Annotated in this window: 80 protein-coding genes, 1 tRNA gene and 2 pseudogenes (2 of these 83 cut by a window edge); 37 read left to right on the forward strand and 46 right to left on the reverse strand. The window is 71.1% G+C overall.

The window, feature by feature from the left end:
• Positions 1 to 197, reverse strand: the start of a protein-coding gene (locus ACGFWI_RS14020) for an ATP-binding protein (RefSeq protein ID WP_393906207.1). 1,840 nt of this gene lie to the left of the window's left edge; 197 of the gene's 2,037 nt are visible here — the first part of the coding sequence; the start codon lies at positions 195 to 197; its stop codon lies beyond the left edge, outside the window.
• Positions 198 to 499: 302 nt separating this feature from the next.
• On the opposite strand from ACGFWI_RS14020, the gene ACGFWI_RS14025 reads away from it, so the two are divergent.
• Positions 500 to 572 (forward strand) — tRNA-Arg (locus tag ACGFWI_RS14025).
• Between the two features lie 811 nt (positions 573 to 1,383).
• Here ACGFWI_RS14025 and ACGFWI_RS14030 read toward each other — a convergent pair.
• Positions 1,384 to 1,473: pseudogene (locus ACGFWI_RS14030) on the reverse strand (maleylpyruvate isomerase); the annotation flags it as partial.
• Between the two features lie 382 nt (positions 1,474 to 1,855).
• Complete coding sequence (locus ACGFWI_RS14035) at positions 1,856 to 4,258, reverse strand: LPXTG cell wall anchor domain-containing protein (protein ID WP_393906208.1); 2,403 nt, start codon at positions 4,256 to 4,258, stop codon at positions 1,856 to 1,858.
• Between the two features lie 195 nt (positions 4,259 to 4,453).
• Here ACGFWI_RS14035 and ACGFWI_RS14040 point away from each other — a divergent pair, with 195 nt between their 5' ends.
• Complete coding sequence (locus ACGFWI_RS14040) at positions 4,454 to 4,987, forward strand: hypothetical protein (RefSeq protein ID WP_393906209.1); 534 nt, start codon at positions 4,454 to 4,456, stop codon at positions 4,985 to 4,987.
• Between the two features lie 549 nt (positions 4,988 to 5,536).
• The gene (locus ACGFWI_RS14045; protein WP_393906339.1) at positions 5,537 to 5,905 is read left to right on the forward strand and encodes a TerD family protein; all 369 of its coding nucleotides are present in this window, start codon (positions 5,537 to 5,539) and stop codon (positions 5,903 to 5,905) included.
• A 210-nt stretch (positions 5,906 to 6,115) separates the two neighbouring features.
• Here the strand turns inward: ACGFWI_RS14045 and ACGFWI_RS14050 are convergent, their stop codons facing one another.
• Both ACGFWI_RS14050 and ACGFWI_RS14055 read right to left on the reverse strand, forming a co-directional pair.
• A complete protein-coding gene (locus ACGFWI_RS14050) occupies positions 6,116 to 6,322 on the reverse strand; it encodes a hypothetical protein (protein ID WP_393906210.1) in 207 nt (68 codons plus the stop codon).
• 104 nt (positions 6,323 to 6,426) lie between these two features.
• The gene (locus ACGFWI_RS14055; RefSeq protein ID WP_393906340.1) at positions 6,427 to 6,903 is read right to left on the reverse strand and encodes a DUF6194 family protein; all 477 of its coding nucleotides are present in this window, start codon (positions 6,901 to 6,903) and stop codon (positions 6,427 to 6,429) included.
• Between the two features lie 47 nt (positions 6,904 to 6,950).
• Here ACGFWI_RS14055 and ACGFWI_RS14060 point away from each other — a divergent pair, with 47 nt between their 5' ends.
• The gene (locus ACGFWI_RS14060; protein ID WP_393906211.1) at positions 6,951 to 7,700 is read left to right on the forward strand and encodes a MerR family transcriptional regulator; all 750 of its coding nucleotides are present in this window, start codon (positions 6,951 to 6,953) and stop codon (positions 7,698 to 7,700) included.
• 35 nt (positions 7,701 to 7,735) lie between these two features.
• Here the strand turns inward: ACGFWI_RS14060 and ACGFWI_RS14065 are convergent, their stop codons facing one another.
• From ACGFWI_RS14065 to ACGFWI_RS14075, 3 genes are read right to left on the reverse strand one after another with little or no spacing between them, the layout of a single operon-like run.
• Entirely contained in the window at positions 7,736 to 9,964 is a 2,229-nt protein-coding gene (locus tag ACGFWI_RS14065; protein WP_393906212.1) for a xanthine dehydrogenase family protein molybdopterin-binding subunit, read from the reverse strand.
• Positions 9,965 to 9,973: 9 nt separating this feature from the next.
• Complete coding sequence (locus ACGFWI_RS14070) at positions 9,974 to 10,957, reverse strand: FAD binding domain-containing protein (protein ID WP_393906213.1); 984 nt, start codon at positions 10,955 to 10,957, stop codon at positions 9,974 to 9,976.
• The gene (locus ACGFWI_RS14075; protein ID WP_393906214.1) at positions 10,954 to 11,523 is read right to left on the reverse strand and encodes a 2Fe-2S iron-sulfur cluster-binding protein; all 570 of its coding nucleotides are present in this window, start codon (positions 11,521 to 11,523) and stop codon (positions 10,954 to 10,956) included. The genes ACGFWI_RS14070 and ACGFWI_RS14075 overlap by 4 nt, the downstream gene beginning before the upstream one ends.
• A gap of 670 nt (positions 11,524 to 12,193) precedes the next feature.
• Between ACGFWI_RS14075 and ACGFWI_RS14080 the strand changes: the two genes are divergently transcribed.
• Positions 12,194 to 13,588 (forward strand): transcriptional regulator, encoded by a 1,395-nt coding sequence (locus ACGFWI_RS14080; protein ID WP_393906215.1) that lies wholly within the window; start codon positions 12,194 to 12,196, stop codon positions 13,586 to 13,588.
• 292 nt (positions 13,589 to 13,880) lie between these two features.
• On the opposite strand, the gene ACGFWI_RS14085 is transcribed toward ACGFWI_RS14080, so the two are convergent.
• The 4 genes from ACGFWI_RS14085 to ACGFWI_RS14100 all read right to left on the reverse strand — a co-directional run bounded on the left by ACGFWI_RS14085 (position 13,881) and on the right by ACGFWI_RS14100 (position 22,942).
• Positions 13,881 to 14,405 (reverse strand): ATP-binding protein, encoded by a 525-nt coding sequence (locus ACGFWI_RS14085; protein WP_393906216.1) that lies wholly within the window; start codon positions 14,403 to 14,405, stop codon positions 13,881 to 13,883.
• A gap of 539 nt (positions 14,406 to 14,944) precedes the next feature.
• The gene (locus ACGFWI_RS14090) at positions 14,945 to 21,286 is read right to left on the reverse strand and encodes an SDR family NAD(P)-dependent oxidoreductase (RefSeq protein WP_393906217.1); all 6,342 of its coding nucleotides are present in this window, start codon (positions 21,284 to 21,286) and stop codon (positions 14,945 to 14,947) included.
• Positions 21,287 to 21,321: 35 nt separating this feature from the next.
• Positions 21,322 to 22,605: a beta-ketoacyl synthase N-terminal-like domain-containing protein gene (locus tag ACGFWI_RS14095; RefSeq protein WP_393906341.1), complete on the reverse strand. Its 1,284-nt coding sequence runs from the start codon at positions 22,603 to 22,605 to the stop codon at positions 21,322 to 21,324.
• A gap of 130 nt (positions 22,606 to 22,735) precedes the next feature.
• The gene (locus ACGFWI_RS14100; protein ID WP_393906218.1) at positions 22,736 to 22,942 is read right to left on the reverse strand and encodes a DUF5988 family protein; all 207 of its coding nucleotides are present in this window, start codon (positions 22,940 to 22,942) and stop codon (positions 22,736 to 22,738) included.
• 1,597 nt (positions 22,943 to 24,539) lie between these two features.
• Here ACGFWI_RS14100 and ACGFWI_RS14105 point away from each other — a divergent pair.
• Positions 24,540 to 25,589: a tyrosine-type recombinase/integrase gene (locus ACGFWI_RS14105; RefSeq protein WP_393906219.1), complete on the forward strand. Its 1,050-nt coding sequence runs from the start codon at positions 24,540 to 24,542 to the stop codon at positions 25,587 to 25,589.
• A 92-nt stretch (positions 25,590 to 25,681) separates the two neighbouring features.
• Here the strand turns inward: ACGFWI_RS14105 and ACGFWI_RS14110 are convergent, their stop codons facing one another.
• Positions 25,682 to 26,500: an IPT/TIG domain-containing protein gene (locus tag ACGFWI_RS14110; protein ID WP_393906220.1), complete on the reverse strand. Its 819-nt coding sequence runs from the start codon at positions 26,498 to 26,500 to the stop codon at positions 25,682 to 25,684.
• Positions 26,501 to 26,842: 342 nt separating this feature from the next.
• Positions 26,843 to 28,189 carry an FAD-dependent monooxygenase gene (locus tag ACGFWI_RS14115; RefSeq protein WP_393906221.1) on the reverse strand — a complete coding sequence of 449 codons (1,347 nt, stop codon included), beginning with the start codon at positions 28,187 to 28,189 and terminating at the stop codon, positions 26,843 to 26,845.
• Between the two features lie 95 nt (positions 28,190 to 28,284).
• Between ACGFWI_RS14115 and ACGFWI_RS14120 the strand changes: the two genes are divergently transcribed.
• Positions 28,285 to 29,106 (forward strand): TetR/AcrR family transcriptional regulator, encoded by an 822-nt coding sequence (locus tag ACGFWI_RS14120; protein WP_393906222.1) that lies wholly within the window; start codon positions 28,285 to 28,287, stop codon positions 29,104 to 29,106.
• On the opposite strand, the gene ACGFWI_RS14125 is transcribed toward ACGFWI_RS14120, so the two are convergent.
• The 3 genes from ACGFWI_RS14125 to ACGFWI_RS14135 form a co-directional block, all read right to left on the reverse strand.
• Positions 29,103 to 30,176 (reverse strand): alpha/beta fold hydrolase, encoded by a 1,074-nt coding sequence (locus ACGFWI_RS14125; RefSeq protein WP_393906223.1) that lies wholly within the window; start codon positions 30,174 to 30,176, stop codon positions 29,103 to 29,105. The two genes, ACGFWI_RS14120 and ACGFWI_RS14125, sit on opposite strands and share 4 nt — an antisense overlap.
• Before the next feature lie 204 nt (positions 30,177 to 30,380).
• Entirely contained in the window at positions 30,381 to 31,460 is a 1,080-nt protein-coding gene (locus ACGFWI_RS14130) for a rod shape-determining protein (RefSeq protein ID WP_393906224.1), read from the reverse strand.
• A 177-nt stretch (positions 31,461 to 31,637) separates the two neighbouring features.
• Positions 31,638 to 33,758 (reverse strand): FUSC family protein, encoded by a 2,121-nt coding sequence (locus ACGFWI_RS14135; RefSeq protein WP_393906225.1) that lies wholly within the window; start codon positions 33,756 to 33,758, stop codon positions 31,638 to 31,640.
• 268 nt (positions 33,759 to 34,026) lie between these two features.
• Between ACGFWI_RS14135 and ACGFWI_RS14140 the strand changes: the two genes are divergently transcribed.
• Complete coding sequence (locus ACGFWI_RS14140; protein ID WP_393906226.1) at positions 34,027 to 35,049, forward strand: alpha/beta hydrolase; 1,023 nt, start codon at positions 34,027 to 34,029, stop codon at positions 35,047 to 35,049.
• Positions 35,050 to 35,082: 33 nt separating this feature from the next.
• On the opposite strand, the gene ACGFWI_RS14145 is transcribed toward ACGFWI_RS14140, so the two are convergent.
• The 9 genes from ACGFWI_RS14145 to iolC form a co-directional block, all read right to left on the reverse strand.
• Complete coding sequence (locus ACGFWI_RS14145; protein ID WP_393906227.1) at positions 35,083 to 35,562, reverse strand: hypothetical protein; 480 nt, start codon at positions 35,560 to 35,562, stop codon at positions 35,083 to 35,085.
• A gap of 101 nt (positions 35,563 to 35,663) precedes the next feature.
• Complete coding sequence (locus tag ACGFWI_RS14150; RefSeq protein ID WP_393906228.1) at positions 35,664 to 36,524, reverse strand: ABC transporter permease; 861 nt, start codon at positions 36,522 to 36,524, stop codon at positions 35,664 to 35,666.
• Positions 36,521 to 39,220 (reverse strand): alpha/beta fold hydrolase, encoded by a 2,700-nt coding sequence (locus tag ACGFWI_RS14155; RefSeq protein ID WP_393906229.1) that lies wholly within the window; start codon positions 39,218 to 39,220, stop codon positions 36,521 to 36,523. Before ACGFWI_RS14155 ends, ACGFWI_RS14150 begins: the two co-directional genes overlap by 4 nt.
• Before the next feature lie 156 nt (positions 39,221 to 39,376).
• Positions 39,377 to 40,549 carry a hypothetical protein gene (locus ACGFWI_RS14160; RefSeq protein ID WP_393906230.1) on the reverse strand — a complete coding sequence of 391 codons (1,173 nt, stop codon included), beginning with the start codon at positions 40,547 to 40,549 and terminating at the stop codon, positions 39,377 to 39,379.
• 244 nt (positions 40,550 to 40,793) lie between these two features.
• Complete coding sequence (locus ACGFWI_RS14165; RefSeq protein WP_393906231.1) at positions 40,794 to 42,287, reverse strand: CoA-acylating methylmalonate-semialdehyde dehydrogenase; 1,494 nt, start codon at positions 42,285 to 42,287, stop codon at positions 40,794 to 40,796.
• A gap of 38 nt (positions 42,288 to 42,325) precedes the next feature.
• The gene (gene iolD / locus ACGFWI_RS14170) at positions 42,326 to 44,209 is read right to left on the reverse strand and encodes a 3D-(3,5/4)-trihydroxycyclohexane-1,2-dione acylhydrolase (decyclizing) (RefSeq protein ID WP_393906232.1); all 1,884 of its coding nucleotides are present in this window, start codon (positions 44,207 to 44,209) and stop codon (positions 42,326 to 42,328) included.
• Positions 44,206 to 45,099, reverse strand: a complete 894-nt coding sequence (iolB, locus tag ACGFWI_RS14175) for a 5-deoxy-glucuronate isomerase (RefSeq protein WP_393906233.1) — start codon at positions 45,097 to 45,099, stop codon at positions 44,206 to 44,208. Before iolB ends, iolD begins: the two co-directional genes overlap by 4 nt.
• 30 nt (positions 45,100 to 45,129) lie before the next feature.
• Positions 45,130 to 46,017, reverse strand: a complete 888-nt coding sequence (locus tag ACGFWI_RS14180; protein WP_393906234.1) for a deoxyribose-phosphate aldolase — start codon at positions 46,015 to 46,017, stop codon at positions 45,130 to 45,132.
• 162 nt (positions 46,018 to 46,179) lie between these two features.
• Positions 46,180 to 47,172 carry a 5-dehydro-2-deoxygluconokinase gene (gene iolC / locus ACGFWI_RS14185; RefSeq protein ID WP_393906235.1) on the reverse strand — a complete coding sequence of 331 codons (993 nt, stop codon included), beginning with the start codon at positions 47,170 to 47,172 and terminating at the stop codon, positions 46,180 to 46,182.
• Positions 47,173 to 47,943: 771 nt separating this feature from the next.
• Here iolC and ACGFWI_RS14190 point away from each other — a divergent pair.
• The 6 genes from ACGFWI_RS14190 to ACGFWI_RS14215 all read left to right on the forward strand — a co-directional run bounded on the left by ACGFWI_RS14190 (position 47,944) and on the right by ACGFWI_RS14215 (position 54,342).
• On the forward strand, positions 47,944 to 48,864 hold the full coding sequence (locus ACGFWI_RS14190) for a sugar phosphate isomerase/epimerase family protein (RefSeq protein ID WP_393906236.1): 921 nt from the start codon (positions 47,944 to 47,946) through the stop codon (positions 48,862 to 48,864).
• 567 nt (positions 48,865 to 49,431) lie between these two features.
• The gene (locus ACGFWI_RS14195; protein ID WP_393906237.1) at positions 49,432 to 50,451 is read left to right on the forward strand and encodes a Gfo/Idh/MocA family protein; all 1,020 of its coding nucleotides are present in this window, start codon (positions 49,432 to 49,434) and stop codon (positions 50,449 to 50,451) included.
• Between the two features lie 376 nt (positions 50,452 to 50,827).
• Positions 50,828 to 52,240, forward strand: a complete 1,413-nt coding sequence (locus ACGFWI_RS14200; RefSeq protein WP_393906238.1) for a sugar porter family MFS transporter — start codon at positions 50,828 to 50,830, stop codon at positions 52,238 to 52,240.
• A gap of 175 nt (positions 52,241 to 52,415) precedes the next feature.
• Positions 52,416 to 52,781: a peptidoglycan-binding protein gene (locus ACGFWI_RS14205; RefSeq protein ID WP_393906239.1), complete on the forward strand. Its 366-nt coding sequence runs from the start codon at positions 52,416 to 52,418 to the stop codon at positions 52,779 to 52,781.
• Positions 52,782 to 53,127: 346 nt separating this feature from the next.
• Positions 53,128 to 53,322, forward strand: a complete 195-nt coding sequence (locus ACGFWI_RS14210) for a helix-turn-helix transcriptional regulator (protein ID WP_393906240.1) — start codon at positions 53,128 to 53,130, stop codon at positions 53,320 to 53,322.
• A gap of 96 nt (positions 53,323 to 53,418) precedes the next feature.
• On the forward strand, positions 53,419 to 54,342 hold the full coding sequence (locus tag ACGFWI_RS14215) for a 2-dehydropantoate 2-reductase (protein ID WP_393906241.1): 924 nt from the start codon (positions 53,419 to 53,421) through the stop codon (positions 54,340 to 54,342).
• A gap of 285 nt (positions 54,343 to 54,627) precedes the next feature.
• Here ACGFWI_RS14215 and ACGFWI_RS14220 read toward each other — a convergent pair whose 3' ends face one another.
• A complete protein-coding gene (locus ACGFWI_RS14220; RefSeq protein ID WP_393906242.1) occupies positions 54,628 to 55,752 on the reverse strand; it encodes a LacI family DNA-binding transcriptional regulator in 1,125 nt (374 codons plus the stop codon).
• A gap of 367 nt (positions 55,753 to 56,119) precedes the next feature.
• On the opposite strand from ACGFWI_RS14220, the gene ACGFWI_RS14225 reads away from it, so the two are divergent.
• The gene (locus tag ACGFWI_RS14225; protein WP_393906243.1) at positions 56,120 to 57,151 is read left to right on the forward strand and encodes a Gfo/Idh/MocA family oxidoreductase; all 1,032 of its coding nucleotides are present in this window, start codon (positions 56,120 to 56,122) and stop codon (positions 57,149 to 57,151) included.
• Between the two features lie 244 nt (positions 57,152 to 57,395).
• Here ACGFWI_RS14225 and ACGFWI_RS14230 read toward each other — a convergent pair whose 3' ends face one another.
• Positions 57,396 to 58,007: a GNAT family N-acetyltransferase gene (locus tag ACGFWI_RS14230; RefSeq protein WP_393906244.1), complete on the reverse strand. Its 612-nt coding sequence runs from the start codon at positions 58,005 to 58,007 to the stop codon at positions 57,396 to 57,398.
• Positions 58,004 to 58,699 (reverse strand): DedA family protein, encoded by a 696-nt coding sequence (locus tag ACGFWI_RS14235; protein ID WP_393906245.1) that lies wholly within the window; start codon positions 58,697 to 58,699, stop codon positions 58,004 to 58,006. The genes ACGFWI_RS14230 and ACGFWI_RS14235 overlap by 4 nt, the downstream gene beginning before the upstream one ends.
• A gap of 227 nt (positions 58,700 to 58,926) precedes the next feature.
• Between ACGFWI_RS14235 and ACGFWI_RS14240 the strand changes: the two genes are divergently transcribed.
• On the forward strand, positions 58,927 to 59,214 hold the full coding sequence (locus tag ACGFWI_RS14240) for a heavy-metal-associated domain-containing protein (RefSeq protein ID WP_393906246.1): 288 nt from the start codon (positions 58,927 to 58,929) through the stop codon (positions 59,212 to 59,214).
• Positions 59,214 to 59,469: pseudogene (locus tag ACGFWI_RS14245) on the forward strand (heavy metal translocating P-type ATPase); the annotation flags it as partial. The gene ACGFWI_RS14240 and the pseudogene ACGFWI_RS14245, both read left to right, overlap by 1 nt.
• A 652-nt stretch (positions 59,470 to 60,121) precedes the next feature.
• Here ACGFWI_RS14245 and ACGFWI_RS14250 read toward each other — a convergent pair.
• The 5 genes from ACGFWI_RS14250 to ACGFWI_RS14270 all read right to left on the reverse strand — a co-directional run bounded on the left by ACGFWI_RS14250 (position 60,122) and on the right by ACGFWI_RS14270 (position 67,194).
• Positions 60,122 to 61,411: a citrate synthase gene (locus ACGFWI_RS14250; protein WP_380906893.1), complete on the reverse strand. Its 1,290-nt coding sequence runs from the start codon at positions 61,409 to 61,411 to the stop codon at positions 60,122 to 60,124.
• A 176-nt stretch (positions 61,412 to 61,587) separates the two neighbouring features.
• A complete protein-coding gene (locus ACGFWI_RS14255) occupies positions 61,588 to 63,801 on the reverse strand; it encodes an ATP-dependent RecD-like DNA helicase (protein WP_393906247.1) in 2,214 nt (737 codons plus the stop codon).
• A gap of 242 nt (positions 63,802 to 64,043) precedes the next feature.
• Positions 64,044 to 64,904: a sugar phosphate isomerase/epimerase family protein gene (locus tag ACGFWI_RS14260; RefSeq protein ID WP_393906248.1), complete on the reverse strand. Its 861-nt coding sequence runs from the start codon at positions 64,902 to 64,904 to the stop codon at positions 64,044 to 64,046.
• Positions 64,901 to 66,022 carry a dihydrodipicolinate synthase family protein gene (locus tag ACGFWI_RS14265; RefSeq protein WP_393906342.1) on the reverse strand — a complete coding sequence of 374 codons (1,122 nt, stop codon included), beginning with the start codon at positions 66,020 to 66,022 and terminating at the stop codon, positions 64,901 to 64,903. The genes ACGFWI_RS14260 and ACGFWI_RS14265 overlap by 4 nt, the downstream gene beginning before the upstream one ends.
• A gap of 20 nt (positions 66,023 to 66,042) precedes the next feature.
• Positions 66,043 to 67,194 (reverse strand): Gfo/Idh/MocA family protein, encoded by a 1,152-nt coding sequence (locus ACGFWI_RS14270; protein ID WP_393906249.1) that lies wholly within the window; start codon positions 67,192 to 67,194, stop codon positions 66,043 to 66,045.
• A gap of 150 nt (positions 67,195 to 67,344) precedes the next feature.
• Here ACGFWI_RS14270 and ACGFWI_RS14275 point away from each other — a divergent pair, with 150 nt between their 5' ends.
• From ACGFWI_RS14275 to ACGFWI_RS14285, 3 genes are all read left to right on the forward strand, one after another.
• The gene (locus ACGFWI_RS14275; protein ID WP_393906250.1) at positions 67,345 to 68,352 is read left to right on the forward strand and encodes a GNAT family N-acetyltransferase; all 1,008 of its coding nucleotides are present in this window, start codon (positions 67,345 to 67,347) and stop codon (positions 68,350 to 68,352) included.
• A 198-nt stretch (positions 68,353 to 68,550) separates the two neighbouring features.
• Positions 68,551 to 69,414, forward strand: a complete 864-nt coding sequence (locus tag ACGFWI_RS14280) for a sugar phosphate isomerase/epimerase family protein (protein WP_393906343.1) — start codon at positions 68,551 to 68,553, stop codon at positions 69,412 to 69,414.
• A gap of 165 nt (positions 69,415 to 69,579) precedes the next feature.
• Positions 69,580 to 71,418 (forward strand): glycoside hydrolase family 3 protein, encoded by a 1,839-nt coding sequence (locus tag ACGFWI_RS14285; protein WP_393906251.1) that lies wholly within the window; start codon positions 69,580 to 69,582, stop codon positions 71,416 to 71,418.
• Positions 71,419 to 71,500: 82 nt separating this feature from the next.
• On the opposite strand, the gene ACGFWI_RS14290 is transcribed toward ACGFWI_RS14285, so the two are convergent.
• The 3 genes from ACGFWI_RS14290 to ACGFWI_RS14300 form a co-directional block, all read right to left on the reverse strand.
• Complete coding sequence (locus ACGFWI_RS14290) at positions 71,501 to 72,919, reverse strand: S28 family serine protease (RefSeq protein ID WP_393906252.1); 1,419 nt, start codon at positions 72,917 to 72,919, stop codon at positions 71,501 to 71,503.
• A 231-nt stretch (positions 72,920 to 73,150) separates the two neighbouring features.
• Complete coding sequence (locus ACGFWI_RS14295) at positions 73,151 to 77,053, reverse strand: ABC transporter ATP-binding protein (RefSeq protein WP_393906253.1); 3,903 nt, start codon at positions 77,051 to 77,053, stop codon at positions 73,151 to 73,153.
• A gap of 163 nt (positions 77,054 to 77,216) precedes the next feature.
• Positions 77,217 to 80,138 carry a discoidin domain-containing protein gene (locus tag ACGFWI_RS14300; protein ID WP_393906254.1) on the reverse strand — a complete coding sequence of 974 codons (2,922 nt, stop codon included), beginning with the start codon at positions 80,136 to 80,138 and terminating at the stop codon, positions 77,217 to 77,219.
• A 236-nt stretch (positions 80,139 to 80,374) separates the two neighbouring features.
• On the opposite strand from ACGFWI_RS14300, the gene ACGFWI_RS14305 reads away from it, so the two are divergent.
• From ACGFWI_RS14305 to ACGFWI_RS14315, 3 genes are read left to right on the forward strand one after another with little or no spacing between them, the layout of a single operon-like run.
• A complete protein-coding gene (locus ACGFWI_RS14305; protein ID WP_393906255.1) occupies positions 80,375 to 81,169 on the forward strand; it encodes an ATP-binding cassette domain-containing protein in 795 nt (264 codons plus the stop codon).
• On the forward strand, positions 81,141 to 83,261 hold the full coding sequence (locus tag ACGFWI_RS14310) for a YhgE/Pip family protein (RefSeq protein WP_393906256.1): 2,121 nt from the start codon (positions 81,141 to 81,143) through the stop codon (positions 83,259 to 83,261). The genes ACGFWI_RS14305 and ACGFWI_RS14310 overlap by 29 nt, the downstream gene beginning before the upstream one ends.
• 2 nt (positions 83,262 to 83,263) lie before the next feature.
• On the forward strand, positions 83,264 to 83,887 hold the full coding sequence (locus ACGFWI_RS14315) for a TetR/AcrR family transcriptional regulator (RefSeq protein ID WP_393906257.1): 624 nt from the start codon (positions 83,264 to 83,266) through the stop codon (positions 83,885 to 83,887).
• Between the two features lie 107 nt (positions 83,888 to 83,994).
• Here ACGFWI_RS14315 and ACGFWI_RS14320 read toward each other — a convergent pair whose 3' ends face one another.
• The 3 genes from ACGFWI_RS14320 to ACGFWI_RS14330 form a co-directional block, all read right to left on the reverse strand.
• On the reverse strand, positions 83,995 to 85,551 hold the full coding sequence (locus ACGFWI_RS14320) for an IPT/TIG domain-containing protein (RefSeq protein WP_393906258.1): 1,557 nt from the start codon (positions 85,549 to 85,551) through the stop codon (positions 83,995 to 83,997).
• Positions 85,552 to 85,890: 339 nt separating this feature from the next.
• Positions 85,891 to 87,615: a thiamine pyrophosphate-binding protein gene (locus ACGFWI_RS14325; protein WP_393906259.1), complete on the reverse strand. Its 1,725-nt coding sequence runs from the start codon at positions 87,613 to 87,615 to the stop codon at positions 85,891 to 85,893.
• A 175-nt stretch (positions 87,616 to 87,790) separates the two neighbouring features.
• Positions 87,791 to 89,365, reverse strand: a complete 1,575-nt coding sequence (locus ACGFWI_RS14330) for a sodium:solute symporter (RefSeq protein ID WP_393906260.1) — start codon at positions 89,363 to 89,365, stop codon at positions 87,791 to 87,793.
• Between the two features lie 200 nt (positions 89,366 to 89,565).
• On the opposite strand from ACGFWI_RS14330, the gene ACGFWI_RS14335 reads away from it, so the two are divergent.
• From ACGFWI_RS14335 to ACGFWI_RS14350, 4 genes are all read left to right on the forward strand, one after another.
• On the forward strand, positions 89,566 to 91,290 hold the full coding sequence (locus tag ACGFWI_RS14335; protein WP_393906261.1) for a helix-turn-helix domain-containing protein: 1,725 nt from the start codon (positions 89,566 to 89,568) through the stop codon (positions 91,288 to 91,290).
• Positions 91,291 to 91,516: 226 nt separating this feature from the next.
• The gene (locus ACGFWI_RS14340; protein ID WP_393906262.1) at positions 91,517 to 91,885 is read left to right on the forward strand and encodes a WXG100 family type VII secretion target; all 369 of its coding nucleotides are present in this window, start codon (positions 91,517 to 91,519) and stop codon (positions 91,883 to 91,885) included.
• A 67-nt stretch (positions 91,886 to 91,952) separates the two neighbouring features.
• On the forward strand, positions 91,953 to 97,814 hold the full coding sequence (locus tag ACGFWI_RS14345; RefSeq protein ID WP_393906263.1) for a toxin glutamine deamidase domain-containing protein: 5,862 nt from the start codon (positions 91,953 to 91,955) through the stop codon (positions 97,812 to 97,814).
• Between the two features lie 41 nt (positions 97,815 to 97,855).
• Entirely contained in the window at positions 97,856 to 100,174 is a 2,319-nt protein-coding gene (locus tag ACGFWI_RS14350; RefSeq protein ID WP_393906264.1) for an SUKH-4 family immunity protein, read from the forward strand.
• 101 nt (positions 100,175 to 100,275) lie between these two features.
• Here the strand turns inward: ACGFWI_RS14350 and speB are convergent, their stop codons facing one another.
• A complete protein-coding gene (speB, locus tag ACGFWI_RS14355) occupies positions 100,276 to 101,262 on the reverse strand; it encodes an agmatinase (protein WP_393906265.1) in 987 nt (328 codons plus the stop codon).
• Positions 101,263 to 101,494: 232 nt separating this feature from the next.
• Between speB and ACGFWI_RS14360 the strand changes: the two genes are divergently transcribed.
• Positions 101,495 to 102,292, forward strand: a complete 798-nt coding sequence (locus tag ACGFWI_RS14360) for a phosphatase (RefSeq protein WP_393906266.1) — start codon at positions 101,495 to 101,497, stop codon at positions 102,290 to 102,292.
• Positions 102,293 to 102,359: 67 nt separating this feature from the next.
• Here the strand turns inward: ACGFWI_RS14360 and ACGFWI_RS14365 are convergent, their stop codons facing one another.
• Positions 102,360 to 102,893, reverse strand: coding sequence for a GNAT family N-acetyltransferase (locus ACGFWI_RS14365; RefSeq protein WP_393906267.1), 534 nt, complete (start codon positions 102,891 to 102,893; stop codon positions 102,360 to 102,362).
• Positions 102,890 to 104,173 carry an XRE family transcriptional regulator gene (locus ACGFWI_RS14370; protein WP_393906268.1) on the reverse strand — a complete coding sequence of 428 codons (1,284 nt, stop codon included), beginning with the start codon at positions 104,171 to 104,173 and terminating at the stop codon, positions 102,890 to 102,892. Before ACGFWI_RS14370 ends, ACGFWI_RS14365 begins: the two co-directional genes overlap by 4 nt.
• Before the next feature lie 645 nt (positions 104,174 to 104,818).
• Here ACGFWI_RS14370 and ACGFWI_RS14375 point away from each other — a divergent pair.
• From ACGFWI_RS14375 to ACGFWI_RS14400, 6 genes are all read left to right on the forward strand, one after another.
• Positions 104,819 to 105,016 (forward strand): hypothetical protein, encoded by a 198-nt coding sequence (locus ACGFWI_RS14375; protein ID WP_393906269.1) that lies wholly within the window; start codon positions 104,819 to 104,821, stop codon positions 105,014 to 105,016.
• 95 nt (positions 105,017 to 105,111) lie between these two features.
• Positions 105,112 to 106,128: a radical SAM protein gene (locus ACGFWI_RS14380; protein WP_393906270.1), complete on the forward strand. Its 1,017-nt coding sequence runs from the start codon at positions 105,112 to 105,114 to the stop codon at positions 106,126 to 106,128.
• Entirely contained in the window at positions 106,125 to 106,763 is a 639-nt protein-coding gene (locus ACGFWI_RS14385) for a dTMP kinase (protein ID WP_393906271.1), read from the forward strand. Before ACGFWI_RS14380 ends, ACGFWI_RS14385 begins: the two co-directional genes overlap by 4 nt.
• A complete protein-coding gene (locus ACGFWI_RS14390; protein ID WP_393906272.1) occupies positions 106,756 to 107,253 on the forward strand; it encodes a hypothetical protein in 498 nt (165 codons plus the stop codon). Before ACGFWI_RS14385 ends, ACGFWI_RS14390 begins: the two co-directional genes overlap by 8 nt.
• Positions 107,250 to 108,107, forward strand: coding sequence for an STM4013/SEN3800 family hydrolase (locus ACGFWI_RS14395; RefSeq protein WP_393906273.1), 858 nt, complete (start codon positions 107,250 to 107,252; stop codon positions 108,105 to 108,107). The genes ACGFWI_RS14390 and ACGFWI_RS14395 overlap by 4 nt, the downstream gene beginning before the upstream one ends.
• A complete protein-coding gene (locus tag ACGFWI_RS14400) occupies positions 108,073 to 108,525 on the forward strand; it encodes an NUDIX hydrolase (RefSeq protein WP_393906274.1) in 453 nt (150 codons plus the stop codon). Before ACGFWI_RS14395 ends, ACGFWI_RS14400 begins: the two co-directional genes overlap by 35 nt.
• Positions 108,526 to 108,649: 124 nt before the next feature.
• On the opposite strand, the gene ACGFWI_RS14405 is transcribed toward ACGFWI_RS14400, so the two are convergent.
• From ACGFWI_RS14405 to ACGFWI_RS14415, 3 genes are all read right to left on the reverse strand, one after another.
• Positions 108,650 to 109,564 (reverse strand): acyl-CoA thioesterase, encoded by a 915-nt coding sequence (locus ACGFWI_RS14405; protein WP_393906275.1) that lies wholly within the window; start codon positions 109,562 to 109,564, stop codon positions 108,650 to 108,652.
• Positions 109,565 to 109,584: 20 nt separating this feature from the next.
• Positions 109,585 to 110,742, reverse strand: a complete 1,158-nt coding sequence (locus tag ACGFWI_RS14410; RefSeq protein ID WP_393906276.1) for an acyl-CoA dehydrogenase family protein — start codon at positions 110,740 to 110,742, stop codon at positions 109,585 to 109,587.
• Between the two features lie 138 nt (positions 110,743 to 110,880).
• Positions 110,881 to 111,534: a TetR/AcrR family transcriptional regulator gene (locus ACGFWI_RS14415; protein ID WP_393906277.1), complete on the reverse strand. Its 654-nt coding sequence runs from the start codon at positions 111,532 to 111,534 to the stop codon at positions 110,881 to 110,883.
• Positions 111,535 to 111,669: 135 nt separating this feature from the next.
• Here ACGFWI_RS14415 and ACGFWI_RS14420 point away from each other — a divergent pair, with 135 nt between their 5' ends.
• The 3 genes in view from ACGFWI_RS14420 to ACGFWI_RS14430 are tightly spaced (at most 17 nt apart) and all read left to right on the forward strand, a layout consistent with a single transcriptional unit that may run on beyond the window.
• Positions 111,670 to 113,301: a carboxyl transferase domain-containing protein gene (locus ACGFWI_RS14420; protein ID WP_393906278.1), complete on the forward strand. Its 1,632-nt coding sequence runs from the start codon at positions 111,670 to 111,672 to the stop codon at positions 113,299 to 113,301.
• 17 nt (positions 113,302 to 113,318) lie between these two features.
• Positions 113,319 to 115,331 carry an acetyl-CoA carboxylase biotin carboxylase subunit gene (locus ACGFWI_RS14425; protein WP_393906279.1) on the forward strand — a complete coding sequence of 671 codons (2,013 nt, stop codon included), beginning with the start codon at positions 113,319 to 113,321 and terminating at the stop codon, positions 115,329 to 115,331.
• Positions 115,328 to 115,343: the 5' end (the start) of a hydroxymethylglutaryl-CoA lyase gene (locus ACGFWI_RS14430; RefSeq protein ID WP_393906280.1), read on the forward strand. Its footprint extends 926 nt past the window's final position; 16 of the gene's 942 nt are visible here — the first part of the coding sequence; it begins with the start codon at positions 115,328 to 115,330; its stop codon lies beyond the right edge, outside the window. Before ACGFWI_RS14425 ends, ACGFWI_RS14430 begins: the two co-directional genes overlap by 4 nt.

A 115,343-nucleotide genomic window follows, 5' to 3' on the forward strand; every position in this document is an offset into this window, starting at 1 on the left:
ATCACTGCGAGCAGTGGGGCCTGAGGGGAGCGCAGGCGGGGAATCACATAGTCGTCGAGTTGGGCGAGGAGCTCGGCCCGGTTGCGCCGGGCCCGGGCAGCGCCCCGAAGTGGCAGTGGAAAGCGTGCGGCGTCGACGCGGTCGCGCAGAACGGACAGTGCGTCGATCAGCCGGGGTCGTACGTCCAAGGTCGCCACATGTGCAGAATGCCCAATTTCGTTGGGTTTTTGAAGCGTATAACCCCTTGTGCGCGCCGCGAGAACCCCCACAGAACGGGATGAGTGATGCATAGGACGTTCGCGACAAGTGAGGTACAGGCATAACGAGTGCACAACACCCGCCGCACGAGACGCCAAAAGCGGTGCAGGATTCGTACCTGCCTGCGATTATCGGGACCGCTTCACCGAACCTCCACAACGTGCCACGGAGGTGAAGCAACCGGGACGAGGCACCCGGACCTCTATCCTTGTCCGCGGTCCGTGATCCACGTCCACACCCGGCCCCCGTAGCTCAGTGGATAGAGCAGGTGCCTTCTAAGCACTTGGCCGCAGGTTCGAGTCCTGCCGGGGGCGCTTTTCAAGACCCTTCCTTCGGGAGGGTCTTTTTGCTGGTCAGAGGCCATTTCTTGACCTGGGAGCTCTTGTTGCGGAGCGGGCCGGATCAGCCGGGACTGTCCGGCTGGAACCCGTCCGGGGCGGGTTTTGGCGGCTGTTCTTCCCGAAAACGTCCCGAAGTTTTGGTGTGCCCGCTGGCTTTGCGCGCCCGGCTCACCGGGGACCGGGGGAGTCGCTTCGGGCCCCGAGACAACGGGACAGCACGCATCGGCTGCGTCTCTGCCCCTTCTCCTCGCCTGAACGACGTACGGACATAGCGGTAGGGCCCGGCCGTAGCCGGGCCCTACCGAAAAGAAGCGCACTGTCGCCGCCACGACCAGTGTCCGGCGCTCGGAACAAGAGGCACGAGCCGCGATCAGCGTGCGCGGCCCGGCGCCCTGGGAGGAACTGGAAGGGGTAAGTCCAAAGGGCCTGATGCCAGCGAGCGGTCGCGGTGATATGACGGCCCTGGCGTTACGCAGCGGCGTCCGCTGCGGTGTGACGCAACGGCGGCGGCGAAGGGGGCGTTGCGGGTGGCACACGCGTGGCCACGGCCGGAGATCACGCGGTCCCTGATGGCTTGCTCAGGGGCAGTTGAACCTCGGCTGCCTTCTCCGGCTGACGGTGGCGATGCCGGCCGCGACGTGGCCGACGGGAAGCGCGGAGCCTACCGCCAGTTCGCCCGGGGTTGCGGTGCGTCGGCGCGGCCTGAGCCGCTGCAGGGCGGGTGCCACCACAGCACACGAGGAAGGCCCCACCGTCACCCCCTGCCGGAAGTGCCAGTCCGTGCGGAGCAGCCTGTGGGCTGCGCGAAGTCCTCGTCCGGGAGTTCGCCGGCCGCCGTGCGCAACGCCGTCCAAGAGCGTGAGAAGAGATCCACATCGGCAAGGTAGTGCGGTGCCGCAATGGCGGACAAGCACATGGTGGGCGGTCGGCCGTGCAACCAGACGGTCGGCTCGTGTCAGAGGCGGGTGAGGAGGCGTTCGGTGGGGTTCGCAAAAGAGGCCGGAGAATTCGGCGGCGTGCCGGACGCGGTAGCGGACGGTGTTGGCCTTCTGCAGGGAAGGGCTGAGCCGCCTACTGGTGCTTTCACGCTACGCGCGAGCACCAGCGCCTCTCCCCCACACCCGACCAGCAGGACTACGACCTGACTGCTTGATCACAATCTGCACCCGAAACGAGCCGCACCCAAAAGATATCGGCCCCCAAACCGCTCGGGAGCGGTTTGGGGGCCGGGCTAGTGGGTGCTGATTGTTGCCGGATCAGTCCTCGGCGGTCTTACGGCGGCGCATCCACCAGATCAGGGCGGCGCCGGCTGCGGCGAGCGCGGCTGCGATGCCCGTGATCAGGCCGACTGGGGTGTTGGATCCGGTGTTCGGGAGGCTTCCGTCCGGGGCCTTCGGCGGTACGGACGGGTGCTCACCGCCGCCGGTCGGCGGGGTGCTGGGTGCCGGTGTGTGGGTGGTCGGCTGGGTGGAAGGGTCCTTCGTCGGCGTCGGCGTCGGGGTGGGGTCCGGCTGGCCGCCGTCCGGGAGCCGGCCGGAGCCGTTGCCGCCGAGGTAGGCGGTCTCGGTGTTGCGGTAGGACGTCTCCGCGCGCACGGACGTCTTGGTGGTGGTGTCCAGGCGCGGGTGCTCGATCTGGAAGCGAATCCGGCTGATCTTCCGCTCGGGCTGCTTGGAGAAGTCCACGCCGCCCATGATGCAGATCTTCTGCTGCCCGTTGTACTCGCACGGGTAGCTGTAGTCGCCCTTGGTGAATGACTTCACGTAATCGTCGTAGGTCTGGCGCGGGGTCCAGTTCTTGTTGGCATCCCGCAGCGGCCACCGCTTGACGGTGTTGCTGTTGATGATCGGGTGGAAGTCGGAGGGGCGGTCCTTGTCCTGCTGACGGATGTACTCCGCGGCCACGCGGGACTTGTAGACGCGCCGCAGGTCCTTGTACTCGGGAGAGCTGTTCACCTTCTTCTCGACGTCCGGGAGGATGTACTGGTTAACCAGTCGCTGGGAGGTCTGGACCTGAGCTTTGGTCAGGTCGCACTTGCCGTTGGGGCTGGGCGTGGTGAAGTCGATCGGCGCGGACTTGACCTTGAGCGGTGCGTCCAGGATGTAGATGCCGTTCTCGTCCACGCGGACCTTGGCCGGCTTGGGCACGATCCAGTTCCGTATGGAGTGCCCGCAGGGCAATCCCGCAGCCCGCATGGCGTCCCAGTACTTCTTGCCGGGGTCCTTGCGGGGGTCCATGTCGCGGGCGTAGTCGTGCTTCATCTGAAGGTCGGCCTGGAGCAGGACACGGCCGGCGTCGGTCTTCCCGAACGTCGGGTCCATGATCTTGTCGGGCTGGTCCGGGTTGAGGTTGACCCAGAACTTGTCCGGCGTGAGCGCGAGCCAGGTGAACATGGCGTCGGAGGCGAGCCGGAGCTTGGCCTGTCCGCCGTAGCCGGGCGTGTTGTCCTCGTCGGGCATGTAGCCGGCCTTGAAGGAGTAGTCCAGGCCCTTGCCCTTGACCGGGTTGCCGACGTACTGGAGTTCCAGGGTGGAGAAATCCACGCCCCCGGGGCCGCGTCCAAGAGCGCTGCGTGTGTTGGCGCGAATGTACTCGCGCTGGTACTGCTTGGCTTCCTTGAAGGTCTTGCCGGAGTCGAACGCCGCGCTGTTGATCGGCCCCATGGACCCCTTGTTCGGGTTGGGGTTCATCACCGGGTAAGAGCGGGTGTACTTGGTCTGCTTGAAGACGCCCTTGCCAGTGGCCTGACGCTGGTAGATGCGGACCGGGTTGCCGGCCCGTCCGGGCTCAGCCTGGAGGGCCTTGTTCAGATCACGGTAGTTGGTACGCGTGGCGTTATTGATCTTCTCGCCGGCGTACATGACGAGTTTGTTCTTCGTGAAGTCCTTCTTCGGATCCACCGGATCCTTGTGCCGCAGGATGATCTCGTCGGCCTTGTACTGGTGGCGCCGGTACTTGCCGTCGGACTTGAACTCGCCGAACTGGCCCTTGTTCTGGTTGTAGGCGTCGTACTTGCGGCGGGCGACGAGCTTGCCGTCCTTGTCGCGGATCTCGACGGTGACTTCACACAACCAGTCCGGACCGACCATGTTGAAGTCCTTGACGGTCTTGCGTTCGAAAGCCGAGCCCTTGTGGTTGTTCTGCTGGTTGGTGATGTACTTGTTTTTCAGCCAGCGCTTGAAGTCCTTCGTGGGGCGACTGGCGGTCACCTGGTTCCGCTTGTGGCGGGCGTAGATCGCCATCGCCTTGTCGTCCGCGTCGCCGGACTTGGCGTACTTGGCGTCCCAGTCGGCGATTTCCTTGTCGAGAGACTTCTTGTCGGTGCCCTTGATCTGGGCCTTCTGCTGCGGCGTGGGAGGCGGAAGCGCGTCGAATCCCTTGGCGTCGTGACCGAAGAAGTACTCCTCGGGCAGGCCCTGGTGAACGTCGTACTGGCCGCTTCCGGGCGCTCCGGAGTTCGCCGGGGTGCGCGGGAACTTCTTGCCCAGATGCATCTCGTCGCAGCGCTTGCCGGTAGTGAAGTGGGCGGTGTTCCCGGGTGCGGCGAAGCCGGCTCCGGTCAGGCCGGGAAGGCTGGTCACCATGATGCCCGCACCGGCCAGGACCGCGAGGGCCTTGGGCAGGCGGGATCGTGTGCGTACGCGTAAGTGAGTGATCACGTATGTCCCTGCTTTGGGGGCTCTCGGGACAGGTGGTCGGGCGGTGCGGGCCCCCGTGACATGCCACCGCCAACCCCCCAGAGTAGAGGCACAACTGTCGGATCGCACAACGGATACCGGCTGCAGCATGTTCCAACTCGCCTATTACTGCGGGCAGTTCCCTCGCAGCAGGACCAGTTGCTTACAGTGACATCTATGAGCGACCGCATAGACCACGGCAGCGACCCACGGCAGCACCCGGAGCTGCTGGCGTGGCTGAACGAGCGAGCAGCCACGTTCGAGCGCTGGTCCCAGAGCACCGGCATCGTCGAAGACCTGGACTTCAGCGATGCGTCACTGGAGACGCTGGAAGACCTCGTACGGTCCCGGTACGAGACGCATGAGCAGGTATCGGAGGCCAGGACCGGCGAGTTCATTCAAGGCGCGGTGTGGTACATCGGTGAGCTTCTGCGTCAGCGTTTCGGCATGGTATGGGGCTACGAGCCGTGCCGCCCCGTCGAAGGCACCTCGCCGGCACTGTTCACCGAGCCCGGCGAGTGGGTGACAGAGACCCCGTTCGTGGTCGCCCCAGCGAAACTTCCCGACCACGATGGTGAAGCGTGGTACCCGATGGGCTCGCTGCTCTCCCTGTACGTGGGAGAGGACGACTACGGCCACCCGGTGGAAGAACACCTGCTGGACATGATCGGCACTATCGAAGACGAGATCGACGACGAATACAACGACTGAGCACAGCACGCACACAGAAGGACTCCTCACCGGATTGGGCGATGAGGGGCCCTTCCCGTGTGGGCCGCGCCCAGCGAAACGGCGTCGCGCCTCTCGAACCGGGCCGGCCCTCGCGGCCGAGCCGCTGTCGGGCCGACGCGTACTCGTCCTGGGCGGCACCCACCCGAACGCCGCCGCCACGCGCACCCGCATCGTCGATTTGGGCGGGGCCGCAGCGATCAACCTGTCCGCCGGCGTCACCGACGTGGCCCTCCTCGCAGGCGGTGAAGCAGACCGCCGTATGCGCCGCGTCGACGCCCTGGAGATCCCCACCTACACCGACGAGTGGCTCGACGCCCCTGCCATCGCACGCGTCCCGCACCCGGGCCCCGGACGGCAGGGCCCGCTCGTCCTGCCGCGCGGCGGCGTCGTCGACCTGCCGAACCAGGCGCGTTCATCCCTCTGGCAGCTCACCGCCTCGTGGGCGCAGCAGACCACCTGTGAGGCCGTCCTCGAGACCTGTTCGTCCTCGTCGACGAGGACGAACAGGTCTCCCGCGACGAGGACTTCATCTTCTACGGTGCGCCGGAAAGCCCTGACGGCACGCTGCGTCTGCCGGCCGACGGACCGACCGAACAGACCATCACCGCCGACCTCACCGCGCTTGCGCCCTCGGTCCGCAAGGTCGTGATCGCGGCCGCCCTCGACGGCGCTCCCACCGTCGACGAGGTCGGCGCGATCCAGGTCACCGCGGGGCGCGACAACAGCGCCCGCCCTCTCGCTCAGCCCGCCCTCGACGCAGCGACCACCCAGCGCACCATGCTCCTGGCGGAGAGGTGCCGCAGAGGTCCCGTCTGGCGCCTCCGGGTCATCGGACAGGGCTACGACGACGGCCTCGACGGTCTCGTACGCGGATACGGAGTCGATGTCGAGGAGTGACCGCGGCCCGTCCCCCCCAGGACGGGGCCATGCGCGCGGGTCACCGCGCGCGACGCGGTGGAGGTGGGGGCCGGGGCGGCGCAGCAGCCACTGGCTTCGGCCTGGTTCGCCTCGGGCTCGTCGAGGAGGCTCGCGGCGCCGCACACATCGGTCTCCCGGAAGGTCAACTCGGCTCGTTTGGCGGCCTCGTGGTGGCGGTGGCCTCGGGTGTCAGCGTGCTTCGGCGGTGTTGGGGGGCGTTGGGGCGACTGGGGGTGTCAGGGCGAGGTGGAGGTCGGGCCCGGTGAGGCGGCGGACGTGTTCGACGGTGACCTCTGGAGCCAGTTCGATCAGGGCGAGGCCGGCGGGGGTGACGTCGATGACGGCGAGGTCGGTGATGATGCGTTGGATGCAGGCCAGTCCGGTCAGTGCAAACAATGCCGTGGTTGCCGGGCGCCGCCATCTGGTGACCCCCGCGCCGGAAGCCTGCCGCGCCACCGCAGCCGGTCACCGCCACGTCGTCGCAACCGAGGACCTGACGGTCAAGGCCGAGGGCTCCGTATGCCCTCATACCGCCGCGCGAACCTGGCACCGGCCGCGTCATGGGCGCCGCGGAGAAGGTGCACGACCGTGTCCGTCGTTCTCTCGCCGGGATTGACGACCGCGATCCAGCCGAGGGCCCCGTATACCGGGTGCGGCATCACGCTGTCGGCGGCTGCGTAGTCGCGGGCCCTGGTGAGATTGCCGGGCTCTTCGCCGGTGAGCTCCCGGAACGTCGTACGGGCGACGTGGATGTTCACCCGCCAACGGCCCGGCGCGGCAAGGCCGGAAGCGTCGTCGTCGGGATAGTTCTTGGTGACGATCGTTCCGTACGGTGGGACGTTCTGCGGCAGCTGCCTGTCGGGGGCGTAGTAGAAGAAGGCGTCACCCCAGGTGAGCTCGGGGAAGTCGCCGCCCGGCGCCGGGGCGACCACGAGGGCGCCGGCGAAGCCCCGCACGGCCGCGAGGATCTGTTCCATACTCATGGTTCAAGCATCACCTTCAAGTGCTTATGTGGGGTTGGGCGATGGGCGAGCCGGGGAGCGGTCCGCAGCGGATACCGCTCCGGACCGTCGATGTCGCGAGAGCGTCGGGGTACTCGGTGCAACAGGTTCGCGACCTGGAGCGGCTGGGGGTTCTCCCGCCGGCCGCTCGATCGGACAACGGCTACCGCTCCTACACACCGCTTCATGTGCACGCGCTACGGGCCTATCGAGGGCTCGCGGGCGCCGTGGGGCCTGTCGTGGCCCGGCAGCTGCTCGCGCAGCTGCGCACCGGGACGACCGCGGAGGCGGCCTCGGCGGTCAACGCGGTCCATGTGCGGCTCGCCCGGGAACGCGAGGAGGCTCTGCGCGCGCAGCGAGCGCTGCGCGCGACCCGGGCCGAAGCCCACACGACCGAGTTCGAGCGGGAGAGTGACGCGATGACGATCACGGAGCTCGCCGGAGCGCTCGGCGTACGTCCCTCGACCCTGCGGTTCTGGGAGCAGGAAGGGCTTGTCATGCCCGAGCGGGTGACGTCACTGCGAGCCCGTCGCTACGGTCTGCCGGCCATCGGAGCGGCCCGCATCGTCGTGGCTCTCCGCGGCGCCGGCTACGGGATTCCCGCAGTGCGCGAGATCTTGGGCTCCCTGCACCGGCTCGACGGCGTGGGAGAGGCCCAGCGCATCCTGCGGCAACGCCTGGAGGGGATCGCCACACGAAGCGTGGCGCTGCTCCGGGCGGGCGCGGACCTGGCCGCCGTCGTCGAGTCGGCCCCAGAACCGACGGCCACCTGAGGCCTCTCTTTCGACGCCCTTGTCCCTCCGCCCGGTCACACGGACATCGGCGGCAGAGCGGGCAACACCTTCTCGAGCGTGATGGGGAAGTCGCGCACGCGCAGCCCGGTGGCGTTGAACACCGCGTTCGCGACCGCCGCACCGGCCCCGCAGATACCCAGCTCACCGACGCCCTTGGCGCCGAGGGGGTTCGCCTTGTCGTCGTACCCGTCGAGGACGACGACGTCGACGTCGGGGATGTCGGCATGGACCGGAACCAGGTATTGCGCGAGATCCCGGTTGACGAAGGCGCCGGATCGCGGGTCGACCACGGCCTCTTCTTCGAGGGCCGCGCCGGCCCCCCAGATCATGCCGCCCATCAGCTGCGAGCGGGCCGTCTTCGCGTTGAGCACGCGCCCCACGGAGAACACGCCCAGCATCCTCCGCAGCCGGATCTCGGCGGTGTCCGCGTCGACCCCGACTTCGGCGAAGTGGGCCCCGTAGGTGTGGATCGAGTAGTCCGCGTAGTTCGGATCGTCGCCCATGAAGCGGGTCTCACCCTCCGCCTCCATCCCTTCGGGACGGTGGCGGGCGACGATCTCGCTCAGCGCCTCGGACGCGCCACCGATGCGCACCGCGCCGTCGCAGAACACGGCGTCTGCCGGGTCCAGTCCGTGCAGCGGGGAGCGCGCGTCGTCGCGCGCCGCGACCAGCAGCTCCTCGCGCAGGGCCGCACACGCCCGATGCGCCGCGGTGCCCGAGTTGGCGGCGCCCCACGAGCCCCCGGACCCCCAGCTGGAGGGGAACCCGGAACGCCCGAGCTCGATCCGCACCCGGTCGGGCGGCAGTCCGAGTCCGTCGGCCGCGACCTGCGTGAGGATGGTGTATGTGCCGGTGCCGATGTCGGTCATGTCCGTCTGGACGACGGCGGTGCCGTCCGCCGCCAACCGCACCCGCACCGTTGTCGGCCCTTGGAAGTGCCCGCGGATGGCGGCGGCCATGCCGTAGCCGACCAGCCGGCGTCCCTCGCGCACACTCGCCGGGGTGGCGGGACGGCCCTCCCAGCCGAACCGGCGCGCGCCTTCGCGCAGGCAGTCGACCAGGTGCCGGTCGCTGTACGGCACGTCCCGCTCGGGATCGACGGCGGGCTCGTTGCGGATCCGCAGCTCAACCGGGTCCATCCCGAGCGCATCGGCCAGCTCGTCCATCGCCGACTCCACCGCCAGCATGCCCGGCGCCTCGCCCGGCGCGCGGACGTCCGACCCGCGCGGCAGGTCGAGCGGCGCCAGCCGGTGGCTCGTCAACCGGTGGGGCGCGGCGTAGAGGCTGCGGGTCGTGGCGGCGGTCTGCTCGGCGTACTCCATGTCGGGGTTGGTGTGCATGGTGACGTCATGGGCGATCGCCGCCAGCCGTCCGTCGCGCCCCGCTCCCAGCCGAACCCGCTGGCTCGAGGTGGGGCGCACGCCGACGAGCTGGAAGACCTGCTGCCGGGTCAGCGCGACCTTGACCGGTTGGCGCAACGTGCGGGCGGCGAGCGCCGCGAGGATCGTCTCGGCGTGGATGCCCAGCTTGGAGCCGAATCCCCCGCCGACGAAGGGGGTGACGATGTGAATCCGCTCCGGGTCGATCCGCAGCGTGGCGGCGACCGAGGCCCGCGCCGCATCGACGATCTGGCAGCTGACGTAGACGTCCAGGTCCTCGCCACGCGGTGCCACCAGGCAGGCATGCGGTTCCATCGGCATCGAGAGCTCGTACGGCGTCGTGTAGCGCTGATCGACCCGCACGGCAGCGGTACGGAATCCGGCGTCGAAATCGCCCACCGCGGTGTCGGTGGCCAGTCCGGCATTGGTCTGTTTCGGGGCGTACGCCTCGCCTTCGTGCGCGGCGAAGTCGAACCGTCCGTGCCCGGCGGCGTACTCCACGTCCACGAGTTCGGCCGCCGCTCGGGCCTGCTCGAAGGTCGCGGCGACGACGAGTGCCACCGGCTCGCCGTAATGGTGAACGTCCGGGCCGGTCAGCGCCGGCTGGGCGCGCCAGTACTCGATCGGGACGGACTCCACACGCGGGCCTTGCACCGGGGCATTGTGATGGGTCATCACCATGCGTACGCCGGGTGTGCTTTCGGCACTCTCGGTGTCGATCCTGGTGATGCGGCCCTTGCCGATGGTCGCACCGACGACGACCCCGTAGAGGGGTTGGCCGGCTTCCCAGTTCTCGTAGGCGTAGGTGGCTCGGCCGGTGACCTTCAAGGGGCCGTCCACGCGGTTCAATGCTTGCCCGATCATCTCGGCTCCTCAGCTCGACCGGGCCGCTTGCGCCAGCGTGCGGCACAGCGTGCGCTTGGCCAGCTCGATCTTGAAGTCGTTGTCCCCCTGCCCCACGGCATCGCGCAGCGCGGCCTCGGCGGCGGTGCGATACGTGGCCATCGTGGCGGGACGGCCGGTCAACGCGGCCTCCGCCTCCACGGACCGCCACGGCTTGTGCGCCACACCGCCGAAGGCCACCCGCGCCGCACTGATCGTCCCCTGGTCGGCCGAGACGACAGCCGCCACGGAGACCAGCGCGAACTCGTAGGACGCCCGGTCGCGCACCTTGCGGTAGAGCTGCCGGCCCGGCGGCGGCGGGGGCAGGATCACGCCCGTGATCATCTCGCCGGGCCGCAGCACGGTCTCGATGTGCGGCGTGTCGCCGGGCAGCCGGTAGAAGTCCGTGATGACGACGCGGCGTACCGACCCATCGGCGTCGAGCAGCTCGATCTCCGCGTCCAGCACGGTCATCGCGACGGCCATGTCCGAGGGGTGGGTGGCGATGCAGGAGTCGCTGGCGCCGAGAATCGCGTGGATCCGGTTGAACCCGCCGATCGCCGCGCATCCGGAGCCGGGCTGCCGCTTGTTGCAGCCCGCGGCCGTGTCGTAGAAGTAGGGGCAGCGGGTGCGCTGCAACAGATTTCCCCCGGTGGACGCCTTGTTGCGCAACTGGCCGGAGGCGCCGGCCAGCAGCGCCTCCGACAGCACCGGATAGTGCGTACGCACCCGGGCGTCGGCAGCCACATCGGAGTTCGCCGCCTGGGCGCCGATGCGCAGTCCGCCGTCCGTGAGTTCGTCGATGTCCCGCAACGGAAGCCGGCTGATGTCGACCAGATGGCCGGGCTGCTCGATGTCGAGCTTCATCAGGTCGAGCAGATTGGTGCCGCCGCTGATGAACTTGGCGCCGGTTTTGGCCACCGCGGCGACGGCGGCCTGTGCGTCCGTCGCCCGCTCGTAGGTGAAGGACCTCATTCCGGGCCTCCGCCCGCGATGCCGCGGAGGGCGGCGACGATGTTCGGATAGGCGGCGCACCGGCAGATGTTGCCGCTCATCCGCTCGCGGATCTCCTCATCGGTCAGCACGACCCGCGGCGAGGCCACGTCAGCAGTGGCGTGGCTGGGCCAGCCCGCCGCCACCTCGGCGAGCATGCCGACCGCCGAACAGATCTGGCCGGGAGTGCAGTAGCCGCACTGGAAGCCGTCGTGCTCAACAAAGGCGAGTTGAATGGGGTGCAGGTCATCGGGTGCGCCCAGGCCTTCGATCGTCACGATCTCGTCGTCCTCGTGCATCACGGCGAGCGTCAGACAGGAGTTGACGCGCCGGCCGTTGATCAGCACCGTGCAGGCGCCGCACTGCCCGTGATCACACCCCTTCTTGGTCCCGCTCAGGCGCAGATGCTCGCGCAGCGCGTCGAGCAGCGAGGTCCGCGGATCCACCTCAAGCCGCCGCACCTGATCGTTGACGCTCAGCGTGATCGCCAAGGGCCGGGCCGTTCCGCCCTGAGTCCGCCCCGCGGTACCCGTATCTGAATCGCTCATCACAGCCCGCTTTCCTCGCTAGGTGCGGGTGCCACTCCGGACATGCGTCGCCGGGGACGGTCACGCCCCCCGCGCCCCGTCGCATCTGCCGGGCACGCTTCGCCCTCCCCAGCGTCTCGCACATACCTGACCGTCGCAGCGCGAGTGTTTCTTCGGTGCCCGGGGCGAGGTCGTGGAGCGCGCCGTTGACCGGGGCTACCGGCCGATGCCGTTGGCGGCGGGCCTTGTGACCTGCCGCGACGGGCGGTCGCACCGCTCTGACCGGTGGGAATGGCCTGTCGGGCCGCTCACGGAGACCTGTCGGGCGGGTCCGGGCCGGCGCTCGCCTGCCACGGGCCGGGGCCACGAGCAGAGGCTGCTCCCCCGTCCCTCGGCGCGCAGCGCGCGCCGGCACCCGCACGTCGTCCGACCGGCGCCCGGGAGTGCGGGTTGTGCGCGGTGGGGGGCGGTGGCGCTGAAGGGGGCCGCAGGGGCGCACCTGGCAGCCGGGCGCAAGTGGGGGACGTCTGGAGCCCCCGGGTGCACCTTTACTACTCGGCGCAACGCCCTGGCGGCTACTTGACTTTGGTCATCGCGGTTCAGTCCCGCTTGTTGGGTAATGACTGTTCCATCCCGTTCTCTCTGGATATGCCAACGTGAAGCGTTGGCGGCATGTGCTTGGAGGCGAACCATGGCCGCCCGACCACTCGTCGCGCGTCAGACCAACCAGCGACTGCGGTCTCTCATTCAGGAAGCCTCGCTGTCCAACTCCGCTCTGGCCCGCCAGGTGAACGTCCTGGGAGAGACACAGGGCCTGGATCTGCGGTACGACAAGACTTCCGTGAGCCGGTGGCTGAGCGGTCAGCGGCCCCGCGGCCGGGTTCCCGCCATCATCGCCGAGGCGCTGAGCGGCAAGCTGGGCCGCACGGTCTCGACGGAAGAGATCGGTATGGCCAACGGCAACAGCGTGACCTGCGGGGTCGGGCTCCACTTCGCGGCGACCGTGGAGGGGGCACTGGAGCAGGTCCGTGAACTATGGCACATGGACGCCGAATCCCGGGGGCTTTTATCCCGTTCTGCCATGACCGCCTCGGCGTTGGTGGAGCCCAGCAGGGACTGGCTGATCAGCTCCCCGGACCCGCAGGTGGCGCGCAGCTGGCGACTGGGGCCGCGGGTGGGGATGACCGATGTGGAGCTGATCCGGGCGACCACCCAGGCGCTGGCCGAGCTCGACCACAGAGTGGGCAGCGGGTACGTCCGGCCGGTGGTGGTCTCCTGCCTCAGCAGTGTGCTGTCCGGCTTGATGGACGGGAGCTACGGCGAGACCACGGGGCGGCAACTGTATGCCGCGGCGGCCCGGTTGACGGAGTTCGCCGGGTACACGGCCCTGGACACCGGGCAGCCGGGCCTGGCGCAGCGGTATTACATCCAGGCACTGCGGCTCGCGCAGGCCGCTGACGACCGTTGTTACGGCGGTTATGTGCTGGCGGCCGGTCTGAGCCATCTCGCCGTGGGGGCCGGCTGTGCCAGGGAAGCGGTGCAGCTCGCACGGGCCGCCCAGGAAGGCACCCGGGGGCGGGCCCCGCTGGCCGCTCAGTCCATGTTCTACGCGACCGAGGCCCGCGGCTACGCCATGCTCGGCGACGCGCGGATGTGCAAAATACTGGCGGACAAGGCCACCGAAGCCATGACGCATGTCGTTCCGGGGGACAGCCCCGAGTGGATCACGCATTTCGACCGGGCCTATCTGGCGGACGAGTTGGCCCACTGCTACCGGGATCTGAAGCAGCCGCGTCCGGCCGCCCGCCGGGCCGAGGAAGCGCTCGCCCGGCATCCGCGGACCCGGGTGCGCCGCCGCGCCATCGATCTGCTGCTGCTCGCCACCGCGTTGGTGCAGGCCGGTGACGTCGAGGAGGCGTGCCGGGCGGCCGTGCAGGCGGTGGCGTTGCTCAGCCGGCTGAAGTCGGCGCTCGGGGAGCGGTACCTGCAGAACTTCAGGGATGAGCTGAGGCCGTACGGTGACGCGCAGCCGGTGCGCGAATTCGACGCGCTGGTCCAGGAGAGCGGTGTGCGGGTGCCCCGGTGACGCGCGTGCCGCGAAGGGCGGACGGCGGGCGTACTGCCCGTCGTACGGGTGCCGACGGCCGGGCGGCTCGTTCCGTCCCGCGGGGAGGTGGTGCGGAGCCGGTGCCTGCCTGACCGTCGGCGGTAGGGAGCAGCCCCGGAGGGCTGCGGTGCAGCGGCGGATGCGTACCGGTCGCCGGGGGCGATCCGTCCGGCCGCTTGGGGTGCGGTGTGGTGCGGTGCACGCAGGCTTCCGGTCCTTCCGGACGGTGCGTGCGGGTGGTGTCCGGCCGTCGGGGCCGGTTCGGGGGTGTCTAGGGCGCCATGCCGTGCCGTACGCCGGCTGTCAGCGGTATCGCCGCCCACACGGTGCAGCTGTTGTCGGGCTCGGTCCTGCGGCCCCATCGCGAGGAGGACTTGGCGACCAGTTCCAGGCCGCGGCCGTGCTCCTGGGCCTGGCCCGGGCGGCGCATCAGCGGCACCGACGGTGTCCCCCCGCGGTCGTGCACCTCGATGTGCAGCAGGCTCTCCGACCTCCATATCCGACAGGTGATGCGTCTGCTGGCGGAATACTGAATGGCATTGGTGAAGAGTTCCGACAGGACGAGCAACGCCGGATAGCGTGTGTCGTCGTCGTGGATTCCTTGTCCGTCGAGCCAGGCGCGGGCCAGGTTCCGGCAGACCGGCACCGCCCGCTTCACCGCCGGCAGACGAAATACCACGCACTGCGCGGAGCGCCAGCAGTCGGCGGGAATCAAGGCGCTCCTTTTCTGGGGCCAGCTCGCGATATGCCGGGCGGTCACCATGACTTCGGCCGAATGCGTTGTGGTGGGTAACATGACTACCCCTTTCGTACGTGCCTCATGGACCTCGATGCCGCTTTCGCCCCATGAAGCACGGCCAGCGCCATCGCTCGATCTGTCCTGGCGACGGGCTTCGCAGTGCGCCGCGCCGCCTCCGGTGCGTACCGGGCCGCTTTGTGACCTCGCTTGCCCGATAATTCAAGCAGTTCGAGCGTCTGCCCGGGAAGGCGCACGGTGCAGCATCGGGAGCGGGCGGGGGATATTGCGACGCGAAATATTATCACCATAAGAAAACGGTTGTGCATTACCGGCAGTAATTGACGGAAATGGGTGAGGCGGCGCCAGAGTTAAGGCGGCAAGAACTTACCAGAAATGACGGCGGTTCGGAATTTCGGCATCCGTTTGCGCGATATCGCGAGATAGATGAGGAAGAGAAGGAGCGGTGAGGGGGGTGATTTCCCGGGTGTTCTTGTGCGGCCTGGTGCACAGGAGGCCGAGGGGGAAGCGGACAGGCTGACGCCCGGCGGGCCGTTGAACAGCCCGCCGGGCGTATGCGATCCCCGCTGACCCGCGCCCTAGTTCGCGGTCAGCTCCAGGCCCAGTTGCTCGGCGACACCGGCGGCGAGAGCGGCGAGGGTCGGATGTTCCCAGACGAAGTTTCTCGGCAGGGAGAGGGCGAAGGAGCGGTCGATGCGCACCCGCAGCTCCATGGCCAGCAGGGAGTCGAATCCCAGCGACTTCAGCGGTGTCTGCGGGTCGAGCGAGCTCTCCCCCAGCCGCAGCACGTCACGCACATGCCCCGCCAGATGCTCTTCCAGCGCGGCCCGTCTGGCCATGCCGGGAGGCAGTGCGGTGAGCCGGGCACGCATGTCCTCGGCCTCCTCGGGCGGCGGGGTCCGGTCCGGCGGTGCCTGCCCGGACACCCCGCTGAAGAAGGGGAGATGACGGCCGGCCGGCGGAATCCAGGTGTCCGGCGGGCCGGGAAGCACCCCGGTCTGCACCCGCCGGCGGGCCAGTAGCGTCCGCAGCGCCGCCAGGCCGTGGTCCGTGGGAATGGTGCGGTATCCGCGGCGGCTGAAGTCGGTGGCGACACCGATCTCGCCCCACGGCCCCCAGTTGACCGCCACGGTGGGCAGCCCCTGTCCGGAGCGCCAGGCCGCGAATCCGTCGAGCCAGGAGTTCGCCGCCGCATAGGCGCCCTGGCCGGGGTTGCCCAGCAGCGAGGCCATCGAGGAGAACGCCGCGAACCAGTCCAACGGGTGCCCCTCCGTGGCGTGGTGGAGATGCCAGGCGCCGACGACCTTCGGCATCCAGACCCGTTCCAGCTGCTCGTCGACCACGTTGGTGATCACGGCGTCGTCCAGCACCATGGCGCAGTGCACCACCCCGCGCAGCCGGAATCCGTCGGTCACCGCGGTGGACACCAGCCGCTGCGCGACATCCGGATCGGCGATGTCTCCCAGGACCACCGACACCTTCGCGGTCCGGCCGATCACCGTGGCGAGCGTCTGCGCGACCTCGGGGGGCGGGGCGCTGCGGCCGTTGAGCACAAGGTGGCCTGCGCCGTGTGCCGCGAGCCATTTCGCGGTGGCCAGGCCCAGGCCGCGCAGACCGCCGGTGACGATATAGGCACCGCCCTCCTCCACGGGCATGTCCATCTCGGGCAGCACCGCGGGGGCGTCGCCCTCGCCGGGCACGGTCAGCACCAGCTTGCCGATGTGGTCGGCGGCCGCCATGGTGCGGAAGGCCGTGGTGGCCTCCGCGAGCGGATACTCCGTGCAGTGCAGGGGTTTGAGCCGCCCCTCCTCGAACGCGCCGAGCACCTCCTTCCACACCGAGGCGAAGGTGTCGGGGCGGTTGCGGTGCAGCTCGATCAGGTCGACGGTGCTCAGGGTGATGTTGTGCCGCAGCGGCAGCATTCCCAGCGGAGCGTCCGCCATGATGTCGCGCACCCCCAGCTCCACGAACCGGCCGAAGGGGCGCAGCGTCTCCAGGCCCGTGCGGATGGCCGCGCCGGACAGCGAGTTGAGGACGACATCGACGCCTTCCCCGTGCGTCGCCTCGCGGGTGCGTTCGCCGAACTCCAGCGTGCGGGAGTCCATGACGTGGCTGATGCCCATGCCCCGCAGATAGCGGCGCTTGTCCTCGCTGCCGGCCGTGGCCAGCACCTCGGCACCCAGCAGCCGGGCCACCGCGATCGCGGCCAGACCGGTGCCGCCGGTGGCCGAGTGGATCAGCACCCGCTCCCCGGCGACGAGCCGGGCGACCGAGCGCAGCGCGTACCAGGCGGTCAGGAAGGCGATCGGCAGCCCGGCCGCGGCGACCGGTTCGATGCCGAACGGGATGGGAGCGACCGCTTCGGCGGGCAGCGTCAGAAAGGACCCGAACGCTCCGCCGCGCAGATCGACGGCGAGCACCTCGTCCCCGACCTGTGGGCGCTCCACCCCGGCGCCGACCGCGCTCACCACACCGGAGCATTCGAAGCCGATCCGGTAGCGGACGTCCAGGTCGCCGGGGAGCAGGCCCATCGCCGTGAGCACATCGCGGAAGTTCAGGCCGGCGGCGGTGACCCGCACCTCGACCTCGCCGGGCGCCGGTGCGCGCCGGCCGGTGGCGGCGTACTCCAGGCTCGACAGATCGCCCAGCCGGCTCGCGCGCAGCCGGAAGCCGTCCGCGCCGTAGCGCACGGTGCAGGGGGTGGCGGCCCGGTCCTGCCCGCCGTTCGGCGCGGCATGTTCCAGGCGGGCGACGTGCCGGCTGCCCGCGCGCAGGGCGACCTCGTCGTCCTCCGCGTCCGCCAGCAGTTCCAGGGCCACTTCCTCGGGATCGGCGTCGTGCGGGTCGGCGTCCACCAGCACCGGCCGGATCTCGGGGTGTTCCAGCGCGCCGACCCGCAGCAGGCCGCGCACCGCGCTCTGCCCGAGGTCGACCTCGTCGCCCGGCAGCACGCTGCGGGCGCCCCGGGTGACGACGTACAGGCGCGGCGACGAGGAGCCGGCGGTGATCGCCTGCACCGCGCCGAGCAGCCGGCGGGTGCGCCACAAGGACTGCACGGCCGGCTCGCCGCCCTGGGCGCGTCCGCACACCAGCACCACCCCGCGCGGCGTTTCGAGGGTGGCGGCCAGGCGGCCGGTGAGGGCATCGCGGAACACCCCGAGCGAGGTGTCGTCGAGCGGACGGTCCCAGACCACCGTGCGGGCGCAGCGGGAGCGCAGCGCGGCGGCCAGCGCCTGGGCCGAGCCGTCCGCTTCGCCCACGATGACCCAGCTCCCCGGTGCATGGCCACCGTCCGGAGTCGCACGGGGTGCGGACTTCCAGCCGATTTCGAGGAGCCAGTCGTCGATCTCCGGGGTGTCGCGTACGGCCCGCCGTGCGAAGCGCAGACCGTTGACGACGAGGACCACGGCGCCGCTGTCGTCCAGGAGGCGCACATTGGCCACGATGGCCTGCGCGGTGATCTCGCTGACGTGGGCGTGGCAGTACACGGCGCTCGCGGGATCGCCGAGGATGCGTACCGCCTGCATGCTCACCGGCAGCACCAGTGACTGGTCGTCCTCGTTGATCAGGGGCGCCACGGCGAGCTGGGCGCAGACGTCGAGGAGGACGGGGTGGACCGGCAGACCGGGGGGCGGGGTGCAGGCCTGGGGCGGGACCCCGACCTTGGCCCAGAAGCTGTCGTTGTGGCGGCCGGTGTGCAGTTCGAGGACACCGGTGAACGCCGGGCCGTGCTCCAGACCGCGCCGGCGCAGGCTCTCGTAGAGGGCGGCCGGCTCCAGGGACAGCGGGTGGCGCAGGCTCATGGCGTCGACGGATCTGGGCCGCAGCTCGGGCCGTACGGTCAGCCGGTGCAGCACCGCGTCGGCCTGCACCTCCCAGTTGCCCGTCTCGTTCCGGGCGAGAACCTCGCACTGCGCCCGGTCCGGTGCGGTCATCGTCACGACGGTGGAGACCTCGGTCTCCGCCTCCAGCCGCAGCAGCTGGGTGAAGTGGACGTCGGTGACCTCCACTTCGTGCGGTGCCGCGCCGAAGACCTCGCAGGCGGCCGAGAGCGCCAGTGCGCAGTGCGCCGCCCCCGGGAAGACCGCGTTGCCGTGCACCCGGTGGTCCCCGAGCCAGGGCAGCGCCTCGGTGCCGGTGTCGGCGCGCCAGCAGTGCCGCACGGGTTCGCCGGGGAATTCGGTGTGGTGGCCGGGCAGTTGGGCCCGGGGGGCGGCGTCGGCGGCTTCCGTGGGAGGGGCGGCGTCGGCCCAGTGGTGGCGGCGGTCGAAGGTGACGGTGGGGGCGTCCACGAGGCTGCCCTCGCCGTAGAGCTTCCGCCAGTTCACGGGCACGGCGGCGCAGTGCAGTGCGGCGAGCTGGGTGCGGAAGGTGGCCTGCTCGTCCTCCTCACGGCGCAGCGTGGGCAGGACGACGGGGTCCGTGACGAGACCGGCCAGGCTCCGTTCGACGGAGTGGGTGACCACGGGGTGCGGTGAGATCTCGGTGTAGACCATGTGCCGGTCGGCCGCCGCGGCCGCCACCGCCTCGGCGAAGCGCACCGGGCGGCGCAGGTTGTCGCACCAGTAGTCGGCGTCGAAGGCCGGCGTCTCGCCTGCTTCGACGACCGTCGAGTAGAACGGCACCTTGGGCGAGCGGGGATCGAGACCGGCCAGGGCCGACCGCAGGGCCGGCAGCACCGGGTCCACCAGCGGACAGTGCGAGGCGACGTCCACGGCGATCGGGAACACCGGGATCTTCCGGGCCTCCCAGGCGGCGGCCAGCCGGCTCACCTCCGTGGTCCTTCCGGCCACGACGGTGGAGTCGGGTGCGGAGAGGACGGCGACCGACACGGTGTCGGCCGCGCTGTCCGCGAGTTCTTCCCGCACGGTGGCGGCGTCCAGGCCGACGCTCAGCATGCTGCCGGAGCCCGCGATATCGCTCAGCAGCCCGGAGCGCCGGCAGATCACCCGGACCCCGTCGGCCAGGGTCAGCGCCCCGGCCACCACCGCCGCCGCGACCTCGCCCATGGAGTGCCCGATGACCGCGGCGGGTTCGACGCCGTACGAGCGCCAGGTGGCGGCGAGGGCGATCTGGAGCGCGAACAGGACCGGCTGCACGGTGCCGCACCCGTGGACCGGCTGACCGCGCCGCACCACGTCGAGCACGCAGACCTCGCTCTGTGCCCTGATGAGCTCGTCGACCTCGGTCAGCGCGTCGAGGAACGCCGGTTCGGTCTTGAGCAGTTGGCGCCCCATGCCGGGCCACTGGGAGCCCTGGCCGGAGAACACCCACACCGGCTGCCGCTCCACGGCGGCGCCCACGGCGCCGGTCACGACCGCCGGGTTCCGCTGCCCGGCCGCGAAGGACCGCAGGGAAGTGACGAGTTCCCGGCGTGCGGAGGCCACCACGCCCAGCCGTCCGCGGCCCGCGCAGCGCCGGAGAGCGAGGGTATGCGCGAGGTCGCGCAGCGGCACGTTCGCGCCGTCGCCCTCCATCCAGTCCGCGAGCCGGGTGGCCGCGGCCGGCAGGACCTCCGAAGAGCCGGCCGACACGAGGAAGACCTCGGACGCCCCCTGGGCCGGCCGCCCGGAGCCCTGGTGCCGGGCGGCCGGCCGTTCCGGAGCCTGCTCCAGCAGGACGTGTGCGTTGGTTCCCGAGAAGCCGAAGGAGGACACGGCGGCCAGCCGGGTGACCGTCCTCAGGGGCCAGGCGGACAACTCGGTGGGGACGAAGAAGCGGGTGCCCGCCGCGGAGATGGCGGGGTTCCAGCGCCGGAAGTGCAGATTGGCCGGGATGGTGCCGCGTTGCAGGCACAGCACGCTTTTGATCAGTCCGGTGATTCCGGCGGCCGGTTCCAGGTGCCCCACGTTGGTCTTCACCGAGGTCAGGGCGCAACGGCCCGGCCCGTTGCCGTAGACGTCGGCGAGGCTGGCGAACTCGATCGGGTCCCCCACCGGGGTGCCCGTGCCGTGGGCCTCCACCATGCCCACGTCCCGCGGGTCGACGCCGGCCTGCCGGAGGGCCTCCTGATAGAGGGCCTTCTGGGCGGTCACCGACGGGGCGGCCAGCCCCTCGGACGAGCCGTCCTGGTTGACGGCCGAGCCGCGCAGCACCGCCAGGACCCGGTCACCGTCCCGTACGGCGTCAGAGAGACGTTTCAGCACCACGACGCCACAGCCTTCGCCCCGGACGAACCCGTCGGCGTCGGCGTCGAAGGTCCGGCAGCGCCCGCCGGCCGACAGCATGCCCATCCTGGCGAAGGACCGGGTGATGCGCGGCTGGAAGCTCAGCGTGACGCCGCCGGCGAGCGCGAGGTCGCACTCACCGGCCATCAGCGCCCGGCGTGCCATGTGCACGGCCACCAGCGAGGAGGAACAGGCGGTGTCCAGCGCCACACACGGTCCCTGCAGACCGAGCAGATAGGAGATCCGGCCCGCGGCCACGCAGTGGCCGTTGGTCAGGATCGACCCCTCCAGTTCCTGTGGCTGCCCGGCCAGCCGGTCCATGTAGTCGCTGTAGCTGATCCCGGCGAAGACGGCCGTGGGGGTGCCGTTCATCCGGTCCGGTGGCAGGCCGGCGTGTTCCAGGGCCTCCCAGGTGACTTCCAGCAGCAGGCGGTGCTGGGGGTCCAGGACGTCGGCCTCCCGTCCGGCGACACCGAAGAACGCGGCGTCGAAGCCCGTCACCTCGCGCAGGAAGCCGCCCTGACGGGGTGTCGGTGCTCTGCTCCCCGGCCCGGGGGAGTCCTCCGGGACAAGGCGCCGGCGCTCCGGGGGCAGTTCGCCCACCGCGTCCCGCTCCTCGACCAGCAGCCGCCACAGGGCGGCGGGCGAGTCGGTGTCGCCGGGGAGCCGGCATCCCATGCCGATCACCGCGATCTGGTCCGTCTCGTGGGTGGGTCGCATCTCGGCTGTCGAGCCGTGCATGTCGTTGCTCATCGGGTCTCCGTACGTGGGAGGTGATCTGCCCGTGGTCACACGGCTTCCGGACTGCCGAGGAGAATGGCGTTCTTCACACCGCCGACCTGGTAGTTGAAGCTCAGCGCGTAGTCGAAGTCGAGCGGCCGCGGCCGCACGCCGGGGACCGGGTCGAAGGGCAGCCCGTCGGCCGGCTGCTCGCAGTTGGCGGTGGGGCAGACCTGCCCTCGCTCCATCATCATCAGCGTCATGGCGACGCCCAGGCAGCCGGCCGGTGCGCCGTTGTGGCCGAAGCAGCCCTCCTGGGACGTCATCAGGACGTCGTTGTCCGGGCCGTACAGCTCCTTGATGGCGTTCGCCTCGAAGGCGGTGACGATGACGTTGCCGTCGCTGCCGCCGTGGACGTACGGCACATCGTCGATCCGCCACCGCTCACCGAGGCAGCGGCGGACGGCGGTGACGAGTTCCGCGCCGGTCTCGTCACACGCGAGGGGGTTGGCCAGCCCGTCGCGGGTCATGGCGGTGGCCAGCACCTGGCCGTAGATGTGCGCACCGCGCCGGGCGGCGTGCTCCCGGCTTTCCAGGATCACGGTCGCCGCGCCCTCGCCGTGGTTGATGCAGTCCGCCCGGCGGTCGTAGGGCCGCATGAGGGAGCTGAAGGACGGCAGCAGTTCCGGCATGTCGGTCGTGCGGAGCGAGTCGTAGGTCTGCTGGGCCCCGCTCAGCAGCCGCTGGATGTTCTGGATGAGGTGGACGTTGAAGACGTCGACGCCGGTCACGACCGCGACATCGACCTCGCCGCGGGCAATCAACCGCCGGGCGTTGCCGATCTGTACGGCGGACGAGGCGCAGCCGCACGAGACGGTGTAGCAGGGGCCGTTGGACTGCGTCAGCGCCGCTTGTACCAGTGCGACATCGGAGGGTGTCACGGCTTGCTGGGCCGCGACGAACAACTCCATGGCCTCCGGTGCGGAGGTCTTTCCGGGATCGGCACTCAGCACCGAAAGATAGCTTTCGACATTGGAGTCCACACCCCCGCGCCCGACCAGAATGGCGGCTTCACTCAGTGCACCGCCACAGAAAGTCAGCCCGGCATCGGTGGTGGCTTCCGCCATCGATACCAGACCGAAACGGTGCGCCGAGGTGTAATGCTGGGAGAAGAACGGCGGAACGTCCGGGAGACGCTCGTCGAACATCTCCTGGGTGAGCTGGACCGAGCCGTAGTAGACCTCGTCACGCTTGAGGCAGGATTGGCCGTTGGAGACGACGTCCCACATGTCGTCGGCGGTGAAGACCGGCTCCGTACGACCGGGCAGACAGAATCCGACACCGGTCACCACAACATTCCGGTCGTCGCTTCGGCTTTCGTCTTTACCAGATTCTCGGTTCACGACAGGACTCCGTCCCTCACGCGGTTCAACATGATCGTTCTCCTCTGCACATCTCTTTCTTCTTCGGGACGCACAGCACCTACTCGGCGATTCTTGTGCGGTAACACCAGCGGTACACGGGGACCGGCTCTCCGCCCAAGTCCGCGTATTCGCCGTAGAATTCGAAACGCTCGTACCCGTTGCCCCGCAGGATCCTTATGGGATCGCCCGCATTGTCGCGCGCATGCTGCGGCAGGGCGTTTCCCTCCGGCCCGTCGACGAGGATCACCATTCTTCTTTGCGCCATGCTGACCTCCGGTGTTCTGTCGCAGTGGTTTTCTGGGGGAAGGCTTCAGATGTGCGGTCGGGGGAACCCGGCTGCGGATCACTGCGGGACGGCTGCCGGGCCGGGCCCGGACCACTGCGGGGAGTGCGCCGGGCTGCCCCGGAACGCGGTGGAACGGTGGCCGGCCGGCCTCAGGCGGCCGGCTCTGTCCCGTGACGGAAGACGGGCAGGGGGGCGCCGGCAGGGCGGGGGGCCGGGCGCGGGGTGCCGCCCGGGACCACTGCGCCCGTGGGGAGCGCCGGACGGGAGCCGCGGCGGAGGTCCCCTACGGGACCGGCGGGGTGGCCGACGGGGTGGCCGACGACGCCGCCGGCGGTCGTCGGCACGCTTCCGTTGCCGGAGGTGCGGCCTCCGCCACGGACGGCACAATTCCCCTTCAGTACGCCGGAGTTGACCGATACCGCCGGGCCATGAGGGGCGGCGGTGATGGGCAGCTGCGACGGGGGAACCGGCGTGGCATCGTGCGGGAGCCCTGCGGAGCCGGCGCTCTTGTCGTACGGAGCTCGGGGCGGACAGCTGTGGGACGGTGCCGGCACCCAGGCGACGTTGCCGGCCGCGAGTGTCGCGTCGCCGACGGAGACGAGCGTGGTTTCCGAGCCGGGCGGCGGGGTCGTGAGGGTCGCGTCACCGCCGGACCGGGCAACTGCCGGTGCTGTCACGGTGAGGCCCGGGGTCAAGGCGCGTGGACCGTTGACCCAGCGAATAATGGAAATGGTTCGCATGAAGCCCCCTGACCGAATGTGGGGGGCCGATCAGCCGGTACCGACGTATCGGTACCGGCTGACGGATCCAAAACCCTCTACCGGGGACGCCCATACGGCATCTCGGTCTGACCGCAACCAGGCGCTGGGCCGGGCCAACGGGTAGGCCAGGTGCCGCTCCCCGGAGAGGATGGGCGGCCCACCGGTTGGATGCGACTAGTTATCCATGCGGCTCGGCGGGCTACAACAGTCAACCGATAAGGCCACCCGTTCGGAGCAGCGCGAAAAGAAGGAACTCGTACCAACTTGCGCAATGGCCTGAGGAGATGCCTTTATTCCACTCATGACTGATGAAGCGTTTGATTGCTCACTGCTCCTGCTCGGTCGCGCTGTAGAACCGTGCGCAGCAGCAAGCTCGCCGCTTGTCATTCTTGTGCGTGGGACGCAGCGACAACCGGCCTGCTGCCAATAGGAGGCGCCGGACCGGCGACGACTGGACGCCGGAAGTCACTGCGGCACCGGCAACGCCCTCGCCGCTCGCACAACGTCCTTCCAGCATAACCAAGTTGAAGATGGTATTCAAAATCCTTCCGTACCGGTGACGCAGTCGCGGCAGGGCGCCGGTACGGGCCGTGCATGCCGGGGAGTCGGCTCTTTTGCCGACCATGGACGGCTGTTGTTCCCCTCCTCGGCGGACAGCACGTCAAAGCGCTCTCCGTCGGGGCCCGCAGTTCACCGCACCGTCCGCAGGCATGAAGTCATCACCATTCCTCGACGCCGGTATCGCGCTCAAGACGAATCACGCCATCAGTACCGGGCGACCGAATAACTCCTCAGCAGACAAGGGTGATTCGACAATGAACCATAACGCCGGGGGCCGGTTTCCGGAGGAGGCCGACACCCACACGATGTCACTCGCCGACTACGGGGAACGGAGGTGGCCGGCAGCGATGCACGGCCTGGAAACCCTGACCATGTCCCCCTACCAGGCCGGGTGGCGGTTGCGTGTCGTTCCCAGCATCGGGCACGTCCTCATCAGGAAGGTCACCCGCCGCGTCGTCAACCGTGCGCTGCACTGCTGGATCGCCGACGAGTGCGGCCTGTCGACGGTGAAGAACAGCCTCGCCGTCCTCGTCCGGGTCCTGGAACAGGCCGTGCGGGACGGGGTCCTGGACGCCAACCCGGCCCGGGTGTCCGGCTGGCAGCAGGAGTACCAGCGGGCCCAGACCGAACGCACCGCACCGAGGGCGCTGGCCCTGCCGGACGTAACGGCGCTGGAGCGGCTGGCGACCACCCTCGTCCAGCGGTCCTCGGACGGCTATGAGGGGTGGGGCGACATCGTCCGGTTCGCCGCCTGGACCGGTACCCGCTTCAGCGAGGTGTCCGCCCTGCAGGCCCAGGACATCGATATGAGCACCTGGACCTGGCAGGTCCAGCGCTTCACCGTGCACGAGCCCGAGGGCCTGGACGACCGCGCCTGCCGCGGCAGACACCAGCGGGTGGTGCCGCTGCGGCCCGCCGTGCGGGAGTTGGCCGCCGGCCGGCTGGAGGCGGCGCGTCACACGCCCGTGGCGCGGCTGTTCACCGGTCCGCACCGGAGCCGGTTCACCGCCGCGGTGCTGCGGGACACGACCCGCTGGGACGACGTGGTGGCCGAACTCGGTCACGAGTACCTCCGACGCCAGGATCTGCGGCACACCGGGCTGACATGGATGGCGGATGCCGGGCTACCGTTGCCCTTGCTGTGCGGCGCCGCCGGGCGCCCTCCGCAGGACGCCCGGCGGTACCTGCCCCCTGACGGGCCTCTGCGGTCCGCGGAGAGCCATGGGGAGCCACCGGCGAGTCCGGCCCCCGCCCGTACGACGGGCGGGGGCCGCACCGTTTTCCGGCGTCCCCCTACGGGGTGACAGCGCCGAGCTGCCCGGACGGGTCCGGGCGGGCCGGGTACGGCCCGCGGACCTCGGCCGGGACCCGGGCTGTCATCCGGTGCACCGGGCCGTCACAGGTAGGTGAACGACCCGGCGTTGGCGGTGCCACCCGCCGTCTGGACGGTCACCTGCACGGTCGACCCGACCGTGCCCGGCGGGACGACCCCGGTCAGGGACGTGCCGCCCCCGTTGACCACCACGCCGGTGGCCGCCGCGGCCCCGAAGAGCACGGTCGCCCCGAACAGGTTGGTCCCGACGATGCTGAACGTGGCACCCGCTGCCGCCGAGGACGGCGACACCGTTCCGGTGACCGTCGGAGGCGCCGGGTGGTAGGTGTAGCCGCCCGGGACGGTCGTGCTGCCGCCCGCGGTCGTCACCACGACCGGGACGTTGCCTCCTGCGGGCGGTCCCGCGGGGGTGACACCGAACAGGACGCTGCCGGTGGGGTCCGTGCCCACGACGGTGGCGGCATTGCCCCCGATGGTGACGGTGGCACCCTGCAGGCCGCTACCGACGATGACGAACGTGGTGCCGCCCGCGGTCGGCCCCGAGTTGGGGGTGATGGCCGCGGCCGTCGGCGGGACGGACGCCACGTACACGTATGTCGCCGGGTTGCTGGTACCGCTACCGGTGGTGACGGTGACCTGTACGGCGCCGGCGGCGTGCGCCGGGGCCAGGACCGTGACGGTCAGCCCCAGCGGGTCCTGCCCGACGACGGTCGCCGACGACGTTCCGAAAAGGACACTGCTGGCGCCGGCGAGACCGAGCCCGACGAGCTGCACGGTGTTGCCGCCCGTGATCGGCCCCGAGTTCGGCAGTACGCCGAGCAGCACGGGCCCGAACGGCAACGGGAAGGCCGGCAGCGCCGGCTGAACGGTGGGTGTGGACATGGAGGTCCTCCTGCTGTCTGAGCTCGTTGCTCGGCCCGCTCGTGACAGACATGGCTCACAAGCCGGGATCCGAGCTCTGGCAGCAGCCGGCCGTGGAGGAGGACGACACAGACGGCGCACAGTGGCCGGTCACACCCGTGCGGTGCACAAGGGCCGTCGTGCTGCTGACCGTCCTTCAGTCCCCACACAGCGAAGAGGGCTGGAGGGTGGGCCGACTGCGGAAGCCCGAGGGGGATGGACGGCCCACCGACCAGGCCCCACCAGTAACCCAGAAGAGGTGACACCGGGCAATCGCCTTGACGCCGAAAACACCCATTCGGCTCAGCTCGAAAAGCGGCCGGTTCACCACCTCGCCAAGCCGGCGGCGGCGACCAGTGCGGGGTAGTCGTCCGGCGTGAAGGCCGCGGAGATGTCGTGGCCCTGTTGCAGCATGGCGGCGACGGCGGCCGGGGTGTTCAGGGCGGCGTTGCGGGCGTCGATCGCCTCCTGGGTGGCCGGGGCCAGGAACTCACCGGCGCCACGGCCGCCTTGCTGGCACTCGGTCACATAGGGGCGCAGCTTCTGTTCATAGCGGGCGAAGGCCGTGCGGTGGTCGCCTTCGGCGAGGGCGAGTTCTCCGGCGAGGACATAGGCGCCGATGATCGCCGCGCCGGTGCCCATGCCGCCGACCGTGGCGCCATGGGCGGCGTCGCCGAGAAGGGCGATGCGGCCCGTGGACCAGTGCGGTACATCGGCGCGGCTGATGGAGTCGAAGTAGAGGTCATCGGCCTTCCCGAGCGTTTCGATGAGCTCCGGTGTCCGCCAGCCGGCGCCTTCGTAGGCCCGGGCTATCGCCCGCTGCTGCGCACGAGGGTCGCGCCGGTCGTGGATCAACTCCTCCTCGGAGGCGAAGACACAGAAGGCTTCGCCCGCGTAGCCCGGCTCTTCGGTGCGGCGGGGGGTGCGGCCGACGGTTGCCAGGCGGCCGGGTTCGCCGTAGCCGACCGCACGGGCACCGAGGTCTCCGGCGTCCTCGGGCAGGTCCCAGGCGGCGACGTAGTAGCCGAGGTGGCGGACGAACTCCTTCTCGGGGCCGAAGGCGAGCCGGCGCACGGTGGAGTGCAGACCGTCGGCGCCGATCACGAGGTCGAAGGTGCGCGGCGCGCCCCGTTCGAAGGTGACGTGGACCCCGTCGGCCGTCTCGGTGAGCGAGGAGACGGAGTCGCCGAAGAGGTACTCGGGCCGGACGAGGTCCTCGGGCGGGCCGCCGGGCGTGTGGTGGGTGCCGGGCGGGGTCAGGCTGTGCCGGTAGAGGATGCGGGAGAGCTCCGAGCGGAGTATCTCGACCTCGCCGCCGGTGAATTCGGGCGGCAGCGCGGCCAGGGGGCGGCCTTGGCCGTCGATGAAGGTCAGTGGCGCGCCGCCGCCCGTGCTGTGGCTTCGGATGTCGTCCAGGACACCCATGCGTTCCAGGACCGTCAGCTGTGTCGCCCCGCGGAAGTCGACCGCGAAGCCGCCGCCGCGCAGGGCGGGAGCCACCTCGATCACGGTGGGCCGGAAGCCGTAGCGGCCGAGCCAGTGGGCCAGGGCCGGGCCGGCCACGCTGGCGCCGGAGATCAGAACTGAGCGCTGTGGTGGCGCCGTTCGCCGCCCCGGCGTCCGGCCGGGCCGGACCGCACCCTCGCGCCCCGTCGTCGTTTCGTACGTCATCGCATGCTCCCCCGTCGGTCCGTCGTACTGACAAGAGAAACTGTATCCGATGGACACTGTTCTATGTACCCCGGACACAGTTTTAGGATGCGGAGATGGCTGGAGACGACGACAAGCACAGCGTGTTCGGAGATCAGGCGGGCAGCGTCGCGTTGCTGTGGGGCGGGCGCGAGCGGCCCAGCCGCGGCCCCAAGCCGGCCCTGAGCCTGGAGCGGATCACGCGTACGGCCATGGCCCTCGCCGACACCGGCGGGCTCGGGGCGGTCTCCATGCAACGGGTCGCGGCCGAACTGGACTTCACCAAGATGTCCTTGTACCGCTATGTGCCCGGCAAGAGTGAGCTGGTCGCGCTGATGATCGACACGGCGATGGGGGAACCCCCGGGCACACCCGCACCCGGCGGCCCCGGCCAGGACGACGGCGGGCGGTGGCGGGTGGCGCTACGCGCCTGGGCGGAGGCCCTGACGGCGGTCTACCACCGGCACCCCTGGCTGCTGGGCGCGGCCGTCGGCCCCCGCGTCATGGGCCCCAACGAACTCGGCTGGACCGAGCGCGCCCTCGCCGCGCTCTCGGACACCGGCCTGACCGGCGGCGAGCAGCTCGACGCCGTGGTCGTGGTGCACGGCCATATCCGGACCATCGCCGAGGTGTCGGCGTCGATGGGGCTGGACAGCGCGCGGGCCACGGAGCCCGAACAGGTCATGAGCGCTGCGCTGAACGAGTTGCTCGCCGGCCGCGCCGACCGCTTCCCCGCGCTCGCCGCGGCCGTCGCCGGTGCCGGCACCGACCACACCTCCCGCAACCAGGCGTGGGAGTTCGGCCTGGAACGGATCCTGGACGGTCTGGCGGCCTATATGGGCAGGGCGCAGGGCAGCGCTCAGGGGGTGTCCGACGGGTCAGGGCCGGACACGCCCTAGGGGGCCGTCCGCGCGGAGGGCGCGGGCAGGGAGTGCAGCCAGTCGAGGAGGAGTTGGTTGACCTCCTCGGGGCGTTCCTGCTGGACCCAGTGGCCGCAGCCTTCGAGGATGTGGGAGGCGGACAGGCCGGGAAGGGTGCGGGGGAACGCCTTGATGGCGTCGGCCATCCAGTTGGTGGGGGCGTCGCGCTCCCCGCCGATGAAGAGCGACGGCTGTGTGAGGGCGGCCCCCTCCCAGGCGGCGAGGTCCTCCCAGTCCCGGTCGACGTTGCGGTAGCGGTTGAGTCCGCCGGTCAGGCCGGTGCGCTCGAACTCGCCCGCGTAGAAGTCGAGATCGGCACCGGTGAGCCAGGGCAGGGACAGGCCGGCGGGGAAGCGGTCGGACAGCTTTCCGCCCGGGGGGACCGTGAACTGTCCGATGTGGCCCTCGTCGGACGGCGGCTCGGCATCGCCCGAGGCCACGGCGTAGAACCCCGCGACCCAGCCGCGGACGTCGGGTTCGATCTCCGCCTCCGCCCGGCCCGGCTCCTGGAAGTAGCTGACGTAGAACTCCCCGGGCCCGCCGAGCAGGGCGAAGGCCTCGCTGGGCCGCATCCCGCCGCGGGGCGTGTACGGAACGCTCAGCATCGCCACGGCGGTGAAGAGGTCGGGCCGCAGCAGCGCCGTGTTGGCGGCGATGGGTGAGCCCCAGTCGTGGCCCACGATGATCGCGCTCTCCTCGCCGAGGGCGCGCAGCACCGCGACGTTGTCGGCGACATGGGCCAGCATCCGGTAGGCCGCCACGTCACGGGGTTGCGAGGAACGCCCGTAGCCCCGTACGTCGATGGCGACCGCCCGGTAGCCCGCAGCGGCGAGCGCGGGGAGCTGGTGGCGCCAGGAGTACCACGACTCGGGGAAGCCGTGGACCATGAGGACGAGGGGGCCGCTGCCCTGCTCCACCAGGTGGATGCGGCCGCCGGGGACCTCCACCGTGCGGTGGACCGCCCCGGGCGGCAGTCCGTCGGTCGGCCGGTGAGCCGGGGCGGCCGGGGAAGCGGGCGGCGTGGGCGGGACCTTGGCGGACTGCGGCATGCATGCTCCTCGAGGAGTTCGGCGGCGCCGGTGGTGGCGGTGGCCTGTCGGGGGGGCGCAGGGCGCGCGGGTCACCGGTCGGCGCCGCCCGCGGTCCCCGCGACCGCTCCCACGATCATGGCGGTGCCGTCACGGCGCACGCGAGGATTCTTGCCGCAACGGCAAACGCGGCCGGACGAAAGCCCCGCGCCCCGGGGCCTCCCCCTACAACCGCACGGTCCGCCGCGGTTGTTCCTTCGCGCCCGTCAGCAGGCCGTGCAGGGAGGCGAATTCGTCGACGCACTTGGCGGTGCCGTTGACCACGCAGTCCAGGGGCTGGTCGGCGACCACCACGGGGACGCCCATGTCCTGGCGCAGCCGGCGGTCCAGGCCGCGGAGCAGGGCACCGCCGCCGGTGAGGGCGATCCCGCGCTCGATGATGTCGCCGGACAGCTCCGGGGGGCATTCGTCGAGGGTGCGGTGGACGGCGCGGACGATCGCCTCGACGGGTTCGGCCAGCGCGTCGCGGATCTCCTCCTCGCTGATCTCCTGGATCCGGGGCAGGCCGCTGACGTGGTCGCGGCCGCGAACCGTGTAGGTGGTGCGGCGGTCCGGCTCGCCCTCCTCGTCGACCTCGACCGGGGTCCGGACCGCCGAGCCGATCGCGATCTTGATGTCCTCGGCGGTGCGCTCGCCGATGGCCAGGGAGTGCTTCTTCTTGATGTGGGCGGCGATGGCGGCATCCAGGGCGTCGCCGGCGACCCGTACGGACTGGGCGGTGACCAGACCGCCCATGGAGATGACGGCGACCTCGGTCGTGCCGCCGCCGATGTCCACCACCATGCAGCCGACCGGCTCGTCCACGGGCAGGCCGGCGCCGATCGCGGCGGCCATCGGCTCCTCGATGAGGTGCACTTCGCGGGCGCCGGCGCCCCGGGCGGAATCGATGACCGCGCGCCGTTCGACGCCCGTGACACCGGAGGGGACGCAGATGACCACCCGCGGCCGGGAGAACCGGCGGCTGGGCAGGGCCTTCTTCATCAGGGCGCGCAGCATCCGCTCGGCGGCGTCGAAGTCGGCGATGACGCCCTCCCGCAGGGGGCGCATCGCGGTGATCCCGGACGGCGTACGGCCGATGGTCCGCTTGGCGTCCGCGCCCACGGCGATCACCTCGCCGGCGGCGTTGACCGCGACGACGGACGGTTCGTTCAGCACCACGCCCTTGCCGCGGGCGTACACCAGGGTGTTGGCCGTGCCGAGGTCGATGCCTATGTCGTACGTACCGGACGAAGTGCTGGACGCCATGGGGGGTTCGTGTGCTCTCTCGCGACGGAGTGGGATCCTGGGGCATTGCGCCGCAGACAACCCCATGGGCGAGCAATGGCGTTCATTGCGGGCAATTGATAAGACTACCGGGGGCCCGGAATGGTTCCCTCGCAGCGGTCCCCCGGCGCATCGCCGCCGCCTCTCCGCGCCCCGGCCTCACCGGCTGCCGCTCCCCTCCGTCCCCGGGTCCGCCCCCTGCTCCGGCTCCGGCTCCGGCTCCCGGGACAGCGCCTCCGCCAGCTCGTCTAGGGCGTCGAGCTGCAGTTCCGCGACGCGCAGGGCGACACCACGGCTCTCGTCCTCCGCGTCCCACCTCTCCCATACGGCTCGCAGGTCACTCCAGTTCACTTCGCCCCGCTCCCGTACGGCGCCGGTGGCCTCCTCCAGGGAGGCGCGCAGCTCGAAGGCGAACGCGGTGGCACCGGGTGAGGCCGCGGCGTCCCGTTCGGGGAGATGGACCTCCAGGATCATCGTGCCCCGGCCCATCGTGGCGAGCGCGGCGCTGGCCGCGTTCGCCGAGGCGAGGGACAGACCGCGGTGGCGTACGGGTTCCTTCTCGGCGCGGGCCTCGCTCTCCTCCCAGGCGAGGCGGGCGGCGCGGGAGTCCAGCAGGGCGTCGCGGACCTGCCGGGGGCGGCGTTCGGCGGGCTGCGCATAGAGGTCGAACACCGCAAGGGCGTAGCGCCCGTTGGCCTCCAGCCATTCGGCGAGGCGGTCGCGGAGCTTGGGGGTCTCCCAGGCGGGGAACAGCGCGTACGACAGCATCGCGAGCAGTCCGCCGAGGAGGGTGAGCACGAGGCGCTCCTGGACGGTCTGCTCCCAGCCCGCACCGGCGAGGCCGAGCAGAAAGACGACATAGGCGGCCACACACGCCGAGGTCACCGAGACGCCGGTGCGCATCAGCAGATACATCAGCCAGACGCAGACCACGGCGAGCCCGGCACTGACGTACATGCCCGGATGCGCCAGGGCCATCAGCGCGCCCGCCACGGTCACGCCGACGAGGGTGCCGATGAAGCGGGCGATGACGCGGGAGTAGGTCTGGGCGAAGTCGGGGCGCATCACCATGACGGACGCGAGCGGCGCCCAGTAGCCGTGGCCGAACGGCAGCGCGGTGCCCAGCAGATAGCCGGCGCCGGCGACCGCGGAGACCCGGAGCGCGTGCCGCAGGATGTGCGAGGACCAGCGCGCCTCGCGGTGCAGGGAGCGCAGCGCGCCCGGCACCAGCCTGGGGACGCTGGGGCGCAGCAGATGGCCGCGCTCGGCCTCGGTGGTGGGGCGGGTGGCCCGGACCGGCTCGTCGGTGAGCTCGACGGCGTCGGCGAGCAGCGAGATCAGCCGGTACCCGGAGCGCCGGGCGGCCCCGTTGAGCATCGGGCCGGTGGCGGGGACCTCCAGAATGGCCATCGCCTCGGGGGGCAGCCGGACCGGTCTGGCGTGCCGTACCGCGTGGGCGACGGCGTCCAGGACGGTGGCCGCGGCGCCCAGCAGATCACGGGCCCGGTCGCGTTCGGGCCCTTCCAGAGGGGCGCCCACGACCGGGTCGGCGAGGGAGGCGAGGACCGGCCGGACGCGCTCGGCCAGGCCGCGGGGGCCGTGCAGTTGTACGGGGCGGCGCCTGGCCTGACGTGGGGTCACGGCGGAGGCGAGCCGGGCGTCCATCAGGGGCGACGGGTCGAACGGGGCGACCGGGTCGTGCCGCAGCCGCCGGGCGTAGTCCGCCTCGTCGGCCAGCGCATCGGCGAGCGCATCGCGCTGGACGCCCCAGGGGCGGATCGGGAAGACCACGATGAGGGTGGCCTGGACGAGACCGCCGTAGGAGATCAGGGCGGCGTGCTCCAGTGCGCCGAGGACGGACGTCGGCAGGGTGACGGTGACCAGCATGATCGCCACGGTCTGGGTGCCGACCAGCCCGGCGACCGGGCCGATCGCCCAGGCCATCCCGGCCAGAAGGGTCCAGCCGGCCAGCAGCAGGACGAAGGCGACGAGACGGGCGGCGGCGAGATAGCCGAGGAAGGTGGAGACCGCCAGCGCGCCGGCCACGGCGAGCGCGAGCACCGGGCGCGGCCGCATGCTGCGCTGGAAGGTGACGGTTCCGGCGGCGAACGCGCCGAAGGCGGCGGACACCGCGAGGGCCGGGTCGCCGCGCCACAGGCACAGGCCGATGACGAGGCCGACGCCGACCGTGCCGCGGATGGCGATCAGCGGGGTGAGCTTGGTCCGCTCGATGGTCAGCCCCGAACGAGCGGCTTCCTTGAGCGCACGCGACCAGGTCATAGCGAGAGGATACGGGCCGAAGGCGGGCGTTCCGGACTGCCTGGAGCGTGAGGGGTGTCCGCGCGTACCGCCGCCCACCCACCGGGAAAATCCCGGTAAACCGCCCTTCCGGTCTGCGTAAAACATCCCAGGTCGCGAAGGGGATGGCCGGGTTCCGGGCGGCGGTGCGAGCAAGCCGACACCCCGGAAGGGAAACCCGGGCCCGCACCGGCCCCCTCTTGCTGGTCAGCCGGGACAGCTCCCGGATGTCCGGCAAGGAGAAGGCCCCGTGCGCAAAGCCCTGTTCCATCCGGTGATCGCGCTGATCACCCTGACCGTTCTCGTCTGTACGGCCGGCTGCGGCACCGGCGCCACCGCCCAGGCCTCTCCGATACGGTTCGGCGGTCCCCAGGCAGGCGCGGCGCTGCATGCCATGCCTCCGGGCAAGCGGTCGCTGGTGCAGTGGCCCACGCGCCCGATCAGCTTCGACGAGGAGAGCCGGGTCGGCGGGGCCGGCCGGAACACCCCGATAGGCGTGACCACCCTGCACGGCCCGAAGTCGGGCTTCACGGGGAAGGTGTGGGTGTGGGCGCCGCCGGAGTACTACGAGAAGCGGAACGCGAACAAGGGCTTCCCGGTGATGGAGGCACTGCCCGGCTCGTACGGCTTCCCCCGCAACTACTGGATCGGCTCCGACCTCAAATTGGAGGAGAACCTCGCCCAGTGGTCCAGGAACGGCAGCAGCCTGCCCTTCATCGTCGTCATGCCGGTGCTCAACCCCGATGACAAGCAGTACTACGACGGCAGCGACATACCGGGCCGGCCGAAGATCGGCACCTGGCTCAGCCAGGACGTGCCCGATCTCGTACGGCAGAACTTCCGCACCCTCAAGACCCGCGACGCCTGGGCGGTCATGGGCTCCTCCTCGGGCGGCTTCGCGGCCCTGAAGAACGTGCTCCAGCACCCGGACACCTTCAAGGTGGCGATCCCCAACGGGCCGGACATCGTGCCCGACTCGCCACTGTGGAACGGCCACGCCAAGGAGGAGCGGGAGAACAACCCGGAGGTACTGGCCCGCCGGCTGATGGCCCGTGGTGGACCGCCGGTCTACCTCGCCTTCCAGGACGGCTCCCAGGAGAACACGGTGCTGCCGAAGGTACGGCAGTTCATCGCCCGGTACGGGCACGGTCCGGTGCACACCCGGCTGCAGATCGTGCCGGGCGGCACGCACAGCGCGGCGACGTATGTACAGGGCATGGGCGAGGGCACGATGCGCTGGGTCAGTGCACACATGCAGGGGCCGACCGCCTGACCGCGGCGGCCGGCCCCGGCGGCGCCGGGCTGCTCACTGCCCGCAGTCGACGTTCTGCAGGGCGATCGGGCGGGATTCCAGGCCCACATAGGCGGTGAAGGAGCTGCGGACCCCGCCGTCCCAGAAGGTGGTGACCGTCGCCCAGCCGACCGCGGCGGACTGGGCGGTGGTCACCTTGCCGATGGTGATCTTCCGCGGGGTGTTCTGGGCGCACAGCAGCAGGTCGTAGCCCTCGGTATGGGCGGCCCGGTCCTTGAGGTAGTCCGAGACCTGGTGCTCGCGCGACCAGGCGCCGGGGCCGTGCTGACCGTAGAAGGACGTCAGGAAGCGGTGGATCTCGGCGGCGGTGTGCCGGCCGTTGGGGTCGGAGCGGACGGTGCCGGCGGCCGGCGCGGTCCGCGGGTGCGCGGCCGCGGAGGCCGGGCCGGAGGCGGCGAGGGTGAAGGTCAGGCCGAGCGCGGCGGCACCGGCTGCGGCAACGGCGGCGGTCTTACGCGAAGCGGTACGGAGCATGCGATGTCCTCAGACTTCGGGCTTTTGAACGCTGTGCCCTCTAGACAGCCGACCGCCCCGAATGGTTGCAACCCACCGCCGCGGCCCCCGTCATGCGGCCGTCACGACACCACGTCCTTGTGCGCGAACCCCCGGAACGCCAGCGCGCACAGCACCAGCGCATACGCCACCGACACCGCCGAGCCCTGGATCATCCCGGCCCACTCCATCCTGGGCTGCAGCGCGTCCACCCAGGAGTACTGCCAGTGGGCGGGCAGCACATCGCGCCAGGCACCGAGGGCGGTGACCTGGTCGAGGACATTGCCGACGATGGTCAGCCCGACGGCGCCGCCGACCGCGCCCAGCGGTGCGTCGGTCACCGTCGACAGCCAGAACGCCAGCGCCGCGGTGACCAGCTGGCTGACGAAGACATAGCCGACCGCGATCGCCAGCCGCGGCAGCGCCACCTCCGCGGGCAGCGCACCGCCGGTGGGCAGTTGCAGCGGGCCCCAGCCGTACGCCGCGGTGCCCACGCCCAGCGCGACCAGCGGCAGCAGCAGCATCGCGGCGGCGCTGAACAGCAGCCCGACGGTGAGCTTGCTCAGCAGCAGCCGGGCCCGTGGGACCGGCGCGGCGAGCAGATAGCGCAGCGAGGACCAGCTCGCCTCGGAGGCGATCGTGTCACCGCAGAACAGGGCCACCGGGACCACCAGCACAAAGCCCGCTGAGACGAACAGGGCGGTGGCCGCGAAGTTGCCGCCGGAGGCGGTGGCGCTGTCCATCAGGGTGATCCGGCCCCCTCCGCGCCCGTTCGGGTCGCCGCCGATCGCGAACGCCGCCGCCAGCACGAACGGCAGCAGCGCCAGCACGGCGGCGATCACCAGGGTGCGCCGCCGCCACAGCTGGCGCCGGGCCTCGACGCGCAGCGGAAGGGTGCGGCGCGGGCGGTAACCCGGCGCCCGCGCCGTGGCGTTCGCGGTCATCGGTCACCTCCGATCAGGGTGAGGAAGGCGTCCTCCAGGCGTCGGTGCGGGCCGATGCGGTCCACCGCGACCCCCAGCCGGAGCAGTTCGGTGAGCAGTTGGGTGGGGGTGGCATCGCCCAGCCGTACGAGGAGGCCGCCCTCGGCGCGTACCACCGAGACGACACCCGGCAGCGCGTCCGCCTTCTCCACCACGGCGTCGCCGACCGGTTCCGCGACACCGACCAGCAGGGTGTCGCCGGCGCCGACGATCGCGGCGACCGGACCGGCCTGCACCAGCCGCCCGCGGTCCATCACGACCAGATGCGTACAGCTCTGCTCGACCTCGGACAGCAGATGGCTGGAGACGATGACGGTGCGCCCGGCGGCGGCGTAGCGGATCAACACCTCGCGCATCGCACGGATCTGCGGCGGGTCGAGCCCGTTGGTCGGCTCGTCGAGGATCAGCAGATCCGGCAGGCCGAGCATGGCCTGGGCGATCGCGAGACGCTGCCGCATGCCCTGGGAGTAGGTGCGCACGGCGCGTTGCAGGGCGTCGCCGAGACCGGCGATCTCCAGTGCCTCGTCGAGCTGCGCATCGTCGGCGGGCCGGCCGGTTGCCTGCCAGTACAGCTCCAGGTTGGCGCGGCCGGACAGATGCGGCAGGAAGCCGGCGCCCTCGATGAACGCACCGACCCGCGACAGCACCGGAGCACCCGGCCGGACGGCCTGCCCGAAGATCCTGATCTCCCCCTCGTCGGGCGTGATCAGCCCCATCAGCATGCGCAGGGTGGTGGTCTTGCCGGCGCCGTTGGGCCCCAGCAGGCCGAGCACCTGCCCCTTCTCGACACGGAAGGCGAGGTCCCGTACGGCATACCTGTCGGCGGACCTGGCGTAGCGCTTGGTCAGCCCGCTGATCTGCAGCGGGACCTCGGTGAGCGCCGGGTCGGGGGCGGGCGCCGCGGCCTTGCGGCGGCCGGTGAGCAGCAGCAGCGCGGCGAGCACCGCGGCCGCGGCGGGCAGCTGCCAGGTCCAGGCGGGCAGCGGGACCGCCGCGCTGCGTACCTGGGGCGCGGTGGGCACGCTGAGCGCGCCGCCCTGCAGCGAGACGGTGTAGGTGGCGGGTTCGGCCGGTGAGGCATAGCCGAGGTCGGTGGCGGAGAGCACCAGCCGCAGCCGGTGGCCGGCCGCGAGGTCATGGTCGACGGCGGGCAGCCGGAGCCGCACGGTCCTGCCGTCGTGGGCGTCCTTGACCCGGTAGGGCGTGACGAGCTGGGAGGGCAGCACCTGGCGGCGGCCGTCCGGGGCGACGTCGTAGACCTTGGCGAAGAACACCGCGTCCCGGGAGCTGGACCGCAGGTGGACGGTGGCGGTGGGGCTGCCGGTGAGGTGGACGGGGGTGCGCAGCGGCGCCGAGGCGAAGGCGGCGTACTGGCCGGGGAAGTCCAGGGACAGCCCGCCGGCGCCGAGCGAGGAGAGCTTGCCGAGCGCCCCGACACCGGGCATGGCGGACAGAGCGGGCGGTCCGGCGCCCGCCGGGTTGCTGAGGGTCTGGGTGCGGCCCGCGAGCCGGATCCGCCGCGGATCGTTGTCCAGGCCGGTGTAGCGGTCCGCGCTCGCGCCGCCCAGGCGCACCGCGCCGTCGGTGGAGTCCACTCCCCCGGTGCGGCTGATCCGGAACGCGGGCCCGGTGCCGGCGTGCTTGTCGCCCTTCAGATAGCGGTCGAACCAGTCCGTCGTACGGGCCTCCAGGCGGGCGGTCTCCCGGTCGCCGCCGTCGTGTCCGCCGGCGATCCAGTCGACATCGACCGGCGCGCCGTTCTTACGGATCGTCCGCTGCATGGCGTCGGCCTGGTCGAGCGTGAACAGCGAATCGGTCTGGCCCTGCATGATCAGGGTCGGCACCTTGATGCGGTCGCCGACGGCGGACGGGCTGCGGGCCGCCAGGAGCCGACGGGCCGCGTCGTCCGGTCTGCCGTTGACGGCGACCCGCTCGTACGTCCGGCACAGCTCCGGCTCGAACCGCACGCAGCCGCCGGGAACCCTGGGCGCGGTGCCCGCCGGGCCGGTGGACGGGCCCCCCGGCCCGGTGGTGAAGAAGATCCCCGCCCACAGCTTCTTGAACACGCCGTGGGGGAAGAGGGCGTCGGCGAGATTCCAGTAGGTGATCTGGGGGGCGATGGCGTCGACGCGCCGGTCGTAGCCGGCCGCCAGCAGCGAGATCGCGCCGCCGTAGGAGCCGCCGGCGACGCCCACCCGGGGATCGCCGGCCTTGTCGAGCCGGACTTCGGGGCGCTCGGCCAGCCAGTCGATCAGCCGGCGGACGTCGGCGACCTCGCCGTGCGGGTCGTTGAGGCCGATCTTCCCGGTGGACCTGCCGAAGCCCCGCGCCGACCAGGTCAGTACGGCGTATCCGTCCCGGGCCAGCTGCTCGGCCTGGGGGCGGAGGGTGGCCTTGGTGGCGCCGAAGCCGTGGGCGAGCAGCACCGCGGGCCGCCGCCCGCCGGAGTGCCCCGCCGTGAAGAAGGAGGTGTCGATCCGCACCTTCGCCTTGCTGCCGGGCCGGTCGGGCATGGTCAGCACCCGGTCCGCACGGTGTACGGCGGGCGCGGCGTCCGAGGAGGCGGCCGCCCAGGTGCCGCCTCCGATGAGGACGGCCAGCGCACCTGCGGCGGCGTACAGGCGCCGGCCGCGCAGTCTGAGACCTCGGAGATCCATACCGTGAATCCTAGGTACGGACCGGAGCGGGCGGCCGGTACCCCGGGCGGAACCCCGCGGCCTCCCCGGGGAGTAGGGTTCGCCGTTTCCGTACCGCGGATGCGGTACGGAAACGGCAGGCCGGCCGCCCCGCGGAACCGGGGCGCGGCCCGCCCGTCAGTACTGCGGGGGCCCGAATCCGCCCTGCGGGGGTCCGAACCCGCCCTGCGGGGGCGGCGGGGTACCGGGCGGCATCGGCGGGGTTCCGGGCGGCATCGGCGGGCCGCCGGCCGGGGGCGCCGGGCCGACGGGCGGCTGCGGCTGCCAGGACGGCGGCGCCTGCGGGCCAGGCGGCGGGGCCTGCGGCACGAAGCCGGGCGCGGCGAACTGCGGCGCCTGGGACGGCGGATACCAGGCGGGGACGACCGGCTCACCGCGGCCCATCAGGACGAGCAGGGCCGGCGAGCCCAACAGGTCGAGCAGCAGCCCGATGTCGCCGATGACGGTCAGGCCCGGCATGGAGCCGCCCAGCGTGAAGAGGGTGCCGTTGCCGGCCAGCCCGATCACCGTCACCACGGCGCCGGGCAGCGCCGCGATCGCCAGCCCGAAGGCCAGGCCCCGGGCCCCGGCGCCGCGCGTCAGACTGCTCACCGCGGCTACCCCGGTCAGCACGAGGAGGACCAGCGCGGACCAGCCGGGGGCCATGCTCAGCAGCGAGCTGAGGACGCCCTTGCCGAGGTAGAACATGGTGGCGGAGCCGGTGCCGCCCTGCACCAGCATGTAGAGCTGCCAGGCCAGGTTGCACAGCACCATCGCGCCGAGCAGCAGCCCGGCCGCCACACCGGCCGTACGGACCGGGCGCTTCGGCGGGTCACTGGGGGTGCTGCGCGGCCAGGAGCGCATCCCGGCGAGCAGCACGACGCCGGCGATGAGCGACACCAGCACCAGCAACATGGTGCTGATGAAGACGCCTTCGAAGATCGTGGTGTCCTGGTCGGCGTGCAGGAACCAGCGGTTGTCGCTGGTGTGGGTACCGGTGGCGATGCCGGCCTGCAGGGCGGTGGCGAAGGTGAGGGTGGTGGCGACCGCCAGCAGTCCGCCCGCCGCCCGCCGGCCGGCGAAGGCCGCGACCACCGCGGCCAACTGGACGGCGGCGAGACCGATATGGAAGGGGGCGGTGACCTGGTTGATGCCGCCGGACCGCTGGCGGGTCCAGGATTCCCAGACCCCGTCGATGCCGAACTCGCTGAGGTCCACGGCCAACCAGTAGGCCGTGAACAGGAAGAACAGCAGGCAGAATATCCCGCCGGTGATACGGGCGCCCTTGGCGAGCGCCAGGGTTTGCGGCATTTCGTCCCCCGGTTGTGTCGGTGCTCCGCGAGGAGCACCGTAGCAACGCACCGGGCCGCGGTCGCCCCCTGGACCGGGGGTCTCCCGCGCCCCGGCACACCCGCCCCCGGACCGGCCCGACCCCCTGCCGGCGGGTGTCCGGCAGGGGGTCGGGTCAGGGCGACGGGGCCGGGGCGTCCGTCAGGTACCGCGCCCGTCGGTGACGGCTTCCGTCACGGACGGCTTCCGTCGGACCGTGCGTCCGTCAGTGGTTGCTGGGGAAGCCCAGGTTGATACCGCCGTCGGACGGGTCGGGCCAGCGGGTGGTGACGACCTTGCCGCGGGTGTAGAAGTGCACACCGTCATTGCCGTAGATGTGGTGGTCACCGAAGAGCGAGTCCTTCCAACCGCCGAAGGAGTGGTAGCCGACCGGCACCGGGATCGGCACGTTCACCCCGACCATGCCGGCCTCGACCTCCAGCTGGAAGCGGCGGGCCGCGCCACCGTCGCGGGTGAAGATCGCGGTGCCGTTGCCCCACGGCGAGTTGTTCATCAGCGCGATGGCCTCGTCGTAGGTCTCGACGCGGACCACGGACAGCACCGGGCCGAAGATCTCGTCGCGGTAGGCGTCCATCTCGGGCGTGACGTTGTCCAGGAGGGAGACACCCATCCAGTGGCCGTCCTCGTAGCCCTCGACGGTGTAGCCGGTGCCGTCGATGACGACATCGGCACCCTGGGCCGCGGCGCCGGAGACGTACGAGGCGACCTTGTCGCGGTGGACCTTGGTGATCAGCGGGCCCATCTCGGAGGCCGGGTCGTCACCGGGGCCGATGGACAGCTGGTCGGCGCGCTCCTTGATCTTGCCGATCAGCGGGTCGGCGGTCTCACCGACGGCCACGACGACGGAGATCGCCATGCAGCGCTCGCCGGCCGAACCGTACGCGGCGTTGATCGCGGAGTCCGCGGCCAGGTCGAGGTCGGCGTCCGGGAGGACCAGCATGTGGTTCTTGGCGCCGCCCAGCGCCTGGACCCGCTTGCCGTTGGCGGTGCCGGTGGTGTGGATGTAGCGGGCGATGGGGGTGGAGCCGACGAAGGAGACCGCGGCGATGTCCGGGTGCTCCAGGATGGCGTCGACGGCCACCTTGTCGCCGTTGACGACATTCAGCACACCGTCGGGCAGACCCGCCTCGGCGGCCAGCTCGGCGAGCTTGAACGCGGCGCTGGGCACTTTCTCGCTGGGCTTGAGGACGAAGGTGTTGCCGCAGGCGATGGCCAGCGGGAACATCCACATCGGCACCATCGCCGGGAAGTTGAACGGCGTGATGCCGGCGACCACACCGAGGGACTGTCGGATCGACGCCACATCGACGCGGGTGGAGACCTGGGTGGACAGCTCGCCCTTGAGCTTCTCGGGGATGCCGCAGGCCAGCTCGACGATCTCCAGGCCGCGGGCCACCTCACCGAGCGCGTCGGAGTGCACCTTGCCGTGCTCGGCGGTGATCAGCCGCGCGATCTCCTCGCGGTGCGCATCGAGCAGCTCGCGGTACTTGAACAGCACCGAGGTGCGCTTGGACAGGGAGCTGGTGCCCCAGGTGGCGAAGGCTTCCTTGGCCGCGCCGACGGCCGCGTCGACCTCGTCGACCGAGGCGAAGGCGACCTGCTTCTCCTGGGCGCCGGTGGCCGGGTTGTAGACCGGGCCGAAGTTGCCGGAGACGCCCTCGACGGGCTTACCGCCGATCCAGTGGCTGATGGTCTTCATGCGGGAGGGCCTTTCTGGGTGACGACTTCGAGCGGGAGTCAGAGGTGGCGGCGGCGCCCGGCGGTGTGCCGGTCGTACGCCTCGCGGGCAGCCACCGCCGCCGGACGTGTCGCGGTCTCGGCAACAGGAACATCCCACCAGGCCTGGGCCTCCGGCGCGCCCGGCACAGTGTCAGCCGTTTCGGTCTCGACATAGACACATGTGGGCCGGTTCGCGCCACGCGCCTCGGCGAGGGCGGCGCGCAGCTCACCGACGGTGGCCGCACGCAGCACCTGCAGACCGAGCGAGGCGGCGTTGGCCGCGAGATCGACCGGCAGCGGCGCACCGGTGTAGGTGCCGTCCCCGGCGCGGAAGCGGTAGTCGGTGCCGAAGCGCTCACCGCCGGTCGCCTGGGACAGCCCGCCGATGGAGGCATAACCGTGGTTCTGGACGAGGACGATGTTGATGTTGATGCCCTCCTGGACCGCGGTGACCAGTTCGGTGGGGTTCATCAGATACGTACCGTCGCCGACCAGCGCCCACACCGGCCGGTCGGGGGCGGCGAGCCGGACACCGATCGCGGCGGGGATCTCATAGCCCATGCAGGAGTACCCGTATTCGAGGTGGTACTGCCTGCGGGACCGGGCACGCCAGAGTTTGTGCAGGTCACCGGGGAGGGAACCGGCCGCATTGATGATCACGTCGGTGTCGTCCACGACGGCGTCCAGGGCACCGAGGACCTGGGTCTGGGAGGGCCGTACGGACGGGTCCTCGGCGCCGAACGCGGCGTCCACCCGGCGCTCCCAGCCGGCCTTCGCCGCCCGGTAGGCGGCCTCGTACTCCGCGTCGACGCGCCGGCCGGACAGCTCCTTGGTGAGCGCTTCGAGTCCGGTACGGGCGTCGGCGACCAGGGAGAGCGCGCCGAGCTTGTGGGCGTCGAAGGACGCGATGTTGAGGTTGAGGAAGCGGACGCCGGGCGCGGCGAAGAGGGTCGAGGAGGCGGTGGTGAAGTCGGTGTAGCGGGTGCCGACGCCGATGACCAGGTCGGCCTCGCGGGCGAGGGCGTCGGCGGTGGCGGTGCCGGTGTGGCCGATCCCGCCGACGTCGGCGGGGTGGTCGTGGCGCAGCGAGCCCTTGCCGGCCTGGGTGGACGCGACGGGGACACCGGTGGCGTCGGCGAACGCGCACAACGCGTCCTCGGCCTCGCTGTGATGGACACCGCCGCCCGCGATCACCAGGGGCCGGCGGGCGGCACGCAGGGCCCGTACCGCATCGGCGAGGGCATCGGCGTCGGGGGCGGGCCGGGGGATGCGCCAGACCCGGTCGGCGAAGAACTCCTCCGGCCAGTCGTACGCCTCGGCCTGGACGTCCTGCGGCAGCGCGAGGGTGACCGCGCCGGTGTCGACGGGGTCGGCGAGCACCCGCATGGCCTGCAGGGCCGCGGGGATCAGCGCCTCGGGCCGGGTGACCCGGTCGAAATAGCGCGAGACCGGGCGCAGCACGTCATTGACGGAGACATCGCCGGCGAAGGGCACTTCGAGCTGCTGGAGAACCGGGTCGGCGGGCCGGGTCGCGAAGACGTCACCGGGCAGCAGCAGGACCGGAAGGCGGTTGACGGTGGCGAGTGCCGCACCGGTGACGAGGTTGGTGGCACCGGGGCCGATGGAGGTGGTGACGGCCTGTGCGCCGAGCCGGTCGCGCTGCCGGGCGTAGCCGACGGCGGCATGCACCATGGCCTGCTCGTTGCGGCCCTGGAGATAGGGGAGCGCCTCGCCGGACTCCAGGAGGGCCTGGCCGATACCGGCGACATTGCCGTGGCCGAAGATGCCCCAGCAGGCATTGATCAGGCGGTGCCGGCGGCCGTCCCGCTCGGTGTACTGGTGGGCGAGGAACTCGACCAGGGCCTGCGCGACCGTCAGGCGGCGTGTCGTCGGGGCGTTCATCGGGCGTCTCCTGCGGGCGCTTCGTAGAGGGGGAGGCGGGGGTCGACGGGCTGATCGGGCCAGGTGCCGCGGATCCAGCCGTGGTCGGGGTGATCGCAGATCAGCCACTCGCGCTCTTCGCCGGGCCCTGCCATGACGTTGAGGTAGTACATGGCGTGCCCGGGGGCGGCGATGGACGGACCGTGCCAGCCGTCGGGGATGAGGACGGCGTCGCCACTGCGGACCTCGGCCAGCACATCGGTGCCGCGGCCGTGACCGGAGGGGCTGACGCGCTGGTAGCCGACGCCTTCCGTGCCGTGGGCGGACTCGATCTCGAAGTAGTAGATCTCCTCCAGCTCGGACTCCTCGCCGGGGCGGCACTCGTCGTGCTTGTGCGGCGGATAGGAGGACCAGTTGCCGCCGGGGGTGAGCACCTCCACGGCGATGAGCCTGTCGCACTCGAAGCTGCCCGCGGCGCCGAAGTTGTTGACCTGGCGGGAGCAGTTGCCGGTGCCGCGCAGCTCCACGGGGACGTCGGACGCGGCCCCGTAACGGGCCGGGAGACGGCGGTCGCAGCGGGCGCCGGTGAGCGCGAAGCGGCCGCCGGCGCCACTCGCGATCTGCACCTCGGCGTCGCGCGGTACGTACGCGAAGTCGGTGACCCCGCTGAACACGCTCTCCCGCCCGGTCAGTTCGAACGCCTCACCGCCGTCCGTCAGCACCGTGCAGCCGCCGGACAGCGGCAGCACGATCCACTCGCTGTCGCCGGTGGCGAAGGAGTGACGGCCACCGGGCGGCAGGTCGAGGACGCGCAGCGAGGAGTAGCCCCAGCCCGCGCGCTTCGGGTCGATGTCCAGCGCGTACGGGCCGTCCGCCGCCGCTGTGGCCTTCAGGTGGAATTCAGTGCTCATGTATCGAGTCTCCTGCGGAAGTCGCGGTGTTCACAGCAGGCCTACGGCGGTGTCCACGGCGGCGGCGACATCACCGTCGGCCGGATAGAGCAGGGAACGGCCGACGACCAAGCCCTGCACCGTCGGCAGCCGCAGCGCCTTGCGCCACTTCTCGTAGGCGGCTTCCTGCTCCTGCACGGTGCTGCCGATGTCGCCGCCGAGCAGCACGGTGGGCAGGGTGGTGGTCTCGCAGACCCGGGCCATGGCGTCGGGGTCGTCGGTGACCGGCAGCTTCAGCCAGGTATAGGCGGAGGTGCCGCCGAGGCCGGAGGCGATGGCCACCGAGCGGGTGACGGCCTCGGCGCTGAGGTCGTTGCGGACCGCGCCGTCTATCCGGGAGGAGAGGAACGGCTCGACGAAGGTGGGCAGTTGCCGCTCGGCCATCGCATCGATGACGCGAGCGGTGGTCTCCAGAGTGGTCAGCGAGCCGGGGTCGCTGTAGTCGATGCGCAGCAGCAGTTTCCCGGCGTCGAAACGGAGCCGGGCGAGATCCTGGGGACGGTGGCCGGTGAACCGGTCGTCCATCTCGAAGGAGGCGCCCGCGATGCCGCCGCGGTTCATGGACCCCATGACGACCTTGCCTTCGAGGGCCCCGATCAGCAGCAGGTCCTCCAGGATGTCGGCGGTGGCGAGCACACCGTCCACACCGGGCCGGGACAGCGCAAGGACCAGCCGTTCGAGCAGATCGAGGCGGTTGGCCATGGCGAGCTGCCGGTCTCCGACGGCGAGCGCGCCGCGGGCCGGGTGATCGGCCGCGACGATCATCAGCCGGCCGCTGTCGCCGATGAGCGGGCGACGGGTGCGGCGGGCGGCGGCCTCCGCGACGGCTTCGGGGTGCCGGGCCCGCAGCGTCGCGAGGTCACTGATCCGAGGGTTCAAGGCTCAACTCACCTTCTTGAGTGCACAGGTGGGGCGGGGCGGCGGCGGGTGCGGGGCGGGTGTGGCCGCGGGGGCCGGGCGGCGCGAGTGCGGCTTGGTTCGGGCCGGGGTGGGGCGGGTCCGGCCGCGGGAACGGGGCGGGTGCGGATCCGGACATGGAGGTCACCGGCCCGCGAGGAAGGCGTCGACCTCGTCGGCCGTCGGCATCGCGGACGAGCAGGCGAGGCGCGAGGCGACGATGGCGCCGGCGGCGTTGGCGTAGCGCATCATCGGCTCCAGATCCCAGCCGGCCAGCAGGCCGTGGCAGAGCGAGCCGCCGAAGGAATCACCGGCACCCAGGCCGTTGACGACCTCGACGGGCGTGGGCGGAACCTCGGCGGTGCGGCCGTCCCGGTGCACGGCGAGCACACCCTTGGGGCCCTGTTTGATGACGGCGAGCTCCACACCCATGTCCAGCAACGCCTGGGCGCAAGCCTTGGGATCGCGCAGTCCGGTGGCGACCTCGGCCTCGTCGACATTGCCGACCGCCACCGTCGCGTGCCGAAGGGCGGCTTCGTAGTACGGGCGGGCGGTGGCCATCGCCGCGGCGCCGCGCACGCCGCCGTCCCCGGAGGCGCCGCCCTCGCCGCCCCAGAACATCGGCCGCCAGTCCAGGTCGAAGACGGTCGTGCCGCTCTTGGCGCGGGCCTCCAGCGCGGCGAGGGTGGCACTGCGGCTGGGCTCCTCGCACAGCCCCGTGCCGGTGATCCAGAAGATCCGGGCCGCCGCGATGGCGTCCTGGTCGAGCTCCTCGGGCCGGATGACCAGGTCGGGGGCCTTGGGGCGGCGGTAGAAGTAGAGCGGGAAGTCGTCCGGCGGGAAGATCTCGCAGAAGGTGACCGGCGTCGGATAGGCATCGACGGGGGTCACCCAGCGGTCGTCCACGCCGAAATCGCGCAGCGCCTGGTGCAGATAGTCGCCGAACGGGTCGCTTCCGGTGCGGCTGATGACGGCGCTCCGCCGGCCGAGCCGGGCCGCGGCCACCGCCACATTGGTGGCCGAGCCCCCGAGGAACTTCCCGAACGTCTCCACCTGCGCCAGCGGCACACCGGTCTGCAGCGGGTAGATGTCGACTCCGATGCGGCCCATGGTGATCAGGTCGTACGGCTCGGTCATGTGCGCCCCTTCGGGTCAGGCCGGCGCGGCGGGTTCGGCAGGTTCGGCTCTGAGGAAAGGTCTAACGGGGAGAGTCAGACCCTGTCAACAATTTGTCCTTACATACTGACGTCGAAGACGTGTCACGGGGGTCGCGGGGGTCGCGGGGGTCGCGGGGGCCGCGGGGGTCGTGGGGGTCGCGGGGACGCCGAAGGGGGTCGTGAGGCTGGAGGCACCCGGAGGGCGGATGGACGGATGGACGAATGGACAGCGGGGGACGGGTAACGAGTGACAGGTCGTGGGCGGCGGCAGATGACGAGTGACGGGCGATAGATGGCGGGTGGCGGGTGGTAAGCGGCAGACGGGCGACCGGCCCCACCCGACCGAGGGATCACCCCGCCCGCCCCCGAAGACCGGGCCACCCGACCGAGGGGCCAACCCGCCGACCCCGGAAAACCAACCCGCACGACCGAGGGACCAGCCCGCCAGACCCGCAAAACCGCCCCCCCCCCCCCGACCGAGGGATCAGCCCACCAAGCAGGGAACCGACCACCCGACCGAGGAACCGATCCCCAGGCCGGGAAACCCGCCCGACCGGCGATGAACCGACCCACCAGGGCGGGGAATCCACACGACGGGCGCGCGCCCCGGGCGCCTCCCGAGCGACAAAGTCCTTAAGTCCTTATGTCAGGACGAAGTCTTGACACTCCCCGGGGCGGCAGAGAGGCTGTGCCCCACGACCCACCCCAGCGCCTCCCGGTCACCGCCGACCGGCGAGAGGAGAGCCGCAGCATGTCCGTTCCCCATGCCGCCCCGCCCGTCCTGGACCGCCTCCGCGTCGGTTCCGCACCCGACTCGTGGGGAGTCTGGTTCCCCGACGACGACCAGCAGGTCCCCTGGCAGCGCTTCCTGGACGAGGTCGCCGAGGCAGGCTACGAGTGGATCGAGCTCGGCCCGTACGGCTACCTGCCCACCGATCCTGCCGTCCTGCACGACGAGATCGCCCGCCGCAGCCTGAAGGTCTCGGCCGGCACGATCTTCACCTCGCTGCACCACGGCCCGTCCGTATGGGACAAGACCTGGGCACATGTCTCCGAGGTCGCCACCCTCACCCAGGCGATGGGCGCGGGACACCTCGTCGTCATCCCGTCCTTCTGGCGGGACGACAAGACCGCCGAGGAGATCGAGCCGCGCGAGCTGACCGTGGAGCAGTGGAAGCATCTGACCACCGGCATGGAGCGGCTGGGCAAGCGCGTACGGGACGAGTTCGGGCTGGACATCGTCGTCCACCCGCACGCCGACACCCATATCGACACCGAGGAACACGTCGAGCGGTTCCTGCACGTCACCGACTCCGACCTGGTCAACCTCTGCCTGGACACCGGCCATTACGCCTACTGCGGCGGCGACAGCGTCAAGCTGATCCGCACCTATGGCGAGCGGATCGGCTACCTCCACCTCAAGCAGGTCGACCCGGACATCCTCGGCGAGGTCGTCGCCAAGGGCACCCCGTTCGGCCCGGCCGTCAAGCAGGGCGTGATGTGCGAACCGCCGCTCGGCGTGCCCGCACTGCCGCCCGTCCTGGAGGCCGCCCAGGAACTGGATGTCGACCTCTTCGCCATCGTTGAGCAGGACATGTATCCCTGCCCGCCCGACCAGCCGTTCCCCATCGCCGAGCGCACCCGCCGCTTCCTGCGCTCCTGCGGCGCCTGAGCCGTCCGCGCCCAGATGCGCGCGCCGGGCACACGGAAACCGCTCATGCGGCAAGGGCCTCGCATGCGGCGGATGCCTCGCATACGGCGGGCGTCCCGCACACGGCAGGCGCCTCGCGTGCGGATGCCCCACATGCGGGCGCCTCGCCTGCGGGCGCGTCACACGCGAGCGCCTCGCACGCAGGAGCGTCACATGCGGGCGCCTCGCCTGCGGGTGCCTTGCCCGCTAGCGCCTCGACACGCATGCCTCGCGGGCACGCACCTCTACCTCGCGGGCGCGCACCTCACAGCGCGTGCCTCGATTCGCAGCTCGGCATGGGCGCCTCGACGGGCACGCATTGAGGCCGTACAGCTTGAGGCCGTGCGCCCTGCGGTCATGTGCCCTGCGGCCGTACGCCCTGAGGTCATGTGCCCTGCGGCCGTGCGCCTTGATACGTGCGCCCCAGGTATGTATGTCTCGCATGCATATGCCTCACGACGCCTCCTCACACCCCGGCAACGATTACGGAGAGTAATCAGTTCCCCAGGGTACATCACACGCTGTAGCACGTAAGGACTTGAGGACGACATGACTTCGCACGAAACGCTGGGTGTGGCGGTCATCGGCACCGGCCGGATGGGCGCCGACCATGTACGCCGGATCAATGAGGTGATCAGCGGTGCCCGGGTGGCGGCCGTGGTCGACATCGATGCGGACCGCATCAAGCACCTCGCCGACGGCATCGAAGGGTGCACCCCGTACACCGACCCGGCCGCCGCCATGGACGACCCCGCCGTGGACGCCGTACTGATCGCCTCCCCGGGCCCCGTGCACGAGGCGGCGCTGCTGGACGCCTTCGCGCGTGATCTGCCCGTGCTGTGCGAGAAGCCGCTGACGCCGGACGCCGCCTCCGCGCTGCGCGTCCTGGAGGCCGAGCAGGCGCTGGGTCACCGCCGCGTCCAGGTCGGATTCATGCGGCGTTACGACGCCGACTACCGCACTCTCAAGTCCCTTCTGGACCAAGGCACTTATGGCCGTCCGCTGATGTTGCACAACAAGCATCGCAACGCCGACACCCCGCCCGGCTTCACCAACGCGATGATGATCAATGACTCGGTGGTGCACGAGATCGATGTGACCCGCTGGCTGCTGGAGGAGGAGATCACCGCGGTCCGTGTGCTGCGCGCGGCTCCGACCGGAAACGCCCCGGAGGGCCTCAGCGACCCGCAGCTGATCCTCTTCGAGACCGCGGGCGGCCAGGTCGTGGACACCGAGCTCTTCGTGAATTGCGGCTTCGGCTACCAGGTCAGCTGCGAGGCGGTCTGCGAGGGCGGCACCGCGAGGATCGGCGATGACCACGGAGTGTTCAGCAACGTCGCGGGCCGCTGGGGCGGCGCCATCACCCCCGGTTTCGTGGAGCGCTTCGAGGAGGCCTACGACCGGCAGGTGCAGCACTGGGTGAACGCCACCCGGCGCGGCGAGGTCGAGGGCCCCAGCTGCTGGGACGGCTACGCCGCGGCCGCGGTGTGCGAGGCGGGCGTGCGGGCACAGACCACCGGCGAGCGCGTGACCGTCGACCTGATCGAGCGGCCCGCACTGTATCGCTGAGGCGCCGTATCGCTGAGGCGCCGTATCGCTGAGGCGCCGTATCGCTGAGGCGCGCCCCGTCCCCGGGCGGCCCGTACCGCCGAACGCCGAGCCGCCACCGAGCCACGCCGTCCCACCGAACGTCGAGCCACGCCGTCCCACCGAACGCCACCCACCACACGTCCCACCGGCGCGCCCCGCCCCGCCCCCAGGGGCGGCCCCTGCCCCCGGGCCGCGCCCGCCCTTGATCCACCGAAAGGCCCCGTTCCACCGAAAGGCCCCGCACCATGTACGACGTACCTCCCGACGCCACCCAGCTCCGCCCCGGCCCCATACCCCGGTATCCGTCCTTCGCCCCGGCCGCCGGGTTGGCCGGCCCGGCGTACCGGAGCTGACGATGGCGGCTCCGACCAGCCAGGTGGCGTCCGCCGGCCCGCGCGAGAGCGTGCGGGCCCGCAGCGCCAAGCGCTTCATCGTCGGCATCGCTGCCATTGCCGCCCTCGGCGGCGCCCTGTTCGGCTACGACACCGGAGTGATCTCCGGCGCCCTCCCCTTCATGGAGAGCCACTTCGGCCTCACCTCTCTGGGCGAGGGCATCATCACCAGCGCGCTGCTGATCGGCGCGGCGTTCGGTTCGCTGATCGGCGGCCGGATGTCCGATGCGCTGGGCCGGCGCAACTCCCTGTTGTGGGCGGGCGCCGTGTTCATCGGTGGTGCGCTGGCCGTCGCGCTCTCCCCGAGCGTTGCCTTCATGACCGTGGCGCGCTTCGTCCTCGGGCTCGCCGTCGGCAGCGCCTCCGTCATCACCCCGCTCTACCTCTCCGAGGTCGCGCCCCCGCACATCCGCGGCCGGCTGGTCTCCTTCAACTCGCTGATGATCGTCAGCGGTCAGCTGCTCGCCTATCTCATCAATGCCGTCCTGGCGCACTGGGCGGCCTGGCGCTGGATGCTGGGCCTTGCGGCGCTGCCCGCCGTGGCGCTGTTCATCGGGCTCTTCTTCCTGCCCGACACGCCACGCTGGTACATCAGCAAGGGCCGGCAGGACGAGGCGGCCCGGGTGCTGCACCGTACGCTGCCCGCCGAGGACGTTCCCGCCGAGCTGGCCCGTATCGACCGTGCCCGTGCCCTGGAGACCGACGCCAGGCGCGGTGCCTGGCAGCAGCTGCGCACACCGTGGGTGCGGCGGCTGCTGCTGGTCGGCATCGGGCTGGCGGTCGTCCAGCAGATCACCGGTGTCAACGCGGTCGTCTACTTCGCCCCCAAGATCCTGGCGTCGACCGGTCTGGGTACCGGCGCCTCGATCACCGCCACCATCGCCGTCGGGGCGATCTCCGTCCTGGCCACCGCGATCGGAATGTCCTTGATCGACCGGGTCGGCCGGCGGCCCATGCTGCTCTCCGGTCTGGCCGGTATGGCCGTCTCGCTCGCCCTGCTCGGCGCCGCGTTCCGCCTGCCGCACTCCACCGCCGTCAGCGCCCTCGTCCTCGGTCTGATGGTTCTCTACATGGCGTTCATGCAGGCCACCCTCAACACCGGTGTCTGGCTGCTGCTCGCCGAGATGTTCCCCCTCAAGGTGCGCGGACTGGCCATGGGCGCCGCGGTGTTCATGATGTGGCTGGTCAACTTCGGGGTCGCGCTCGCCTTCCCGCTGCTGCTCGATGCGGTCGGCGCGGGCACCACGTTCTGGTTCTTCGGCGTGATGTGTGTTCTGTCGCTGGTGTTCTGCAAGCGGTACGCACCGGAGACGAAGGGGCTGGCCCTGGAGGATCTGGAGCACGAGCTGCGCAAGGCAGCGACGAACGGGAGCTGACGGCGGCGATGGGGAGCGGCCGCAGCGAACGGGAAAGGGTCGCAGCGGAGGAGTGCGTACGGCGCTGAGCGAGAAGTGCTGAGCGAGAAGTGCTGAGGCGTCGCAGGAACCGCGAACCGGGCTCCCGGCGTCAATACGGGTGGAATCACATCCAACGGGGGAAACGGTGGAATTCGTGAATGCCAACGCTCTCAGCCATGCCGTCAAGCGCACGGCCGTCCTGACCGCGACCGCGGGTCTGCTGACCGCCGGACTGCTCACCGGTCCGGCGTCCGCCGACAGTCCGACCGGCGACCGGCCCGGCACGCTGGCCGCCTGTGCGTACTACAACGGGAACGCCCTCACCGTCTACGGTCAGCGCGGCGACCGCGTCTCGCAGGTGCAGTGCCTGCTGGCGAACCGCCGCTATCTCCCCTGGGGAGATGTGACCGGGTATTTCGGTCCCAAGACCCGGGCCGCGGTGAAGAAGTTCCAGTCCGGGCACCATCTGACCGCCAACGGCAAGGTCGACAAGAAGACCTGGCGGGCGCTCTACGCCTGATCAGCTTCGGGCGGCCTGCCGTCCGGCAGATCCGCGGGTAGGGGTGGCGGGTCGGTTTCCCAGCTGGGGGACCGGCCCGCCACACGGCTGTTTGCAGGGTGTTCCCCGGGCCGGGCGGGGCCGGCCGACGCCGGGCCGGACCGTCCCGCCCCCGTCACAGCCATCCGCCTCGCGTCACGGCTGTCACCGTTACGCGCGGCTTCCGTCACAGCCGATCAACAGCCCCTCCCCGATGGTTACTCGGTGTCGTTGTCCAGGCACAGGGTGAGTGATCACCAGGCCGTACGCAGCCCCCTGCCGGCTCCCCCGGGCCGACCCTGCGTACGGCGCTCAGGAGGTGGCAGAGATGACCGACCGCAAGCTCTGGTCGTACAAGGAGATCGCCGCGCACATCCGGGTGCAGCCGGACACCGTGCGCTCCTATCGCAAGCACGGGCTGCTGCCCGAACCGGATCTGGTGGAGAGCGGAAAACCGTACTGGTTCGCCGACACGGTCAGAGCGTGGGTGGCGCAGCGGCCGGGCCAACGCGGCCGGCGCTGAGAGCCACCGGACCGGACCCGGGCCCCGGAGCCCGGGCGACGCCGGGACCCGGGCGGCACCCACCCGTCAGGCTTCCCCGGCCTCTACGATCGAGGTATGCCCCGGACATCCCCAGCAGCGGCACCCGCCAGGATCGCGGTGATCGGCGGCGGCGCGATCGGCGGCTACACCGCCGCCCTTGCCCGGTGGGCCGGCCTCGACGTCACGCTGTGCGTCCGCAGCCCACTGGACGGTCTGAGCGTCGAGAGCGGCGGCACGGTCCGGCCCGCGGCGGTGCGTATCGTCACCGATCCGGCGCAGGTGACGCCGGTCGACTGGGTGCTGCTGACCACCAAGGCGCAGGACACCGCGAGCGCCGAGGGCTGGCTGCGGCGACTGTGCGGCCGGGACACTGCCGTCGCGGTGCTGCAGAACGGCATCGGCCTGGCGGAGCGTGTCGCTCCACTCGTTCCGCGAGGCACCCGCATCCTCCCCACCGTGGTCTACATCTCGGCGGAGCGCACCGCGCCCGGCCGGGTCCTGCATCACGTCGCCAGTGAACTCCATGTACCCGAGGGCCCGTTGGCCGACCGGTTCGCCGCGCTGTTGGACGGCAGCGAGCTGCGGGTGCACCGCGTTTCCGACTTCACCACGGCCGCCTGGCGCAAGTTGTTCACGAACCTCGCGGCCAACCCGATCACCGCCCTTCTCCAGCAGCGGATAGGGATCTTCGCCGACCCGGAGATGGCCGCGCTCACCCGCGATCTGCTGCGCGAGGCGGCCGTTGTCGCGCGTGCCGAGGGCGCGGACATCGGCGAAGCGGACATCGCCAGGACGCTTGAGCTGTACGCGACCGCTCCCCGGGACGGCGGCTCCTCGATGCTCTACGACCGCCTCGCGGGCCGCCCGCTGGAGCATGAGTTCCTCACCGGCGCGGTGGTCAGGGCCGGTGAACGGCACGGCATCGCCACCCCGTTGAACAGGATGCTGCTGACCCTGCTGCGGGCGGTGGACCGCGAACTGCGGGGCGGGACGGCGTAAGGCAGGACGGCGTCGGGCGGGGCGGCGTCGGGCAGGGCGGCGTAAGACGGGGACGGCATAGGCGTGGCAGCGTAAGGCGGACGGCATAGGCGGGCCGACGGGCGGGCCGACGGGGCCGGGGCGGGAGAGGGCAGGTCGGGGCCGCGCCGGAGGGGGCGGGGCATGCGGGCATAGAGCGGGCCGGGGCGTGCACATGTAGGGCGGCCGGGGCATGCAGGCGTAAGGCGGGCCGGGACATACAGGTCCAGGGCCGGACGGGTCCAGGCGAGGATGCCCGGCCGCGGGTCAGGCGGGCCGGGGTGGTGCCGTCGAGCCCCTGATCTCCAGTTCCGGGGCCACGAGTTGCTGCCCGGCCGGGGCGTCGGGGCGCTCCATGCGGTCCAGGAGGCAGCGTGCCGCCCGTCGGCCGACCTCGTGGCTGGCGTTGTTCACCGAGTTCAGCCAGAGGTGGCGGATGCGGGCGAGATAGGTGTTGTCGTAGCCGACGAGGGAGAGGTCGGCGGGGACGTCCAGGCCCAGTTCCTGGGCGGCGGACAGGGCGCCGACGCCGGAGATGTCGTTGAACGCGAAGACGGCGGTGGGGCGTTCGGCAGTGGGGCGTTCGTCAGTGGGGCGTTCGGCGGCGTGGTGTCCGGTGCCGCGCGAGGGGCCGAGCAGCCGGACGGCCGCACGATAGCCGCCCTCCTCCGTCCCGTCGCCGCTCTCCACGACGGTGCTCGCCGCCAGGCCGTGCGCGCGTACGGCGGCCTCGAAGCCTCGGCGGCGCAGCTCGCCGACCAGTCCCTGTCCGGCGATATGGGCGATCCGCCGGTGACCGAGGCCGATGAGGTGCTCGGTGGCGAGCCGGGCGCCGCGCTCGTCGTCGTTGGCGACGAGGTCGACGCGCGGCAGCCGGGGTTCGTGGTTGCCCGCGATGACGGTCGGCAGCCGCTCGGCGACCTCGGCGAGGCCTTCGGTGTCCGGGAGCGTGCCGACGACGACGATGCCGTCGACCCGCAGCTCCTGGAAGGTCCGGGCGAAGTCCTGGCCGGCCCGCCGGTCCAGCCGGGCGTCGACCATCAGCATCCGCAGACCGTGCGCCTGCAGCAGGGAGTTCAGGCCGTCGAGCACCTCGACGAACCAGGGGTTGCGCATATCGTGCAGCAGCACGCCGACGGTGTGGGTACGGCGTGCGACGAGGCTGCGGGCCGCGGCGTTCGGCCGGTAGCCCAGCTCCTCGATGGCTTCCAGCACGGCCTGCCGCCTGGCATCGCTGACCCGCGGTGAGCCCTGCAGCACGAGCGAGACCAGCGACTTGGAGACGCCCGCACGCTCGGCGACACCGCGGATCGTCGGATGCCGGTCCGCTCCCGGCCGCACACCGGACCGCTCGTCGGACCGTCCGTCGGTGGGCTGGTTGGACCGTTCCATAGACGGAAATCCTCCCATCGGCGCAGGTCGGCGTCAATGCACAACCGTATGCACCTGCAGAATGGTTGACATGCGGACATCAGGACATGCAGGGTGCCGGTGATGGCGCCCGTTGGACCGTTCCAAACGGCGGCGTGAGGGACACGGGCTTCCCGCGCTCTCCGCCCCTCACAGCCCCATTCCCCCCGTCACCCCACTCACCTCCCCCACTCCCCCGCTCCCCTCACCTCCGCTCCCCTCACCTCCGCTCGCCCCACTCGCTTCCGCCCCACAGCTCGCCCACTCCCCCGCCCCGCCCTCCCTCCCTCCCCCTCCTCTCCCTCACCCCCCTCGTCCGCACCTCCCCTCACCGGAAAGGAACCGAGGCATGAAGATCGGTCTGATCGGCACCGGGCGCATCGGCGCGTTCCATGCCCACACCCTGCTGAGCGTCCCGGGCGTCACCGGCATCGTCGTCGCGGATGTGGACACCGCGCGCGCCGCTTCGCTGGCGGAGACCCTGGGCGTACGGTCCGCCGCGAGCATCGAGGAGATGTACGCCGACGGCCTCGACGGAGTGGTGATCACCGCCGCGACCAGCGCACACGCCGCGCTGATCCACCAGGCCCTGGACGCCGGGGTGCCGGTGTTCTGCGAGAAGCCGGTCGCGCTGGACGTGCCGGGCACCGTCGGTGTGGTGGAGCGGGCGCAGGCCGGTTCCGTGCCGGTGCAGATCGGTTTCCAGCGCCGTTTCGACGCGGGCTACCGCACCGCCCGTGCGGCGCTGCACTCCGGCGAGTTGGGCTGGCTGCACACCCTGCGCGCCTGCACCAGCGACCGGACGCCGCCGCCCGCCGGCTATATCCCCACCTCCGGCGGGCTGTTCCGGGACTGCAGCATCCATGACTTCGACATCCTGCGCTGGCTCACCGGCCGTGAAGTGGTCTCGGTCTACGCCCAGGGCGCCAACCGCGGCGCGCCCTTCTTCGCCGACGGCGACGATGTGGACACCTGCGCGGCGCTGCTGCGCTTCGACGACGACACCTTGGCCACCATCACGGCGACCCGCTACAACGGGGCGGGCCACGACGTCCGGCTGGAGGTCTGCGGCTCCGAGGGCGCCCGCTTCGTCGGCCTCGACGACCGGGCGCCGCTGCCGTCCGCCGAGGCGAAGCTGTCGTGGCAGCGGGCGGCCGACCCGTACGCCACGTTCATGGAGCGCTTCCACGACGCCTACGTCACGGAGCTGGGCGTCTTCGCCGAAGTCGTGGCGGGGCGTGCGCCGAGCCCGTGCTCGCCGGCGGAGGCGCTGGAGGCGCTGTATATCGCCGAGGCGTGCGAGCGTTCGCGACGCACCGGCGAGCCGGTCGCCGTGGCGGATGTCCGGGCCACCGCCGGTACGGCGACTCCGCGCGGGTGAGCGCCCCGGGATCCCGTCGCTCCGGGATCCCGTCGACCTGGGGCCCGTCGCCCGGGATTCCGTCATCTGGGGGTCCGTCGTCCTGGGGGCCGATCTCCCGTCGCCCGGGGTCCCACCTCTCAGTGCCCGCCCCCCCGGGCTCCCGATCCCCTGAGGGCCGATTCCCCAGGGCCCGGTCCCCTGGGGAGCCGATCCTCCGGGCCCCCGGGCCCCCACCGTTCCCCCTCCACCACACTCCCCCGCCTCAACTTCCTTCGTCGGCACGGTCGTCGGCGCTGTCGTCCGCGCTGTCGTCGGCACGGCGGGACGCCGTTGGCTGCCCCGCTTCCGTGGTCAGGTCCAGCCGCCATTCGTTGGAGCGCATCATGTGCCCCTTCGGGTACTCGAAGGGGCACTCTCCCGCGAAGGTGAATCCCGCCTTGCGGCAGACCGCGTTCGACGCTGCGTGCTCCACGGTGGGGAAGGCATGCAGCGTGCGGTACCAGCCCTCGGCGGCGGCCGCCGCGATGACTTTGCGCGCCGCTGCCACGGCGACGCCCCGGCCCTGGAACTCGGGCAGCACGCCCCAGCCCGTCTCGTACGCCTTCTCGCCGCGCCGGCTCAGCTCCCAGAAGCCTATGGATCCGGCCACCGCGCCCTCGGGTTCGAGGATGATGCGGAACATCTGTCCCACCCCGCCGAGGTCGAGGTAGCGCGTATGCCGGGCGAGCAGTTGTTCCTCGGTCTCCGGGCCGCCCAGATGGTGGGTCATCTCCGGTGTGTTGGTCCTGTGCAGCAGTGCGAGGTCGGCCGTCGTCCATGGCTCGATCCGCACCCGCGGCGAATCCGAGTCGTCACTCTCAGTAATCAGGGTCATGTCTGAACTGTAAGGGCTCCCACTGACAATCCGGCGGGCGCGGCGGCTGAGGCCCGGCCGCCCCACCCCTCGCCGCGACCTTCGTCGCCCTCCTTGGGCGTCCCGCCGCTCTCGCCCTCGCCGCGTTCCTCCGGCCGTTCGCGCAGGGTGCGGCGGCGGGCGGCCCACTGGATCGTGGCGCCGACCGCGGCGACCGCGCAGGAGACGCCGAAGCCGATGCCGGCGGCGTAGAGCGGGCGGCCGGTGGTGGCGCTGCCGACATAGCCGAGGCCGACCGAGTACGTCGCCCAGGTCGCCTCGGCGATAGCGGCGCCGAGCACATATTTGCGCAGTGGGTAGCGCAGCACGCCGGATGCCAGGGCGCCGGCGATCCGGCCGCTGGGCAGGAACCGTACGGCGATCACGAACGGCAGGCCGTAGCGCTGGATGTGGTGGGAGGTCCATTCCAGCAGGGCCCGGCGGCGGGGGTTGCGGCGCATCCAGCTTCGTACGGGTTCGCCGAACCGCCGTGCGGCGAGGTACATCAGAAGGTCTCCCAGTAGTGCGCTGCCGCCGACGATCAGCAGGATCAGAGGAAGGAACAGGTCGCCGCGGGAGGCGAGTACGCCGACGGAGACGAGCAGGGCGGAGTTGGGGATCAGTGGTGGCAGCGTGGTGAGCACCAGCAGGCCGTAGAGGGCGAGTACGTCCATACGGCCGCCTCCTCGGATCCACCCCGAGCCCCTCTCCCAGGCTGACGTGTGGTGGGGCGCACGGCAACGTGATGGGCGCGGCGCAAGGCTGGATTGTATACCCCCTAGGGGTATACAGTGCTTAAGGTCGGGAGACACCGGAAGCCGCCGGGGCCTCTCGCGGTGCGCCCCGGCACCCCGACACTGGCATCACACGGACCACATCGGCACCACAAGGAGAATCCCCCATGGCCGAGAACAGCGCCTGCTGCACCCCCGAAAGCTCCCGCCACTCCGGCGGCACCGACGTCCAGGTCGGCGAGGTGACCACCACATACAAGGTCACCGGCATGACCTGCGGTCACTGCGAGGGGGCGGTGACGTCCGAGATCGGCGAGCTCGCCGGGGTCAGCTCGGTGCAGGCGGTCGCGGCCACCGGCCTGGTCACCGTCACCTCCAAGGCACCCCTGGACGAGGAGGCCGTGCGGGCGGCCGTCGACGAGGCGGGCTACGAGCTCGTGGGGGAAACGACCTGATCCCGGTGTCCCCGTCCACCGCACAGGCGCAGGTCGAACTCGCCGTCGGCGGGACGACCTGCGCCTCGCGCCGCGCGTCGAGAAGAAGCTCAACCGCATGGACGGCGTGACGACCACGGTCAACTACGCGACGGAGAAGGCGAAGGCTCGCACGAGGGCGGCGTCCAGGTCGGGGATCTGATCGCCACCGTCGAGCGGATCGAGCGGACCGGGTACACGGCACTGTGCCCCCCGCGCCGCCGCCCGAGCCCGCGGCACCGCCTCGCCGACGAGCGGGACGCCATCGGCCGGCGCGGGCCACGCTGGGGAATCCGTTCCGGGCGTTCGGCTACCTCGTCGCGGCGCTGCCGCCGGCGGGGGCGGCCGGATTCCTCAACCCGATGATCACGGGCGCCGCGGTGGCGTTCCCTTCGGTGGATCCCCCCACGGGTCCAGCTTCGTGGTTGCCAACAGCCTGCGGCTACGAAATTTCACATAGCCCTTACAACTGACACAACACCCATACCCGAGAGCCTTGATCTCCAGATCGAGGCCCTTGACCACATTCGCCCCTATATGGCAAGAGACCCAGATCACACTCATCGGAACGTAACCATTGAGGGGGGTCGTGAGTCTAACCGGGCAGTGCAGGCACCCCGGCGGGGCTTGCACTGCAACAGCCGTGCCGATCTTGGGGGATCGCGCCCGGCTACGCGTGGCCGGGGCGACGCGCCCGGGGAGCTTTGAGCGGCCCTCCCGAATGTGCGCGTCCCGGCAGATCGCGGTGCAACCCGAAACGCCCGGACGGATCCCGTGGGGGGAATCCAACCGGGACACGGGAAGCGCCCCGCACTCAGGACCCGTGGGGGGATCCGGAGGCGGGGCGCTTTCTCTTTGCGCGGGGTGGCCTGCCCTCAGGGGGCGGCGGTCAGCGCTCCTCGACCGGCACGAAGTCGCGCTCGACGACACCGGTGTAGATCTGCCGCGGACGGCCGATACGGGAGCCGGGCTCCTTGATCATCTCGTGCCACTGGGCGATCCAGCCGGGCAGCCGGCCGAGCGCGAAGAGCACGGTGAACATCTCGGTCGGGAAGCCCATGGCCCGGTAGATCAGGCCGGTGTAGAAGTCGACGTTCGGGTAGAGCTTGCGCTCGACGAAGTAGTCGTCGGAGAGCGCGTGCTCCTCCAGCTTGAGGGCGATGTCCAGCAGCTCGTCGGACTTGCCGAGGGCGGAGAGGACGTCGTGCGCCGCCGCCTTGATGATCTTCGCGCGGGGGTCGAAGTTCTTGTAGACGCGGTGCCCGAAGCCCATGAGCTTCACGCCGTCTTCCTTGTTCTTCACCTTGCGGATGAAGGAGTCGACGTCGCCGCCGCTGGCCTGGATGCCCTCCAGCATCTCCAGCACGGACTGGTTGGCACCGCCGTGCAGGGGGCCCCACAGGGCGTTGATGCCGGCGGAGATCGAGGCGAAGAGGTTCGCCTGCGAGGAACCGACCAGGCGGACCGTGGAGGTGGAGCAGTTCTGCTCGTGGTCCGCGTGCAGGATCAGCAGCTTGTCGAGGGCGCTGACCACCACCGGGTCGAGGTCGTAGTCCGCGGCGGGCACCGAGAAGGTCATACGCAGGAAGTTCTCGACGTACCCGAGGTCATTGCTCGGGTAGACGACCGGGTGGCCGACCGACTTCTTGAACGCGTAGGCCGCGATCGTCGGGAGCTTGGCCAGCAGCCGGATCGTGGAGATGTGGCGCTGCTGCTCGTCGAACGGGTTGTGGCTGTCCTGGTAGAAGGTCGACAGCGCGCTGACGACCGAGGACAGCATCGCCATCGGGTGGGCATCCCGGGGGAAGCCGTCGTAGAAGCGCTTGACGTCCTCGTGGAGCAGGGTGTGGTAAGTGATGTCCTGCTTGAAGTTCGCCAGCTCATCGACGGTGGGCAGCTCACCGTGGATGAGGAGGTACGCGGTCTCGACGAACGTGCTGCGCTCTGCGAGCTGCTCGATCGGGTAGCCGCGGTAGCGAAGAATCCCGTTCTCACCATCGAGATAGGTGATCGCGGATTTATACGCCGCGGTGTTGCCGTAACCGGAATCCAGGGTCACCAGACCGGTCTGGGCGCGCAGCTTCGAGATATCGAAGCCCTTGTCGCCAACGGTGCTGTCGACGACCGGGTAGCTGTATTCGCCGTCCCCGTAACGCAGTACTACAGAGTTGTCGCTCACGTCATCCCTCACCGACGTTGTGCCTCTTCTTCGAGGTGCCCTGACTGCCTATACCTTCCCCCATTTGGGCCTTGGATGTGCACTCGGGGTCGGCCATAGGGCCTCACAGCGGCACTCAGTGCCGCCTGAGCGCCCATCCTGCCCCCCTTCGCCCCGAATACGAAAGAGGAGTGACCTCACATCGCACCGGCGAGCCGGTGATCGAGCGCCGTACACCGCCGACCGGCGGATACCGTGCGGACGGCCTGCCCCAGGGCCTTACGGGAGCCGACCAGCACCACCAAGCGCTTTGCCCGGGTCACAGCGGTATACAACAAATTGCGCTGCAGCATCATCCAGGCACTGGTGGTGACCGGAATCACCACCGCTGGATACTCACTACCCTGCGAGCGATGGATCGTCACGGCATAGGCGTGGGCGAGTTCATCGAGTTCGTCGAAGTCATAGGGAACCTCCTCGTCCTCGTCCGTGCGCACGGTCAGCCGCTGTTCGTCGGAGTCCAGGGCGGTGACCACGCCGACCGTGCCGTTGAAGACGCCATTGAGTCCTTTCTCGTAGTTGTTCCTGATCTGGGTGACCTTGTCGCCGACGCGGAAGACCCGGCCGCCGAAGCGGCGCTCGGGCAGATCGGGGCGGGCGGGGGTGACGGCCTGCTGGAGCAGGCCGTTCAGGGCGCCCGCACCGGCCGGGCCGCGGTGCATCGGGGTGAGGACCTGGATGTCCCGGCGCGGGTCGAGGCCGAACTTCGCCGGGATCCGGCGGGCCACGACATCCACCGCCAGCCGTCCGGCCTCCTCCGCGTCCTCTTCGGCGAACAGGAAAAAGTCCGTCATCCCGGTGGTCAGGGGCGGGATGCCGGAGTTGATGCGGTGGGCGTTGGTGACCACCCCGGACTGCTGGGCCTGCCGGAAGATCCGGGTCAGCCGGACGGCCGGGACCGGGCCGGACCCGTCGAGCAGATCGCGCAGCACCTCGCCCGCGCCCACCGAAGGCAGCTGGTCGACATCCCCGACCAGCAGCAGATGGGCGCCCGGCGGCACCGCCTTGACCAGCTTGTTGGCGAGCAGCAGATCCAGCATCGAGGCCTCGTCGACGACCACCAGATCGGCGTCCAGCGGCCGGTCCGCGTCATAGGCGGCGTCCCCGCCGGGCTTGAGCTCCAGGAGGCGGTGGACCGTGGAGGCCTCCGCGCCGGTCAGCTCCGAGAGCCGCTTGGCCGCCCGGCCCGTGGGCGCCGCCAGCACCACCTTGGCCTTCTTGGCGCGGGCCAGCTCGACGACGGACCGGACGGTGAAGGACTTGCCGCAGCCCGGCCCGCCGGTGAGCACCGCGACCTTCTGCGTCAGCGCCAGCCGGACCGCCTGCTGCTGCTCGGGGGCCAGCTCGGCGCCCGTCCGCCGCGCCAGCCAGGCCAGCGCCTTGTCCCAGACGACGTCCCGGAACGCCGGCATCCGGTCCTCGTCCGTGCGCAGCAGCCGGGTCAGCCGGCCGGCCAGGGAGATCTCGGCGCGGTGGAAAGGCACCAGGTAGACGGCGGTGACCGGCGGTGCGCCGTCCGCGCCGCCCGGCACCTGCTCGCGGACCACCCCCTCCGGGTCGGCGGCCAGTTCGCCCAGACAGTCGATGACCAGGCCGGTGTCCACCTGGAGCAACTTCACCGCGTCGGAGATCAGTTGATCCTCGGGGAGGAAGCAGTGGCCCTGGTCCGTGGACTGCGACAGCGCATATTGCAGGCCCGCCTTGACCCGGTCCGGGCTGTCGTGCGGAATGCCCACGGACTGGGCGATGCGGTCGGCGGTCAGGAACCCGATGCCCCACACGTCGGCGGCCAGGCGGTAGGGCTCGTTGCGGACGACGGAGATGGAGGCGTCGCCGTACTTCTTGTAGATCCGCACCGCGATGGAGGTGGACACACCGACGCCCTGGAGGAAGATCATGACCTCCTTGATGGCTTTCTGTTCCTCCCACGCCGCGCCGATCATCTTCGTCCGCTTGGGGCCCAGCCCCGGTACTTCGACCAGGCGCCGGGGCTCGGTCTCGATGACGTCGAGGGTGTCCGTGCCGAAGTGTTCGACGATGCGGTCGGCGATCCGCGGGCCGATGCCCTTGATCAGGCCGGAGCCCAGATAGCGGCGGATGCCCTGGATCGTGGCGGGCAGGACGGTGGTGTAGTTCTCGACGGTGAACTGCTTGCCGTACTGGGGGTGGGAGCCCCAGCGGCCCTCCATGCGCAGCGACTCCCCCGGCTGCGCCCCGAGCAGCGCGCCGACGACGGTCAGCAGATCGCCCGCGCCGCGCCCCGTGTCGACCCGCGCGACCGTGTAGCCGCTCTCCTCATTGGCGTAGGTGATCCGCTCCAGGACCCCTTCGATCACGGCTGCGTTGACCATGAACAGACCGTACCGCCGGGGTCTGACAGCCTGACACCGCGCCGGGAGGCGGGACGTCCGGATCACCATCGAGGGGCCCGTCCGATGGTCGGGCCCCTCGATTTCCCCCTCCACGCCGGCCCCGGATCCCCCCCGGGCCCCTCCCCTTCGGGACCAGCGTCAGCTATGACCTTTGTGGACGGCCAACGGTTGCGCGCATCCGCTGAGTTATTTCTCCGGCACGCGCTGTGCGTCGTGCCTCGTCAGGCCACATGCGTCCGGAAGCGCTCCACGATCTCGGCCAGCACTTCCGTGCCGTCCCGTGCCCACAGCGCCGGGTGGAAGATCTCCACCTCGATGGGCCCCCGGTAGCCGGCTGCCTCGACCCGCTCCCGGAACCACCGCAGATCCACCGCGCCGTCCCCGAGCTGCCCACGCCCCAGCAGGACGCCCTCGGGCAGCGGGGTGACCCAGTCGGCGAGCTGGAAGGCGGCGATCCGCGAGCCGGCTTCCCCGCCGGTGCCGCCCGCGCGGCCGATCTGGGTGCCGACGGTGTCGTCCCACCACAGGTGGTAGGTGTCGACGACCACGCCCACCTGCCCGACGGGGAACCGCTCGGCGAGGTCCAGCGCCTGGGCGAGGGTGGAGACCACGCAGCGGTCCGCCGCGTACATCGGGTGCAGGGGTTCGACCGCCAGCCGGACGCCCCGCTGTGCGGCGTACGGGCCCAACTCGCCCAGTGCGTCGGCGACCCGCTCCCGGGCGCCGGACAGATCCCGGCTGCCGGCCGGCAGTCCGCCGGAGACGAGGACCAGGGTGTCCGTCCCGAGGGCGGCCGCCTCGTCGACGGCCGCGCGGTTGTCGTCCAGGGCGGCCGCCCGCTCGCCCGGGTCCAGCGCGGTGAAGAACCCGCCCCGGCACAGACTGGTGACCCGCAGCCCGGCGTCCCGTACGAGCCGGGCGGCCGCGGCCACCCCGTACTCCTGTACCGGGGCGCGCCACAGCCCCACGCCCCGTACGCCGGCCCGCGCGCAGCCGTCGGCCAGTTCGGGCAGCGACCACTGCCGCACGGTCTCCTGGTTGAGGCTGAGACGGTCGAGGAGGCGGGAGGTGCCGTCGCTCATGCGTCCTCCGCCCCGTATACCGCGAGCAGTTTCCGCATCCGGTGGGCGGCGAACTCCGGGTCGGGGAACAGGCCGAGCCCGTCGGCCAGTTCGTGGGCGCGCCGCAGGTGCGGCAGGGAGCGGGCCGACTGCAGACCGCCGACCATGGTGAAGTGGGACTGATGGCCCGCCAGCCAGGCAAGCCAGACGACGCCGGTCTTGTAGTAGCGGGTGGGTGCCTGGAAGAGGTGCCGGGAGAGCGCGACGGTGGGGTCCAGGACGGCCCGGTATCCCGCGGTGTCCCCGCGCCCGAGGAGGCGTACGGCTTCGGCGGCGGGCGCGGCGAGCGGGTCGAAGATGCCCAGCAGCGCATGGCTGAAGCCGTGGTCGTCACCCGCGATCAGCTCCGGGTAGTGGAAGTCGTCGCCGGTGTAGCAGCGCACCGTCGCCGGCAGCCGGCGGCGCAGCCGTACCTCGTGGGCGGCGTCCAGCAGGGAGACCTTGACGCCGTCCACCTTGCCGGGGTGGTCGGTGATGAGGGTGAGGAACGTCTCCGTGGCGGCGTCGAGTTCGCCGCTGCCCCAGTAGCCCGCCAGCGCCGGGTCGAACATCGGGCCGAGCCAGTGCAGGATCACCGGCCGGGTGGCCTGGCGCAGCAGGTGGCCGTAGAGCTCGCGGTAGTCCTCCGGGCCGGTGGCGGCCGCGGCCAGCTGACGGGACGCCATCAGGACCGGGCGGCCGCCGGCGTCCTCGACGAGCCCGAGCTGTTCCTCGTACGCGCCGCGGATGCGGGCCAGGGACGCTTCGTGCGGCGGCAGTTGGTCGGTTCCGGCGCCGCAGGCGAGCAGGCCGCCGACCGCTGCGGCCTCGGCGGCGGAGCGGCGGATCAGCTCGGCGGCGGTGCCCCAGTCCAGGCCCGCACCGCGCTGTGCGGTGTCCATCGCCTCGGCCACGCCCAGGCCGTGCGACCACAGGTGGTGCCGGAAGGCGAGGGTGGCGTCCCAGTCGACGGCGGCCGGGCCGTCCGGGGAGGTGTCGGCGCGGGGATCGGCGACCACATGGGCGGCGGCGAAGACCGTACGGGAGCGCAACGGGGGCCGCGCGGACGCCGGTCGGGTAACGGAGCCGGCGACGGGCAGGGAGGGGTCCGCCGGCGCGTTCACCGGCCCCACTCCGGTACGTCCAGGCGGCGGCCCTCCGCCGCGGACCGCATGCCCAGTTCGGCGAGCCGGACGCCGCGGGCGCCCGCCGCCAGGTCCCAGCGCCAGGGCTCTTCGCACACGACATGCCGCAGGAACAGCTCCCACTGCGTCTTGAACGCGTTGTCGTAGGCGTCGTTGTCGGGGACCTCGTGCCACTGCCCGCGGAACGGCTCGGACGCCGGCAGGTCGGGGTTCCAGACCGGCTTGGGGGTGTGGGCACGGTGCTGGACCCGGCAGTGGCGCAGCCCCGCGACGGCCGACCCTTCGGTGCCGTCGACCTGGAACTCGACCAGTTCGTCGCGGTGCACCCGGACCGCCCAGGAGGAGTTGATCTGGGCGACGATGCCGCCGGGCAGCTCGAAGATGCCGTATGCGGCGTCGTCGGCGGTGGCCTCGTACGGGGTGCCCGACTCGTCCCAGCGGCGCGGGATGTGCGTGGCCAGATGCGCCTGGACGGTTCTGACCGGCCCGAACAGCTCGTGCAGGACGTACTCCCAGTGCGGGAACATATCGGCCGCGATGCCGCCGCCGTCCTCGGCGCGGTAGTTCCAGGAGGGGCGCTGCGCCTGCTGCCAGTCGCCTTCGAAGACCCAGTAGCCGAACTCGCCCCGTACGGACAGGATGCGGCCGAAGAAGCCGCCCTCGACGAGGCGGCGGAGCTTGCGCAGGCCGGGCAGGAAGAGCTTGTCCTGGACGACGCCGTTCTTGACGCCCGCCTCCTGGGCCAGCCGGGCCAGCTCCAGGGCGCCCGCGAGGCTCCTCGCGGTGGGCTTTTCGACGTAGAGGTGCTTTCCGGCGGCAATCGCTTTCTTCACGGCCGCCTCGCGGGCGGCGGTGACCTGGGCGTCGAAGTAGATGCCGATGGTGTCGTCGCCCAGTACGGCGTCGAGGTCGCAGCTCCAGTGCTCCAGACCGTGTCGTTCGGCCAGTGCCCGCAGCTTGGGCGCGGTGCGGCCGACGAGCACCGGTTCGGGCCAGATCACCGTCCCGTCGGCCAGTTCGAGGCCGCCCTGTTCCCGCAGGGCGAGGAGGGAGCGGACCAGATGCTGGCGATGCCCCATGCGTCCGGTCACGCCGTTCATGGCGATGCGTACGGTCGTGCGTGTCACAGCCCGGCCCCTCTCGCTCACAGCAGGATGGGAATCACGCTTCAGTGAAGCGGCCGCCGGGCGGCCTGGCGACGCCGCGCGCCGAATTGACGGTGGTCGAATCGGCCTCCGCCGCCTACCCTTGACTCAGTCAAGGGTGAGGGGTTGGCCATGATCACCGGGACACCGTCCGGCACGACATCCGGTCCGCCGTCCGGCACGCCGCGCGGGGCGGTGCCCGACGCCGCGGCCGACGTCCGTGAGCTGCGCAGATTCAACCGCTTCTATACGAACCTGATCGGCGCCCTCGACTACGGGCGGCATCTGTACACCCCGTTCACCCTCACCGAGGCCCGGGTGCTCTACGAGGTCGCCAACCATCCGCGGGTGGACGCCGCGGATCTGCGTGCCTCGCTGTCGCTGGACGCCGGTTATCTCAGCCGGCTGCTCGGCCGGTTCGAGGACCGCGAGCTGATCATCCGCGGCAGGTCCGAACAGGATCCCCGGCGGCAGCGCATCACGCTGACCGAGGGCGGCCGGGAGGCGGCCGGCGTACTGGAGGAGCGTTCCCAGGACGCCGCGGGGTCGCTGCTGAGACAGCTGCCGGCCGGTGACCGCGCCCGCCTGGTGGACGCGATGCGCACCATCCGCGCCCTGCTCGACGAGCGCGCGGAGCAGCCGGCCGAGGACCGCAGGCCCGAGGTCGGGCTGCGCACGTCCGGCCCCGGGGACCTCGGCTGGATGGTGGAGCGCAACGCCACGCTCTACGCCGCCGAGTACGGCTTCGATCTGAGCTATGAGGCGCTGGTGGCCCGGATCGTCGCGGAGTACGCCGAGGACTTCGACCCGCGCTGGGACCGCACCTGGATAGCGGAGCTGGGCGGGGAGCGGGTGGGCGCGGTGATGTGCGTACGGGACGGCAGGCCGGGGGTGGCCAGGCTGCGGCTGCTGCTCGTGGAGCCGGGCGCCCGTGGCCACGGGGTGGGGTGTCAACTCGTCGACGCCTGTGTGGAGTTCGCACGGGACGCCGGGTACGGCGAGATGGTGCTGTGGACCAATTCCGTCCTCGGCGCGGCCCGCGGCATCTATCAGCGGGCCGGATTCGAGCTGGTCGCCGAGTCGCCGCACCACAGCTTCGGGCAGGACCTGGTCGGCCAGGACTGGCGGCTGGCGCTGTAGGGCCACGGGCGGCCGGTTCTGTGAGACCGCGGGCGGCCGGCGCCGTGAGGCCGCGGGGGGCCGGTGCGGGCACGGGGGGCGATGAAGGCGCGGAGGGCGGGAAGGACGGGAAGGACAGCGATGACGTAGATGACGTGAGCGACGCGAAGGAGCACGGGCATGGCCACCACGGACCGCGCGGACGGCGGGACCCCTGCGATGCGGTATGCGTTTTCGACCCTCGGTGTGCCGGGGATGCCGGTGGCCGAGGTGCTGCGGCTGGCCATCGATGCCGGGTATCAGGGGGTGGAGCTGCGGGCCCATCCGGAGGAACCGGTGCATCCGCTGATCGGGACGCGGGAACGGGCCGCGGTGCGCGGACAGTTCGCGGACGCCGGGGTGGAGATCCTGGCGGTTGCCGGGTACGCCCAGGTCGCCGCCGCCCGGGATGCGGCGGGCGAGGAGGAGCTGGCACACGAGCTGACCGAGCTGGTGTTCCTCGCCGCCGATCTGGGGGCGCCGTACGTCCGGGTCTTCCCCGGCGGCGGGGACCGGCCGGCGGCGGAGGCGGACGCGGACGCCGCCCGCCGGCTCGCCGCGGTGGCGCCGCTCGCGGCCGAGCGGGGCGTCCGGGTCCTGATGGAGACCCATGACTCGCACCGGACGGGCGCGGCCGCCGCCCGGGTGCTGGGGCTCGTGGGCCATCGCCGGATCGGGGCGCTGTGGGATGTGATGCACAGCTGGCTGGGCGGCGAGGAGCCCGTCGACACCCATGCCGCGCTCGCCCCGCATCTGGGCTATGTGCAGGTCAAGGACGTCGCCTCGGCCGAGGAGCGCACCCCGCTCCCGCTCGGCGCCGGCACCCTGCCGCTGGCGGCCGCGCTGGCCACCCTCGGCCCGGAGCCCGCGGATGCCCACGGTCCCGTGCCGGCCCCCGAGGGCACCTATGACCAGGGCTCGGGAGGCTGGCTCTGCTGGGAGTACGAGAAGCGCTGGTACCCGGAGGCGGCCGACCTCCCCGCCCTCCTGGCCCCGGGCCGCGCCTACCTCCAGCAGCTCCTCGGCCGGCCCGCCGTCTCCTGACCGCGGGCCTTTCCGCCCGACGTGCCATCACATATCCCCGCCCGCCCCGCAATACCTGGGCGCCACCACGGATCGAGTCATTGACCGACAATAGTTTTCCGGCTATCCGTGTCTCCTTGGAAGTTTCCTTCAATGAGCCGAGGAAGCCCTCCGGAAGGAGCGCACATGCACTCCAGACGTACCGTCCTGACCACCGCTGCCGCCGCTGCCGCCGCCGCGGGCACCGCCGCCGCACACGCCGCGGTGCCCTCCATCGGACACCAACCCTCCTCCCCCGCTTCCGCCCCCTCCGCCGCCACCCGGGCCCGGCTGCGCCGCCTCATCTCCCGTATGACGCCGGAGGAGAAGGCCGGGCAGCTCTTCGTCATGCGGATCTACGGGCACTCCGCCACCGACCCCGACCCGGCCGATGCCGCCGCGAACCAGGAGGAGATCGGGGTCGCCAACGCCGCCGAGCTGATCGCCAAGTACCACGTCGGCGGCATCATCTACTTCGGCTGGGCGCACAACACCCGTGAACCGCACCAGATCGCCGACCTGTCCAACGGCATCCAGAAGGCCGCCGCCGCCCAGCGCGTCCCCGTCCCGCTGCTGATCTCCACGGACCAGGAACACGGCATAGTGGCCCGCGTCGGCGCACCCGCCACGCTCTTCCCCGGGGCGATGGCGCTCGGCGCGGGCGGCTCCCGCGACGATGCGCACACGGCGGCCGGGATCGGCGGCCAGGAGCTGTACGCCATGGGCATCCGGCAGGACTACGCGCCGGACGCCGATGTCAACGTCAATCCCGCCAACCCGGTCATCGGCGTACGGTCCTTCGGCGCGAACCCGCAGGCCGTGTCCCGTATGGTGGCCGCCGAGGTGAAGGGCTATCAGGGCGCCGGGGTCGCCTCCTGCGCCAAGCACTTCCCCGGGCACGGCGACACCGACACCGACAGCCATGTCGGGCTGCCGTACATCCACCACACCGCCGAGGAGTGGGAGCGGCTGGACGCGCCGCCCTTCAAGGCCGCGATCGCCGCCGGGATCGATTCGATCATGACGGCGCACATCGTCGTGCCCGCCTTCGACCCGAGTGAGGACCCGGCCACCCTCTCCCGTCCGATCCTCACCGGCATTCTGCGCGAACGCCTCGGCTACGACGGTGTGGTGGTGACGGACTCCCTCGGCATGGAGGGCGTCCGGAAGAAGTACGGCGACGCCCGGGTGCCGGTGCTCGCCCTCAAGGCCGGCGTCGACCAGCTGCTGAATCCTCCGGACCTCTCCGTCGCGCATGCCGCCGTCCTCAAGGCGCTCGACGAGGGCGAGCTGGCCGAGCGGGACCTCGACGCCAAGCTGCTGCGCATCCTGCTGCTCAAGGAGCGGCGCGGGCTGTTCAAGGACCCGTACACCACCCACCACGCGGTGGACCGGGTGGTCGGCACCCGCAGTCATCTCGCCACCGCGGACCGGATCGCGGACCGCACCACCACGCTGCTGCGCAACGACACCGGGATCCTGCCGCTGTCCCGGCGACGGGAGCGCCGGGTGCTGGTGGCGGGCGTCGATGCGGCCGCGCCGTCGGGCACCGGCGGGCCGCCCACCACGGTCCTGGCGAAGGCCCTCACCGAGCTGGGCTTCACGGCCACCGCGCTCTCCACGGGCGCGGCGCCGACCCAGCAGCAGATCGACGAGGCGGTGGCGGCGCTCGGCGAGCGGGACGCGGCGGTGGTGGCGACGTACAACGTGAGCGCGGACTCGAGCCAGCGGAAGCTGGTCACCGCGCTGCTGGCCACGGGCAAGCCGGTGGTGCAGCTGGCGGTCCGCAACCCGTATGACATCGCCCAGCTGGACGGTGTCAGGGCGGCCCTGGCGAGCTACTCCTGGACGGATGTGGAGCTGCGGGCGGCGGCCCGGGTGATCGCCGGCCGGCGGGACCCGGCGGGCAGGCTGCCGGTCGCGATAATGCGCGCCGACGCCCCGGCGCAGCCGCTCTACCGCATCGGCCACGGTCTGACGTACTGAGCGAGGCAGGCGCGGGACGGATACGGACACGGCGCGCTCCCCTTCGCGGGGAACGCGCCGTGTCCGTCACCTCGCTACGGCCTCACGGCCGCAGCATCGGCATCCGCCGGACCTCCTGGTTGTCCAGCCTCTTGTCGTTCGGCGCCAGCGGTGCGGCCTTGCCGTCCGGGGCCCGGACACCGGCCCAGTCGAGGAGTTCGGCGGTGGCCTTGGTGCGGTCGGCCTCCGTCAGCTTCTCGATGTTCGAGCCGTGGTTGCCGCCGGGCACGGTGAAGACATACGAGTCCCGGGCGCCCTTGCCGACCTCGAAGTGCTCCGAACTCCACGGGTCGTACTGGCCGTTGACGAACATCATCCGGTTCGCGTGGTGACGCACCCAGTGATCGACGTCGGGCATCGCGCGCTCGTCGAAGCGCATCGGGATGTCCTTCGGCACGAACGACCGGGAGTTGTTGATCCCGGGGTACTTCAGCAGGTCGGCCAGCTGCGGATAGCCGTAGCCGGGCTCACCGAGCTGGGTGCCCGCCTGGTAGTAGTACGGCGTGTACGGCTCCATGCCCTGGTCGGTGTAGCTGTCGAAGCCGCCGACCTTGTCCATCCACTTCCACAGGTCGTCCGTGGAGACGGTCGGCTTGGGCACCTCGGCGCAGGCGGTCTCGGCCGGCTGGTACTGCCAGAATCCGAACACCAGGTCCGTGACCATGACTTCATAGGCCCGGTCGGCGTTGCCGACGGTCTTGAAGGTCTGCTTCTCCTTGTCGGCCCAGGCCTGGAAGCGGTCCACCATCTCCCCGCGGCGCACCAGGGCCTCGCGCTCGATGGCGGCGAGGTCGGCGCGGCACTGCGCGGTCCCGACGGTCTTGAAGAACCGGTCGTACGCCGAGTCCTCGTCGTTGCGTACGTCGTTGGGCGCGACATAGGCGACGGTGCCGTTCATGTCGTGCGGGAAGAAGCGGCGGTAGTACGTCGCCGTCATACCGCCCTTGCTGCCGCCGGTGTCGATCCAGTTCTTGCCGTAGATCCGGTGCAGCGCCTCGAAGATGCGGTGCTGGTCGTTGGCGGCCTGCCGGATGTCCAGCTTCTTCCAGTCCGTGGGCGCGGGCCGCGACGGGGTGAAGTAGCGGTATTCCAGGGAGACCTGATTGCCGTCGATGATCTTGGTGGGCTCGCTGCGGGACGGCGTGGTGTTGACGTTGTAGCCGGAGGTGAAGAACACCGTCGGACGGTCCACCGATTTGTGCAGCAGGGTCAGCCGCTGCTGGAAGGTCCCCTTCGAGGGGTGCCGGTGGTCGATCGGCTGTGTGTAGTTCAGGACGAAGTAGCGGTAGCCGTCGACCGGCTTCTCCTCGATGAGGCTCATCCCCCGGATCGCCAGGATCCGGTCCTTGATGTCCTCGGTCTTCGGCTCGGCGGCGGTGGCCGCCCCTGCCGACGCGCTGCCGGCTCCCGCCGTGCCTATGAGCACCGCGAGCGACAGCAGCCATCTGGTGGCCTTGCGCATGCACCCTCCCCTTGGGATAGCAAAGGTCGGGCTGAACCTATCGGCGCGACGGGGGTGCCACCAGCCCCCGGCGCCGTTCGGCGGATCAGTTTTACGCCGCACCGGCTGCCCCGCCGATACCGCCGGGCCGGGCCCGGTACCCCCCGCCGCCTGGGGCCCGGGGCTTCATCTCAGGCACGGCCCCGCGGGCCCCGGCGCCGGGGCCCGGGTTCACGGGCCGGGCCCCGTGCCTCAGGCCGCCAGTTCCTCCTCCTCGCCGGTGAAGGTGCGCCACAGCTCCGCATAGCGGCCGTCACGGGCCAGCAGTTGGGCATGGCTGCCGTCCTCGGCGATCCGGCCGCGGTCGAGCAGCACCACGCGGTCGGCGCGGGCCGCGGTGGTCAGCCGGTGGGCGACGACGAGGGTGGTACGGCGTCCGACGAGGCGGTCGGTGGCCTGGTTGACGACCGCTTCGGTGGCCAGGTCCAGGGAGGCGGTGGCCTCGTCCAGCAACAGCACGTCCGGGTCGACGAGTTCGGCACGGGCGAGCGCCAGCAGCTGACGCTGGCCGGCCGAGAGATTACGGCCGCGCTCGGCGACCTCGTGGAGGTAGCCGCCGTCGAGGGTCGCGATCATCGCATGGGCGCCGACGGCCCGCGCTGCGGCCTCCACCTCGGCATCGGTGGCATCCGGGCGACCGTAGGCGACGGCGTCACGGACCGTGCCGGCGAACAGGTAGGACTCCTGGGGGACCACGCCGAGGCGGCGGCGGTAGCCGGTCAGATCCAGCTCGCGCAGATCGGTGCCGTCGATGCGGACCGCGCCCGCGGACGGGTCGTAGAACCGCGCGACGAGCTTGACCAGGGTGGACTTGCCGGCGCCGGTCTCGCCGACGAAGGCCACGGTCTGGCCGGCCGGGATGGTCAGATCGACGCCGGCCAGCGCCGGCTCGTCGCCCTCTCCGTAGTGGAAGTGCACCCCGTCGAAGGCGATGGCGCCCCGCAGCGCGGGCACCTCGCGGGGCCGCTCGGCGGCCGGGGTGGTGGTCGGCTCGCGCAGCAGCTCCTGGATCCGGCCGAGTGAGACGGACGCCTGCTGGTAGCCGTCGAAGACCTGGGAGAGCTGCTGGACGGGGGCGAAGAACAGGTCGATGTAGAGCAGGTAGGCGACCAGCGCACCGGCGGTGAGGGTGTGGGAGCCGACCCGGTCGGCGCCGACGATCAGCACCAGCGCCGCCGCCACGGACGACAGCAGCTGGACGAAGGGGAAGTAGACGGATATCAGGAACTGGCCGCGGACCCGCGCCTGGCGGTAGGCGTCGCTGCGGGCGGCGAACCGCTCCGCGCCGCGCCGCTCGCGCCGGAACGCCTGGACGATCCGCAGTCCGGCCACGCTCTCCTGGAGGTCGCCGTTGACGACGCTGATCCGCTCGCGGGCCAGCTCGTACGCCTTCACGCTCTGCTTGCGGAAGAAGTACGTGCCGATGATCAGCGGCGGGAGGGTGGCGAAGACGACCAGCGCCAGCTGGATGTCGATGGCCAGCAGCGCAACGAGTATGCCGAAGAAGGTCAGCATCGAGACCAGGGCGGTGACCAGGCCGGTCTGCAGGAACGTCGACAGCGCGTCCACGTCGGTGGTCATCCTGGTCATGATCTTGCCGGTCAGCTCGCGCTCGTAGTAGTCGAGCCCGAGGCGCTGGAGCTGCGCGAAGATCTTGAGGCGGAGCGAGTAGAGGACCCGCTCGCCGATGCGTCCGGTCATGAGGTTGCCGCCGATCTGCGCGGCCCACTGCGCGAGCACCACGATCAGGGCGAGCCCGGCGGCCGTCCAGACACCGGCCAGCGCACCGAGACGGACGCCCTCGTCGATGCCCTGCCGGATCAGCACCGGCAGCAGCAGCCCGGCCAGTGCGTCCGCGGCGACCAGGGCCAGCGCGAAGGCCAGCGGCCCGCCGAAGCCGTGCAGCAGCCGGCGCAGGCCGTAGGTGCGCTCGGGGCGCACGGCCTGGTCCTCGTCGATGTCCGGGATGTCCGCCGCGGGCGGCAGCGCGGCGACCTGGGCGAGCAGTTCGGGGGTCGCGGGCAGCCCGGCCATCGCGGCGCCGATACCGGGCCCGGCCGCGACGGCCGCGCGGGCCGCCATCCCGGCGCCGCCCGCCTCGGCCTCCTGCTCACGGCGGACCCACAGCTCGGGGGTGATGGTGCCGCCCGTCCCGGACCGGCCGGCCGCGCGGTCCCCGTCGGGTTCGGCGGCGTCCGCCACCGGCTCCGGTTCCAGCAGGCCGCCGGCGGCGAACTCACCGCCGAAGGCCCCGGCCAGCTCGCCCGCCGGGTCCCGCTCGACGCCGCCCAGCTCCTCCGGGTCGGTCAGCAGCCTGCGGTAGAGCGGACAGCGGTCCTCCAGTTCCTCCTGGGTGCCGATGTCGACCAGCCGTCCGCCGTCGAGGACGGCGACCCGGTCGGCGAGCGCCAGGGTGGAGGCGCGGTGGGCGATGAGCAGGGTCGTCCGGCCCGCCATGACGCCGCGCAGCGCCTCGTGGATCTCGTGCTCGACCCGGGCGTCGACCGCCGAGGTCGCATCGTCCAGGACCAGCAGCCGGGGGTCGGTGAGGATGGCGCGGGCCAGGGCGACGCGCTGGCGCTGGCCGCCGGACAGGGTCAGCCCCTGCTCGCCGACCTCGGTGTCATAGCCGTGGGGCAGCTCGGATATGAAGCCGTCGGCCTGGGCGGCGCGGGCCGCGGTGCGCACCTGTTCGTCGGTGGCGTCCGGGGAGCCGTAGGTGATGTTGTCGCGTACGGAGTCGGAGAACAGGAAGCTGTTCTCGGGCACCAGGCCGATGGCGGCCCGCAGCGACGGAAGGGTCAGTTCGCGCACATCGTGGCCGCCGACCAGGACCCGGCCGGCGGAGACGTCGTAGAAGCGGGGCAGCAGCAGCGAGACGGTGGATTTGCCGCTGCCGGACGTGCCGACCACGGCGACCGTCTCACCGGCCTCGATGCGCAGCGAGAATGCGTCGAGAACGGGGCGGAGGGGGCGGCGGCCCGTGGCGGGGGCGTCCTCCGCGGGCCCGTCGCCGTCGCCGTCCCCGTCGTGCAGCGGCGCGTAGCCGAAGGTCACCCGGTCGAAGACGACCGTGGCCGGGGCATCGGCGGGCAGCTCGTGCGCATCCGCCCGCTCCTTGATCGACGGCTCGGTGTCGATCAGCTCGTAGACCCGCTCCACACCGGCCCGCGCCTGCTGGCCGACGGTCAGCATCATCGCCAGCATCCGGACCGGTCCGACCAGCTGCGCGAGGTAGGTGGAGAAGGCGACGAAGGTGCCGAGGGTGACCTGTCCCTGTGCGGCCATCCAGCCGCCGAGGGCCAGCATCGCGACCTGGCCGAGCGCCGGTACGGCCTGCAGTGCGGGGGTGTAGCGGGCGTTGAGCCGGACCGTGCGCAGCCGTCCGGCGAACAGCCGGCGGCTGACCTCGCGCAGCTTGCCGGTCTCCTGGTCCTCCTGCCCGAAGCCCTTGACGACCCGCACACCGGAGACCGCGCCGTCCACGACACCGGCCACGGCGGCCGCCTGCCCCTGGGCGTACCAGGTGGCGGGGAACAGCCGGGCGCGGCTGCGCTTGGCGATGAACCACAGGGCCGGGGCGACGGCCAGCGCGACCACGGTGAGCAGCGGCGAGAGCACCGCCATCACGACCAGCGAGATCACGAAGAGCAGGACGTTGCCGATCATCATCGGGGCCATGAACAGCAGGCCCTGGATCAGCTGGAGGTCGCTGGTGGCGCGGCCGACGACCTGGCCGGTGCTCAGCTCGTCCTGCCGCCGGCCGTCGAGCCGGGAGATCGCGCCGAACATCCGGGTCCGCAGGTCGTGCTGGGCGTCCAAGGCGAGCCGGCCGCCGTAGAAGCGGCGGATATAGGTGAGGACGTAGACCGCGACCGCGGCGACGACCAGCAGACCGGCCCAGGGGCCGATGGCACGTTCATGCCTGACGATGACATCGTCGATGATCAGCTTCGGTACGAGCGGGACCAGGGCCAGCACGGCCATCCCGATGAGCGAGGAGCCGAGGGCGAGCAGCACGTCTTTTCTGTACTGCCAGCAGTCGCGGACCAGCCGCCGCGCCCAGCCCACTCGTTCCGTGTCCGTCCCCGCCACCCGGTGCCTCCCGCTCCTCGACACTTGACGCCTGGCATCAACACCGCGGAGTGCGGATTTCATCCCGCCGTAACAATTATTCGGACGGGGCCCGTGTGCCCGCACGGGAGACGGCCCCGTCCCGGGTGTCCGGGACGGGGCCGTCTTTGCCGGGGCCGGCGGGCTACTTCACCCGCTTCACCGTCAGCTCCGAGATCCCCGGATGCGGCTTCGGCTTGCCCTTGGCCGCCGGGGCCGGGTCACCGTGCACCACGACCCGTACGTACCGGGCCGGGGTCCGGCCCGCGTATCCGGTCCCTGACCAGTGCTTTCCGTCCCGGGAGACCTGGACGTTGTAGGACTTGGGCCGCGTCGCGTTCCAGTGCGGGGTGATCTGCCCGACGCGGGTGGTCCGGCCGAGGTCGACGGTGAGGGTGCCGTTGGCGGAGTCCGGCACCCAGGCGGTGGTGCCGTTGCCGTCCACCGCGGCGCCCGCGTACAGACCGGGCTCCTCGGAGGTGGCCTTGGCGGACGTGCAGCGGGCCGCGTTCGAGGTCGCCGCCAGGTCCGGGCGGCGGGTCTTCAGGACGGCCGGCACCCCCCGGCTGACGATCTTGTCGCCCTCCGGCGACTCGATCCGCATCGGCGCACCGGCGGTCAGCCGCACGGTGGTCTGGTGCGCACCGATCGCCACGTCGTAGGTCCGCCCCTGCCAGTGCAGACCACGCAGGGTGACGCCCTCGGAGAGCTGCGGCGGCAGCATCGGGTCGAGGTGCACCCGGTCCTCGCGCAGCCGCAGCCCCGTCAGCCCCTGGGTGAAGGTCTGCAGGAAGCCGCCCTTGCCGGTGAGGAAGTCCTGCGCGGGCTTGCCGGCGTGCGGGTCGTCGGCGCCGGCCTTGTCGCCGCGCGCCTCGGAGAACTGGTCGAACGGCCCGCGGACGAACGGCTGGATGGACCGCATCAGATAGGTGTACGTCGAGCAGCCGGCCTCACCGATCCCGGCCGCGTCGATGGCGTGCACCGAGTCGGTCATGGCCGGGCCGTCCGGGTCGGTGTGCCCGGCGTAGAAGTCCAGCGTGCGGGCCCCCTGCGTCTGCGACATCGGCCATTCCAGCGGGTACATCAGCAGCACGGTGTCGGCCTGCTTGATGGTCGTGCCCTTGTACCCGGCGTACTGCTCGAAGATCTTCTTCTTGCTGTCGTAGGGGATGCGCAGCTTGTCGGCGACGGTCTTCCAGGAGGCCGGTGCCTTTTCGCCGAGGATCGCGGCGACGCGGAGGGCGTGCCGCAGCGCGGTGGCGGCGCCGGCGTTGGTGAACACCCCGTCGTTGACGCCGTTGCTGTACTCGTCCGGCCCGGCGACGTTCTTGACGGAGTAGCTGCCGTCGGCGTTACGGGTGGCCCGTGAGGCCCAGAATTCGGCGATGCCCTTGAGGACCGGCCAGCCGCGGGACCGCAGCCACGCGGTGTCCTTGGTGGCGAGGTAGTACTGCCAGGTGGCGAGGGAGATATCGCCCATGAGGTGGTTCTGGGTCTTGCAGTGCGGCGGGTCCCAGCTGTGGCACTCGTTCCACAGGTCGCCCTTGCTGCCGCTGGTCCAGGGATAGAACAGCCCCTTGTAGCCCAGCTTCTCGGCGTTGGCGCGGGCCCCGGCCCGGGTCTTGTAGCGGTAGTCGACGATCGACCTGGCGAGTTCGGGGTGGCTTGCGAGCAGGCCCGGGTACATCCAGGTCTCGGCGTCCCAGAAGACCTCACCGGCGTAGTTGTCGCTGGTCAGGCCGGTGGGGCCGATGCTGTTGGCGCTGCCTGCGCGGGTGGAGGACAGCAGTCCGTACTGCGCCGAGCGCACCCAGGACTGCAGTGCGCGCTTCCCCTTCACCTCGATGTCGCTGCGCCACAGCCGCTGCCAGGCGGCGGTGTGCCGGGCGAAGAGGGCGTTCCAGCCGCGGTCGGCGGCCCGGCGCGAGGCGGCGTCGGCGGCGTCGCGCGGGGAGCGGGAGGTGAGCGCGGTGTCCACGCCGACGTACTTGGTCAGCTCGTACGAGCGGCCGCTGCGGACCGGGAAGGACACCCGCTGCCGGTTGCTCAGCTCGGCTGCCTGCGGCGTCTGCCCGGGACCGGCCGCGCGCACCCCGGATCCGGTGCGCAGGGTCGAGGCGACCGCGCCCTCGGTCTTCGTCCCGTCCGTGCGGAACCCGACGTCCATGGTGCGGCCGGTGTCCTTGCCGGCGGATTCCTTGCCGACCGTGTCCTTGCCGGCGGATTCCTTGCCGACCGTGTCCTTGCCGCCGGTGTCCTTGCCGCCGGTGGCGGAGCCGGCTGCGGACGGCGTCATCCGGCGGGCGCCGCGGCCGTCGAGGCCGTCGGTGACCGTGGCGGCGCCGCTCCAGTGGGGCGTCATCCGCAGGCGTACGGCGCCGGTGTGTGCGTCGTTGCGGTCGGCGAGCACGTCGTAGACCAGGTCGGTGGCGCGGCCGTCGGCGGCCGTCCAGGTCAGTGACGTACGGACGAATCCGCAGCGCAGGGAGAGCGTCTGGCGGTAGTGCGAGATCCGGCCGGGTGCGGTGGCGGAGGAGAAGGTGTCGGGGTGCGCGCCGCCGGTGGCGACATCGAGGGTGGTCCAGGTGGGGATGGCGGCGATGGCCTGCCGGCCCTTGACGCTCTTGGGTCCCTTGGCATAGAGGCCGGAGACGAAGGAGCCGTCGTATTCGGGCGTCTTCAGCGGCCAGCCGGTCTCGCCGCCGGGGGCGGCGTAGCCGGTGCCGTTGGGCGGCACCCGCTGTCCGAGGTAGCCGTTGCCGACGAAGGCGTGGTGGCTGTCCTTGGGGTCGATCTTGGTGGCGGTGGCGGTCCAGCCGTCGCTGTCGTCGCCCTTCACACAGGGGCCCTGTGCGCCGGCGGCCGGCTGCGGTGCGGGTGCGGGTGCCGGTGCGGAGGCCGAGGCCGTTACGGGCGCGAGGACCGCGACCAGGGCCGTGGCGAGCAGCGGGGCGACGAGCTTGCGGGAGCGGCCCGCCACGGGCCCGGTCCGTCGCGCCGCCGGGGGCGGGTGCTCCGCCGGTCGCTGCGGGGGCGGGTCCACGGGGTGCTGTGCCGAATGTTCCATGGTTCTCCGTCGTCTGTGCGCGGCCCGTGCCGCACCACCGCGACACGGACATCACCTTGAACATCATCAGGCCCCCGCCTGCACGGCACCCTAGGCCGAATCCCCCGTTCGGGTCACGGCCTCCCCGGCACGAACTTGCTCCCACGCCCTCCCCCACCACCCCGATTGGTCAAGAGGCCCCCGCATACGGCACACTTTTAGACTGACCAGTCAGAACAAAAGGGGAGGGGTGTTTTGTGAACACCACCCGCCAGGGGGCGGCGGTCAACGCCAGGGGGATCGGAGTGGAGGGCCCGAGGGGGTGGGCCTTCAGAGGCGTCGACATCTCCGCGGAACCGGGCAGCCTGATCGCGGTCCAGGGACCCTCCGGCTCCGGCCGCACCTGTCTGCTGCTGGCCCTCACCGGCCGGATGCGGATCACCGAAGGCACGGCGGCGGTCGCCGGATTCCCGCTGCCCCAGCGGATGGGTACGGTCCGCGGCCGTACCGCCATCGCCCACGTACCGGGCGTCGTCGACCTCGAACCGGCCCTCACGGTCGGCGAACACCTCAAGGAACAGGCCCTGCTGGGCCACCGTCTCCAGGGCTCCCCGGCCGGCTCGCTGCCCTGGGGCAAGCGCCACAGGGAGGCCACCCGGGCCCGGATCGACGCCGCCCTCGCGGCCGTCCGGCTCGACGCCGACACCCTGCCCAAGGGGCTGCGGACGGCGGTACGCGATCTGGAGCGGATCGAGGCGCTGCGGCTCTCCGTCGCGCTCGGGGTCATGCACGGCCCGCAGCTGCTGGCCGTCGACGATGTGGACCTCAAGCTCTCCGAGGCCGAACGCACCCAGGCCTGGCAGCTGTTGCGGGACCTGGCGCTGGAGGGCACCACCGTCGTGGCGGCCGGCAGCGACGCACCCGCGGACGCGCTGACCGTCCGCACCACGCGGGCGGACACCGAACCCGCCGCCCCCGCCCCCGTCCAGGACGGGCCCGACACCACCGAGGAGGAGGCAGCGCATGCGTTCGCCGAGACTGGCCTCGCTTGAGCTCAGGCGTTTCGGCAGGGGAAAGCTGCCCCGCCTGGGCCTGGCCGCCCTGATGCTGATCCCGCTGCTCTACGGGGCCCTGTACCTGTGCTCCTTCTGGGACCCCTACAGCCGCCTGGACAAGATCCCGGTGGCCCTCGTCAACGACGACCGGGGCGCCACCACCGGCGGCAAGAAGATCACCGCGGGCGACGACCTGTCCGAGAACCTCAAGGACAGCAAGAAGTTCCACTGGGAGGACGTCAGCTCCGCCGACGCCGCCAAGGGCGTCGAGAACGGGACGTACTACCTCTCGCTGACCGTCCCCGAGGACTTCAGCAAGCGGATCGCCTCCAGCTCCGGGGACACCCCGCAGACGGGCGCGCTCCAGGTCCGTACGAACGACGCCAACAACTACGTCGTCGGCTCGATCTCCAAGACGGTCTTCTCCGAGGTCCGTGCCAAGACCTCGGCCACCTCGGCGCGGGCCATGCTCGACAAGATCTTCATCTCGTTCTCCGATCTGCACGACAAGACCGCAGAGGCGGCGGACGGAGCCGGGAAGGTCGACAAGGGGGTCGGCTCGGCCAAGCAGGGTTCCGGCGACCTCGCGAACGGCCTCGGCAAGCTCAACGACGGCGCCGGCAAGGTCAGTCAGGGCGCCGGCGACCTGAGCAAGGGCGCCTCGACCGCCGTCGCCAAGGCCCATGAGCTCAGCCAGGGCGCGGGCCGGGTCGCCGACGGCACCCAGCAGCTCGCCGAGAAGGTCCACGGCCTGGCCAAGAAGGACCTGCCCTACCTCCGCGAACACGGCAAGGAGATCGGTGCGGGCGCGCAGTTCGTCGCCCACGCCACCGAGACCCTCGACGACCTCCTCGACACCCTGCCGGGCGACTCCGCCAAGGCCGCCACCCAGGCCCGCAAGAACGCCGACAACGCCGCGGAGATCTACCGGAACCGCTGCGGCGGGCTGCTGGACACCGACCCCGACTGCACCAAACTGAAGGCGCTCGCGGACGGCACCAAGGTGGCCGCCGACGCGGCGGAGAAGGTCAACGACTCCGTCGCCGGGGCGGACTTCGGGCCGATCCGCAGCAAACTGCACGAGGTGCACCAGGGCGCGGAGATGGTCGCCGAGCAGGCACCGGGCATCGGGCAGCGCGCGGACACCGCGATCCGCCAGATCAACGCGCTCAACGCCGGTGCCCACAAGGTCTCCCAGGGCGCGGGGCTGTTCGCCGACGGCATCGGCACCCTCGCCGACGGCGCGGGCAAGGTCGCCGACGGCGCCGGCAAGGTCCACAGCGGCGTCGGCAGCGCCAAGGACGGCGCCGTCAAGCTCACCGGCGGCCTCTTCAAGCTCAAGGACGGCACCAACCAGCTGGCCGACGGCCTGCACGACGGCGTCGCCAAGATCCCCGACTACAACAAGAAGGACCGCGACGCCCGCACCGAGGTGATGGCCGACCCGGTCGAGCTGGCCGCCAAGTCGATGCACAAGGCGCCCAACTACGGCACCGGCCTGGCGCCGTACTTCATCCCGCTCTCCCTCTGGGTCGGCGCGATGGTCGCGTTCATGCTGCTCCCGGCGCTGAGCAAGCGGGCCCTGGCCGCGGGCGCCCCGGGCTGGCGGATCACCCTCGGCTCCTGGCTGCCCGCCTACGCCGTCGGCGTCGTACAGGTGCTGGCCCTGATGGCCGTCCTGCACTGGGGCCTGGGCCTGGAGATGGTCCGCTCGGCCGGCACCGTCGGCTTCCTGCTGCTGGCCACGGCCTGCTTCACCGCCATCATCCAGCTGCTGGGCGCGTTCTTCGGTCCGGCCGGCCGGGTGCTGACCCTGGTCGTGCTGATGCTCCAGCTGACCTCGGCGGGCGGCACCTACCCGGTGCAGACCAGCCCCGGGTTCTTCGCCGCCATCCACCCGTTCCTGCCGATGAGTTACGTGGTCGACGGCCTGCGCCGGCTGATCACCGGTGGTGACCTCGCCATCGTGCAGCAGGGCTGTGTGGTCCTCGTGGTCTTCACCGTCGGCGCGCTGGCGCTCACCGCCCTCGCGGCGCGCAGCCGGCAGGTCGTACGGATGAAGGACCTGCACCCGGAACTCAGCCTGTGAGCGTGCTCCCGGGGGCTTCCCCCGTCACCCGCCGCACCTCGACGCGCCGCCGGCTCTTCGACGCCGCCGTGACCCTCATCGCGGAACAGGGCTTCTCCGCCACCACCGTCGACGAGATCGCCGACCGTGCCGGCGTCGCCAAGGGCACCGTCTACTACAACTTCGCCAGCAAGAACGTCCTCTACGAGGAGCTGCTGCGGGACGGCATCGACCTGCTCGCCGACTCACTGCGCCGGGCCGCCGACACCACAGCGGCCCGCGGCGGCACCCGGGTCGACGCCCTGGACGCCATGATCCGCGCGGGCCTGGACTTCATCGCCTGCTCCCCCGCCCTCATCCAGCTCTACGTCGCCGAACTGTGGCGCACCAACCGCACCTGGCGCGCCACCCTCACCTCCGTACGCGGCCGCGCCCAGTCCGTCGTCGAGTCCGTCCTGCGCGACGCCGTGGAGACCGGCGAACTCTCCGACGAGCTCGACATCCCCCTCACCGCCTCCGCGCTCCTGGGCATGGTCCTGGTGGCCGCCCTGGACTGGCAGTCCTTCCAGCCGGACCGCTCGGTCGAAGAGGTCCATGCGGCGCTGTCACGGCTGCTGCAGGGGCGGGTGGGGGCGGCCGGACGTTAGCCCCCGCAGCACGGCTGCCGCACGGACACCGGCCTGGTCGTGGACAGTTGCCCACGACCAGGCCGGTGTCACGCCTGCCGCTCGCCGGCCGGTGACCGGGCGGGAGGTCAGGGCTCGACGACTCCTGCCTGCCCGCTGGACGGTGACAGGATCGCCGACGGGGTGACCGCGCCGGCGAAGGAGACCTCGTAGCCGTGGTTGAGGAGGATGAGCGTCAGGGTGAGCGTCTCGTTCACCCGGGCGACGCCTTGGGCGTCGGTGTTGGCGATGCCCAGGACGTTGCTGCCGGCCTTGAAGAGGATCGGCTGGTTGGGCACCGGAAGGCCGGTGACCTGGTCGGTCAGGGTGGCCGTCAGGAACGGGAAGTACACGTGCGGCGGGAACAGCTTCGTCAGCGCCGGGGTCGCGGTCAGCGAGGTGGCGTGGACGGGGAGGATGTAGGTGAAGCCGTTCACCAGAGTGGCGCTGCCACCAGGGGTGGTGACGGTGACGTCCGCGGGACCGGCCACCCCGGGCGGCGTGGTGGCGGTGAGCTGCGTACCGGCGGCGTTGACGCTCACCCCGGTGGCGGGGTTGCCGCCGATGTCGACACTCGCCCCGGTGAGGTTGGTGCCGGTGATCGTCACGACGGTCCCGCCCGTGATGAACCCTTGGGTGGGGTTGATGCTGGTCAGCGTCGGGTCGAACTGGATGACGCTGACGTTGTTGGAGAGGAGGTTGCTGACGTAGACCTTGCCGTTGGGGGCGACCGCCACGGCGATCGGGTTGCTGCCGACGGGGATCGGGGCGCCGATGACGGTGTTGGTGGCGGTGTCGATCACCGACACGGTGTTCGACCCCCGGTTGGCGCTGTAGGCGTTGCCGTTGGAGCCGACCGCGATGCCCCACGGCTGGCTGCCGACGGGGATCGTGGCGATGACGGTGTCGGTGGTGGTGTCGATCACCGACACGCTGTTCGACCCGATGTTGGCGACGTAGGCGTTGCCGTTGGGCGCGATCGCCACGAAGTTCGGCTGGTTGCCGACGGCGATCGGGACACCCACGACCGTGTTGGTGGCGGTGTCGATCACTGTCACCGTGTTCGAGCCCCTGTTGGTGACATAGGCCTTGCCGTTGGGGGCGACCGCCACTCCGACCGGGTTGCCGCCGACGGGGATCGGGGCGCCGACGACGGTGTTGGTGGTGGTGTCGATCACCGACACGGTGTTCGACCCGAAGTTGGTGACGTAGACGTTGCCGTTGGGGATGGCGGTCGCCGCGGCGGGTGTGGCGCCGACGCCGATCGTGGCGATCACGGTGTTGGTGGTGGTGTCGATCACCGACACGGTGTTCGACAAGTTGTTGGGGACGTAGGCGTTGCCGTTGGGGGCGACCGTCAGCCAGACCGGGCCGCTGCCGACGCCGATCGGGGCGCCGATGACGGTGTCGGTGGTGGTGTCGATCACCGACACGTTGGCCGATGAGGAGTTGGCGACGTAGAGGTTGCCGCTGGGGGCGAACGCCAGCCCGACCGGGCCATTGCCGACGGGGATGGGCGTGATCGCCAGGAAGGTGGACGCGGCCGCCGGGCTCATCTGTCCCGCCTGGGCGGCGGGCCGCACCTGGCCGGGGAGGAGCGAGGTCTGCAGCAGTTCCTGCCGCGGTGACTGAACGCTGGTACTCATGTGGACCCCTTCGGTGGGGGCCGCCCTGGACCTGGCAAATCCCCGCGCGGGGAGCAGCACAGGTCCCGCGATCCCTGACCGGGGCACCACAAGCCACAGCGACATCCACAGACCGAAGGTCACCACAACACGGCGGGCTGCGCACCCCGAGGAGGGATGGGCAGCCCGTTTGGTTCGGTATCAGCCTCTTCCCCATACTGCGGGGCGAGGAAACCTCCGTGGCCGCCCCGCCCTTGGACGACGGCTTCCCGGCTGTGCGGGCCACGGCCCGGTGCCACCGTCCGTCGTTCATGGGGAGTCCGGCCCCACGGCGTGCCGTGCGCTGCGGTCAAGACATCGTCAGGAGCCCAGATGCGTCGGCGCGAACATCCGCAGCTGGGCCGGGAGGACGACGACCGAGGGTCCCGGTGCCGCGAGCGCCGCCGCCAGGTCCGTACGGAGCTGCTCCGGGGACGTACGGACCGCGGGGACGCCGAACGACTCGGCCAGTGCCACGAAGTCCGGCCGGGTGAGTTCGGTGGCGGTGGCCGCGCCGAAGGCGTCGGTCATGTATTCGCGCAGGATGCCGTAGCCGCCGTCGTCCACGATGAGCCAGGTCACCGGCAGGTCGTACTGCCGGGCGGTGGCCAGCTCGGCGATCGAGTACATCGCACCGCCGTCGCCGGACACCGCCAGCACCGGCCGCGCCGGGTCGGCGACGGCCGCGCCCAGCGCCGCCGGGAAGCCGTAGCCCAGCCCGCCGGCGCCCTGGGCCGAATGCAGCGCGTTGGTACGCCGCGGGTCGAAGGCGGACCAGGCCCAGTAGGCGAGGATCGTCATGTCCCAGCAGCTGACCGCCCCGTCGGGAAGCGCGTCCCGCACCGAGGCCAGCACCCGCTGCTCCAGGTCGAGATGCTGCCCGGCGATCCGGTCGCGGACGCGGGCCAGGAGATCGGATACGGCGGCCTCGGGAGAGGGCGTATGGCCGGCCCCGGGCGTGGCTGCCCCGGATTTCCTGGAGGTGGGCGCTTCGCCGTCCTCGGTGGGGCCGCTCTCCCGGGCCTCGCGCTCCCCCACCTCCTTGACCAACGCGGCCAGCGCCGCCCGGGCATCCGCGTGGATGCCCAGCGCGGCATGGTTCGACTCCAGCTTGCCGAGGTCCGCCTCGATCTGTACGACCCGGCCGCGCGGCCGGAACGTGTGGTAGTTCGAGGAGAGTTCGCCCAGCCCCGAGCCGACGACCAGGAGGGTGTCCGCGTCCTCCAGGAAGGCCGTGGTGTAGCGGTCCTCCATCCAGGACCGGAGGGAGAGCGGGTGCTCCCACGGGAAGGCGCCCTTGCCGCCGAACGTGGTGGCCACCGGCGCCCGCAGCTCCTCGGCGAGCGCCAGCAGCTCCGCCTCGGCCCCGGCCCGTACGACTCCGCCGCCGGCCAGGATCACCGGCCGCCCGGCCTCGGTCAGCCGGGTCGCCGCCGCCGCGATCAGCTCGGGCCGCGGCAGCAACTCCTTCGGCCTGGCGGCCAGTTCGGTCACCGGCGGCACGTCGGCCTCCGCCAGCAGCACATCCTGCGGGATCTCCAGCCACACCGGCCCGTGCGGGGTGCTCAGCGCCGACTCCCAGGCGGCGGCCACCGCCGAGGGGATCTGTGAGGCCGTACGCGCCGTGTGGACGGACTTGACCACCCCGCGGAACGAAGCGCTCTGATCGGTGAGTTCATGGAGATAGCCATGGCGTCCGCCGCCCATCCCGGCCAGCGGCACCTGACTGCCGATGGCCAGTACGGCGGCGGACCCGGCCGCCGCCTCCTGCAGCGCGGCCAGCGTCATCAGCGCGCCCGGGCCGGTGGAGACCAGCAGCGGCGCGACCCCGTGCGTGGTCCTGGCGTACGCATCGGCGGCGAAGCCCGCGTTGTTCTCCACCCGCAGCCCTACGTAGCGCAGCGCGGAGCGGCGCAGTGCGTCGAACACCCCGAGCGCATGCTGCCCCGGCAGCCCGAAGACGGTCCCGGCGCCGAGTGCGGCCAGCGACTCGACGACGAGGTCACCGCCGTTGCGCCGGTGCTGCGTGGGGGTGGTGGTGATCATGGGTGCGTGCTGCCTTCCTTGCCGGGCGGACGTGCGGGGTGCGGGAGTAGGGGCGTACGGGCGTAGGGGCTTGGTGAGGGAGCCGAGCACCGGGGGGCCCGGGGTGGAAGCCAGGGGAGCGTCCGGGGATACCCCCCTGGCCGACAGCTCGGGACGGGGACGGTGGGTGTCCGGATCAGGCCCGTCCGGCGGCGGAAGGGGGTGCCAGTGCCGCTCCCCCGGCCGGATCACCGGCCGCATCGCCCTCCGGATCGCCGTCCGACCGGCCGGCCAGCCGTGCCCGCCAGGCCGCCAGCACCGCCGCGTCCGTCGGCTTGGTGGCCAGGCTGACCGCCACGTACGCGACGAGCGAGGCGATCAGCCCGTAGTAGATCGGCTCGTTGGCGAGGACGCCGAGCGAGACCATCAGGCCGATGACGGTCAGCCCGCCGACCGCGACCGAGGCGAGCGCGCCGGCGGCGGTGCCCCGCTTCCACAGCAGCCCGCCGAGGATGGGCACCAGCAGGCCGCCGACGAGGACGTTGTAGGCGAGGGTGAGCGCCTCGACGACATTGTTCAGCGCGATCGCGATGACGATCACCGCCAGGCCCATGAGGAGGATGAAGACGCGGTTGCCGCGCACCTCGTCGTGCTCCTCGGCCCCGTCCCCGGCCTGCTCCGCCCGGGCCTCCGGGCCGCCGTCACCGGACCCTCCCGCGGCCGGTCGCCGCCGTAGTGCGGCGGCGCCCTTGATCCGGGACCAGATGTCGTTGTTGGCGACCGTGGCACAGGCGATCAGTGCGCCCGAGGACGTGGACATCACCGCGGACAGCGCCGCCGCCAGCACCAGCCCGCGCACACCCACCGGCAGCGCGTCCTTGACGATCGTCGCGAAGGCGTCGTCCGGGCTGCCCAGATGCGGATAGAGCACCTTGGCCGCGGTGCCGATGACGGCGCCGGCCAGCGCGTAGACCAGACAGTACGTACCGGCCGCGGTGCCGCCGCGGCGCGCCACCGTGTCGCTGCGCGCGGTGAACACCCGCTGCCAGATGTCCTGCCCGATCAGCATGCCGAAGGAGTAGATCAGCACGTAGGTGAAGACCGTCTGGCCGCCGATCCCGAGCGGGGCGAAGTAGTCGTGCGGGAGCTGAGCCTTCATCTCCGCGAAGCCGCCCGCCTTGATGACGGCGATGGGCAGCAGGAGCAGCAGCACACCGATGGTCTTGACGACGAACTGGACCATGTCGGTGAGGGTGATCGACCACATGCCGCCGAGCGTCGAGTACGCGACGACGATCGCCCCGCCGAGGATGATCGAGAGCGTGCGGTCCATGCCGAAGAGCACATCGAAGATGGTCGCGTAGGCGATGGTCGAGGTCACCGCCAGCATCAGCGTGTACGCCCACATGACGACGCCGGAGATGATGCCGGCGGAGCCGCCGTAGCGCAGATCCAGCATCTCGGAGACCGTGTAGACCTTCAGCCGGGCGATCCGGGCCGAGAAGAAGACGCTCAGCGCCAGCAGCCCCAGGCCGATGGTGAAGACCATCCAGGCGCCGGACAGGCCGTACTGGTAGCCGAGCCCGACCCCGCCGATGGTGGAGGCGCCGCCGAGGACGATCGCCGCCATGGTGCCCGAGTACATCGCGGGGCCGAGGCGGCGGCCCGCGACCAGGAAGTCGCTCTTGGATTTGGCGCGCCGCATCCCCCACCAGCCCATAGCGAGCATTCCGGCCAAATAGAGCACGATCACCGCATAGTCGACAGCCATGGGCCATCCCTTCCAACTGCGCCGAGGGGGAGGGGGAGAGTGAGGGGGAGAGCGGGGTGTGAGGTCGAGGCGGCGGGCGCTTGGCGAGCGGGGGTCCCGTCCAAGCGCCGCGCCTCGGGGGTTGACCCTAGGAGGCGCGAAGGCGACGCTGAAGTGTACGTTTCCTCCATTCACCACCCTCCGACGTGGATGGTTCGCACATGCCGCACCCTCTCCCTCCGCCGTCCACCCCACCGGTGCCGCTCGCGGATCTGCTCGCCCGTACGGATCTGGGCCTGCGCCAGATCGCCGGCCCGCGCGAGGGCGTCGCGATCCACTGGGTGCACACCTCCGAGATGGCCGACCCGGTGCCGTACCTCCTGGGCGGCGAGATGCTGCTGACCGCGGGGCTGCATCTGGCGGAGGTGACCAAGGGCGCGGGCGCGGCGGAGGGGGCGGACGCGGGCACGGGTGACGAGACGGGCGCGGGCACGGGCACGGCGGACGAGACGGGCGTCGGCACCGCGGACGGGACGGACTCGGCGCGGCCGGCCGCGCCCGCGGTGCCGTCCGACGCCCCCCGTGCGGACACCCCCGCCGGGCTCGGCTCCCACCCCGCCCTCGACGCGTACCTCGACGGCTACGCCGCCCGCACCGTCGCGGCCGGCGCCGCCGCCCTCGGCTTCGGGATCGCGCCGGTGCACGACACCGTCCCCCGCGCCCTGGTGGCGGCCTGCGACCGGCACGGCCTGCCGCTCGTCGAGGTCCCGGCGGGCACCCCGTTCACCGCCGTCGAGAGCGCCGTGTGGCAGGCGGTGACGGAGGCCAGGCACCGCGAGCTGACCCGGCTCAGCGAGGCACAGCGCGCGCTGGCCGCGGCCGCCGCCCGCCCCGACCCGGCGGCCGCCGTGCTGCGCGCACTGGCCCGCCATGTGCACGGCTGGACCGCGCTGCTCGCCCCGGACGGCGCGGAACACGGCTCCGCCGGCCCCCGCCCCACCGCCTCCGTCCGGGCCGCGGCCGGCCGTCTCGCGCAGGTCGTCGGCACGGGCGGCCCGTCCTCGGCCACCGACACCCTCCCCGGCAGCTCACTGTCCGCCTACGCCGCGACGGGACGCGCACGGGCCGGCCGGGCACTCGCCCTCGTGGTCACCGCGGATCCGCACGACCCGCCCGCGCACGCCATCGCGGGCGTCGCCGCCGTACTCCTCTCGCTGATCACCGGCCGGGCCACCGACCACGGCCCGGCCGCCGCCGGGCACTCCGCGGCCCTGGTCCGGCTACTCCTCGGCGCCCGCCCGTCCGATGTCGCCCCGCTCCTCGACTCGCCCCTCTGGACCGTCGTACACGCCGAACGCCGCCGTGACACCACGGAGTCGGCGGCCTCGCTGGCCGTCGCGCTGGGCACCTCACTCGTCGCCCCGGACGCAGGAGCCGGGCCGGCCACGAGCCCTGCGGCGCACCCCGGCGGCGGCCCCGCCCTGCGCGCCCTGGTCCCCGCCGGTCAGGAGATCACCGCGCACCCCGGCTGGACGCTCGGCATCAGCGAACCCGCCCCCGTCCCGGAACTGCCGGCCGCCGACCGGCATGCCGCCTCCGCGCTGCGCCGTGCCCTCGCCGGCCGCGCCGCCCTGGTACGCCATCGCACCCCTGGCCCCCACAGCATCACCTCGCTCGTCGCCCCCACGGACGCCCGACAGCACGCCCAGGCCCTGCTCGCCCCGCTGGCCGACTCCCCGTCCCTCCTGGCCACCCTCCACAACTGGCTCTCTCTGCACGGCAGTTGGGACCGCACCGCGACCGCCCTCGGCATCCACCGCAACACCGTCCGCCAGCGCATCACCCGTATCGCCGGCCTCCTCGACAGCGATCTGGACGACCCCGACGTCCGCATGGAGCTGTGGTTCGCCCTCCGTTCGCTCGACCGGGACACGCCACCGGCCTGACGGCGAGCGGGACACCTCAGCGGCCTGTCCCCGAACGCGAGCCCCACCCGCCGGAGGGCGCGGAGCGGCGAAGGGCCGCCGGGTCGCATCGGCCGCCGACCGCCCGGTGACACCCTTGTGACAGTCAACGCCTTGAGGAAATCGGGTAGTACGCCACTAAACTTTGCCGAGTCGTGTCGTACGTGACGCCATCATCGGAACGGGGGAAGCCGTGGCGGGAGAAGGATTGCAAGCAGATATACCGTCGCTGAAGTCCGGTGGCAAAGACTTCACCAGCGTCGGGCAGCGCTACCAGTCCGCGGTGGAGAAACTCAAGAACGCGCTGACCGGCCTGGAGGGCCAGGACACCCCGCCATGGGGCGATGACGACATCGGCGAGAAGTTCGGCGTGGTCTACGAGGGCCTGCGGGACGGCATGTACGAATCGATGGGGCATCTGGCCGCCAAGCTCCAGGAGATCGGCGGCGCCCTGAACACCATGGCCGACAACCACCAGGCCGACGAGGACTTCAACGATTCGCTGATGAAACAGCACGTCGCCAACGCCGAGGCCGAGGGCCAGAAGATCGTCGCCCTCAAGGCACCCCAGACCTGATTAGCAGTCAGTTCTCCTTTTCCGCAACGGTCATCATCGCTTCATTGTTTTACGGGGGATGGAAGCCATGTCGCTCATGCTGCCGGACTGGCTCGAGTGGGTCCTCGAAATGCTCGGCTACGACTGGCCGACGGGCGACGAGGACAAGATGAACGAGTCCGCCGACCGATGGCGGGACTTCGCGAACGCCGTCGAGCAGTTGCAGTCCGAGGGCGTCTCGGCCGCCGGCAACGTGCTGTCGGCCAACTCCGGCGACAGCATCGACGGCTTCAGCAAGACCTGGGAGAAGTTCTCCGGCAGCGGCTCCGGCTACCTCGACGATGCCCGTACGGCCGCCGAGCTCATCGCCTTCGCGCTGAACGCCGGCTCCGTGGTCATCATCGGGATGAAAGTCGCGGTGATCGCCCAGTTGGCGATCCTTGCGGCAGAGATCATCGCAGCTCAGGCGGCGGCTCCGTTCACCCTCGGCCTGTCCGAAATCGGGGCCGCCGGCGCCACCCAGGCCACTCGTCTGATCGTCCGCCGCATCCTGAAGGAAGCGCGCGAGGCCCTGGTCGAGGCGATCGTCGAGACGGTCAAGGAGCCCGCCGTCTCCGCGCTGGAGGCCATGATCTCCGACGCCATCGCCCAGGGCATGAACATGAACTTCGGTGCCCAGCAGGGCTTCGATGTCGGCCGCAGCGCCAAGACCGGTGCCGAGGCCGGGGTGGACGCGCTCAAGAACTCCGGCCAGACCTTCACCGAGTCCCTGCGCGACGGCGCGGGCGCCAAGGCTGGCCACCATGCCCGCAGCGGCCTCGATCACGCCGCGGGGCGGGGCGGGAGTGAGCACGGCGGCGAGGACAGCGGCGGAAACAGCGGGAGTTCGAGCGAATCCAGCGGGTCCGGAAGCGGGAACAGCTCCGAGAGCGGGAGCGGCTCCGGCAGCGGGTCGGGGTCCGGTGACGGAAGCGGCAGTGGGTCCGGAAGCGGTTCCGACGGCGGCGGGTCCGGCACCGACAGCGGTTCGGGGACCGGGTCGGGATCCGGGTCCGGATCCGGGTCGGGCTCGGGGTCCGGGTCGGGGTCCGGTGAGTCGAGCGGCGACGGAAGCGGTACGGGCACGGGCGCCGGGAGCGGCGGCCCGTCGCACTCCCCCCGCCCGATGAGCGACTCCGGCGCGGGCTCCGGCAGCGACCCCTCCACCACCCCCGACAGCTCCACCCCAGGCCCGGACGGCAACCGCAACACCCCCCAGGCCCAGCCCCTGCCACCCCCGGACCAGCGCACCGCCTTCGACGAGGGCTACACCGGCGACAGCGGCCACAACCCGTACGGGGGCTCCACCACTCCGGACGCCGGACCCACCCCGGACTCGGGCAACACCCCCAGCTCGGGCGGCCCCACGTCGGACACCGGCGGCGGCCCCACCCACGATTCGGGCGGCCCCACCCCCGACTCCGGCGGTCCCACCCACGACTCCGACGGTCCCACCCCGGATGCCTCCCGCCCGGACACGGACTCGACGAGCACCCACCCCACCCCGGACAACACCCCGGACGGCGCGCGCCCGGACGGCGTCAGCACCCACCCCACACCCGACAACACCCCTGACTCGGCGCGTCCCGACACCGGCCCCATCAGCACCCAGCCGGCCCCGGGCCCGTCCTTGCACCCGGACGCCGCACCGACCCCCGACTCGGGGACGACCCCTGACTCCGGCCCCGCCCCGGACCACTCGTCCGCCGACCGGCCCAACTCCCCCACCCCCGACGGTCCTTCACACCCCGACACGGCCCCGTCGCCGCAGCATTCGTCGCCCTCCCCCGACCCGGTGGCCGGCAACCCACCCACCAACACCGACACCTCGCACTACGGCGACGGCAACGACAGCGGCAACGGCGGCTCCCAGAACGGGGACGACTCCCACACCGCCGGCGGACGCCCCGCGACACCACACATGCCCTCCCAGGGCGCCCCCGTACAGCATTCCTCCTCCGGCCCGCCCGTCGGCCAGCGCGACCCGTCCCCCGGCGACCCCATGCCGCACGCCCGGGATGACGACGACACCACCGTCACCACCCAGTCCGCCGGCACCATGACGGCACCGCCGCCGACCCAGCACACGGCGGACCCCAGCGCCGGCGCGCCCGCCACACCGCAGCAGTCGCCCCAGAACACCCCACAGACGCCCGGCCCGATGATGGGCGTGCCCACTGCCATGCCCTCGCAGGGCGGTCCGGCAACGCCCAACGCCGCCCCGCCACGCGGCGGCACACCGTCCAACGGAAACGCCTCCGCCCCCTCCAACCGCCGCCCCGACGGCTCCCAGGCAATCCGCGACGCCACACAACAGCGCCGCCCCGACTCGCCTCCGTACAACCCGCGTCTGGACGGCCCCCGCCCCACCACGACCTCACCGGGCCCGAACCGCCGCCCCGACGGCTCCCAGGCGATCCACGACGCCACCCAGCAGCGCCGCCCCGAACCCCCTCCGCACAACCCCCGCCTGGACGGCCCCCGCCCCGACCAGAGCGGCCAGAACCAACCGAACCCACAGGGCGGCCAGACACCCCAGGGCCAAAACCCGCCACCCCAGCCAAACCAGTCGACCCCGTCGACCCCGTCGAACCAACACCCGGACCAGACCCAGCCGGTACGTCCGGACAACGCCCGCCCCGACAACACCCAACCCGTACGCCCCGACCAAACCCAGCCGCAACAGTCCCCACAGAACCAACAGGGCCCGCGCCCCGACCAGACCCAGCCGGTACGCCCGGACAACACCCGCCCCGACAACACCCAACCCGTACGCCCGGACAACACCCACCCCGACAACACCCAGCCCATACGCCCGGACCAGCAACACCCCCGGAACCAGCGCCCGGACACCACCAGGCCGGACACCACGCGCCCGGACACCACCCGACCCGACACCGCACGGCCGGACACCACCCGCCCCGACCAGTCACGTCCCCGCCCGGATGCCACCCGCCCGGACGACCCGCGCAACCCCCGGGACCAGCGCCCCGACCCCCGCCTGCAGCGCCCCGACCAGGCCCAGCCGCGCCCGGACGCCACCCGCCCGGATACCCAGCGTCCCCCGCAGCAGCAACCGCACGACCCCAACCAACAGCGGCCGCAGCAACAGCCACACGACCCCAACCAGCGGCCGCAGCAACAGCCACAGCAACAGCCGGACCCGCGCCAACAGCAGCCCCAGCAGCAGCCGACGCAGCAGCCCCACCGTCCGGACCCTCGTCAGCAGCCGACGCTCCAGAGTCACCAGCCGCAGCCGACGAACCAGCAACACCCGCAGCATCAGAACCACCCCCAGAACCAACCGCAGAACCAGCAGCAAAACCCTCATCAGCAGCCGCAGCACCAAGCCCCGAATCAGCACCACAACCAGCAGCCCGAACACCACCAGCAGCAGCCACCACACCAGCAGCAGCCGACGCCCCAGCACCCCCCGCGGCCGAACCTGAACGACGTGCGGGCGAGCCTCAACCACCAGCCCAGCGGCCTGTATTCGCCGTTCCCGCACGATCAGCAGGCGCTGGAGCACAACTTCCCGCGCAATCCGGACGGCAGCCCGCAGCGCCACGCGGACCCCTTCCAGCCCTGGTCCCGCTTCCAGAACGACGGCGGTCCGAGTGTCCCGGGACGCTCCAACAACTGCGCCGACTGCACCCGCTCGTTCATGGAGTCCTGGTACGGCAACCCGCAGGTGTCCGCACCACGCACCTACGACAACGACGGCCACGGCGGCCTGGACCGGGTCAGCGGCGAACGTAACGGCACCCACAACATCCAGAACTGGGCCGGCACCAGCTTCCGTAACTCCGGCCGGAACGCGCAGGACAGCTACCAGCACATCGCCGATGAACTCCGCCAGTCCGGCCACGGCTCGGCCGCCGCGGTCCTCGTCACCTGGCCCAAGAACCCCGACGGCTCCGGCGGCGGCGCCCACGTCTTCAACGCCGTCAACCACAACGGCCGCGTCGTCTGGGTGGACAGCCAGACCGGCCAGACCAGCCAGCAGCCCATTCACACCAACGCCGACGGTGTGTGGCATCTGACCCTCGACGCCGACCGCAAGCCCTTCGATCCCGCGGCCAACCAGAACCAACAGCCCCACCAGAATCAGAACCAGAACCCCCAGCAGGCACAGCACCAGAGCCAGAACCCCCAGCAGGGGCAGCACCAGAACCCCCAGCACAACCAGGGCCCGGCTCAGCACCAGCCCCAAAACCCGCAGCACAACCAGCAGCTGCAGAACCACCCGCAGCAGCAACAGCCGAACCAGCACAACCCGCAGAATCCACAGAACCCCCAGCACAATCCCCACCAGCAGCAACAGCAGCAGCAGAACGCCCCCGGCCCGCACCCCGCCGGCACCGACACCACCCCCGAGTCCCACTCCGGTCGTCCGGAGGAGCACGCGCCGGCCGACCCGTCGCGCTCCCACAGCCCGGACCACACCACCTCGGACAACCCGCCCCCGCCCCACAACCCGGACCACCCCACCCCGGACGCCCCGTCCTCCTCCCACAGCCCGGACCACACCACCCGGGAAAACCCCACAGACACCGACCGCCGCCCCCCGGAAAACCCCACAGACACCGACCGCCGCCCCCCGGAAAACCCCACAGACACCGACCGCCGCCCCCCGGAGAACCCCTCCGGTACCGACAGCCACCACCCGCCCTCCGACCCCTCGGGTACCAAGCGGCCGGCTGACGACGAAGAGGCGCACGGGGACACGAAGCGGCCCCGGACCGACGAGGAACACGCCGGCGGCCCGGAGGGGACGGCGCACGACCCGAGCGGCACGGAGGACAAGGGTCACGACCGGCCCGAGGGGGACACGGAGCACGAGGCACGGGACCACGCGCCCGATCCGGACTCCCCGCAGACCGCCGACCATCACGATCGAGGGCTGTTGCCCGAAGCCGCCCAGGCCGATCTGCGCACCACGCACGAAGTCCGTCCGGTCGACCTGGAGCCCGTCTACAACAATCTGCAGAATTGGGGTGAGCAGGGGCTGCTCCCCTCGCTCTTCGCGCGGGCCGCACACCCCGAAGGAATCAGCAAGCAGACCCTCGTCGACACCCTCGGATCCGACTTCACCGATCTCACCAGGGGGCAGCAGGGGGCCGTGGTGGCGGCGCTCACCCGCCTCTCTCTCGACTTTCACCGAGGGCATGCGGTCGGCGCGCTCGATCCTCAGGCGGATAACCGGCACCACCCAACCGTTCACGATCCCGGATACCACAACGACCCGCCCAAGCGGCAGCGGTTCCTGGACAACCTGCAAAAGCTCTCCGACAACATGGAGGCAACGGGCCACCACAACGCCGCGACCTATTACCACGCGACGCAGCGGCCCAATCGATCCGAAAACGATCTGCAGAATCACATGACTGCGGACGATTTCAAGCAGCTCCTGGACCGGAACAAGGGCGACTGGTCGAAGCGGAACTTCGCCAGCCTCGAAGTGTTCGATCCATCCATCAATGGAAATCGCTACATTTCAGACAGCTCGCTCCCCATGGGCACCCAATGGGGCGGCGGAGTTCACTCCGAGCCGCATGTGGTCGACTACATGAAGTCGGTGAACGAGGAGCGGGCGGCGAGGAATGAGCCACCGCTCAAACCCGTCAGCCTCTACACGGAGCGCGAGCCTTGCGGTTCCATCAGCGGCAACAACTGCTCCGGGTATCTGCAAAGGGAACTCGGCGACGACGTCAAAATCTATTACGGGACGGGATTCCGTCAGGGAGATCCCGAGAACGTCGACGAAATGGTCGAGAGGGACGGCGGAAGGCAAGGGGTCAGGAAGGCGAGGCAACTTGCCATGGCCGGCTTCAAACAGGATTCGAGCGCCTATGTCAATAGACTGCGGGGCATCTGGGGAGACTTGGCACGCGGCGGACACCTCTCCTAGGATGACTGGCTCCATGATCTCCGCGGAAAGGGTGTCGTCTCGTGCCTGATGGTGAGGGCTCCAGCGAATCCGTCCTCAGGAATTGGCTGGACCGCCCGGACGGAAAGCGGCGCAGGCTCATCGTCACCGGCGCCCTCGGCAGCGGAAAGACCAACTGGCTCGGCGAGACGGCACATCGGACCCCGGACGCCCTGTTCGTGGACTGCCGTGGAATGTCGGCCGAAGCGGTGGCTCTGCGAATTCAACAGGAAACCGCCACCGGGCCGGCGCCACACGGAGACCGTCGCGGCCAGTTGCGGCTGTATGAAGACCCGCGCGGTCGGCACGTTATTTTCCTGGCCAATGCCCAATGGGCGGGCGAGACCTTTCACTCCACGGAGCCGCAACGTCTGGCCGGCAGTCTTTCCTTCGCGCTGACCGGCGCCTACAACGCCGATATCCGGCTGGTGATGGAGTGGGACGCGGCGCGCATGGGGGCTCCTTGGCCCCGCGACATCGAGATTTCTCCCACCGGCACCGGCACCGGCACCGACACCGACACCGATACCGGGATCGCCGCCGGGGACCTGTCACCGCTCCTGTCCCGGCTGAGCGAGGACGCCTCGACCGCCCTCACCGCTCTTTCCTGGTCCGAAGTCCCCGAAACTCCCCTCCCGGTATGGGAGTTGCTCTGCCGGGCCATCGGCGGCTCCCGCGGCCGTATCGAGATCCCCGCGGTGCTCACGGAACTGGCGGACGTGGTGCGCGTGACCGATCGCGGGACTCCCGAGGAGCGCCTCTCCTTCCTCGACCCCGCGGTCGCACACACCCTCCGCTCGGAGCGGCCGACCACCGCGGACACATTCCGCCGCATCGCGACGGCGCTCCGCTCGGCGCTGTCGGAGGACGGCCGCCCCTGGCCCGAGCGTGGCCCGGCCGCCCGGTACGCGGCCAAGACGCTGCCCGTGTATGCCGCGTTGGCCGGCGAGCTGACCGACACCCTGGAGGACGGGTTCGCCCTGGCGCATTGTGAGCCCCGTGTCCTCTGGGACGCGCTGGCGCAGGCCTTTCCCGACGGCGTTCCCCAGGGGAGCGTCGCGGCCGATGTGCGGCTCCTCCAGGGGCAGGGAATCGACCCCGGAGACCAGGGCGAATGGGTTGCCTGGCTGCACCACGCCGCACTGAGCGCGAACCGTCCCGCACTGGCCGACGAACTCGCCGGCGCCGGTGTCGGCATGCCCTGGCGCACCCTCTGGTCACGATGGCGCCCCGGCGGCGTGTTCGGCGCCCTCCCCGGCGAAGCGGGGCGCATCGACGAGTTGGGCTTCGTGGTCGATGACGACGGTGCCCGCCTGGTGACCGGCCGGGACACCACGGTCGACAAGGCGGCCGACCCCGACTACGCGTATGTCCGCCGGGAGTGGGACCCCACCACGGGTGACCCGGCCACCCCGGGGGAATCCGTTCCCGAGCCGCTGGGAGAGGCGGAGTGGTGCGCCGAGGACCGGATTCCGTCGGATATGCCGGTGGTGTTCGCGCAGCACGCGGAGACCGGGTGGGAGGTGTACGGGTCGGCTCCGACCGTGCCGCCGCGCTGTCCGGTCGCCGTCACCCAGGCCGTCAGCGTCGGCCGTACCTGGTGGCTGGCGGGGGCGGGCGGACTGTGCGCCGTCACGGGGGCCGGCGACAGCCTCTCGGGGCTGCCCCTGTGGCACGAGGAGCCGCTGCTGCCCACCCACTCCCGTGCCGCGCTCTGGGAGATGCCGGACATCCCCGCCACGCCAGCGCCCGGAGGTTCCGGTGATGCGGTCACCCGGCAGTGGCTGGAGGAGACGTTCGGCCCGGGTGCCTGCCGCGCCCTGCCCGACAGCGCGGTACCGGCGGGGGTGGCCGATGCCGCGGCGCGGCGTTTTCTGACCGAGGTCGGCGTGCCCGTGGTGTCGGGCTTCCTGCACCTGATCACGGACCCGCCGTCCTCCGACGGCCTGGCGGAGGTTCCCTGGCCGGCCGACTCGTCCTCCGCTCCGCCCACCGGCGGTCCGTTCTACGACCTCGGCTTCTGGATGTATTCGAGGCTGCTGTTGGACGGCAGCTCCGGGCAGGTGCTGCGCGACGGCACGGGCGGCATGGACTCGCCCCTGGCCGGCGGCAGCCTCGCGCAGTTCTTCTCCCTGGTCAGGCTCTTCGACGCATATCGCCGGAGTCCCTTCCCCTGCCCCCTGGACCGTCAGGACGCCAAGGCCGGCCTCCACGCGTGGTGTCAGCGGCTCGACCCCGAGGCCGCGGACGGTCCGCTGTGGCGGACGATTCTGGAGGAGGGCTACCCCTTCGAAGACGGCACATGGGACCTGGCGTCGTACGACGGCTGGTTCATCGAGTAGCCGCGTCCGGCCCCGGGAAGAGGACGCCCGGCCCGCCACGGTGTCCGTGGCGGGCCGGGCGTCGTCGACTGCTGCTGTCGGCCTGCGGGACCGCGCGGTGCCTACTGGCCCTGCCGGGCCGCCGCGATCTGCCGCGACATGATCGTCGTCAGCTCGTACGCGGTGTGGGAGGCGGCCACGCAGGTGATCTCCGCGTGGTCGTACGCCGGGGCGACCTCGACGACGTCCGCCGAGACCAGGTTGCACGACGACAGCCCGCGCACGATCTCCAGCAGCTCGCGGGAGGTGAGGCCGCCGGCCTCGGGGGTGCCGGTGCCGGGGGCGTGGGCCGGGTCCAGGACGTCGATGTCGATGGAGATGTACAGCGGGCGGTCGCCGATGCGCTGGCGGAGCTGGTCGGCGACCTCGTCGACGCCGCGGCGCATGACGTCGGCGGAGGTGACGATGCCGAAGCCCATCTTCTCGTCGTCGTCGAGGTCCTTCTTGCCGTAGAGCGGACCGCGGGTGCCGACGTGGGAGAGCGCGGAGGTGTCGAGGATGCCCTCCTCGACGGCGCGGCGGAAGGGGGTGCCGTGGGTGTACTCGGCGCCGAAGTAGGTGTCCCAGGTGTCCAGATGGGCGTCGAAGTGCAGCAGCGCGACCGGGCCGTGCTTCTTGGCGACCGAGCGGAGGAGGGGAAGGGCGATGGTGTGGTCGCCGCCGAGGGTCATCATGCGGGCGCCGCCGGCGAGCAGGTCGTCCGCCGCGGCCTCGACCGTCTCCACGGCCTCGTTGATGTTGAAGGGGTTGGCCGCGATGTCACCGGCGTCGGCCACCTGCGCGAGCGCGAAGGGCGACGCGTCCTGGGCCGGGTTGTAGGGGCGCAGAAGGCGGGACGCCTCGCGGATGGCGTTGCCGCCGAAGCGGGCTCCGGGGCGGTAGGAGACGCCGGTGTCGAAGGGGACACCGACGACGGCCACATCGGCCCGGCCGCCGACCTCGTCGAGGCGGGGCAGTCGGGCGAAGGTCGCCGGCCCGGCGAAACGCGGGATGCGGGAGGAGTCGACGGGGCCCACGGGCCCGTTGGATGCGCTGGCTGCGGTGGTCATGAGGCGAGAGTAGGGAGGGCCGGGCCCGTGGCACATGGACATTTGCGGAGATGACATCCGGTGCGTTGGACGTTTTGGCCAGGGGCCCGGGGACACCGGACAGGCGGCGGCCAGGTCTTTTCTCGGCTCTCGGCGTCCGCACCGCGGTGCCACCGCTCCGGCATCCGCACCCCGGTGTCCGGGCTGCGGAACTCCACCGCCCCGGAACAGGCGTACGGGCACAATGGGCGCTATGCCGATAGCCTCCGCAGCCGCTGCCCCCTCGCGCGCCGAACTCGTCGATCATCTCGTACGGACCCGGATCGCCGGTGAGGTCGCCACTCCCCGCGAGAACAACCTCTCCCACTACCGCAGACTCGCCAACGGCGAGCGCTATTACTGGTTCGGCCTGGAGTTCGGCGACCGCTGGACGGACGAGCAGGATGTGCTGGCCGTCATGGCGGAGCGCTGCGGGGTGAACGACGATCCGCACCACCGGCAGGGGCAGGACACCATCGATCCCGAGCTCACGGTGGAGGCGCTGGACCGTGCGGCAGCGGTGCTGCGCAAGGCGGCGGCCGACGGGCAGCGGGTGCTGTTCGCGACCGGTCACCCGGGCGGGCTGCTCGATGTGCACCGGGCCACGGCCGAGGCGCTGCGTGCCCAGGGCTGCGAGATCGTGGTCATCCCGGACGGACTGCGGGCGGACGACGGGATGGTCTTCCAGTTCGGCGAGGTGGCGATGCTGGAGCGCGGCGCGACGCTGTGGCACACCCACTCCCCCGAGCCGATGGCCGCGATCCTGGACGGGCTGGAGCGCGAAGGGCGGCCGCTGCCGGATCTGGTGATGGCCGACCACGGCTGGGCGGGCTGCGCCGGCCAGCGCGGTATCGACGCGGTGGGCTTCGCCGACTGCAACGACCCGGCTCTCTTCCTGGCCGAGGCCGAGGGCACCCTCCAGGTGACGATCCCCCTGGACGACCACGTCCTGAGCCCGCGCCACTACGACCCGCTGACGGCCTACCTGCTGGACGCGGCGGGGCTGGGCTGAGCGGGTCCGGCTGAGCGAGCTGGCCGACAAAGCCCCCTGGGGCGGAACCAGTTCGGTGGGCCCGGACTCAGCGAACGGACCTGACCATCGCCGTCAGGACCGGCGAGGCGGGCGAGGGCCGGCTCTGGCCGATGTCTTCGTATCCCCAGGACTCGTAGAGCCGGTGCACTTTTCCGTTTCCGGCGAGCGGGTTGACCATGAGCGAGACGTAAGGCTCGTTGCGGTCGGCAAGGAGCGCGTCGTGGATGCGCCGGGCGATGCCGGTGCCGCGCCAGGAGATGCGAACGCCGATTTCTTTGAGGGCTACGGCGTACCGGTCGGTGTATTCAGCCGGCGGAACGGGTGTGACGCGTTTCCACCAACGGTCTTCGGCATCAACAGCGTTGGCGTACACATAGCCGATGGGCTCGTCCTGCTCATACGCAAGGATCGCTACCCAACCTGGCTCCTTGGAATGACGGTCGAGGCGCTCGGCGAAGGCAGTGACCGCGTAGTTCGGAAGGTGCAAGAGGTCTGCGCGGACATCGGCGTACACGTCCAGGAGGTCTTGCCGGGCCGGTTCGAGCGAGTGGAACGTGCGCAGCTCGACGGTGGGCGTCATACCGATTCCTTCCAGGTGGTGTGTACGTACTGATTCCACATGCGGGTGGTCGGGCTGTTCGGCGCCATGGTGTGCATCTTGATGTGGAAGCTGCGGAGCATCCGGGCGACCCGCGGGTGATGTGCGGCAGCATCGAGGGGGACCGACATGGCGGTGGCGACAGCGGGCCCCACATCCTCCTGGCCGAGTTGAGCGCACGCCAGCCGAGTAGTGGCGATGGCTTTTGACCGTTGCATGTGGGGCCGGAGGGCCGCCAAGCATCGGTGGGCATGCGCTTCCGCCGTCTCATTGTCGCCGAGGGCGAGGTATCCGGTGAGCGCGAGCGAATCCAACTCCGCCTGGTCATAGAACGAGGTCATCCATACGGGGCGGTTGGCGCGCGGATCGGCGCGGTCCATCGCTTCCTGGGCCTGGGCGAAGCTGCGCCGGGCCGCCGTGACATTTCTGGCAACGCCGTGAATGGCTGCCTGCCTGGCGAGACCGAGGGAAGCGAACAGTGGATCACGGCGCGTGATGGAGAGGCTGCGGGCAACGTCATTCGCAGCCATTGCTTCAATGGGACGGCCCATATGCCGGTACAGCGTTCCGGCATGCGACCAAATGCGGAATTTGATGGCCGGGTCGGCTGATAATTCGGCGAGTGCTTGAGCTTCTCGCATATGGACCATCGCGTCTTCGAAACGCTGCCCGTCGATTGCGGCCCACATCGCCGAAGACCGGAATGCCGCCGCGCATGCGTACACGTAGGCACGCACTCGCTGACTGGCACTCCCGGAATTTTGCAGGGCCAGGGCCTCGCCGGCGAGCGCTACGGCTTTCTGCTCGATGCCAAGCCGGCCGCCGTGGCGGTGGTCACTCGCGATGATCTCGGCGAAACGTTGTTGGAGTCGGTCAACGTCGCTCGTCCCGATCCGGCGGTGGGAGCCGGACGCAGGTGTGGCCGCGGCAGCGGCCAAGGCCGTCCCGGCGGTGAGGAAACGACGGCGTTCCACAGGATCCTCCGGCGGTGGTGCGGGGGCGGACGACGGGGCGCGGCCCCGCGGTACGAAGCCTAAGACGGTGGCGGGCAGCCCGGTGACTTTCTCCAGTGCCACCCGGGTCGCCGACTTCGGCCACCGCACCCGGCCCGCTTTCCAGTCCCGGACCGATGAGCCGTCCAGCCCTCCGACTTTCCCGGTGAGGTCACCGACTGCCGAATTCACTGCCTCGGCCAGCGAATTGGAGCTGTAACCGTGCTCCTTCATCCATTCTGCAAGCGCCGTATTCCGCAAGGTGGTCATGTACGGAAGGTAGCCCCGCGCTCCCCGCATCGTCAGCTAAAAGAGTAGCCAAATCGCCCTAGGGGTTGTGGAGAAGAGGTTGCCCGATCTCCCTAATCACCTTGCCCTGGCACCGCGTTAGCTGGTCATGAGCCGACTGCGAGGCTCCGGCGACTGAGTGGCCGCGACGGGCCTCTCGGGAACCCGTGCCGACGCGACGGCTCTGCGGGTTCTCGCGCTCCCGTCGTGGCGGCCCGCGTCCACAGCGAACTGGAGGACTGACCAAGATGCCCACCGCATCAACCGCTCGCCACCCCCTCACCGGTACCGCTCCGCACCCCCGATCTGCACCGTCCGTACGGACCGGCGCTAAACGCCTGCCGCCCGAAGCTCGCGCGTTCCGCCGCCGACACGGCGACCCCGTCGGCTGGGACTCCGGCGAATGGGCCGCCTACCTCGGTCTCGGAGGCGCGTCATGACCACGGGATGGGATGCAGTTCCTGCCCTGAAGGCATGGACGGTCCACGAGATCACGGGCCAGGCGTGCCCGTGCTGCCACTGCATCTACAGCCTGGCCCGGGAGAAGGTCACCGGTCCGGACGGCCGGCACACATGCCGACCCTGCACCGTCCTGCTCGGCGTCTCCACGGAAGCGGAGGCCTCGCGGTGAGTCACAGGAAGCTGCCGGAGGTCGGCGATGAGGTCGAGTACGCCCCCGGGCGGCTGGCTGTCGTCACGGACATCCGCAAGGGCGTCCCCTACCTGCGGAGGTCGGGGATCAGGGAATGGCCGGTGCAGGACCCGACAGGTCTGACGGTGAAGCGGACACGGGCCCAGCGGATCGCGGACGGTGATCCGTGGTGAGCCGCGCCTACGCCCCAGCCCAGAACGCCGATGTGCCGCTCGCCCGGCCCGGGGCGAACTGCCGAACCACAAGCACGCGACCAAAGGAGCACCTCATGGCCGTTCCTCTCCCGAAAGCCGATGTGGACTGGACTGCGCTGCGGAACTTCGCGGCACTGCGCGGACAGCTCAGGGTCTCTCTCACCCCCATCTGCAACGTGAAGTGCTGGTTCTGCCACAACGAAGGCGACGTACCGCCGCCGTTCACCCACCTGCATCGCGACGCTCAACCACGTGCCCGCGAACTAGCCGCCGCCGACTACGTGAACGTGCTGCGTGAGCTGATCGGCGCCGGTTTGAGGCGGGTGTACTTCACTGGCGGTGAGCCGCTGGCGTCGAAGCTCGCCCGGCCAATCCTCACTCAGCTCCCCGTTAGGGGCCCGGATGTGTCCTACGCGCTGATCACGAACGGGCTTCTGGTGCGCACGCATCAGGACTGGCTCGCCTCGACCGGTCTGGACAAGGTGAAGATCTCCCTGCACTACTTCTCCGACGACTCCTTCCGGGCCATCGCCCAGACCCGGTCCAGCGTTGCGACCGTCCTGGACGGGATCGAGGCTGCGCGGGAGATGTTCGAGCGGGTGGAGCTGAACACGCTCATCCAGCGCGAGAACGAGCACGAGCTGCGAGACATCCTCACCTTCGCTCTCGACCGCAGGATGCCGGTGCAGTTCATCGAGCTGGTCGACACCGACTTCAACGTCGGCCGGAAGGCCTCCGCTGTCGGTGCCCAGGGAATCATCGACCACCTGCGCACCCTGACCAGCGACGAGGAGGTAGAGGTCTCCGGTGTCGGCCAGGGCCGGAGGATTTTCCGCATCGACGGCATCGAGATCGACGTCATCCACCGTGAACTGGGCCGCCACCACGTCGGTCAGTGCGGAACCTGTCCCGTGCGGGCCAAGTGCGTCGAGGGTTTCTGGGCTCTGCGCATGGACCACGCCGGCGGTATCCAGCCCTGCCTGCTGCGGGAGGACTTGCGCAGGGACATCCGGCCGCTGCTGGCCGATCCGGAGACCATTCCCCCGGCAGTGGCCGAGCACGTGGCCGCCTTCACCGAGGGCACCCTATGAGCCCCCTGCGCGCCCCGTACACACCCGGGGCGCAAGAAGGCCGTAGAGGGCCGTTCGTGGTCCTGGAAGGCGTCTCTGGTGTCGGAAAGTCCACGCTCACCCGCCTCCTGGCCAAACGGCTCGGTGCAACAGCCATCCACACCCTTCCCGAGCCGCACACCGGCCTGTCCTCTGCGATCAACGCACAGCTTCGGCCGCTGCCGCAGTTCGCCTTCTACCTCTCCGGCCTCCTGCACACCGCCGACGTCGTACGCGAGGCGCTGAGGGCAGGGCCGGTGATCGCAGACCGGTATGCCTCCTCGGTCATGGCCTGCCACACCGCCGTCAACCGGGTCGACCTGGAGCAGGCGAAGAAGCTGATCGCCCCCTTCACGCCGTACCTGCTGGCACCGGACGTCACGTTCTACGTCGCCAGCTCCGATTGTTCGCTGAAGAAGCGGTTGGGGACCAAGACGGACGTGAAGCAGGACGACACCGAGCTGTTCGGCGTACCCGGCCGCCTGGCCAGACTGCGGGCGAACTTTGACGCCGTGGCCGAAGAGGACCCAAGCGCGGTCACGCTCCCCACCGACGGGCAGCGCCCGGACGACCTGGCCGACATCATCATCAAGCACCTGGAGGTGAGGCGTGCTTAACTCGATCGACACCGATGCCGTCATCCGTGACGGCCGCGTCGCCGGCACATTCCCGGGGGAGATCCACCAGGGCGTGGCCTGGTGGGTCGCTGCGTGCTTCGTCGTGGTGAGCCAGACGTCCCGGATCGCGGTGGCCCACGACGGCCACTCCATCACCGGAGAGTTTCACCGGCGATTCTGCCGCGGGGCCATCAACGCCCAGCACTTCAGTTGCCAGCTGGCGGACCTCGGCGAGGCCAATGAGGATCAGCTTGTGCACGCCATGCAGGCCCTCGGAAACATCCCCGGTGCCCTGCTGTCCACGACCGGCGACGGCGGCCGGCAGACCGTCACCATCCGCCTCTACGACGCGGAGGGCCAGCCGCTCACCGAGGACACCGGCCTGGCGAAAGTGCGCGAGATGATCGCCGCAGACCGGGTGCCGATCCCCGTCAACGACCAGGCCAAAGGCCGGATTACGCTGCGACGAGACCTGGTGGAGACGACGTGATCGACGTGTCAGAGGTCATTCAGAGTGGCATCAGCGTCCTCTTCGTTACCCTCGACTCGTTGCGCTATGACGTAGCGCGCGCTGCCCTGCACGCCGGCCAGACCCCGCGCCTGGCGACGATGCTCCCAGGCGGTCAGTGGGAAGAACGCCGCACCCCTGGCACCTTCACTCTCCCTGCGCATATGGCGTTCTTCTCCGGCTTCCTGCCCAAGCTCCCACAGCCCGCCCAACCACCGCGCCTGTGGGAGTGCCGCCCTCCCGCCTTCAAGACCGTCGATCCCGGCACGTTCGTCTTCGACGCACCGAACCTCCTCACCGGGCTCGCCCTGTACGGATACCGCACCGTGTGCATCGGCGGCGTGACGTACTTCTCGCGGGAAACCCCGCTCGGGTCGGTCCTTCCGGACATGTTCCACGAGGACCACTGGCGGCCGGAGTTCTGCTCACCGGAGCCCGACTCCACGCGCCACCAGGTCGATCATGCTCTGGCCATCGCCGAGAAGCACGCCGGCCGGCCGCTGTTCCTGTTCGTCAACGTCTCGGCGGCCCACGTCCCTCACGGCCACTACGTCGGAGACAGCACTGACTCCTGGCACTCCCAGGCCGCCGCGCTCGCATACGCAGACGAACACCTTGGCCGCCTGGTGGACGGGCTCACCAGCGCCAAGAGATGGCTGGTCATCATGTGTGCCGACCACGGCGACGCCTTCGGCGAGGACGGCTACCACGGCCGCGGGATCACACACCCCACGGTTCTGAACGTGCCGTTCGCCGCCTGGCTGACTCTGTCGGCGCCTCAGGCGGATACGCTCTCGGGCCATGACCGACGCACCCGACCGGGAGTCGACGCGTGACGCCTCCGTCATCGTGGCCCGTGACCCAAACGGCATGGTCGCCGTCCTGACCACCGAATTCCCCGCGCATGGAGGGGACTACCTGTTCCTTCCCGGAGGGCGCCGGGAGCCCGGCGAAACACCGGAACAATGCGCGCAACGCGAGCTGCGTGAGGAAGCCGGCGTCACCGCCAAGACCTGGCGCCCCCTCGGCTCCTACGCCATGACCCTGCACTCGACCGCCCGCATTTACCTCTACCTGGCCGAAGGTCTCACCTGCGGCCCACAGCAACTCACGCCGAATGAAGAGAACTTCAAACTCATGTGGTGGCCGATGTCCGACGCGATCCAGGCCGCCGCAGAAGGCTGCTTCCTGCTTCAAGGCGGCCCGCTCGCGCTGCTGCTCGTCCAGCAAGTCACGCAGCCTGACGAGAGCTGAACGCGGCTGGTGTCCGACGGGCGGGTGGGTGGCGGGGTGCCATGCCTTCTGGGCAGGCCCCCCAAAAAAGCCGTCACAACGCAATTGCCCCGGCGAACCCCATGCCCCTCCGCCCCGCCCCCACCTAACCCCGCGGCACCCGAATAACCCCCTCCTGAATCACCGACACCGCCAACTGCCCGTCCGCCGTGAAGATCCGGCCCTTGCCCAGCCCCCGGCCGCCCTGGGCAGTGGGTGACTCCTGGTCGTAGAGCAGCCAGTCGTCGGCGCGCACCGGACGGTGGAACCACATCGCGTGGTCCAGGCTCGCGCCGACCACATCGCCGACCGCCCAGCCGCCCCGGCCGTGCGCGAGCAGGATCGAGTCCAGCAAGGTCATGTCGGAGACATAGGTGACCAGGCAGATGTCCAGCAGGGGGCGGGTGACGGTGTCACCGCAGCCGGCGCCGTCGGCGAGCGCCTTGTCCAGGTCGCCGTTCGTCCGGAACCACACCTGCGAGCGGGGCTCACGTACCTGGCCGACGGTGCCGAACGGCGGCTCGTCCACGTACCGCAGATCGATCGCGGCCCGCGCCTCCAGCAGCCGCTCGGTGACGCCCGGATCGACGAACCGGTCCGCGTGGCGCGGCAGCATCTCGGCGGCCGTGGGCAGGGTCAGCGGGTCCGGTGCCGGTGGCATCGGCTCCTGGTGTTCCAGGCCCTCCTCATGGACCTGGAAGGAGGCCGAGAGGTGGAAGATCGGCTGGCCGTGCTGGACGGCGACGACCCGTCGGGTGGTGAAGGACCGGCCGTCGCGGATCCGGTCGACGGTGTAGACGATGGGCGCACCGGGGTCGCCGGGGCGCAGGAAGTACGCGTGCAGGGAGTGCGGCGGACGGTCGGCGGGGACCGTCCGGCCGGCCGCGACCAGGGCCTGGGCGGCGACCTGGCCGCCGAAGACGCGGGGCACGACCGAGGCGCGGCTCTGGCCGCGGAAGATGTCCTGCTCGATCCGCTCCAGGGCGAGCAGATCGAGCAGGGACAGGAGTGCGTCGTTCACGTGCGTGTGGCCCTTACGGCCTAGAGGCCCATGGACTTGGCGATGATCATCTTCATGACCTCGCTGGTGCCGCCGTAGATGCGGTTGACGCGGTTGTCGGCGTACAGGCGGGCGATCGGGTACTCGTTCATGAAGCCGTAACCGCCGTGCAGCTGGAGGCACTTGTCGATCACGCGGTGCGCGACCTCGGTGCAGAACAGCTTGGCGGAGGCGGCCTCGGCCGGGCTCAGCTCGCCGGCGTCCAGGGCCTCCAGGGCGCGGTCGGCGACGGCCTCGGCCGCGTCCACCTCGGCCTGGCAGCCGGCCAGTTCGAACTTGGTGTTCTGGAAGGCGGCGACGGGCTTGCCGAAGACGGTGCGCTCCTGCACGTACTCCTTGGCGAACCGGACGGCGGCCTTGGCCTGGGCGTAGGCGCCGAAGGCGATGCCCCAGCGCTCGGAGGCGAGGTTCAGGCCCAGGTAGGCGAAGCCCTTGTTCTCCTCGCCCAGCAGGTCGTCGACCGGGACCTTGACGTCGACGAAGGCCAGCTCGGCGGTGTCGGAGACCTTCAGGCCGAGCTTGTCCAGCTTGCGGCCGACGGAGTAGCCCTCGGACTTGGTGTCCACGGCGAAGAGCGAGATGCCGTGGCGGCGGTCGTCCTCGCGGGGGGCGGCGGTGCGGGCGCAGACGATGACACGGTCGGCGTGCACACCGCCGGTGATGAAGGTCTTGGCGCCGTTGAGGACGTAGTGCGTGCCGTCGTCCGACAGCTTCGCGGTGGTCTTCATGCCCGCGAGGTCGGAGCCGGTGCCCGGCTCGGTCATCGCGAGCGCCCACATCTCCTCGCCGCTGACGAAGTTCGGCAGGTAGCGCTTCTTCTGCTCGTCGGTGGCGAGCATCTGGATGTACGGCAGACCGAGCAGCACATGCACGCCGGAGCCGCCGAAGGAGACGCCCGCGCGGGAGGTCTCCTCGTACATCACGGCCTCGAACTTGTGCGAGTCGATGCCGGCGCCGCCGTACTCCTCGGGGACACGGATACCGAAGACGCCCAGTTCGGCGAGCTTGTAGTAGAAGTCGCGCGGGGCCTGGCCGGCGGCGAACCACTCGTCGTGCACAGGGACGACCTCGGCCTCGATGAAGGCGCGTATCGTCTCGCGGAACGCCTCGTGATCCTCGTTGAACACCGTACGGCGCATTGCTACGTCGCCTCCTCCATGTCGCCGGACCAAGCGCATGGCTAAGCGCTTGCTCAGCGAAAGCTACCGGCCAGTCACCTAGGCTGTCCAGAGGTCAACGAAAACCTGTGCGGCCCAGGACCCGGCCCAGGACCCGGCTCACGCGCCCGGCACCGCCGCCGCCATGGACTCCCCCGCCGCCGCGTCGGCCGCCGCCTCCCCAGCCGCCGCGCCGAACGCTCCCAGCGCCAGCCGGTGCAGCAGTTCCGCCATCTCCGTACGGCCCGGGAGGGCACCCGGGCGGCCGAGGTGCGGGGTGGAGTTGAGCAGGCCGAAGACGGCGTGCACCGCGGCGCGTGCCTGGGATTCGGAGGGGGCCGGGTGGACCCGGCGGACCACCTCCACCCACAGCTCCACATACTGCCGCTGGAGCCGGCGGACCCGCTTGCGGTCGGCCTCCCGCAGCCGGTCCAGCTCGCGGTCGTGCAGGGTGATCAGCGGCCGGTCGTCCAGCGCGAAGTCGATATGGCCGTCGATCAGCGCATGCAGCACCGCCTCCGGGCTCTCCCCGCCCTCCGCCACCCGCATCCGGCCGCCGTCGAGCAGCCGCTCACTGATTCCGACCAGCAGTTCGGCGAGCATCGCGTCCTTGCCGGCGAAGTGCCGGTAGAGGCCGGGGCCGGAGATGCCCACGGCCGCCCCTATCTCGTCCACACCGACGCCGTGGAACCCGCGCTCCGCGAAGAGCCGGGCCGCCTCCTTGAGGATCTGCTCACGGCGGCTGGTCGGGGCGGAGTCCTGCGCATTACTCATGCCGTCGATTGTAGACAGCTGGGTTAGTGCTCGTTAACCTGAAGGCAATGAGGTTAACGCCCATTAACCCGGATGGCCCGGCAGCCGCGGACCGCGGCTGCCGGGACAGCTGACCGAGCAAGGGGGCTCGTCTTGATGGAGCAGGCACCGGTGCTGGGGAGCGCCGCCGATCCGGCGTCCGACTCCTGGCGGGCCAACGAGGCCGCGCACCGTGAGCTGGCCGCACAGCTGCGCGAGAAGCTCGCGGCGGCCCGGCTGGGGGGCGGCGAGAAGGCCAGGGCGCGGCACACCGCGCGCGGCAAGCTGCTGCCCCGCGACCGGGTGGACGCCCTGCTGGACCCCGGCTCCCCGTTCCTGGAGCTGGCGCCGCTGGCCGCGGAGGGGATGTACGGCGGGGCCGCGCCGGCCGCCGGGGTGATCGCCGGCATCGGCCGGGTCTCCGGCCGCGAGACGGTGATCGTCGCCAATGACGCCACGGTCAAGGGTGGTACGTACTACCCGATGACGGTCAAGAAGCATCTGCGGGCGCAGGAGATCGCCCTGGAGAACCGGCTGCCCTGCCTGTACCTCGTGGACTCCGGCGGTGCCTTCCTGCCGATGCAGGACGAGGTCTTCCCCGACCGGGAGCACTTCGGGCGGATCTTCTACAACCAGGCCCGGATGTCCGGCGCCGGTATCCCGCAGATCGCCGCCGTCCTCGGATCCTGCACGGCGGGCGGCGCCTATGTCCCCGCCATGAGCGACGAGGCAGTGATCGTCCGCAACCAGGGCACGATCTTCCTGGGCGGACCGCCGCTGGTGAAGGCCGCCACCGGCGAGGTCGTCACCGCCGAGGAGCTGGGCGGCGGCGAGGTGCACGCCAAGACCTCCGGCGTCACCGACCATCTCGCCGAGGACGACGCCCATGCGCTGCGCCTGGTGCGCAGCATCGTCTCCACCCTCGGCGAGCGCGAGCCGCTCCCGTGGACCGTACGGACCGTCGAGGAGCCGAAGGCCGACCCGGCCGGTCTGTACGGCATGGTGCCCGCTGACTCCCGTACGCCCTATGACGTCCGGGAGGTGATCGCGCGGCTCGTGGACGGCTCCCGCTTCGCGGAGTTCAAGGCGGAGTACGGCACGACACTGGTCACCGGCTTCGCCCATCTCCACGGCCACCCCGTCGGCATCGTCGCCAACAACGGCATCCTGTTCTCCGAATCCGCCCAGAAGGGCGCCCACTTCATCGAGCTGTGCGACCAGCGCGGTATCCCGCTGCTGTTCCTGCAGAACATCTCCGGCTTCATGGTCGGCCGCTCGTACGAGGCCGGCGGTATCGCCAAGCACGGCGCGAAGATGGTGACGGCGGTGGCCTGCACCCGCGTGCCCAAGCTGACGGTCGTCATCGGCGGCTCCTACGGGGCGGGCAACTACTCCATGTGCGGCCGGGCCTACTCCCCCCGCTTCCTGTGGATGTGGCCGAACGCCAAGATCTCGGTGATGGGCGGCGAACAGGCCGCCTCCGTCCTCGCGACCGTCAAGCGCGACCAGCTCGAAGCGCACGGCGAGGAGTGGAGCGCCGAGGAGGAGGCCGCGTTCAAGGCGCCGGTCCGCGAGCAGTACGAGAGCCAGGGCAACGCCTATTACGCGACCGCGCGGCTGTGGGACGACGGCGTGATCGACCCGCTGGAGACCCGGCAGGTGCTGGGACTGGCGCTGACCGCCTGTGCCAACGCACCGCTTCCCCAGAAGGACAGCACCGCGCCCGGCTACGGCGTCTTCCGGATGTGAGAGGGATGTCCCCAGCAATGGCCACCAATTTCGACACCGTGCTCATCGCCAACCGAGGCGAGATCGCGGTCCGTGTCATCCGTACGCTGCGCGCCCTCGGCATCCGCTCGGTCGCCGTCTTCAGCGATGCGGACGCCGACGCCCGCCATGTCCGCGAGGCCGACACGGCCGTACGGATCGGTCCGGCCCCGGCCGCCGAGAGCTATCTGTCCGTGGAGCGGCTGCTGGACGCGGCCGCCCGGACCGGTGCGCAGGCGGTCCACCCGGGCTATGGCTTCCTCGCCGAGAACGCCGCCTTCGCCCGCGCCTGCGCGGACGCCGGGCTGGTCTTCATCGGCCCGTCCGCCGAAGCCATCGAGCTGATGGGCGACAAGATCCGGGCCAAGGAGACGGTGCGGGAGGCCGGAGTCCCGGTCGTCCCCGGCTCCTCGGGCAGCGGCCTGGACGACGGTCAACTGGCCGCGGCGGCACGGGAGATCGGCATGCCGGTGCTGCTCAAGCCGTCCGCGGGCGGCGGCGGCAAGGGCATGCGGCTGGTCCGTGACGAGGCGCTGCTGGCCGACGAGATCGCCGCCGCCCGCCGCGAGGCCCGCTCCTCCTTCGGCGATGACACCCTCCTCGTCGAGCGCTGGATCGACCGGCCCCGGCACATCGAGATCCAGGTGCTGGCGGACGGCCACGGCAAGGTGATCCACCTCGGCGAGCGCGAGTGCTCCCTCCAGCGCCGCCATCAGAAGGTCATCGAGGAGGCCCCCTCGGTCCTGCTGGACGAGGCGACCCGCGCCGCGATGGGCGAGGCGGCCGTGCAGGCGGCCCGCTCCTGCGGCTACCGCGGCGCCGGCACCGTCGAATTCATCGTCCCGGGCAAGGACCCGGCCTCGTACTACTTCATGGAGATGAACACCCGCCTCCAGGTCGAGCACCCGGTCACCGAACTCATCACCGGCATCGACCTGGTGGAGTGGCAGCTGCGGGTCGCGGCCGGCGAGCATCTCCCCTACGCCCAAGAGGACATCACCCTCACCGGGCACGCCATCGAGGCACGGATCTGTGCCGAGGACCCGGCCCGTGACTTCCTGCCGACCGGCGGCACGGTGCTGGCCCTGCACGAGGTCCGGGGCGACGGGCTGCGCACGGACTCCGGTCTGTCCGAGGGCGTGGAGGTCGGCAGCCGCTACGACCCGATGCTGTCCAAGGTCATCGCCCATGGCCCGGACCGGGCGAGTGCGCTGCGCCGGCTCCGGGCCGCGCTGGCGGAGACGGTCACCCTCGGGGTGACCACCAACGCCGGTTTCCTGCGGCGGCTGCTGGCCCATCCGGACGTGGTGTCCGGCGAGCTGGACACCGGCCTGGTCGAGCGCGAGGCGGCCGGCCTGGTCGACGGCGAGGTGCCGGACGAGGTGTACGCGGCGGCCGCCGCGGTACGGCAGGCGGCCCTGGAGCCGGCGGTCGCCGACGGCGGCTGGCGCGACCCGTTCGCCGCGCCGAACGGCTTCCGTCTCGGCGCCGAGCCCGCCCCGGTCCGCCACTGGCTGCGCGTCCCTGGCCATGACCCGGTCGCCCACGACGTACGGCCGGGGGCGGCGGCCGGGCAGGTCGCGCCGGACCGCGTACGGGTCACCGTCGACGGGGTGCTGCACACCTTCCGCCGCAGCGGCGACTGGCTCGGCCGGGACGGCGATTCCTGGCAGGTGACCTCGTACGACCCGGTGGCGGCGGCGCTGCGCGGGGCCGCCGGGGCACATGGCGCGGACACCCTGGCCGCCCCGATGCCGGGCACCGTCACCGTCGTCAAGGTGGCCGTCGGCGACGAGGTGGCCGCGGGCCAGGGCCTGCTGGTGGTCGAGGCGATGAAGATGGAACACGTCATCTCCGCACCGCACGCCGGCACTGTCACCGAACTGGACGTGACCGCGGGCAGCACCGTCGCCATGGACCAGATCCTGGCCGTCATCACCCCGCACGAGAACCCCGAAGAGGCCGCCGCGTCCGCGACGGCAGCCGAGGCCGAGCAGGGGAGCGCATCATGACCGCAGCCGGAC

Origin of the sequence: Streptomyces sp. NPDC048434 (assembly GCF_043200375.1) — a bacterium.
Lineage (GTDB): Bacteria > Actinomycetota > Actinomycetes > Streptomycetales > Streptomycetaceae > Streptomyces.

What these genes read in the sequence shown, in the direction of transcription:
- ACGFWI_RS14065 (WP_393906212.1), bottom strand. Translation starts at nt 9,964, where the DNA reads ATGATCGGGCAAGCATTGAACCGCGTGGACGGCCCCTTGAAGGTCACC.
- ACGFWI_RS14365 (WP_393906267.1), bottom strand. Translation starts at nt 102,893, where the DNA reads ATGACGCCCACCGTCGAGCTGCGCACGTTCCACTCGCTCGAACCGGCC.
- ACGFWI_RS14380 (WP_393906270.1), top strand. Translation starts at nt 105,112, where the DNA reads ATGGCCGTTCCTCTCCCGAAAGCCGATGTGGACTGGACTGCGCTGCGG.
- ACGFWI_RS14230 (WP_393906244.1), bottom strand. Translation starts at nt 58,007, where the DNA reads ATGACCCTGATTACTGAGAGTGACGACTCGGATTCGCCGCGGGTGCGG.
- ACGFWI_RS14235 (WP_393906245.1), bottom strand. Translation starts at nt 58,699, where the DNA reads ATGGACGTACTCGCCCTCTACGGCCTGCTGGTGCTCACCACGCTGCCA.
- iolC (WP_393906235.1), bottom strand. Translation starts at nt 47,172, where the DNA reads ATGACCGAGCCGTACGACCTGATCACCATGGGCCGCATCGGAGTCGAC.
- ACGFWI_RS14275 (WP_393906250.1), top strand. Translation starts at nt 67,345, where the DNA reads ATGATCACCGGGACACCGTCCGGCACGACATCCGGTCCGCCGTCCGGC.
- ACGFWI_RS14055 (WP_393906340.1), bottom strand. Translation starts at nt 6,903, where the DNA reads ATGGAACAGATCCTCGCGGCCGTGCGGGGCTTCGCCGGCGCCCTCGTG.
- ACGFWI_RS14075 (WP_393906214.1), bottom strand. Translation starts at nt 11,523, where the DNA reads ATGAGCGATTCAGATACGGGTACCGCGGGGCGGACTCAGGGCGGAACG.
- ACGFWI_RS14120 (WP_393906222.1), top strand. Translation starts at nt 28,285, where the DNA reads ATGGCTGGAGACGACGACAAGCACAGCGTGTTCGGAGATCAGGCGGGC.
- ACGFWI_RS14415 (WP_393906277.1), bottom strand. Translation starts at nt 111,534, where the DNA reads ATGAGTAATGCGCAGGACTCCGCCCCGACCAGCCGCCGTGAGCAGATC.
- ACGFWI_RS14200 (WP_393906238.1), top strand. Translation starts at nt 50,828, where the DNA reads ATGGCGGCTCCGACCAGCCAGGTGGCGTCCGCCGGCCCGCGCGAGAGC.
- ACGFWI_RS14215 (WP_393906241.1), top strand. Translation starts at nt 53,419, where the DNA reads ATGCCCCGGACATCCCCAGCAGCGGCACCCGCCAGGATCGCGGTGATC.
- ACGFWI_RS14195 (WP_393906237.1), top strand. Translation starts at nt 49,432, where the DNA reads ATGACTTCGCACGAAACGCTGGGTGTGGCGGTCATCGGCACCGGCCGG.
- ACGFWI_RS14190 (WP_393906236.1), top strand. Translation starts at nt 47,944, where the DNA reads ATGTCCGTTCCCCATGCCGCCCCGCCCGTCCTGGACCGCCTCCGCGTC.
- ACGFWI_RS14325 (WP_393906259.1), bottom strand. Translation starts at nt 87,615, where the DNA reads ATGATCACCACCACCCCCACGCAGCACCGGCGCAACGGCGGTGACCTC.
- ACGFWI_RS14135 (WP_393906225.1), bottom strand. Translation starts at nt 33,758, where the DNA reads ATGACCTGGTCGCGTGCGCTCAAGGAAGCCGCTCGTTCGGGGCTGACC.
- iolD (WP_393906232.1), bottom strand. Translation starts at nt 44,209, where the DNA reads ATGAACGCCCCGACGACACGCCGCCTGACGGTCGCGCAGGCCCTGGTC.
- ACGFWI_RS14150 (WP_393906228.1), bottom strand. Translation starts at nt 36,524, where the DNA reads ATGACCGCGAACGCCACGGCGCGGGCGCCGGGTTACCGCCCGCGCCGC.
- ACGFWI_RS14040 (WP_393906209.1), top strand. Translation starts at nt 4,454, where the DNA reads ATGAGCGACCGCATAGACCACGGCAGCGACCCACGGCAGCACCCGGAG.
- ACGFWI_RS14370 (WP_393906268.1), bottom strand. Translation starts at nt 104,173, where the DNA reads ATGACCACCTTGCGGAATACGGCGCTTGCAGAATGGATGAAGGAGCAC.
- ACGFWI_RS14320 (WP_393906258.1), bottom strand. Translation starts at nt 85,551, where the DNA reads ATGAGTACCAGCGTTCAGTCACCGCGGCAGGAACTGCTGCAGACCTCG.
- ACGFWI_RS14385 (WP_393906271.1), top strand. Translation starts at nt 106,125, where the DNA reads ATGAGCCCCCTGCGCGCCCCGTACACACCCGGGGCGCAAGAAGGCCGT.
- iolB (WP_393906233.1), bottom strand. Translation starts at nt 45,099, where the DNA reads ATGAGCACTGAATTCCACCTGAAGGCCACAGCGGCGGCGGACGGCCCG.
- ACGFWI_RS14225 (WP_393906243.1), top strand. Translation starts at nt 56,120, where the DNA reads ATGAAGATCGGTCTGATCGGCACCGGGCGCATCGGCGCGTTCCATGCC.
- ACGFWI_RS14310 (WP_393906256.1), top strand. Translation starts at nt 81,141, where the DNA reads ATGCGTTCGCCGAGACTGGCCTCGCTTGAGCTCAGGCGTTTCGGCAGG.
- ACGFWI_RS14345 (WP_393906263.1), top strand. Translation starts at nt 91,953, where the DNA reads ATGTCGCTCATGCTGCCGGACTGGCTCGAGTGGGTCCTCGAAATGCTC.
- ACGFWI_RS14125 (WP_393906223.1), bottom strand. Translation starts at nt 30,176, where the DNA reads ATGCCGCAGTCCGCCAAGGTCCCGCCCACGCCGCCCGCTTCCCCGGCC.
- ACGFWI_RS14240 (WP_393906246.1), top strand. Translation starts at nt 58,927, where the DNA reads ATGGCCGAGAACAGCGCCTGCTGCACCCCCGAAAGCTCCCGCCACTCC.
- ACGFWI_RS14410 (WP_393906276.1), bottom strand. Translation starts at nt 110,742, where the DNA reads ATGCGCCGTACGGTGTTCAACGAGGATCACGAGGCGTTCCGCGAGACG.
- ACGFWI_RS14335 (WP_393906261.1), top strand. Translation starts at nt 89,566, where the DNA reads ATGCCGCACCCTCTCCCTCCGCCGTCCACCCCACCGGTGCCGCTCGCG.
- ACGFWI_RS14060 (WP_393906211.1), top strand. Translation starts at nt 6,951, where the DNA reads ATGGGCGAGCCGGGGAGCGGTCCGCAGCGGATACCGCTCCGGACCGTC.
- ACGFWI_RS14330 (WP_393906260.1), bottom strand. Translation starts at nt 89,365, where the DNA reads ATGGCTGTCGACTATGCGGTGATCGTGCTCTATTTGGCCGGAATGCTC.
- ACGFWI_RS14400 (WP_393906274.1), top strand. Translation starts at nt 108,073, where the DNA reads ATGACCGACGCACCCGACCGGGAGTCGACGCGTGACGCCTCCGTCATC.
- ACGFWI_RS14085 (WP_393906216.1), bottom strand. Translation starts at nt 14,405, where the DNA reads ATGTTACCCACCACAACGCATTCGGCCGAAGTCATGGTGACCGCCCGG.
- ACGFWI_RS14360 (WP_393906266.1), top strand. Translation starts at nt 101,495, where the DNA reads ATGCCGATAGCCTCCGCAGCCGCTGCCCCCTCGCGCGCCGAACTCGTC.
- ACGFWI_RS14425 (WP_393906279.1), top strand. Translation starts at nt 113,319, where the DNA reads ATGGCCACCAATTTCGACACCGTGCTCATCGCCAACCGAGGCGAGATC.
- ACGFWI_RS14155 (WP_393906229.1), bottom strand. Translation starts at nt 39,220, where the DNA reads ATGGATCTCCGAGGTCTCAGACTGCGCGGCCGGCGCCTGTACGCCGCC.
- ACGFWI_RS14080 (WP_393906215.1), top strand. Translation starts at nt 12,194, where the DNA reads ATGGCCGCCCGACCACTCGTCGCGCGTCAGACCAACCAGCGACTGCGG.
- ACGFWI_RS14210 (WP_393906240.1), top strand. Translation starts at nt 53,128, where the DNA reads ATGACCGACCGCAAGCTCTGGTCGTACAAGGAGATCGCCGCGCACATC.
- ACGFWI_RS14130 (WP_393906224.1), bottom strand. Translation starts at nt 31,460, where the DNA reads ATGGCGTCCAGCACTTCGTCCGGTACGTACGACATAGGCATCGACCTC.
- ACGFWI_RS14260 (WP_393906248.1), bottom strand. Translation starts at nt 64,904, where the DNA reads ATGAGCGACGGCACCTCCCGCCTCCTCGACCGTCTCAGCCTCAACCAG.
- ACGFWI_RS14165 (WP_393906231.1), bottom strand. Translation starts at nt 42,287, where the DNA reads ATGAAGACCATCAGCCACTGGATCGGCGGTAAGCCCGTCGAGGGCGTC.
- ACGFWI_RS14070 (WP_393906213.1), bottom strand. Translation starts at nt 10,957, where the DNA reads ATGAGGTCCTTCACCTACGAGCGGGCGACGGACGCACAGGCCGCCGTC.
- ACGFWI_RS14285 (WP_393906251.1), top strand. Translation starts at nt 69,580, where the DNA reads ATGCACTCCAGACGTACCGTCCTGACCACCGCTGCCGCCGCTGCCGCC.
- ACGFWI_RS14420 (WP_393906278.1), top strand. Translation starts at nt 111,670, where the DNA reads ATGGAGCAGGCACCGGTGCTGGGGAGCGCCGCCGATCCGGCGTCCGAC.
- ACGFWI_RS14090 (WP_393906217.1), bottom strand. Translation starts at nt 21,286, where the DNA reads ATGAGCAACGACATGCACGGCTCGACAGCCGAGATGCGACCCACCCAC.
- ACGFWI_RS14110 (WP_393906220.1), bottom strand. Translation starts at nt 26,500, where the DNA reads ATGTCCACACCCACCGTTCAGCCGGCGCTGCCGGCCTTCCCGTTGCCG.
- ACGFWI_RS14220 (WP_393906242.1), bottom strand. Translation starts at nt 55,752, where the DNA reads ATGGAACGGTCCAACCAGCCCACCGACGGACGGTCCGACGAGCGGTCC.
- ACGFWI_RS14290 (WP_393906252.1), bottom strand. Translation starts at nt 72,919, where the DNA reads ATGCGCAAGGCCACCAGATGGCTGCTGTCGCTCGCGGTGCTCATAGGC.
- ACGFWI_RS14105 (WP_393906219.1), top strand. Translation starts at nt 24,540, where the DNA reads ATGAACCATAACGCCGGGGGCCGGTTTCCGGAGGAGGCCGACACCCAC.
- ACGFWI_RS14160 (WP_393906230.1), bottom strand. Translation starts at nt 40,549, where the DNA reads ATGCCGCAAACCCTGGCGCTCGCCAAGGGCGCCCGTATCACCGGCGGG.
- ACGFWI_RS14145 (WP_393906227.1), bottom strand. Translation starts at nt 35,562, where the DNA reads ATGCTCCGTACCGCTTCGCGTAAGACCGCCGCCGTTGCCGCAGCCGGT.
- ACGFWI_RS14300 (WP_393906254.1), bottom strand. Translation starts at nt 80,138, where the DNA reads ATGGAACATTCGGCACAGCACCCCGTGGACCCGCCCCCGCAGCGACCG.
- ACGFWI_RS14100 (WP_393906218.1), bottom strand. Translation starts at nt 22,942, where the DNA reads ATGGCGCAAAGAAGAATGGTGATCCTCGTCGACGGGCCGGAGGGAAAC.
- speB (WP_393906265.1), bottom strand. Translation starts at nt 101,262, where the DNA reads ATGACCACCGCAGCCAGCGCATCCAACGGGCCCGTGGGCCCCGTCGAC.
- ACGFWI_RS14280 (WP_393906343.1), top strand. Translation starts at nt 68,551, where the DNA reads ATGCGGTATGCGTTTTCGACCCTCGGTGTGCCGGGGATGCCGGTGGCC.
- ACGFWI_RS14255 (WP_393906247.1), bottom strand. Translation starts at nt 63,801, where the DNA reads ATGGTCAACGCAGCCGTGATCGAAGGGGTCCTGGAGCGGATCACCTAC.
- ACGFWI_RS14115 (WP_393906221.1), bottom strand. Translation starts at nt 28,189, where the DNA reads ATGACGTACGAAACGACGACGGGGCGCGAGGGTGCGGTCCGGCCCGGC.